Origin of the sequence: Thiobacter sp. AK1, from assembly GCF_039822265.1 — a bacterium.
GTDB lineage: Bacteria > Pseudomonadota > Gammaproteobacteria > Burkholderiales > Thiobacteraceae > Thiobacter > Thiobacter aerophilum.
Genome location: NZ_JBAJEX010000008.1, coordinates 1 through 101,025, shown reverse-complemented (window position 1 = coordinate 101,025; position 101,025 = coordinate 1). Strand labels below are relative to the sequence as shown.

102 protein-coding genes, 1 tRNA gene and 1 pseudogene are annotated in these 101,025 nt (G+C 64.0%); 38 read left to right on the top strand and 66 right to left on the bottom strand.

Translation table 11 applies throughout. The features are described 5' to 3' along the window. Window positions 1-176: 176 nt before the first annotated feature. Window positions 177-656, top strand: a complete 480-nt coding sequence (locus V6E02_RS10345; RefSeq protein WP_347308719.1) for a peroxiredoxin — start codon at window positions 177-179, stop codon at window positions 654-656. Beyond that, complete coding sequence (locus V6E02_RS10340; RefSeq protein ID WP_347308718.1) at window positions 644-1,126, top strand: FKBP-type peptidyl-prolyl cis-trans isomerase; 483 nt, start codon at window positions 644-646, stop codon at window positions 1,124-1,126. Before V6E02_RS10345 ends, V6E02_RS10340 begins: the two co-directional genes overlap by 13 nt. 100 nt (window positions 1,127-1,226) lie before the next feature. Here V6E02_RS10340 and mutS read toward each other — a convergent pair whose 3' ends face one another. Continuing rightward, complete coding sequence (mutS, locus tag V6E02_RS10335; protein ID WP_347308717.1) at window positions 1,227-3,779, bottom strand: DNA mismatch repair protein MutS; 2,553 nt, start codon at window positions 3,777-3,779, stop codon at window positions 1,227-1,229. Further along, window positions 3,776-4,564, bottom strand: coding sequence for an inositol monophosphatase family protein (locus V6E02_RS10330; RefSeq protein ID WP_347308716.1), 789 nt, complete (start codon window positions 4,562-4,564; stop codon window positions 3,776-3,778). Before V6E02_RS10330 ends, mutS begins: the two co-directional genes overlap by 4 nt. Before the next feature lie 206 nt (window positions 4,565-4,770). Here V6E02_RS10330 and V6E02_RS10325 point away from each other — a divergent pair, with 206 nt between their 5' ends. From V6E02_RS10325 to motD, 17 genes are all read left to right on the top strand, one after another. Then, window positions 4,771-5,538: an RNA methyltransferase gene (locus tag V6E02_RS10325; protein ID WP_347308715.1), complete on the top strand. Its 768-nt coding sequence runs from the start codon at window positions 4,771-4,773 to the stop codon at window positions 5,536-5,538. A gap of 56 nt (window positions 5,539-5,594) precedes the next feature. Next, complete coding sequence (gene cysE / locus V6E02_RS10320; RefSeq protein ID WP_347308714.1) at window positions 5,595-6,347, top strand: serine O-acetyltransferase; 753 nt, start codon at window positions 5,595-5,597, stop codon at window positions 6,345-6,347. Window positions 6,348-6,473: 126 nt separating this feature from the next. Beyond that, window positions 6,474-6,947, top strand: coding sequence for a Fe-S cluster assembly transcriptional regulator IscR (gene iscR, locus V6E02_RS10315; RefSeq protein WP_347308713.1), 474 nt, complete (start codon window positions 6,474-6,476; stop codon window positions 6,945-6,947). 45 nt (window positions 6,948-6,992) lie between these two features. Then, window positions 6,993-8,204: an IscS subfamily cysteine desulfurase gene (locus V6E02_RS10310; RefSeq protein WP_347308712.1), complete on the top strand. Its 1,212-nt coding sequence runs from the start codon at window positions 6,993-6,995 to the stop codon at window positions 8,202-8,204. A gap of 35 nt (window positions 8,205-8,239) precedes the next feature. Then, entirely contained in the window at window positions 8,240-8,656 is a 417-nt protein-coding gene (gene iscU / locus V6E02_RS10305) for a Fe-S cluster assembly scaffold IscU (RefSeq protein WP_347308711.1), read from the top strand. Window positions 8,657-8,676: 20 nt separating this feature from the next. Further along, window positions 8,677-9,000, top strand: coding sequence for an iron-sulfur cluster assembly protein IscA (gene iscA, locus V6E02_RS10300; protein ID WP_347308710.1), 324 nt, complete (start codon window positions 8,677-8,679; stop codon window positions 8,998-9,000). 67 nt (window positions 9,001-9,067) lie between these two features. Further along, window positions 9,068-9,598, top strand: a complete 531-nt coding sequence (gene hscB / locus V6E02_RS10295) for a Fe-S protein assembly co-chaperone HscB (protein WP_347308709.1) — start codon at window positions 9,068-9,070, stop codon at window positions 9,596-9,598. Between the two features lie 58 nt (window positions 9,599-9,656). Then, window positions 9,657-11,519: a Fe-S protein assembly chaperone HscA gene (gene hscA / locus V6E02_RS10290; RefSeq protein ID WP_347308708.1), complete on the top strand. Its 1,863-nt coding sequence runs from the start codon at window positions 9,657-9,659 to the stop codon at window positions 11,517-11,519. Window positions 11,520-11,545: 26 nt separating this feature from the next. Next, on the top strand, window positions 11,546-11,887 hold the full coding sequence (gene fdx, locus V6E02_RS10285; protein WP_347308707.1) for an ISC system 2Fe-2S type ferredoxin: 342 nt from the start codon (window positions 11,546-11,548) through the stop codon (window positions 11,885-11,887). Continuing rightward, window positions 11,884-12,078, top strand: coding sequence for a Fe-S cluster assembly protein IscX (gene iscX, locus V6E02_RS10280; RefSeq protein ID WP_347308706.1), 195 nt, complete (start codon window positions 11,884-11,886; stop codon window positions 12,076-12,078). Before fdx ends, iscX begins: the two co-directional genes overlap by 4 nt. A 135-nt stretch (window positions 12,079-12,213) precedes the next feature. Further along, window positions 12,214-13,356 (top strand): flagellar biosynthesis protein FlhB, encoded by a 1,143-nt coding sequence (gene flhB / locus V6E02_RS10275; protein WP_347308705.1) that lies wholly within the window; start codon window positions 12,214-12,216, stop codon window positions 13,354-13,356. A 35-nt stretch (window positions 13,357-13,391) separates the two neighbouring features. Continuing rightward, a complete protein-coding gene (gene flhA / locus V6E02_RS10270) occupies window positions 13,392-15,437 on the top strand; it encodes a flagellar biosynthesis protein FlhA (RefSeq protein ID WP_347308723.1) in 2,046 nt (681 codons plus the stop codon). Then, window positions 15,434-16,726, top strand: coding sequence for a flagellar biosynthesis GTPase FlhF (gene flhF / locus V6E02_RS10265; RefSeq protein WP_347308704.1), 1,293 nt, complete (start codon window positions 15,434-15,436; stop codon window positions 16,724-16,726). Before flhA ends, flhF begins: the two co-directional genes overlap by 4 nt. Window positions 16,727-16,741: 15 nt before the next feature. Next, window positions 16,742-17,620 (top strand): MinD/ParA family ATP-binding protein, encoded by an 879-nt coding sequence (locus tag V6E02_RS10260; protein ID WP_347308703.1) that lies wholly within the window; start codon window positions 16,742-16,744, stop codon window positions 17,618-17,620. Window positions 17,621-17,649: 29 nt separating this feature from the next. Then, the gene (locus V6E02_RS10255) at window positions 17,650-18,348 is read left to right on the top strand and encodes an RNA polymerase sigma factor FliA (protein WP_347308702.1); all 699 of its coding nucleotides are present in this window, start codon (window positions 17,650-17,652) and stop codon (window positions 18,346-18,348) included. A gap of 54 nt (window positions 18,349-18,402) precedes the next feature. Beyond that, complete coding sequence (locus tag V6E02_RS10250; protein ID WP_347308701.1) at window positions 18,403-19,143, top strand: flagellar motor protein; 741 nt, start codon at window positions 18,403-18,405, stop codon at window positions 19,141-19,143. A 46-nt stretch (window positions 19,144-19,189) separates the two neighbouring features. Continuing rightward, the gene (gene motD / locus V6E02_RS10245) at window positions 19,190-20,008 is read left to right on the top strand and encodes a flagellar motor protein MotD (RefSeq protein WP_347308700.1); all 819 of its coding nucleotides are present in this window, start codon (window positions 19,190-19,192) and stop codon (window positions 20,006-20,008) included. Between the two features lie 124 nt (window positions 20,009-20,132). On the opposite strand, the gene V6E02_RS10240 is transcribed toward motD, so the two are convergent. From V6E02_RS10240 to flgA, 3 genes are all read right to left on the bottom strand, one after another. After that, window positions 20,133-20,633, bottom strand: a complete 501-nt coding sequence (locus tag V6E02_RS10240; RefSeq protein ID WP_347308699.1) for a flagella synthesis protein FlgN — start codon at window positions 20,631-20,633, stop codon at window positions 20,133-20,135. 65 nt (window positions 20,634-20,698) lie between these two features. Next, a complete protein-coding gene (gene flgM / locus V6E02_RS10235) occupies window positions 20,699-21,013 on the bottom strand; it encodes a flagellar biosynthesis anti-sigma factor FlgM (protein WP_347308698.1) in 315 nt (104 codons plus the stop codon). 228 nt (window positions 21,014-21,241) lie between these two features. Further along, complete coding sequence (flgA, locus tag V6E02_RS10230; RefSeq protein ID WP_347308697.1) at window positions 21,242-21,940, bottom strand: flagellar basal body P-ring formation chaperone FlgA; 699 nt, start codon at window positions 21,938-21,940, stop codon at window positions 21,242-21,244. 116 nt (window positions 21,941-22,056) lie between these two features. Here flgA and V6E02_RS10225 point away from each other — a divergent pair, with 116 nt between their 5' ends. The 13 genes from V6E02_RS10225 to V6E02_RS10165 all read left to right on the top strand — a co-directional run bounded on the left by V6E02_RS10225 (window position 22,057) and on the right by V6E02_RS10165 (window position 34,779). Further along, window positions 22,057-23,853 carry a GGDEF domain-containing protein gene (locus V6E02_RS10225; RefSeq protein WP_347308696.1) on the top strand — a complete coding sequence of 599 codons (1,797 nt, stop codon included), beginning with the start codon at window positions 22,057-22,059 and terminating at the stop codon, window positions 23,851-23,853. A 151-nt stretch (window positions 23,854-24,004) separates the two neighbouring features. Continuing rightward, window positions 24,005-24,412, top strand: a complete 408-nt coding sequence (flgB, locus tag V6E02_RS10220; protein ID WP_347308695.1) for a flagellar basal body rod protein FlgB — start codon at window positions 24,005-24,007, stop codon at window positions 24,410-24,412. 16 nt (window positions 24,413-24,428) lie between these two features. Further along, window positions 24,429-24,842 (top strand): flagellar basal body rod protein FlgC, encoded by a 414-nt coding sequence (gene flgC / locus V6E02_RS10215; protein WP_347308694.1) that lies wholly within the window; start codon window positions 24,429-24,431, stop codon window positions 24,840-24,842. Window positions 24,843-24,855: 13 nt separating this feature from the next. Further along, complete coding sequence (locus V6E02_RS10210; RefSeq protein WP_347308693.1) at window positions 24,856-25,509, top strand: flagellar hook assembly protein FlgD; 654 nt, start codon at window positions 24,856-24,858, stop codon at window positions 25,507-25,509. Between the two features lie 25 nt (window positions 25,510-25,534). Continuing rightward, window positions 25,535-26,770: a flagellar hook protein FlgE gene (gene flgE, locus V6E02_RS10205; RefSeq protein ID WP_347308692.1), complete on the top strand. Its 1,236-nt coding sequence runs from the start codon at window positions 25,535-25,537 to the stop codon at window positions 26,768-26,770. Window positions 26,771-26,787: 17 nt separating this feature from the next. Next, window positions 26,788-27,531, top strand: a complete 744-nt coding sequence (flgF, locus tag V6E02_RS10200; protein ID WP_347308691.1) for a flagellar basal-body rod protein FlgF — start codon at window positions 26,788-26,790, stop codon at window positions 27,529-27,531. 4 nt (window positions 27,532-27,535) lie between these two features. Next, complete coding sequence (flgG, locus tag V6E02_RS10195; RefSeq protein ID WP_347308690.1) at window positions 27,536-28,318, top strand: flagellar basal-body rod protein FlgG; 783 nt, start codon at window positions 27,536-27,538, stop codon at window positions 28,316-28,318. 11 nt (window positions 28,319-28,329) lie between these two features. After that, on the top strand, window positions 28,330-28,989 hold the full coding sequence (locus tag V6E02_RS10190) for a flagellar basal body L-ring protein FlgH (RefSeq protein ID WP_347308689.1): 660 nt from the start codon (window positions 28,330-28,332) through the stop codon (window positions 28,987-28,989). Window positions 28,990-29,001: 12 nt separating this feature from the next. Continuing rightward, a complete protein-coding gene (locus V6E02_RS10185; RefSeq protein WP_347308688.1) occupies window positions 29,002-30,108 on the top strand; it encodes a flagellar basal body P-ring protein FlgI in 1,107 nt (368 codons plus the stop codon). Next, on the top strand, window positions 30,108-31,034 hold the full coding sequence (gene flgJ / locus V6E02_RS10180; protein WP_347308687.1) for a flagellar assembly peptidoglycan hydrolase FlgJ: 927 nt from the start codon (window positions 30,108-30,110) through the stop codon (window positions 31,032-31,034). The genes V6E02_RS10185 and flgJ overlap by 1 nt, the downstream gene beginning before the upstream one ends. 79 nt (window positions 31,035-31,113) lie before the next feature. Then, entirely contained in the window at window positions 31,114-33,048 is a 1,935-nt protein-coding gene (gene flgK / locus V6E02_RS10175) for a flagellar hook-associated protein FlgK (RefSeq protein ID WP_347308686.1), read from the top strand. 12 nt (window positions 33,049-33,060) lie between these two features. Beyond that, window positions 33,061-33,966 carry a flagellar hook-associated protein FlgL gene (gene flgL, locus V6E02_RS10170; protein WP_347308685.1) on the top strand — a complete coding sequence of 302 codons (906 nt, stop codon included), beginning with the start codon at window positions 33,061-33,063 and terminating at the stop codon, window positions 33,964-33,966. Window positions 33,967-34,011: 45 nt separating this feature from the next. Continuing rightward, window positions 34,012-34,779, top strand: coding sequence for a glutaminyl-peptide cyclotransferase (locus V6E02_RS10165; protein WP_347308684.1), 768 nt, complete (start codon window positions 34,012-34,014; stop codon window positions 34,777-34,779). A gap of 39 nt (window positions 34,780-34,818) precedes the next feature. Here V6E02_RS10165 and htpG read toward each other — a convergent pair whose 3' ends face one another. The 22 genes from htpG to rnr form a co-directional block, all read right to left on the bottom strand. Then, on the bottom strand, window positions 34,819-36,699 hold the full coding sequence (gene htpG, locus V6E02_RS10160) for a molecular chaperone HtpG (RefSeq protein ID WP_347308683.1): 1,881 nt from the start codon (window positions 36,697-36,699) through the stop codon (window positions 34,819-34,821). Between the two features lie 188 nt (window positions 36,700-36,887). Continuing rightward, window positions 36,888-37,571 (bottom strand): hypothetical protein, encoded by a 684-nt coding sequence (locus V6E02_RS10155; protein ID WP_347308682.1) that lies wholly within the window; start codon window positions 37,569-37,571, stop codon window positions 36,888-36,890. Next, complete coding sequence (locus V6E02_RS10150; RefSeq protein ID WP_347308681.1) at window positions 37,568-38,740, bottom strand: O-succinylhomoserine sulfhydrylase; 1,173 nt, start codon at window positions 38,738-38,740, stop codon at window positions 37,568-37,570. The genes V6E02_RS10155 and V6E02_RS10150 overlap by 4 nt, the downstream gene beginning before the upstream one ends. 33 nt (window positions 38,741-38,773) lie before the next feature. Continuing rightward, the gene (gene purF, locus V6E02_RS10145) at window positions 38,774-40,291 is read right to left on the bottom strand and encodes an amidophosphoribosyltransferase (RefSeq protein WP_347308680.1); all 1,518 of its coding nucleotides are present in this window, start codon (window positions 40,289-40,291) and stop codon (window positions 38,774-38,776) included. 8 nt (window positions 40,292-40,299) lie between these two features. Continuing rightward, window positions 40,300-40,791, bottom strand: a complete 492-nt coding sequence (locus tag V6E02_RS10140) for a CvpA family protein (RefSeq protein WP_347308679.1) — start codon at window positions 40,789-40,791, stop codon at window positions 40,300-40,302. 49 nt (window positions 40,792-40,840) lie between these two features. After that, window positions 40,841-41,491 carry an SPOR domain-containing protein gene (locus V6E02_RS10135; protein WP_347308678.1) on the bottom strand — a complete coding sequence of 217 codons (651 nt, stop codon included), beginning with the start codon at window positions 41,489-41,491 and terminating at the stop codon, window positions 40,841-40,843. 15 nt (window positions 41,492-41,506) lie between these two features. Continuing rightward, window positions 41,507-42,802: a bifunctional tetrahydrofolate synthase/dihydrofolate synthase gene (gene folC / locus V6E02_RS10130; RefSeq protein ID WP_347308677.1), complete on the bottom strand. Its 1,296-nt coding sequence runs from the start codon at window positions 42,800-42,802 to the stop codon at window positions 41,507-41,509. Window positions 42,803-42,808: 6 nt separating this feature from the next. After that, window positions 42,809-43,675 carry an acetyl-CoA carboxylase, carboxyltransferase subunit beta gene (accD, locus tag V6E02_RS10125; protein ID WP_347308676.1) on the bottom strand — a complete coding sequence of 289 codons (867 nt, stop codon included), beginning with the start codon at window positions 43,673-43,675 and terminating at the stop codon, window positions 42,809-42,811. 15 nt (window positions 43,676-43,690) lie between these two features. Next, complete coding sequence (gene trpA, locus V6E02_RS10120; RefSeq protein WP_347308675.1) at window positions 43,691-44,506, bottom strand: tryptophan synthase subunit alpha; 816 nt, start codon at window positions 44,504-44,506, stop codon at window positions 43,691-43,693. Window positions 44,507-44,536: 30 nt separating this feature from the next. Beyond that, window positions 44,537-45,730: a tryptophan synthase subunit beta gene (gene trpB, locus V6E02_RS10115; RefSeq protein WP_347308722.1), complete on the bottom strand. Its 1,194-nt coding sequence runs from the start codon at window positions 45,728-45,730 to the stop codon at window positions 44,537-44,539. Further along, complete coding sequence (locus V6E02_RS10110) at window positions 45,711-46,346, bottom strand: phosphoribosylanthranilate isomerase (RefSeq protein ID WP_347308674.1); 636 nt, start codon at window positions 46,344-46,346, stop codon at window positions 45,711-45,713. Before V6E02_RS10110 ends, trpB begins: the two co-directional genes overlap by 20 nt. Before the next feature lies 1 nt (window position 46,347). Then, on the bottom strand, window positions 46,348-47,142 hold the full coding sequence (gene truA, locus V6E02_RS10105) for a tRNA pseudouridine(38-40) synthase TruA (protein WP_347308673.1): 795 nt from the start codon (window positions 47,140-47,142) through the stop codon (window positions 46,348-46,350). Continuing rightward, entirely contained in the window at window positions 47,139-47,744 is a 606-nt protein-coding gene (locus V6E02_RS10100; RefSeq protein ID WP_347308672.1) for a hypothetical protein, read from the bottom strand. Before V6E02_RS10100 ends, truA begins: the two co-directional genes overlap by 4 nt. Before the next feature lie 86 nt (window positions 47,745-47,830). Then, window positions 47,831-50,761 carry a motility hub landmark protein FimV gene (locus V6E02_RS10095; protein ID WP_347308671.1) on the bottom strand — a complete coding sequence of 977 codons (2,931 nt, stop codon included), beginning with the start codon at window positions 50,759-50,761 and terminating at the stop codon, window positions 47,831-47,833. Between the two features lie 76 nt (window positions 50,762-50,837). Continuing rightward, window positions 50,838-51,872: an aspartate-semialdehyde dehydrogenase gene (locus tag V6E02_RS10090; protein WP_347308670.1), complete on the bottom strand. Its 1,035-nt coding sequence runs from the start codon at window positions 51,870-51,872 to the stop codon at window positions 50,838-50,840. Window positions 51,873-51,932: 60 nt separating this feature from the next. After that, the gene (gene asd, locus V6E02_RS10085) at window positions 51,933-53,042 is read right to left on the bottom strand and encodes an aspartate-semialdehyde dehydrogenase (protein WP_347308721.1); all 1,110 of its coding nucleotides are present in this window, start codon (window positions 53,040-53,042) and stop codon (window positions 51,933-51,935) included. A gap of 98 nt (window positions 53,043-53,140) precedes the next feature. Further along, window positions 53,141-54,202, bottom strand: coding sequence for a 3-isopropylmalate dehydrogenase (gene leuB, locus V6E02_RS10080; RefSeq protein ID WP_347308669.1), 1,062 nt, complete (start codon window positions 54,200-54,202; stop codon window positions 53,141-53,143). A gap of 59 nt (window positions 54,203-54,261) precedes the next feature. Next, on the bottom strand, window positions 54,262-54,921 hold the full coding sequence (gene leuD / locus V6E02_RS10075; RefSeq protein ID WP_347308668.1) for a 3-isopropylmalate dehydratase small subunit: 660 nt from the start codon (window positions 54,919-54,921) through the stop codon (window positions 54,262-54,264). Further along, entirely contained in the window at window positions 54,921-55,046 is a 126-nt protein-coding gene (locus tag V6E02_RS10070; protein ID WP_347308667.1) for an entericidin A/B family lipoprotein, read from the bottom strand. Before V6E02_RS10070 ends, leuD begins: the two co-directional genes overlap by 1 nt. A 19-nt stretch (window positions 55,047-55,065) precedes the next feature. After that, window positions 55,066-56,493, bottom strand: coding sequence for a 3-isopropylmalate dehydratase large subunit (gene leuC / locus V6E02_RS10065; RefSeq protein WP_347308666.1), 1,428 nt, complete (start codon window positions 56,491-56,493; stop codon window positions 55,066-55,068). Between the two features lie 66 nt (window positions 56,494-56,559). Then, window positions 56,560-57,300, bottom strand: coding sequence for a 23S rRNA (guanosine(2251)-2'-O)-methyltransferase RlmB (gene rlmB, locus V6E02_RS10060; RefSeq protein ID WP_347308665.1), 741 nt, complete (start codon window positions 57,298-57,300; stop codon window positions 56,560-56,562). Beyond that, a complete protein-coding gene (rnr, locus tag V6E02_RS10055; protein ID WP_347308664.1) occupies window positions 57,297-59,579 on the bottom strand; it encodes a ribonuclease R in 2,283 nt (760 codons plus the stop codon). Before rnr ends, rlmB begins: the two co-directional genes overlap by 4 nt. Window positions 59,580-59,616: 37 nt before the next feature. Between rnr and V6E02_RS10050 the strand changes: the two genes are divergently transcribed. After that, window positions 59,617-59,703 (top strand) — tRNA-Leu (locus tag V6E02_RS10050). Window positions 59,704-59,753: 50 nt separating this feature from the next. Here the strand turns inward: V6E02_RS10050 and V6E02_RS10045 are convergent. From V6E02_RS10045 to ndk, 17 genes and pseudogenes are all read right to left on the bottom strand, one after another. Then, on the bottom strand, window positions 59,754-61,046 hold the full coding sequence (locus V6E02_RS10045; RefSeq protein WP_347308663.1) for an adenylosuccinate synthase: 1,293 nt from the start codon (window positions 61,044-61,046) through the stop codon (window positions 59,754-59,756). Between the two features lie 31 nt (window positions 61,047-61,077). Next, window positions 61,078-62,244, bottom strand: coding sequence for an ATP phosphoribosyltransferase regulatory subunit (locus tag V6E02_RS10040; protein ID WP_347308662.1), 1,167 nt, complete (start codon window positions 62,242-62,244; stop codon window positions 61,078-61,080). A 3-nt stretch (window positions 62,245-62,247) separates the two neighbouring features. After that, window positions 62,248-62,433: a DUF2065 domain-containing protein gene (locus V6E02_RS10035; protein WP_347308661.1), complete on the bottom strand. Its 186-nt coding sequence runs from the start codon at window positions 62,431-62,433 to the stop codon at window positions 62,248-62,250. 4 nt (window positions 62,434-62,437) lie between these two features. Further along, complete coding sequence (gene hflC, locus V6E02_RS10030; protein WP_347308660.1) at window positions 62,438-63,316, bottom strand: protease modulator HflC; 879 nt, start codon at window positions 63,314-63,316, stop codon at window positions 62,438-62,440. Then, entirely contained in the window at window positions 63,316-64,485 is a 1,170-nt protein-coding gene (gene hflK / locus V6E02_RS10025) for an FtsH protease activity modulator HflK (protein WP_347308659.1), read from the bottom strand. The genes hflC and hflK overlap by 1 nt, the downstream gene beginning before the upstream one ends. Before the next feature lie 43 nt (window positions 64,486-64,528). Then, window positions 64,529-65,677, bottom strand: coding sequence for a GTPase HflX (gene hflX, locus V6E02_RS10020; protein WP_347308658.1), 1,149 nt, complete (start codon window positions 65,675-65,677; stop codon window positions 64,529-64,531). After that, the gene (hfq, locus tag V6E02_RS10015; protein WP_347308657.1) at window positions 65,661-65,897 is read right to left on the bottom strand and encodes an RNA chaperone Hfq; all 237 of its coding nucleotides are present in this window, start codon (window positions 65,895-65,897) and stop codon (window positions 65,661-65,663) included. The genes hflX and hfq overlap by 17 nt, the downstream gene beginning before the upstream one ends. 417 nt (window positions 65,898-66,314) lie before the next feature. Then, window positions 66,315-67,634, bottom strand: a pseudogene (der, locus tag V6E02_RS10010) (ribosome biogenesis GTPase Der); the annotation flags it as partial. 16 nt (window positions 67,635-67,650) lie between these two features. Beyond that, window positions 67,651-68,784: an outer membrane protein assembly factor BamB gene (gene bamB / locus V6E02_RS10005; protein WP_430626798.1), complete on the bottom strand. Its 1,134-nt coding sequence runs from the start codon at window positions 68,782-68,784 to the stop codon at window positions 67,651-67,653. Between the two features lie 41 nt (window positions 68,785-68,825). Then, window positions 68,826-69,461, bottom strand: coding sequence for a YfgM family protein (locus tag V6E02_RS10000; protein ID WP_347308655.1), 636 nt, complete (start codon window positions 69,459-69,461; stop codon window positions 68,826-68,828). 25 nt (window positions 69,462-69,486) lie between these two features. Then, a complete protein-coding gene (hisS, locus tag V6E02_RS09995) occupies window positions 69,487-70,749 on the bottom strand; it encodes a histidine--tRNA ligase (RefSeq protein WP_347308654.1) in 1,263 nt (420 codons plus the stop codon). A 37-nt stretch (window positions 70,750-70,786) separates the two neighbouring features. Beyond that, window positions 70,787-71,578, bottom strand: coding sequence for a DUF3050 domain-containing protein (locus V6E02_RS09990; RefSeq protein ID WP_347308653.1), 792 nt, complete (start codon window positions 71,576-71,578; stop codon window positions 70,787-70,789). 217 nt (window positions 71,579-71,795) lie between these two features. Beyond that, on the bottom strand, window positions 71,796-72,920 hold the full coding sequence (ispG, locus tag V6E02_RS09985) for a flavodoxin-dependent (E)-4-hydroxy-3-methylbut-2-enyl-diphosphate synthase (protein ID WP_347308652.1): 1,125 nt from the start codon (window positions 72,918-72,920) through the stop codon (window positions 71,796-71,798). Window positions 72,921-72,922: 2 nt separating this feature from the next. After that, window positions 72,923-73,744 carry a RodZ domain-containing protein gene (locus V6E02_RS09980; RefSeq protein ID WP_347308651.1) on the bottom strand — a complete coding sequence of 274 codons (822 nt, stop codon included), beginning with the start codon at window positions 73,742-73,744 and terminating at the stop codon, window positions 72,923-72,925. After that, on the bottom strand, window positions 73,741-74,526 hold the full coding sequence (gene pilW / locus V6E02_RS09975) for a type IV pilus biogenesis/stability protein PilW (protein WP_347308650.1): 786 nt from the start codon (window positions 74,524-74,526) through the stop codon (window positions 73,741-73,743). Before pilW ends, V6E02_RS09980 begins: the two co-directional genes overlap by 4 nt. After that, window positions 74,523-75,611 carry a dual-specificity RNA methyltransferase RlmN gene (gene rlmN, locus V6E02_RS09970; RefSeq protein ID WP_347308649.1) on the bottom strand — a complete coding sequence of 363 codons (1,089 nt, stop codon included), beginning with the start codon at window positions 75,609-75,611 and terminating at the stop codon, window positions 74,523-74,525. Before rlmN ends, pilW begins: the two co-directional genes overlap by 4 nt. 45 nt (window positions 75,612-75,656) lie before the next feature. After that, on the bottom strand, window positions 75,657-76,085 hold the full coding sequence (gene ndk / locus V6E02_RS09965; protein WP_347308648.1) for a nucleoside-diphosphate kinase: 429 nt from the start codon (window positions 76,083-76,085) through the stop codon (window positions 75,657-75,659). Window positions 76,086-76,274: 189 nt separating this feature from the next. Here ndk and V6E02_RS09960 point away from each other — a divergent pair, with 189 nt between their 5' ends. Further along, window positions 76,275-76,973: an SPOR domain-containing protein gene (locus V6E02_RS09960; protein WP_347308647.1), complete on the top strand. Its 699-nt coding sequence runs from the start codon at window positions 76,275-76,277 to the stop codon at window positions 76,971-76,973. On the opposite strand, the gene V6E02_RS09955 is transcribed toward V6E02_RS09960, so the two are convergent. From V6E02_RS09955 to V6E02_RS09925, 7 genes are all read right to left on the bottom strand, one after another. Continuing rightward, on the bottom strand, window positions 76,974-77,111 hold the full coding sequence (locus tag V6E02_RS09955; protein ID WP_347308646.1) for a hypothetical protein: 138 nt from the start codon (window positions 77,109-77,111) through the stop codon (window positions 76,974-76,976). 41 nt (window positions 77,112-77,152) lie between these two features. Beyond that, window positions 77,153-77,299 carry a TRAP transporter large permease subunit gene (locus V6E02_RS09950; RefSeq protein ID WP_347308645.1) on the bottom strand — a complete coding sequence of 49 codons (147 nt, stop codon included), beginning with the start codon at window positions 77,297-77,299 and terminating at the stop codon, window positions 77,153-77,155. 279 nt (window positions 77,300-77,578) lie between these two features. Continuing rightward, a complete protein-coding gene (gene tilS / locus V6E02_RS09945; protein WP_347308644.1) occupies window positions 77,579-78,922 on the bottom strand; it encodes a tRNA lysidine(34) synthetase TilS in 1,344 nt (447 codons plus the stop codon). Beyond that, window positions 78,891-79,859, bottom strand: a complete 969-nt coding sequence (locus tag V6E02_RS09940) for an acetyl-CoA carboxylase carboxyltransferase subunit alpha (protein WP_347308643.1) — start codon at window positions 79,857-79,859, stop codon at window positions 78,891-78,893. Before V6E02_RS09940 ends, tilS begins: the two co-directional genes overlap by 32 nt. Before the next feature lie 62 nt (window positions 79,860-79,921). Further along, window positions 79,922-81,607, bottom strand: coding sequence for a gamma-glutamyltransferase (ggt, locus tag V6E02_RS09935; protein WP_347308642.1), 1,686 nt, complete (start codon window positions 81,605-81,607; stop codon window positions 79,922-79,924). Window positions 81,608-81,618: 11 nt separating this feature from the next. Beyond that, a complete protein-coding gene (locus tag V6E02_RS09930) occupies window positions 81,619-82,104 on the bottom strand; it encodes a hypothetical protein (protein ID WP_347308641.1) in 486 nt (161 codons plus the stop codon). Continuing rightward, window positions 82,086-82,640 carry a chorismate--pyruvate lyase family protein gene (locus tag V6E02_RS09925; protein WP_347308640.1) on the bottom strand — a complete coding sequence of 185 codons (555 nt, stop codon included), beginning with the start codon at window positions 82,638-82,640 and terminating at the stop codon, window positions 82,086-82,088. Before V6E02_RS09925 ends, V6E02_RS09930 begins: the two co-directional genes overlap by 19 nt. Window positions 82,641-82,760: 120 nt before the next feature. Between V6E02_RS09925 and msrA the strand changes: the two genes are divergently transcribed. From msrA to V6E02_RS09910, 3 genes are read left to right on the top strand one after another with little or no spacing between them, the layout of a single operon-like run. After that, complete coding sequence (gene msrA, locus V6E02_RS09920) at window positions 82,761-83,312, top strand: peptide-methionine (S)-S-oxide reductase MsrA (RefSeq protein ID WP_347308639.1); 552 nt, start codon at window positions 82,761-82,763, stop codon at window positions 83,310-83,312. Next, window positions 83,312-84,367 carry a hypothetical protein gene (locus V6E02_RS09915; protein WP_347308638.1) on the top strand — a complete coding sequence of 352 codons (1,056 nt, stop codon included), beginning with the start codon at window positions 83,312-83,314 and terminating at the stop codon, window positions 84,365-84,367. The genes msrA and V6E02_RS09915 overlap by 1 nt, the downstream gene beginning before the upstream one ends. Before the next feature lies 1 nt (window position 84,368). Further along, complete coding sequence (locus V6E02_RS09910; protein WP_347308637.1) at window positions 84,369-85,241, top strand: PfkB family carbohydrate kinase; 873 nt, start codon at window positions 84,369-84,371, stop codon at window positions 85,239-85,241. Here the strand turns inward: V6E02_RS09910 and V6E02_RS09905 are convergent. Continuing rightward, entirely contained in the window at window positions 85,213-85,542 is a 330-nt protein-coding gene (locus V6E02_RS09905; RefSeq protein ID WP_347308636.1) for a hypothetical protein, read from the bottom strand. The genes V6E02_RS09910 and V6E02_RS09905 overlap by 29 nt on opposite strands. After that, entirely contained in the window at window positions 85,539-86,138 is a 600-nt protein-coding gene (locus V6E02_RS09900) for an NUDIX domain-containing protein (protein ID WP_347308635.1), read from the bottom strand. The genes V6E02_RS09905 and V6E02_RS09900 overlap by 4 nt, the downstream gene beginning before the upstream one ends. 137 nt (window positions 86,139-86,275) lie before the next feature. Here V6E02_RS09900 and V6E02_RS09895 point away from each other — a divergent pair, with 137 nt between their 5' ends. Then, on the top strand, window positions 86,276-86,728 hold the full coding sequence (locus tag V6E02_RS09895) for a hypothetical protein (protein ID WP_347308634.1): 453 nt from the start codon (window positions 86,276-86,278) through the stop codon (window positions 86,726-86,728). A 106-nt stretch (window positions 86,729-86,834) separates the two neighbouring features. On the opposite strand, the gene nuoN is transcribed toward V6E02_RS09895, so the two are convergent. The 13 genes from nuoN to V6E02_RS09830 all read right to left on the bottom strand — a co-directional run bounded on the left by nuoN (window position 86,835) and on the right by V6E02_RS09830 (window position 100,897). Continuing rightward, window positions 86,835-88,283 carry an NADH-quinone oxidoreductase subunit NuoN gene (gene nuoN / locus V6E02_RS09890; protein ID WP_347308633.1) on the bottom strand — a complete coding sequence of 483 codons (1,449 nt, stop codon included), beginning with the start codon at window positions 88,281-88,283 and terminating at the stop codon, window positions 86,835-86,837. Between the two features lie 14 nt (window positions 88,284-88,297). Continuing rightward, a complete protein-coding gene (locus V6E02_RS09885) occupies window positions 88,298-89,794 on the bottom strand; it encodes an NADH-quinone oxidoreductase subunit M (RefSeq protein WP_347308632.1) in 1,497 nt (498 codons plus the stop codon). 75 nt (window positions 89,795-89,869) lie between these two features. Next, a complete protein-coding gene (gene nuoL, locus V6E02_RS09880) occupies window positions 89,870-91,867 on the bottom strand; it encodes an NADH-quinone oxidoreductase subunit L (RefSeq protein WP_347308631.1) in 1,998 nt (665 codons plus the stop codon). Window positions 91,868-91,871: 4 nt separating this feature from the next. Further along, on the bottom strand, window positions 91,872-92,177 hold the full coding sequence (gene nuoK, locus V6E02_RS09875) for an NADH-quinone oxidoreductase subunit NuoK (protein ID WP_347308630.1): 306 nt from the start codon (window positions 92,175-92,177) through the stop codon (window positions 91,872-91,874). Between the two features lie 5 nt (window positions 92,178-92,182). After that, complete coding sequence (locus V6E02_RS09870; protein WP_347308629.1) at window positions 92,183-92,812, bottom strand: NADH-quinone oxidoreductase subunit J; 630 nt, start codon at window positions 92,810-92,812, stop codon at window positions 92,183-92,185. Between the two features lie 102 nt (window positions 92,813-92,914). After that, window positions 92,915-93,403 carry an NADH-quinone oxidoreductase subunit NuoI gene (gene nuoI / locus V6E02_RS09865; RefSeq protein WP_347308720.1) on the bottom strand — a complete coding sequence of 163 codons (489 nt, stop codon included), beginning with the start codon at window positions 93,401-93,403 and terminating at the stop codon, window positions 92,915-92,917. 11 nt (window positions 93,404-93,414) lie between these two features. Continuing rightward, window positions 93,415-94,455 (bottom strand): NADH-quinone oxidoreductase subunit NuoH, encoded by a 1,041-nt coding sequence (gene nuoH / locus V6E02_RS09860; RefSeq protein WP_347308628.1) that lies wholly within the window; start codon window positions 94,453-94,455, stop codon window positions 93,415-93,417. After that, window positions 94,455-96,800, bottom strand: coding sequence for an NADH-quinone oxidoreductase subunit NuoG (nuoG, locus tag V6E02_RS09855; RefSeq protein ID WP_347308627.1), 2,346 nt, complete (start codon window positions 96,798-96,800; stop codon window positions 94,455-94,457). Before nuoG ends, nuoH begins: the two co-directional genes overlap by 1 nt. A gap of 12 nt (window positions 96,801-96,812) precedes the next feature. Continuing rightward, a complete protein-coding gene (gene nuoF, locus V6E02_RS09850) occupies window positions 96,813-98,087 on the bottom strand; it encodes an NADH-quinone oxidoreductase subunit NuoF (protein ID WP_347308626.1) in 1,275 nt (424 codons plus the stop codon). A gap of 3 nt (window positions 98,088-98,090) precedes the next feature. After that, window positions 98,091-98,564: an NADH-quinone oxidoreductase subunit NuoE gene (gene nuoE / locus V6E02_RS09845; protein ID WP_347308625.1), complete on the bottom strand. Its 474-nt coding sequence runs from the start codon at window positions 98,562-98,564 to the stop codon at window positions 98,091-98,093. Continuing rightward, window positions 98,564-99,817 (bottom strand): NADH-quinone oxidoreductase subunit D, encoded by a 1,254-nt coding sequence (locus V6E02_RS09840; RefSeq protein ID WP_347308624.1) that lies wholly within the window; start codon window positions 99,815-99,817, stop codon window positions 98,564-98,566. The genes nuoE and V6E02_RS09840 overlap by 1 nt, the downstream gene beginning before the upstream one ends. After that, on the bottom strand, window positions 99,810-100,403 hold the full coding sequence (locus tag V6E02_RS09835; RefSeq protein ID WP_347308623.1) for an NADH-quinone oxidoreductase subunit C: 594 nt from the start codon (window positions 100,401-100,403) through the stop codon (window positions 99,810-99,812). Before V6E02_RS09835 ends, V6E02_RS09840 begins: the two co-directional genes overlap by 8 nt. Before the next feature lie 17 nt (window positions 100,404-100,420). Beyond that, complete coding sequence (locus V6E02_RS09830; RefSeq protein ID WP_347308622.1) at window positions 100,421-100,897, bottom strand: NuoB/complex I 20 kDa subunit family protein; 477 nt, start codon at window positions 100,895-100,897, stop codon at window positions 100,421-100,423. Between the last annotated feature and the right edge of the window lie 128 nt (window positions 100,898-101,025).

Genomic DNA, 101,025 nt, shown 5'->3' with positions numbered 1-101,025 from the left:
GCACCTCCTCGGTACCCAATAAAACCGGACAACCATCGTGCTACAAGTCCGGACAGTTTATTTGCTCTCTACACCTGCACATAGGTTTTCTTGTGTGGCCCCGGAAATGGTTTAGAATGGGCCAATACTTCGCCGGTGTACGCTTTACGGCAGAAGTAACCCAAGCAGGGGATGGTATGTTGCAGGCAGGAAGCGTCGCACCCGATTTCGATCTTCCCGACGCGGACATGGAGATGGTCAAGCTCTCCGACTTCAAAGGGAAGAAAAACGTGGTGCTCTACTTCTATCCCAAGGACGACACCCCCGGCTGCACCATCGAAGCCATCGAATTCAGCGACATCGACGATGAGCTGGCCAATCTGGATACGGTGGTGATTGGAGTGTCGCGCGACGACTGCATCAGTCATGCCGCCTTCCGCGACAAGCACGGGCTGGCCGTGCGTCTGCTGGCCGATACGGAAGGCGAAGTCTGCCAGATGTACGGCGTATGGCAGGAGAAAGAGAAGGACGGAGTGAAAAAGATGGGCATCGTTCGCTCGACCTTCATCATCGACAAGAAAGGCATCATCCGGCACGCTCTCTATGGAGTGAATCCCAGGGGACATGCGCAGGAGGTGCTTGCACTCATCAAGGAAATGCACCCATGCAAATCGTGAAAAATTCCGTGGTCACCCTGACCTACTCCCTCTCCGACAGCAAGGGGAACCTGCTCGAGGAATCCAAGGAACCCATCAGCTACCTGCATGGCGGCTATGACAACATCTTCCCGGTAGTGGAAGAAAAGCTGCAGGGCATGCAGCCCGGAGATACCTTGTCTGTGACCCTGGAGCCGGAAGATGCCTTCGGCGAGTATGACGCCTCCCTGGTCCGGGTGGAGCCGCGCAGCGTATTTCCAGTAACCGACATCCAGGTGGGCATGCAGTTTGAAGGTGGGGCGGAAGGTTCCGATGAGATGATTCTCTACACCGTCACCGACGTGAGCGAAGACACGGTGGTGGTGGACGGCAATCATCCGCTGGCGGGCCGTACCCTGCACTTCTCCTGCACCGTCACCGACGTGCGTCCCGCCACGCCCGAGGAAATCGCCCACGGACACGTGCACGGACCGCACGGCCATTCCCACTGAACGTTGAGAAAATCTGGCTGGAAGAGGGCTCGCGTCGCAGATCCTGAAGTCTCGCTCTACGAAAAACGCCGGGCATGCCCGGCGTTTTTTACGTCCGCCCTCACTCCAGCAAGCGCTTGAGCTCGTAAAGCCGTTCCAGCGCCGCCCGTGGCGAGAGTGCGTCCGGATCGGTCTCGCGTAAGCGCTCAAGAGCCGGATGCGGTGCCGGCTCCAGCCTGGTTGCAAATAGATCACCTTGGTTACTAGCCGCCACGCTTTGGTTTTCCAGCATGACGAGATAGCGCCGTGCCTGCTGGATCACGGCGGCGGGCACGCCGGCGAGTTGCGCCACCTCCAGGCCATAGCTCTGACTGGCAGGCCCCTCCTCCACCGTGTGCAGGAAGACGATGCGATCCTTGTGCTTTACCGCGGACAGGTGCACGTTTGCGATCTGCCGAAACGCCTGGGCCAGCCGCGTAAGCTCGAAATAGTGGGTGGCGAACAGGGTGAAACACCCCACCTTCTCGGCCAGATGCCGTGCCACGGCATGGGCCAGGGCCAACCCGTCGAAGGTGGATGTACCGCGCCCGATTTCGTCCAGCAGGACCAGGCTCTCGCGCGTGGCGTTGTTCAGAATGTTGGCGGTCTCGGTCATTTCCACCATGAAGGTGGAGCGCCCCGAGGCAAGATCGTCGGCGGCGCCGATGCGGGTGAAGATGCGGTCTACCGGCCCGATCAACGCACGCTGCGCGGGTACGAAGCTGCCGATGTGGGCGAGCAGCACGATCAGCGCCGTCTGGCGCATGTAGGTGGATTTGCCGCCCATGTTTGGGCCGGTGATGAGGAGCATCTGCCGTGTGGGCGAGAGCACGAGATCATTGGCGATGAAATGATCCACCTGTCGCTCCACCACTGGATGCCGGCCGGCCGTGATCTCGATGCGGGGCGTGTCGGTGAATTCGGGCGCGACGTAGTTGTAGGCCAGCGCGCGATCGGCCAGCGCGCACAGCACGTCCAGTTCCGCCACAGCTTGCGCGAGGCACTTTAGCGACTCGAGCTCCGGTTGCAGACGATCCAGCAGGGCTTCAAAGAGCTGACGCTCCCGCGCCAATGCCCGTTCTTGCGCCGACAGCGCCCGATCCTCGAAGGCCTTGAGCTCTGGCGTGATGTAGCGCTCGGCATGCTTGAGCGTCTGCCGTCGCCGGTAATCCTCCGGCACGCGCTCGGCCTGGGCCTTGCCGACCTCGATATAAAAGCCGTGCACCTTATTGAATTCGACCTTGAGGTTGGCGATACCGGTGCGTGCCTTCTCGCGTGCTTCCAACTTAAGCAGGAAGTCGCCACAGTTGCTCTGAAGCGCGCGCAGTTCATCGAGCTCCGCATCCCAGCCGTCGTTGATCACGCCCCCGTCGCGCACCGTGGCAGCGGGTTCCGGTTTGAGTGCCTGGACCAACAGCGCGTGTATGGCAACGCGCGGCGTGAGATCCTGCGCAAGCTTCGCCAGCCGCGGGCTGTCGAAAGGCGCAAGCAGGCGGACCAACGCCGGCAGCTCAGCCAAACTGTCGCGCAGGGCGGAGAGATCCCGGGGCCGCGCCGAACGCAAGGCGATGCGTCCGACAATGCGTTCGATGTCGGCGATGCGGGCAAGTCTCTCCCGGATTGCCGCAGGTTGCGCCTGCACCAGCGCGCCCACGGCATCGAGGCGCACGCTTAGCTCGCCGCGGTCGCGCAGGGGATGATTTAGCCAGTGACGCAGCAAACGCCCACCCATGGCGCCGACCGTGGCATCCAGCACCGATAGCAAGGTGGGCTCGCGCTCACCGCGCAGTGTCTCCGTGAGCTCCAGGTTGCGCCGGCTAGCGGGATCGAGCAGCACGTAGTTCGAAGCCTGCTCCAAGCGCAGGCCAGTGATGTGGGGCAGCGCAGAAAACTGTGTCTGGCGCACATAGCCAAGCAGGGCCCCGGCGGCGGCGATCGCCGCTAGCATGCCTTCCACGCCGAAGCCGGTCAGATCGCGTGTGCCGAACTGCTGGCACAGCAAGGCCCGCCCGCTATCGGCATCGAATTGCCAGGGCGGCAGCCGGCGCAGCGCGGCGCGCGTGGGAGCTGGCTCGTCCAGGGCTTCCGGCAGCAGGAGCTCGGCGGGCCGCACCCGTTCCAGTAGGGCAGGCAGTGAATCCACCGCCACTTCGGTGACCCAGAACCGGCCCGCCGCCAGGGACAGCCAGGCCACACCCCAGCACCCGGCCCCCGGGGCCAAGGCCATCAAATAGGCCTCCTGGCGATCCTCCAGCAACGCCGCGTCGGTGAGCGTGCCCGGTGTCACCACGCGGGTGACCTTGCGCTCCACGGGGCCTTTGGCGCCTGTGACCTCCCCCACCTGCTCGCAAATGGCGACCGACAGTCCCAGTTTCACGAGCCGTGCCAGATACTGTTCCACCGACTGCACCGGCACGCCGGCCATGATGATGGGCCGACCGGCGGACATGCCGCGCGTGGTGAGGGTGATGTCGAGGAGCTGGGCAGCGCGCTGGGCATCTTCGTAGAACAGCTCGTAGAAGTCGCCCATGCGATAGAACAAAAGCATGTCCGGATACTCGGCCTTGATGCGCAGATACTGCTGCATCATGGGCGTGTGCTGCGCGAGCATCGCGTCCATGGCGTGGGTCGTCATGTGCGCCGGGTGTGGGCCTGGATCACCTGCAGCAACTGAGCAAACACCTTGGGGTTGCCGCCCACCACGTTGCCGCTCTCCAGGTAGCCATCCTCGCCCTGGAAATCGGCGATCAAGCCACCCGCCTCCAGGATCAGAAGCGCGCCCGCGGCCATGTCCCAGGGTTTGAGGCCGGCCTCGAAGAAGCCGTCATAGCGTCCAGCGGCCACATAGGCCAGATCCAGCGCGGCGGAGCCGGGGCGACGCAGGCCGGCGGTCCGTGGCAGGAGATCGCCGAAGATTTTCAGGTAGGGTTCGAGAAAGGACAACTCGCGGAAGGGAAACCCGGTGCCGATCAGGGCCTCGGCGAGCTTGGTGCGCCGGCTCACCCGGATGCGCCGGTCGTTGAGAAACGCGCCCCGGCCGCGGCTGGCGGTGAACAGCTCGTTGCGGGTGGGATCGTAAACCACTGCGTGGGTGAGCACGCCCCGATGACTTTGGGCGATGGACACCGCATACTGGGGAAAGCCGTGCAAGAAGTTGGTGGTGCCATCCAGCGGATCGATGATCCACACATAATCCGAGTGGCCTTGGCGGCCTCGCTCCTCTGCTAGAATCGCGTGGTCTGGATAGGCGGCAAGCAAGGTCTCCACGATGGCCTGCTCCGCCGCGTGGTCCACCTCGCTCACGAACTCGTTGTGACTCTTGCTGCGGACCGTCAGCAGATCCAGATCCTGGGAAGCGCGGTTGATGATGTTGCCGGCACGGCGCGCAGCCTTCACCGCAATGTTGAGCATGGGATGCATGAGAGACCTTCGACTGATGTGGGCCCGCAAAGCCGCGGCCCTCTTTAAGCCGTGCCCCTGGCGGAACGCCTCAAATCCAGATTATCCATTAGACCGGCGCGTGCCTGCGATGCCAAGACACGTACCACGCACAAGCACCGATCGCCCGGCGGACGGCCTGGGCGGGCCTGCGCCCTCACGTTAAAGAACAAGCCGCGCATTGTAAATTGAATCCCGCCCAAGAGGAACTCGCCCAGGAGGCCCGCCTGCAGGCGCTCGCCCGGATCCATGTCGTGCTCTGTCGCCCCAGTCACCCCGGCAACATTGGGGCGACCGCGCGCGCCATGAAGACCATGGGCCTTAAAGAGCTCAAACTGGTGGCCCCGCGGCGTTTCCCCCATCCGGATGCCGATGCCCTGGCCGCGGGGGCGAGTGACATCCTGCAACGAGCCCAGGTCCACGCCACCGTGGAGGAGGCCTTGGCCGAGTGTGCGATGGCGGTGGGGCTCACCCGCCGCGAGCGGGAACTCGCCCAGCCGCCGCAGGAAGCGCGCCAGGCGGCACCGGAACTTTTGGCCCTGGCCCACAGCCAGCCGGTAGCCCTGGTTTTCGGTAACGAGACCTTCGGGTTGTCCAATGCCGAGCTTGCCCACTGCCAGCGTCTCGTCACTCTGCCCGCCGATCCGGCGTATCCCTCGCTCAATCTGGCCGCGGCGGTGCAGGTCATGGCTTACGAGCTGCGTCTGACGGCCTTGGGTGCGGCTGCCCTGCCAGCGACCCCTGCACGGGTGAGCCTCCGCGAGATGGCATATTTTTACCGCCGGCTCGAGGAAACCCTCATCGCCATCCAGTTTCTCGACCCCGCGCACCCCAAGCGGCTAATGCCCCGCCTGCGCCGCCTGTTCGATCGCTGCGGGCTGGAAAAAGAAGAGCTCGCCATCCTGTTGGGCATCCTCAAGCAGGCCCATCGCAAGGACAAAGGCAAAGTGGACTAATTTAGTCAACTTCCTTATAATAGACTTCGACCTCTTGATAAAGCTAGGCTAACGCCGTGTTCAAGCATCTGCGCGAAGACATCGCCGTGGTTTTCGAGCGCGACCCCGCGGCGCGCTCCACCTGGGAGATCCTCACCACTTATCCCGGGGTGCATGCCCTGCTCATCCACCGTCTGGCCCACCGCTTGTGGCATCTGGGCCTGAAATGGCTGGCCCGCTTCATCTCACACCTGAGCCGCTGGCTCACGGGTGTGGAAATCCACCCGGCAGCGGTTATCGGCCGGCGGGTGTTCATCGACCATGGCATGGGCGTAGTCATCGGGGAGACGGCCGAGATCGGCGACGACTGCACCCTCTATCATGGGGTCACCCTGGGCGGCACCACCTGGAAGAAAGGTAAGCGCCACCCCACCCTGGGCAAGGGAGTGGTGATCGGCGCCGGCGCCAAGGTGCTGGGCCCCATCCTCATTGGCGATGGCGCCAAGATCGGCTCCAACGCGGTGGTGGTGAAGGATGTGCCCGCGGGGGCGACGGCCGTGGGCATCCCGGCGCGCATCCTGGACAGCGAACAGGCCCGGCAGAGGGCGGCCACAGCGGAAAAGATGGGCTTCTCCGCCTATGCCATCAGCCAGGACATGAACGATCCCATGGTGAAGGCCATCCATGCCATCCTCGATCACATCGCCAGCAACGACCGGCGCATGGAGGCGATGCTCAAGGCCCTGCAGCAACTGGGGGTCGCGTTGGACAAAGAGGCCCTCCCGGAGGACCGCTTCGACGTGAACTATTTGAACAAAATAGTTGACTAAAATGCTCGGGTACGGTAGGTTAAGGATGCACTGGGTGCGCCCCGCCCGCGGGTGGTGGTTCCCAGACAGGCCTTCGTGATGCCGCCCCATTGGGGCATCGATGTCAGACAAACCGGGGAAATTGCCATGAGACTCACAACCAAAGGACGCTTCGCGGTCACTGCCATGCTGGATCTCGCCCTGCGCGACGGGAACGGCCCCGTCACCCTGGCCGGCATCAGTGAACGCCAGAAAATCTCCCTCTCCTATCTGGAACAGCTGTTCGGCAAGCTGCGCCGCCACAACCTGGTGGACAGCGTACGCGGCCCGGGCGGCGGTTATACCCTGGCCAAGGCCACCTCGGCCGTGTCGGTAGCGGATATCATCCGCGCCGTGGACGAGCCGGTGGATGCCACCCAGTGCGGGGGCTTGGGTGACTGCCTGGAAGGCGAACGCTGCATGACCCACGAGCTGTGGACCAACCTCAACCGCCACATCTACGACTATCTGGAGTCGGTGACCCTAGCTGACCTGGTCGCAGCCCAGCAGGCCCAGGCCGCCAAGGTGGCAGTGGTGCGCGATTCGCGCGAGGCTTCCGACAACAAGGCGGCCGTCGCCTAAAGCCGGTGACGGCAGGCATGGACGTAGACGAAAGGACCGATTCCGATGCTGAAACTTCCGATCTATCTCGACTACTCGGCCACCACCCCGGTGGACCCTCGGGTCGCGGAAAAGATGATTCCCTATCTCACGGAGAAATTCGGCAATCCGGCCTCGCGCTCCCATGCCTTCGGCTGGGAAGCGGAAAAGGCCGTGGAGCACGCCCGTGAACAGGTGGCGGCCCTGGTCAATGCCGATCCCAAAGAAATCATCTGGACCTCGGGCGCGACCGAATCCAACAATCTCGCCCTGAAGGGCGCGGCGCATTTCTACAAGGGCAAGGGCAAGCACATCGTCACCGTGAAGACGGAACACAAGGCCGTGCTCGACACCTGTCGCGAGCTGGAGCGCCAGGGCTTCGAGGTGACCTATCTCGCGCCCGAACCCAACGGACTTTTGGATCTGGAGAAATTCCAGGCTGCGCTGCGCCCAGACACTATCCTCGCCTCGGTGATGTTCGTGAACAACGAAATTGGCGTAATCCAGGACATCGAAGCCTTGGGCGAGATTCTGCGCGACCGCGGCGTGATCTTCCACGTGGATGCGGCGCAGGCCACGGGCAAGCTGCCCATCGACCTTGGCAAGCTCAAGGTGGATCTGATGTCCTTCTCCGCCCACAAGACCTACGGCCCCAAAGGCATCGGTGCGCTCTACGTGCGTCGCAAGCCGCGCGTGCGCCTGGAAGCGCAGATGCACGGCGGCGGCCATGAGCGCGGCCTGCGCTCCGGCACCTTGGCGACGCACCAGATCGTCGGCATGGGTGAGGCCTTCGCCCTCGCCCAAGCGGAGATGGCCACGGAAAACGAGCGCATCCGCATGCTGCGCGACAAGCTCTGGAAAGGCTTAAGCGAAATCGAGGAGGTCTATGTCAATGGCGACATGGAGCGACGCGTGCCCCATAACCTGAACGTGAGCTTCGCCTATGTGGAAGGCGAATCGTTGATTATGGCGATTAAGGATGTGGCCGTCTCCAGCGGCTCCGCCTGTACCTCGGCGAGCCTGGAGCCGTCCTATGTGCTGAAGTCCCTTGGCCGTAGCGACGAACTGGCCCACAGTTCCATCCGGTTTACCATTGGCCGTTTCACCACCGAGGAAGAGATCGACTACACCATCGATCTGGTCAAGAGCAAGATCGCCAAGCTGCGTGAGCTGTCGCCGCTGTGGGAAATGTACAAGGAAGGCATCGATCTCAATTCCATCCAGTGGGCCGCTCACTGAGCGTTTCCACGGGTCCATTCGATAAGGAGTAAGTCATGGCATACAGCGACAAGGTTCTCGATCACTACGAAAATCCCCGCAACGTGGGGTCTTTCAACAAGGACGACGAGTCCGTCGGCACCGGCATGGTCGGGGCACCGGCCTGCGGCGACGTCATGAAGCTGCAGATCAAGGTCAACAAGGACGGCATCATCGAGGATGCCAAGTTCAAGACCTACGGCTGCGGCTCGGCGATCGCCTCCAGCTCCCTGGTCACCGAGTGGGTGAAGGGCAAAACCCTGGATCAGGCGCTGCAGATCAAGAACACGCAAATCGCCGAGGAGCTGGCGTTGCCGCCAGTGAAGATCCATTGTTCCATCTTGGCCGAGGACGCCATCAAGGCAGCCGTCGCGGACTACAAAAAAAAGCACGGCCTGGATACCGAGGCGACCACGGAAACGGCGGCCAAGTGAATGGCGATGAGGGGCAAGGGATGGCCATCACGTTGACGGAAAAAGCAGCGACTCACGTCAAGAACTTTCTCGCCAAGCGGGGCAAGGGGGTAGGTCTGCGTCTGGGTGTGCGCACCACTGGCTGCTCGGGTCTTGCGTACGTGCTGGAATTCGCAGACGAGGAACGGCCCGAGGATCAGGCCTTCGAAAGCCACGGCGTGAAGATCTTCGTGGACCCCAAAAGCCTGGTCTATCTCGATGGCACCGAACTCGATTATGCGCGCGAGGGTTTGAACGAGGGGTTCAAGTTCAACAACCCTAACGTCAAGGATACCTGCGGCTGCGGCGAATCGTTCAATGTATGAGGAGAGCGCGCCGCCACGCCCATGAGGAGGCTGCTGTCCCGCCGCAGGCGGTTTGCAACCAGAGCCGATGATCGACTTCTCCCGCAACCATTTTGAACTATTCGGCCTTACGCCCGCTTTCGGCATCGACGCCGGGCGCCTGGAGCAGGCCTTCCGTGACCTGCAGGCTCAGGTCCACCCGGACCGCTTCGCCCACGCCACCGATGCGGAAAAGCGACTGTCCATGCAATGGGCCACCCATGTCAACGAGGCCTACCGCACCCTCAAGGACCCGGTCTCGCGCGCACGCTATCTGCTGCGGCTAAATGGCGTGGAAACGGCAGAGGAAACCAACACCGCCATGCCGACGGATTTCCTCATGGCGCAAATGGAATGGCGAGAGGCCATCGGCGAGGCGCGCGAGGCAGGCGAGATCGGCGAACTCGATCACCTGGCCACCAAGCTGCGCAAAGAGATGCACGTGCTAGAGGACGAGCTAGCACGCCAGATCGACGTCACGCACGATTATCCCGCCGCCGCCGCCACCGTGCGCAAGCTGCGTTTTTTCGAGAAACTCAAGGACGAGATCCACACCGCCCTCGAGGCCCTGGAAAGCTGAGCACCTCTTTAAGCTGGCCCGCTAGCGGGCCCCACCTTTCCACCCAGACAGGAATACCATGGCACTGTTACAGATCGCCGAACCCGGCATGAGCACCGCGCCCCACCAGCACAGGCTGGCAGTTGGCATCGACTTGGGCACCACCAATTCCCTGGTGGCCACGGTGCGCAGTGGCCTGGCCGTGGTGCTCAACGACGAGCAGGGACGCAGCCTGCTGCCGTCGGTGGTGCGTTATCTGCCGGAGGGCCGCACCCAGGTGGGCTACGAGGCTCAGCTCAACCAGTGCCTGGATCCCCGCAATACCATCGTCTCCGTGAAGCGCTTCATGGGCCGCGGTCTCAAGGACATCGAGCATGTCCACGAACTCCCCTACCAGTTCGTCGATGCGCCGGGCATGGTGCAGTTTCGCACCGTGGCTGGGGTGAAAAGCCCAGTGGAAGTATCGGCAGAGATTCTCAAGGTCCTGCGCCAGCGCGCGGAAAAGGCGTTGGGCGGGGAACTGGTCGGGGCGGTGATCACCGTGCCCGCCTATTTCGACGATGCCCAGCGCCAGGCCACCAAGGATGCTGCGCGGCTCGCGGGGCTCAACGTGCTGCGCCTGCTCAACGAACCCACCGCCGCGGCCGTGGCCTACGGCCTGGACAACGCGTCGGAGGGCATCTACGCAGTCTATGACCTGGGCGGTGGCACCTTCGACATTTCCATCCTGCGTCTCCAGAAGGGCGTGTTCGAAGTGCTCGCCACGGCTGGTGATTCCGCCCTGGGCGGGGACGACTTCGACCGGCGCATCTATTGCTGGGTGCTGGAGCAGGCCAACCTGTCCCAACTGAATGCCGAGGACAACCGTCTGCTCATGACCAAAGCCCGCGAGGTGAAGGAGGAGCTCACCTTTCACCCGGAAACCCGCTTCACCGCCGTGCTCTCCACCGGCGAGACAGTGGATCTCGTGCTCAGCAGCGCACGCTTCGCCGAACTCACGCGCAGTCTGGTGCAGAAGACCATCACGCCGGTGCGCAAGGCCCTGCGCGACGCCGGCCTCACCCCGCAAGACGTGCAAGGCGTGGTCATGGTGGGAGGCTCCACGCGCATGCCCCCGGTGCAGCGGGCCGTGGCGGAATTCTTCGGCCAGGAACCGCTCAACAATCTGGACCCGGACAAGGTGGTCGCCCTGGGTGCAGCCATCCAGGCCAACGTGTTGGCCGGCAACAAGGCCGACGACATGCTGCTCTTGGACGTGATCCCCCTGTCTCTGGGTATCGAAACCATGGGCGGGCTGGTGGAGAAAATCATCCCGCGCAACTCGCCCATTCCCATCGCTCGTGCCCAGGACTTCACCACCTTCAAGGACGGCCAGACCGCCATGAGCTTCCACGTGGTGCAAGGGGAGAGGGAACTGGTTAGCGATTGCCGGTCGCTGGCCCGCTTCGAGCTGCGTGGCATACCGCCGATGGTGGCGGGCGCGGCCCGGGTGCGCCTCACTTTCCAAGTGGACGCCGACGGCCTGCTGTCGGTGTCGGCGCGGGAGCAAACCTCGGGAGTCGAGGCTGCCATCACAGTCAAGCCCTCCTACGGTCTCTCTGACGAGGAGATCGCGCGCATGCTTGCCGCTTCCCGCGACCACGCCTCGGATGATATGCTGGTGCGAGCTTTGCGCGAGCAGCAAGTGGAAGGCCAACGCATCCTGGAAGCCGTGCAATCGGCGCTTGCCGAAGATGGCGCCACCCTTCTTAACGACCAGGAGCGCGCCGCAATCGAAGCGGCCATGGAACGCCTGCGCCGCACCCTGGAGGGCGAGGACCACCGCGCCATCAAGTCCGCCATCGAAGCGCTCAACAAGGCGACCGAAGGCTTCGCGGCGCGACGCATGGATGCCTCCATCCGCAAGGCGCTCGCGGGCCAGAAGCTGGCGGACGTGAGTTAACCCACAATTTCCACCTGGTCCAGGCCATGCCTCAACTCATCGTGCTTCCCCATGAGGAACTCTGCCCCGAGGGCGCGGCCATCGATGCCGTGCCGGGCAAGACCATTTGCGACACCCTGCTGGAAAACGGCATCGAAATCGAGCATGCCTGCGAAAAATCCTGCGCTTGCACCACCTGTCACGTGATTGTGCGGGAGGGCTACGAATCCCTGATTCCACCCGAGGAGCAGGAAGAAGATCTGCTGGACAAGGCCTGGGGGCTCGAGCCCACTTCTCGCCTGTCCTGCCAGGCCATCATCATGAACCAGGATCTGGTCATCGAGATTCCAAAATACTCCATCAACATGGTGAAGGAGGGCCGCTCATGAAATGGACCGACGTGCGCGACATCGCCATCGCCCTGGCGGAAACCCACCCGGACGTGGACCCGCAATACGTGCGCTTCACCGACCTGCACCGCTGGGTGATGGAGCTGCCCGGCTTCGCCGACGACCCCAATGCCTCCAACGAGAAAATCCTGGAAGCCATCCAGATGACCTGGCTGGAAGAAGCCGAATAGGACGCCCCTTTCCCCTTCTGGCCTTTTTCCGACCGCTTCCTGGCCCCGCCGCGCTCCGGGGGCTACCCCCACCAGACCACAATATCTTGTGTTTTTCCCCCAGGTGATACACTATAGCTCCGTTGGGGGACGGGGATGGCCGAAGACAGCGATCTAGAAAAGACCGAAGCCGCGACCGCTAGACGCATCCAGCGCGCGCGCGAGGAGGGCCAGGTCGTCCGTTCCCGGGAGCTCTCCACCTTCCTGGAGCTGCTCACCGCCCTGGGGGTGCTCATGCTGATGGGCCACCATTTCATGAGGACACTTTCCCACCTGATGGAAGCAGGCTTCACCCTGGATCGGGCGACCGTGCTCGACTCCCGGCTCATGCTGGCGCGTTTCTACGGCCAGTTCGTGGACGTGCTGGTGGCCTTCCTTCCCCTGCTGGGCGCCTTGCTCTTGGCCGGCTTCCTTGCCCCGCTGCTGCTTTCCGGCTGGAACTTCACTCTCAAGCCGCTGACACCAAACTTCACGCGTCTTGATCCCCTTGCCGGCCTGGGCCGCATGTTCTCGCTGAACGCGTTGGTAGAGCTTCTCAAGGCTGTGGTAAAGAGCCTGCTCATCGGTGGAGTGGCTGCCTGGGTGATCTGGCAGTCCTTGGATGCCTTCTTCGCCCTGCCGGGCGAACCCTTGCCGGTGGCCATCCGTCACTTGGGATCGCTCACCGTTTCCACCGCCTTGATCCTCGTCGGCGCCTTCTTGTTCCTGGTGGTGGCGGACGTGCCTTTTCAGCTCTGGCAGTACGCCCGAGGCCTGCGCATGACCAAGGAAGAGGTGCGCCAGGAGGTGAAGGAATCGGAAGGCGACCCTCAGATCAAGAGCCGCATCCGCGCCATGCAGCGGGAAGCGGCGCGCCGGCGCATGATGGCCGAAGTGCCCAAGGCGCAGGTAGTGGTAACCAACCCCACCCATTTCGCCGTGGCCCTGCGCTACGAGGAAAAACGCATGGCCGCACCCCAAGTGGTGGCCAAGGGTGCGGCTCTGCTCGCCAGCCGCATCGTGGAGCTGGCGCGGGAACATCACGTGCCGGTACTGGAAGCGCCTGCCCTGGCGCGCGCCCTCTACCGCCACGCCGACGTGGGAGACGAGGTGCCGCAGCGGCTCTATAGCGCAGTAGCGCAGGTACTCGCCTATGTCTATCAGCTGCGTCAGGCGGCGACCAAACCAGAGCCACCACGCGACCTGCCAGTGCCCCCCGACATGGATCCCCTTTCGCGGGCTGAGGAGACTCACGCGTGAACGCCCGCGCCGGCACGCTGGATCTGTTGGAGGGTATGAGCTTGACCCGTCTCGCCGGGCCCATCCTCGTGGTCATGATCCTGGCCATGATGGTGCTGCCGCTGCCCCCGTTTCTGTTGGATGTGTTGTTCACGTTCAACATCGCGCTGGCGATGATCGTGCTGCTCATCAGCCTGTACGTCACCCGGCCGCTCGATTTCTCGGTATTCCCGACGGTGCTGCTGCTCACCACCCTGCTGCGCCTGTCGCTCAACGTGGCCTCGACGCGCGTGATCCTGCTCGAGGGCCACACCGGCGCGGATGCCGCAGGCAAGGTGATCGAAGCCTTCGGCCACTTCCTGGTGGGCGGCAACTACACAGTCGGCCTGGTGGTATTCGTCATCCTGGTCATCATCAATTTCGTGGTCATCACCAAGGGCGCAGGCCGCATCGCAGAAGTGGCAGCCCGCTTCACTCTGGATGCCATGCCCGGCAAGCAGATGGCCATCGATGCCGATCTCAACACCGGCCTCATCGGTGAGGACGAGGCCCGCCGCCGGCGCGCAGAAGTGGCGCGCGAGGCGGAGTTCTACGGGGCCATGGACGGTGCCAGCAAATTCGTGCGCGGCGATGCCATCGCCGGCGTGATCATCATGGTGATCAACGTGGTGGGGGGACTGCTGGTGGGCGTGCTACAGCATGACCTGTCGCTCGCCCAAGCCGCCAACAACTACACCCTGCTTACCATCGGCGACGGCCTAGTGGCACAGATCCCAGCGCTGGTGATTTCCACCGCGGCGGGCATCGTCGTGGCACGTGTGTCGGCAGAAAGGGATATGAGCGAGCAGCTGGTGGAACAGATTTTCCAGCGTCCCCAGATCCTGATGCTCACCGCCGCCATCCTGGCTTTCCTGGGCATCGTTCCAGGCATGCCCCATGTCGCCTTCCTGCTCTTGGCCGCGGCGCTGGGCGCCGTGGCCTGGTACCTGACCCAGCGCGAGCGAGCGGCAGCGGCGCGTGCCGAAGAGGCGCCACCACCCCCCGCCCCGGAAACAATGGACGTGAGCTGGGATGACGTGCAGCCCGTGGACACCTTGGGACTGGAAGTGGGCTACCGCCTGATTCCGCTGGTGGACCGCAGCCAGGATGGAGAGCTTCTGCGGCGCATCCGTGGCATTCGCAAGAAATTCGCCCAGGACTGGGGTTTCCTGGTGCCCGCGGTGCACATCCGCGACAACCTGGAGTTGCGCCCCAATGCCTATCGCATCACCCTCAAAGGCGTGGAAGTGGGAAAGGGTGAGGCCTTCGTGGGCCAATATCTCGCCATCAATCCCGGGCGCGTGCTGGGCACCCTGCCAGGCACGCCCACGCGCGATCCCACCTTCGGCCTGCCCGCCATCTGGGTGGATGCCAGCCTGCGCGAGCAGGCCCAGACCTACGGCTATACCGTGGTGGATGCCAGCACGGTGATCGCCACCCATCTCTCCCACATCATGCAGAGCCACGCTGCCGAACTTTTGGGTCGAGAAGAAGTTCAGCAACTACTCGACCACATCGCCAAGGAGTCGCCCAAGCTGGTGGAAGAGACCGTGCCCAAGCTGATCTCCTTGAGCCTGTTGCAAAAGGTGCTGCAAAACCTGCTGGAAGAAGGCGTGCACATTCGCGACATGAAGACCATTCTGGACACCCTGGCCGACCATGCCACGCGCACCCAAAACGCGGAAGAACTCACCGCCGCCGTGCGCATCGCCCTTGCTCGCTCCATCGTGCATGGTCTGTTCCCCGCTAGCGACGAGCTAAAGGTGATCGCCCTCGACCCCAATCTGGAGCATTTGCTCATGCAGGCGGTGCAGGTGGGCGAAGGCCAGGGACCGGGGCTGGAGCCGGGACTAGCGGAACGCCTGCTCACCCAGACCCGCCAAGTGGTGCAGCAGCAGGAGGCGCAGGGGCTGCCGCCGGTGCTACTGGTGCCCGCACCTTTGCGCACCCTGCTGTCGCGCTTCCTGCGCCGCGTGGCACCCCAGCTCAAGGTGCTGTCCCACGCCGAAATCCCCGACACCAAGACCGTGAAGGTCACCGCCGTTTTGGGAGCTAGCGCATGATCGTCAAGAAATTCTCCGCGCCCACCACGCGCGAGGCGCTGCGTCAGGTACGCGATGCCCTCGGTCCGGATGCCCTGATCCTGAGCAACCGCCCCGTTCCCGGCGGCGTGGAGATCATGGCGGTCGCGGAAGAGGACGTGGCCTCCCTCACCGGCCCGGTGCCGCCGGCGCGGACCACCGTCAGCGCACGTCACGAGATTCCAGGGCTCACCGTGCCGGCCTCCACCCCCAGAGCCGGGCCTGCCGGCCGCGAGCCTGCACCCGCTACGGCAGCACAAGCCACGCCGACGCCGCCCGCGGCCACCATCGCCCCGGAGCTTATGCAAGGTCTGGCGCAGGAGTTGAAAACCATCCGCATGATGCTGGAAGGGCAGCTCGCGGGTTTCGCCTGGAATGAGCTCAAGGGGCGGGAGCCGTTCAAGCTGGAAGTGATGCGTAGCCTGCTCGCCGCAGGCTTCAGCCCGCTTCTGGCGCGTCAGCTCATGGAGGCGATGCCGCGCGAGCTTGATTTCGAGCGCGGCCTGCGCTGGGCCAAGGCGGCGCTGATGCGCAACCTACGCTGTGTGTCCGCGGGCGAAGATCTCATCGAGCAAGGGGGCGTATTTGCGCTGGTGGGGCCCACCGGCGTAGGCAAGACTACCACCGTGGCCAAGCTCGCTGCGCGCTGCACCCTCAAGCATGGTCCGTCGCGGCTGGCCCTGGTTACCACCGACACCTACCGCATCGGCGCCCATGAGCAGCTGCGCATCTACGGCAAGATTCTCAACGTGCCCGTGTTCTCGGTGAAGGACGAGACGGATCTCAATCTCACGCTCAGCGATCTCGCCGACCGCCATTTGGTGTTGATCGACACCGTGGGCATGAGCCAGCGCGACCGGCGCATCGCCCAGCAAATCGCCCTTCTGTGTGGCCATGGGCGCGAGGTGAAACGTCTGTTGCTGTTGTCCGCCACCGCCCACGGCAGCACGCTGGATGACGTGGTCACGGCCTACCGCGGCCACGGCATGGCAGGCTGCATCCTCACCAAAGTGGATGAAGCCATGAGTCTGGGACCGGTGCTCGACGTGGCCATCCGCCACAAACTGCCGGTGCATTTTCTTACCAATGGCCAGCGCGTGCCGGAGGATTTGCATCTTGCCCACGCCGGCTACCTCATCGACCGCGCCTTCCGCCCACCGCGGGAAGATCCGGCCTTCACCCCGCGTCCCGAGGAATTCTCCCTCGTGGCGGCGGCCGGTGCGCTTGCGGAAGAGGGTCCAAGCGAAAGCGTGGCGCCACAGACGTGGTGAGCGTGGGCCGCTGACATGGGCGCCTTCGTCTCCGACCAGGCCGAAGGGCTGCGGCGACTGTTGCGCCCCGACGCCCTGCGCGTGGTCGCCCTCGCCGCGGCCCTGGAAGGCGTGGGCCGGACCACGGTGCTCTACGGGCTCGCCGCTGCCTTGGCCCAGCGGGGCCGGCGCATACTGGTCATGAGCGAACGGCGGCACCGCATCCCAGCCGATCTCGCCCCCACCCCGCGCCACGACCTCGCCACCGTCCTGCGTGGAGCTCGCCCGCTGGACCAAGCCGTGGCACACGGTGAGCAGGGAGTGGCCTGGCTGGAACTGGGCGATGCCCTCGCGCGCTTGCCCAGCCTCGATCTAGCTGGCCAGGAAACCTTGAGCGCGGCCTTCGCCCGGATGGCGCAAGACGTGGACGTGCTGCTGCTCGATCCTCTGGCAGGTGGCCGTCCCGCCAGCCTGGCGCTACAACTCGCCGCCCAGGAACAGGTGCTCGTCCTTTGCGGCGCGGCGGAGGCCATCACGCAAAGCTATGCGCTGATCAAGCGGCTTGCGCGCGGCTTCGCCCAGCGCCACTTCCATGTGGTGATGGCAAAAGTCAGGGCTGGTAGCCAAGCGAAGGCCATTTATAATAATCTCGCGCAGACGGCCGGCCGCCACCTTGGAGTGCGGCTGGAATGGCTGGGCGAACTGCCCATGGATGCCCAGGCGCGCCAGGCCGATCGTCTGGGACGCAGCGTGGTGGATGCCTTCCCGGACAGCCGCGCAGCCGCCGCGAGCCGCCAGCTCGCGCAAGCCATCGAGTCCTGGCCGTGGCCTGATGACGGCACCGAAAAGCCAGATGCGTTTGTGCACAAACTCGTGATGACAAGCCGCCTCGCAGCAGAAAACGCCCACCTCTGAAGGGGGCCCGCACACGCCAAGGGAAGCGCTTGAAAAAAGAGGAATACGTCGAGAAATTCGCGCCACTGGTCAAGCGCATCGCCTACCATCTCATGACGCGGCTGCCGGCGAGCGTGCAGGTCGATGATCTCATCCAGGCCGGGCTCATCGGGCTGCTGGACGCCGCCAACCATTACGATGGCACCCAGGGAGCCCAGTTCGAGACCTACGCCGTGCAACGCATTCGCGGTGCGATGCTGGACGAGCTGCGCCACGCCGACTGGCTGCCGCGCACGGTGCGCAAGAATCTGCGCCAGATCGAAGCCGCCATCAGCAAGCTGGAACAGTCTCTCGGCCGTCCGCCCACGGAATCCGAACTCGCTCAGGAGCTGAACGTCTCCCTTGCCGACTATCAGCAGATGCTGCTGGATGCGCGAGGCCACCAGCTCGTGTACTACGAGGATCTGCAGGACTCGGAAGGGGCGGATTTTCTCGAGCGCCACCATGCCACGGATGCCGACAATCCCCTGCGCATCCTGGAAGACCAGGGCTTCCGCCAGATGCTCGTGGAAGCGATCAAGAGCCTCCCGGAGCGAGAGCGCCAGATGATGGCCATGTACTACGAGCAGGACCTCAACCTGCGGGAGATCGGCGAGGTCCTGGGAGTGACTGAATCCCGCGTCTGCCAGCTCCATACCCAGGCGGTGGCGCGGCTGCGCGCCAAGCTCCGGGAGTGGCTCGAGAGCTGACCGTGGTCCCCTCCCCCGTGCCGCCGCCCTTTCCAGTCACCATCTGAGCAGCCCATGGATTTCATCAGCCTGATCGGTATCCTGCTCGCCCTGGCCGCCGTCCTCGGCGGCCAGATCCTGGAAGGCGGCCATGTCGGCTCGCTCATGCAAATCACGGCCTTCGTCATCGTCATTGGCGGCACGGCGGGCGCAGTCATGCTGCAAAGCAGTTTGCCCACTTTTCTGCGCGGTATGCGCATGGTGAAGTGGGTATTCGTGCCACCACCTCTCAACGCCGAGCCCTTGATACAGAACATCACCCAATGGAGCAGCACCGCGCGCAAGGGCGGCCTGCTCGCCCTGGAACCCCTGATCGACGACGTGACGGATCCCTTCACCAAGAAAGGGCTGCAGATGCTGGTGGATGGTGCCGAGCCGGAGACTCTGCGCGACACGCTCCAGGTGGAGATCGACGCCTACGAGGACCAGCAGCGCCAGGCTGCGCGCGTATGGGAATCCGCGGGCGGTTACGCCCCCACCATCGGCATCCTGGGTGCGGTGCTGGGGCTCATCCACGTCATGGAAAACCTTTCCGATCCCTCCAAGCTTGGCGGCGGCATCGCCGTCGCCTTCGTGGCTACGGTCTATGGCGTGGGTTCTGCCAATTTGCTGTTCCTGCCCATCGCCAACAAGCTCAAAAGCCTCATCGCCCGCGAGATCACCCTGCGCCACATGCTGGTGGAAGGACTCATCTCAGTGGCCAACGGCGAAAATCCCCGCCTCATCGAGCGCAAGCTACGGGGCTACCTGGCCTGACACGGGCACTCAAGACCTAAGGCGCGCTGCCGATAATGGGAGGATCATGAGCCCCCGCATGCGGCGCAAACGCCACGAAGACCACGAGAATCACGAGCGCTGGCTCGTCTCCTACGCGGACTTCATCACCCTGTTGTTTGCCTTCTTCGTCGTGATGTATGCCATCTCCTCCATCAATGAAGGCAAATACCGGGTGCTCTCGGATGCCCTCATCAACGCCTTCCGCAATGCGCCGTCCTCGATCAACCCCGTGGAATTCGAAGCCCGGCTCTCCCCAGGAACCGGCACCCAGCCGATCAAGGCGGCGCCGGTGAAAAGACCCGACAGCGAGCCGGACCCACGCCTGCGCAAGCAGACCGAGAACATGAAAAGAATCGCCCAGGATTTGCTGCAGGTCATGGCGCCACTCATTAAAGAAGGCCAGGTGCGCGTCACCCAAAGCCAGCGGGGCGTCACCATCGAGATCAACGCGGCGGTATTGTTTCCACCGGGTTCCGCCACCCTCCAGGGCGAACCCGTGAAGGTACTCGCGGCGGTCGCGAAATTGCTCGCCCAGGTGCCCAACAAGATCCAGGTGGAGGGCCATACCGACGACAGCCCCATCAACACCGCCCTTTACCCCTCCAACTGGGAGCTGTCCACCGCGCGCGCCGCTAGCGTGGTGCGCCTGTTTGAAGCCAATGGCGTGAGTCCCGACCGGCTGGTGGCGGTGGGCTATGCCGACAACCGGCCGCTGGCACCCAACACGGACGAACAGAACCGGGCCCGCAACCGGCGCGTGACGCTGCTTGTGATCGCGGAAACGCCGGAGAAAGTGAAAGACATTCCAATAGCGGGCGTGCTAGACAACCGCAACGGGAAATGAGCCGCGGGGAACCCCGCTTTCTGCGCGTTCATCTCTCGCCCTCCCGCCAGGCCGCGAACGTCAGGCGGGATCGTTGCCGTCGTTCACCGCAAGCGGCAACCACAGCATCCTGCATAAGGCACGGCTAGGCCTTGCCCAAGGGCCGACCCGCGGGGCCAGGACAGGGTTGCCCATCCGGGCCGTAGGCGTGCGCCACATCTTGCGCGGCGCCGTGCAGTACCGCCAGGGCCTGCTGGTTGTGTTGCAGGCGCGCCTGGATCAGCGCACCGTTCTCCTCGTTTAGGGCACGCGCCGCGCGCGCGACTTCCAGCAATGCGTGCCAGAGCCTGCGCACACCGCTTCTGTCCGCCGGATCGAAACGATCACACCAGGCTGCGATGCCCGCCTGATCGGGCTGCCCCGTTAGGTTCACCAACTGGCGGTTGCGCGCCTCGGCCAGTTGCGCCAGATGAGCCACCTGCGCCGATTTGCGTTGGGCGAGTGCCATCAGCCCGTCTGCATCGCCCGTTGACAGGGCGGCCTGTTCTTCACGGAGCAAGGCGTGCAGGGTCTGGTAAGCGATCTGCTCCGCCTGCAGCGCGGCGGTCAGGGCCTCGAAATGTTGCAAGGCGGAATCCTGTGTCATGGCGTGGACCTATCGCCACCTTCCGGGCGGCGCAATCGTGGCGCGCCGAGTAAAACGCCGTTCCCCTAGCCCTTGCGGCTTAACACCATCTCCTTGACGGTGGCAATCAGGCGATCGGCGATCGCATCCGGATTGACCTTGAAGCGTCCCTCGCTGATGGCCCGCTTGATGGCCTCGACGCGGGCGGTGTCCACCACCTCGACCCGCTCGAGCTCGCTTTCCAAGGCCTGCAATTGCGAGGATAGGGGATTGATGTCCACCTTTTCCGACGCAGCGGACGAGGTGGCTGGGCGGTTGGCACGACCTGCCCCGGCTTTCTTCGCCGGGGCCTGGGTGGCCTGGGTCTTGCCCACCGGCTTGGAGGAGTTGTCAATTTTCAAGGCATTTCCCTTCGCTATCAGTGGAGCGGGAAAGGCAGCCCGCCTTGCCAGGGTTTTCGGCGGCAAAGCCTGAAACTTGAGCGCGCCCCATGACAATCTCGCCATGGGGCCGCTTCCCACGCAGGCCGCGCGAGGCAAGGCTTCCAGGGGCGGGACCGGGCTCGACACCCGGAGCTCACAACGTCTCAGTTTACCACCAGCCCATGGCTGCGTTCGCGACCAAGCCCTTCAGTAACTGACCTCGACACTCCCATCGGGGCGCGCCACCCCGCTCACTGTCTGGCCCGAGGCGGTGCGGACCTGTACACTCTGACCCGCGCTGGCATTGTTGAGGGCCCGTCCTTCCGCACTCACGCTAAAGCCGCTTCCTTGGGCGATGAGCTTCACGATCTGCCCCTGACGGATCACCAGCGGCGCACGTAGCATGTCCTGGCGCAGGGGATAGCCCGGCAGCAAGCCTACGTTCAGGGTCTGGCCCACCGCCTGGGCAGGATCGGTGAGCAGCCCACTTGGCAACTCGGTCACCTCCTGTGTCTGTACCACCAGGTCTTCGCGAGTGAGCTGGCGCCCGGCGGGCAGCGGGCGGGCGGCCGTCACCACTGGCAACTGCACGCGCACGGTGACCGGTACGTAAACCGTCCAGTTCGCCCCGGCGGCACAGCGCACACCCACATTTACGCTGCCCCATAGACGCACTCCGGGGGGCAAGAACACTTGCAGGCGCTGGCAGGCAGGAAGACGAAGCCCCGGATCGACGCTTCCGACCTCGACCCGGATTTCGCCCGCTTGCCCTGCAAGCTGCTGGTATGCGAACCGCTCCACCTCACGGCGCAGGGTATCCGGCGCGGCGAGCGCGCTGAATGCCGGCAGCAGCATCAGTCCAAGCTGGATTGAGCGCCGCAGGCGCGCTAAAGTTGCGCGCGTCATGCGTCGCAAATGAGAACGAGCCGAATCGAGCACAGTACGATTGTAGCAGGCTGCGCCCGCCCCGCAGGGGCCTCAAGTGGCGCCCGCAAGCGTCGTTTGAAGGAAAACCGAACAGCATGCCCCCAGCCAGCAACCCCACCGAACTCGCGCGCGAAACATTGAAACAACTCGCAGCGCGGCGCATCGCTCCCACACCCGAAAACTACCAGCGCATCTACCGCGAACTGGCAGGCACGGCCCCCGAAACGGCGGCAGCGGAAGGGGTGGAGGAAAATCTGGCGCGGATACTGGAAAGCCTGGGCAGCCAGCTTCCCGCTCAGGCGCCACGCCTGCGCCAACTCGCCCAGGCGGTGGAAGCGCGCGACTGGGAAACCTTCGGCAGCACGCTGGGAAGCCTGGTCAAACCCCAGGAAGAGGCACCAGCCAACTGGGCGGAGATCATTCGCGAGTTGATTCGCCAGTGGGATTTGAAACAGTTGGGTCTGACCACGCCGCGCAAGAAGGAAGCACTTGAACGGGTGCTCATCAATTTCGGGCGCAATCCCACAGTCCTCGCGCAAAAGCTCGCTGCGCTCACGCGGGTCTGGGCAGAAGGGGCCAGTGGCCCCTCCGACATCAAGCTGGCCCCGCCTATCCCGGAAGTTCCCATCGATCGCCGCGGCGCGCCGATTAACGTCCCGCTAGTGGAAGAGCTGCCCGCCCTGCTGGCGGAGCTCTTGGCCCAGGCGCTGCGAGAGGGTGTGCTGCCGCGCCTCGGCCATGTGCCCAGGTTGGCGGCACAAGCCGAGCGTCTCGCCGAACAGGCACGCAACGCCCGCACACCCGAGGACTTCGCCATCCTCTCCCAAGCCCTGCGTCAGTTCTGGATCCAACTGGAACTGCAGACCGAGGCCGAGGCGGGCGTGCTGGATGGCCTGATGCGTTTGCTTAGGCTAGTGATCGAAAACATCAGCGAGCTTTTGCTGGACGATCAATGGTTGCGCGGCCAGCTCACCGTGGTCCAGGACATCATCAGCCGCCCGCTTAACGCACGGGTGATCGCCGATGCGGAAAAGCGCTTCAAGGAAGTGATCTTCAAGCAGGGCACTCTCAAACATAGCCTGAACGAGGCGAAGACCACGCTCAAGAATCTGGTGACGGTATTCATCGAGCGCATCACTGAAATGTCGGAGAGCACTGGTGGTTATCGCAAGAAAATCGAGCGTTACACGGAAATCCTCAGTGGCACCGAGGACCTGCCTACCCTGAACCAGATCCTGCAAGACATCCTGGCCGACACGCGCAGCATGCATCTGGACATGGTGCGCTCCCACGACGAATTGGTCGCCGCCCGGCAACAAGTGGAAGCGGCCGAGGCACGCATCAAACAACTCGAAGCGGAGCTAGGCGAGATCTCGGAACTGGTGTACCAGGACTATCTCACCGGCACGCTCAACCGGCGTGGCTTGGAGGATGCCTTCGAGCGGGAATTCGCCCGTGCCGAGCGGCACGGCTTACCCGTTTCCATCGCCCTATTGGACGTGGACCACTTCAAGCGCTTGAACGACACCTATGGCCACGAGGCGGGCGACCAGGCGCTCGTCCACCTGGCCAAGGTAGTGAAGGACATCCTGCGTCCCACCGATGTGGTCGCGCGCTATGGCGGCGAGGAATTCGTCATCATCCTGCCGGACACCACGGCAGAAGACGCAGTCAAGATCATGACCCGCCTACAGCGCAACCTCACCAAGCATTTCTTCCTCCACGACAACCAGCGCATCCTCATCACCTTCAGCGCCGGCGTGGCCCAGCGGGAAGGGCGTGAAAGCGCAGAATCCATGATCGCGCGCGCCGACGAAGCCCTCTACCGCGCCAAACAGGCCGGCCGCAATCGCGTCTTTCTCGCCAAACCGCTGCAAAGTTCTGCCGGCTGAAGCGGCAAAGTTTGCCGCTTAGCACCCACCAAGCTGCCGGCAGGTGTTGCCGGTGGCCTGCTGCAACCACCTCTTCCTCTGGGGTTTTGGCCGCGTCCGAGCGTTGGCACGCTTGCTGCTAGTCACGCCTCGGCAGATCAGGAAAGGTGCGATGATGGTGGACAAACTGGATCGTCTGTTCGAAGGCCACGCCGCGGCACTGAAGCTCGCGAGCTTCCGACAGCAGCTTTTGGCCTCCAATATCGCCAACGCCGACACACCCCACTACAAGGCCATGGACATCGACTTCGCGGCGGAGTTGAAGCGGGTCATAGACGGCGGTGCTGCAGCCGGCAGCCTGGTCACTACACATCCGCGCCATCTACCTGGCAACAGCGCCAACCCTTTGGGCGCCCAGGTGCGCTACCGCAGTGACGTCCAAGGCAATATCGACGGCAACACCGTGGACATGGACCGGGAGCGCGCCCAGTTCGCCGAGAACGCACTGCGCTATGAAGCCATCGTGCGCGTGCTCAACACTCAGATCCAGCACATGAAAGCGGCGCTGCGCACCCAGTAACCCAGGAGGACCCATCATGTCCCTGTTCAACGTGTTCCACATTGCCGCCAGCGCGCTGACCGCCCAGTCTCAGCGCCTGAACGTGGTGGCCAGCAATCTGGCCAACGCCGAGAGCGCCACCAGCGTCAACGGCGGCCCCTACCGCGCCAAACAGGTCGTATTTGAAGCCATTCCCATGAGTGGGGGCAGCGTGCAGGCCGGATTAGGCGTGGCGGTGCGCGAGGTGGTGGACGATCCTTCCCCCCTGCGTCGCGTGTATGACCCGCGCCATCCCGCAGCGGACAAGGACGGTTACGTCACCTACCCCAATGTGAACGTGGTGGACGAGATGGTGAACATGATCTCCGCCTCTCGCTCGTACCAAAACAACGTGGATGTGATGAACACCACCAAAGCCATGATGCTCAAGCTGCTGACCCTGGGTCAGTGAAAGGACGCCTGCCATGACCACCGCCGTCTCCCCCGTCACCGCCAGCAGCAGCCAGACTGCGCGCTCAGCCGATGCCGTGGCCGCCAGCGAAGATCGCTTTCTCAAGCTGCTAGTGGCGCAGATGAAGAACCAAGACCCCTTGAACCCCTTGGACAACGCCCAGGTGACGAGCCAGATGGCACAACTTTCCACCGTCACCGGCATCAACAAGCTGGCGGACCTGGTGCAAAGCATCGCGGGTGCGCTCACTCAGGCGCAGTCCCTGCAAGCCGCCGGCATGATCGGCCGCGGCGTGCTCACCGAGGGGAGCACGCTGTTGCTGCGCGATGGTGTGGGGCTGGCAGGCTTCGAGCTTTCGGCCCCCGCCGATCAGGTGCTGGTGGTGATCAAGGACGCCGCCGGTCAGTTGGTCCATAGCGCCAACCTGGGCGCGCAGCCAGCCGGCGTGAACGTGTTTCAGTGGGATGGTGTGCGCGATGACGGGCAACCCGCCGCCAGCGGCACCTATCGCTTCGAGGTTAAGGCACGTGCCAATGGCCAGGTCGTAACAGTCACGCCGCTGTCCCATGGCACCGTGGCCAGCGTGAGCCTGAACCGCGGGCAGGTGGAACTGAATCTTCTCGATCTGGGCGCAGTGACGCTGTCCCAGATCAAACAGGTCATGTAAGGCCAGCCAGCGAAAGGAGAATGCAATGAGCTTCCAGCAGGGTCTATCCGGTCTCAATGCCGCCGCCAAGAATCTCGACGTGATTGGCAACAACGTGGCCAACTCCTCCACCGTGGGCTTCAAAGCTTCCCAGGCGCAGTTCGCCGATGTCTATGCCGCTTCCCTCGCGGGCGCGACGGGCCTGGCCGCAGGCATCGGCACCAAGGTGGCCACCATCGCCACCCAGTTCACCCAGGGCAACATCAGCGTCACCAACAATCCCCTGGACATCGCCATCAACGGCAAAGGCTTCTTCCGCGTCGACCAGCAGGGAACCATCTTCTACACCCGCAACGGGCAGTTCCAACTAAACAAGGACGGCTACATCGTCACTGCCGCCGGCGAGAATCTCACCGGCTACGCCGCCAATGCCAATGGCCAGATCCTGCCGGGCGCGCTGGTGAACCTGCAGCTCTCTCAGGCAGACATCGCGCCCTCGCCCACTGCCAAGGCCAACGTGCTGGTCAACCTCGATTCACGCCAGACCACGCCCACGGCGGCCTTCAACTACCTCGACCCCATCACCTACAACAGCTCCACATCTATGACGGTGTACGATAGCTTGGGGAATGCCCAGACCTACACGTTCTACTTTCGCAAGACCGCGGGCAACACCTGGGCCGTCTATAGCAGCCTGACCAACCCCTCTGGCACCACCACGTTGCAGAACGGGGGCAGCCCCATCACCACGCTGGGCTACAACACCTCCGGCGTGCTGACGAGCGGCGCGGTGGTCACCGCCAATGTCCCGGCGATCGATCTGGGAACGGGCGCTGCCGCGCTTTCTTTCCAACTGGATTTCACCGGCTCCACCCAGTTCGGTAGCCCCTTCTCGGTGAACGCCATTACCCAGGACGGCTATACCTCGGGCCGGCTGACGGGTTTTGCCATCGACGACAATGGCATCATCCAGGCTCGCTATTCCAACGGCCAGAACAAAGCGCAGGGCCAGATCGTGCTGGCCAATTTCACCAACCCACAGGGCCTGCAGCCGTTGGGCAACACCTTGTTCGCCGAGACGGCGACGTCCGGCCAGCCCCTGGTGGGTGCCCCGGGCAGTGGCGCGCTGGGTGTGCTCCAGTCTTCTGCCACCGAGGATTCCACGGTGGATCTCACGGCGGAGCTGGTGAACATGATCACCGCCCAGCGGGTGTATCAGGCCAATGCCCAGACCATCAAGACCCAGGACGCGGTGTTGCAAACCCTGGTGAACCTGCGTTAAGGATTGGGACCCCTGCCATGGACCGTCTCATTTACGTCGCCATGACCGGCGCCCGCAACGTGCTGGCGCAGCAGGCCACCAACAGCCACAACCTGGCCAATCTCAATACCAGCGGCTTCCGCGCCCAGCTCGACAGTTTCCGCGCCGTACCGGTAGTCGGCGCACTGCTGCCCACGCGCACCTATGCCGTGGATGCGACGGTGGGCACGGATTTCCGGCCAGGCGTAGTGCATACCACCGGCCGCCCCTTGGATGTGGCCATCCATGGTCGCGGCTGGATTGCGGTGCAGGCGCCCGATGGCAGCGAGGCCTACACCCGCAATGGCAGCCTAAAGCTCAATGCCAATGGCGTGCTGCAGACACGCGATGGTTTCAATGTGCTGTCGGATGCAGGCCCGATCACAGTGCCGCCAGATACCGAGCTCACCATCGCCAAGGATGGCACGCTGTCCACCGTGCCTGGCACCAACCAGAAAAACCAGATCACGGAAGTGGGCCGCATCAAGCTGGTGAACCCGCCCGAAACAGAGCTCGTGCGCGGCGAGGACGGTCTGTTCCGGCTCGCCAACGGAGGGCGCGCACCCGCCGACGATGGCGTGGTGCTACACACCGGCGCGTTGGAGACCAGCAACGTAAATCCGGCGGAAGTGCTGGTGAATCTGATCTCCCTGCAGCGCCAGTTCGACCTGCAGATGAAGCTGATCCAGAACGCCGAACAAAATGCCGCCAAGGCCGCCGCCCTTCTCAACCTGAACGGATGACACCATGATTCGCTCCCTGTGGATTGCCAAGACCGGACTGGATGCCCAGCAGATGAACATCGACGTGGTGGCCAACAATTTGGCCAACGTGAGCACCACGGGCTTCAAACGCAGCCGTGCAGTGTTCGAGGATCTGCTCTACCAGACGCTGCGCCAGCCAGGCGCGAAATCGTCCCAGCAGTCCGAGATTCCATCGGGTCTGCAGCTGGGCACGGGTGTGCGGCCCATCGCTACCGAACGCATCTTCACCCAAGGCAATCTCACCCAGACCGGCAACCCTCTGGATCTGGCCATCAATGGCAATGGCTTCTTTCAGATCACCCTGCCCGATGGCACCACCGCCTACACCCGTGATGGCTCGTTCCAGATCAACAGCCAAGGCCAGGTGGTCACTGCCAGTGGCTACACGGTGGCGCCCGCCATCACCATTCCCGCCAACACCTTGAGCATCACCGTGAGTCCGGACGGGATCATCTCGGTACAGCAGGCGGGCAACCCCACCCCGGTGCAGGTGGGGCAATTGCAACTGGCGAGCTTCATCAATCCCGCGGGCCTGCAGAGCATGGGCGAAAACCTTTATCTGGAAACCGCCGCCTCCGGCGCGCCCTCTACCAATACGCCGGGCACCAATGGGCTGGGTGTGCTCAACCAGGGCTACCTGGAGACCTCCAACGTGAATGTCTCCGAGGAACTGGTGAAGATGATCGAGGCTCAGCGCGCCTTCGAGCTCAACTCCCGCGCGATCAGCGCATCCGACCAGATGCTCCAACGTCTGGCCCAGCTGTAACGGAGGCCCACATGGCACGCCTAATCGTGTCCTTCGCCGCGCTGCTGCTCACGGCCTGCGCCACCGTGCCGCCCACCAACGTGCATCAACCGATGACGGCACGGCCGGCGCCCCCACCAGTGGCAGCGCCTGCCGACGGTGCCATCTATCACGCCAATGCGCCGCTTACCCTGTTCGAGATGAAGCGTGCGCGCAACGTGGGGGACATCCTCACCATCCAGATCAACGAGAAGACCGCCGCCACCAAGAAGGGCAACAGTGCTGCCTCCCGCCAGAGCAGCAATACCGTGACCGTGCCTACCATCCTCGGACTGCCGGGCAAGTCCTTCCAAGGCATGGAACTGTCCACCTCCGGCAACCACAAGTTCGAAGGCAAGGGTGAAAGCAACAGCAGCGACACCTTCACCGGCACCATTACAGTGACGGTGATCGAAGTGCTACCCAATGGGAATCTGCTGGTGTCCGGCGAGAAGCAGTTGGGCATCAACCAGGGCACGGAATACATTCGCTTCTCCGGCGTGGTGGATCCCACCACCATCGGGTTTGGCAACACGGTATCTTCCACCCAAGTCGCGGACGCCCGCATCGAATACCGGGGCAACGGCTATGTGGACGAGGCTCAGATCATGGGCTGGCTCGCCCGCTTCTTCCTCACTTTCCTGCCCTTCTGACGAGGAGACGACATGAAAGCGCGCTGGCTTTACCTGCTGTGCTTCGCCGCCTGCTTAAGCGGCCCGGTCGCTGCCGAGCGCATCAAGGACCTGGCCATGGTACAGGGTGTACGCAGCAACCAGCTCATTGGCTATGGCTTGGTGGTGGGCCTGGATGGTAGCGGCGACCAAACCACCCAAACACCGTTCACGGTGCAAAGCATTGCCAACATGCTCACTCAACTGGGTGTGAACCTGCCGCCTGCCGCAGCCACCGGGCTGCAACTCAAGAACGTGGCAGCCGTGATGGTCACCGCAAGCCTCCCCCCGTTTGCCAAACCGGGCCAGACCATCGACGTCACCGTGTCTTCCTTGGGCAACGCCAAGAGTCTGCGGGGTGGCACCCTGCTCATGACGCCCCTCAAGGGCGCGGATGGCCAAGTCTATGCCATCGCCCAAGGCAATGTGGTCATCGCCGGCGCAGGTGCGGCCGCGGCAGGCTCCAGCGTGACGGTTAACCATTTGAGCGCGGGCCGCATTCCCGCCGGTGCCACCGTGGAGCGGTCGGTGGCCAGCCCCTTGACCCAGGGTGATACGGTTCAGCTCGAGCTGCATTCCACCGACTTCACCACCGCCAACCGGGTCGTGCAGTCGATCAACAACGCCTTCGGAGCGGGCACCGCGGTGGCGCTGGACGGCCGCATGGTGCAAGTGCGCGCGCCGCGTGATCCCAGCGCAAGGGTGGCGTTTCTCGCACAGGTGGAAAACCTCAACGTGATCGCAGGCGACGCGCCGGCCAAGGTCGTGCTCAATGCGCGCACCGGCTCGGTGGTGATGAACCAGGCAGTGCAAGTGGATACCTGCGCGGTGGCCCACGGCAACCTGTCGGTAACCATCACCAACGAGCCCAGGGTGAGCCAGCCGGGACCCCTGTCCGGTGGTCAGACCGTAGTAACCCAGCAGGCGCAGATCGAAATCAAGCCCGAGAAAGGCAACCTTATCACCATTCCCACCAGCGTGAATCTGGCGGAAGTGGTGAAAGCCCTCAATGCCGTCGGCGCCACGCCGCAGGATTTGCTGGCCATTCTACAGGCCATGAAGGCTGCGGGAGCGCTGCGCGCGGAGCTGGAGATCATCTGATGTCCGGCGCGGCCGCGCTCGCCCTGGATCCCCGCACCCTGGCCGGTTTGCACCATGCGGCCAAGGCCGATGGCCCGGGCTCGCTGGCGGCGGTGGCACGGGAATTCGAAGGTTTGTTTTTGGGCATCCTGCTGAAAAGCATGCGTGCCACCGCGCCCCAGGGCGGACCGTTCGATAGCGACACCACCCGCCTCTATCGCGAGTTGGCCGACCAGCAGCTTGCCCATAGCCTGGCGACTTCGGGCCGCGGCATGGGTATCGCCGACATGCTACTCGCCCAGGTGCAAGGCGCGCCCAGCGCAAACGGGAGTCAGGACCGCACACCTCTGCCTCTAGCGCGCAAGACCAAGCCCATTGATCTTGAGCGCACGCCATCCGCCCTTCCCCTCAAGACCCGTATGCCCGGCAGCGACATGATGCCTCTAGCAGGGATGCCGGTGGCGCCCACCACGACGCCAGGCCCCAAGGCCTTCGTCTCAGCGGTGTGGGATCACGCAGTGGCAGCGGCCCGCGCGCTGGGGGTGCCGCCTGCCTTCCTGGTAGCCCAAGCGGCCCTGGAATCCGGCTGGGGCGCGCGGGAGATTCGCCTACCGGACGGTCGCCCCAGCCACAACCTGTTTGGTATCAAGGCCGGCAGCGAATGGCGTGGTGCCACGGTGGACATCCCCACCACGGAGTACGTGAACGGCAAGGCGCAAAGCAAGCTGGCGCGCTTCCGGGCCTACGACTCCTATGGGGAGGCCTTCGCCGACTATGCGCGCCTGCTCGGGCGGTCCGAGCGCTTCCGGGCCGCACGACAGGTCACCGATTTCACGGCCTTCGCTCAGGCCCTGCAGCAAGCAGGTTATGCCACGGACCCCGCCTACGCGGCGAAACTGACACGGGTGATGGCCAGCGCGACCTTCCGGGAGGCGATGGCGGCGTGAGTCAAGAAAACCATCACACCGCCGTTAATAGCAAACGAGCCGGCCTGGATAGCCTTCCCACGCCGGCAGGAGCAGACTCATGACCAGCAGCATCATCGACATCGGCGTGCGCGCCCTCAACGTGGCCCAGTATGGGCTGGTCACCACGCAGCACAACATCGCCAATGTCAACACGCCGGGTTTCCACCGTCAGGAAATCCGCCAATCGACGCTCTTGCCCTTCGGTACCGGTGCCGGCTGGCTCGGCCAAGGGGCGAAGGTGGATACGGTCAAGCGCATCTACAACGAGTTCCTCGACAACCAGGTGCTGGCCACCACGGCACAAAGCGCCTTCTTCGAGACTTATTCGTTCCAGGTGCGCCAGTTGGACAACCTGCTGGGTGATCCCAACTCGGGCCTATCGCCTGCCCTGCAGCAATTCTTTACCGGCGTGCAGACGGTGGCCAACGACCCCGCCTCGGTGCCGGCGCGGCAGTTGCTGATCTCCAGCGCCCAGGCCTTGGTGGCGCGCTTCAACGCCATGGACCAACGCATCCAGGGCATACGCGAAGGGGTCGATACCCAGCTTCAGGGGGTGACCGCCGAGATCAATGCCTATGCCGCTCAAATCGCCCAACTCAACGAAAAAATCGTGCTCGCCCAGAACACCAACCGCCAGCCGCCTAACGATCTGCTGGATCAACGCGACCAACTCATCGCCGAGCTCAACGAGCGGGTACGCGCCACCGTGGTGAAGCAGGACGATGGCACCTTCAACGTCTTCATCGGTAACGGTCAGGCCCTGGTGGTGGGCCATGTGCCCTTCCGGCTCGCGGCGGTGCGCTCCACCCTCGACCCGGACAATCTCGACGTGGTGCTTCAAACTGGTGGCGGGGGGCAGATCGCCTTGAACCAGCTCGATCTCACCGGCGGCAAGCTGGGGGGGCTGCTCGCCTTCCGGCGTGAGGCGCTGGATGCGGCCCAAAACGGTCTAGGGCGCGTGGCGGTAACCCTTGCCGAAACCTTCAACAACCAGCACCGCCTGGGACAGGACCTGCTGGGTGCGCTCGGAGGGGATTTCTTCAAGCTGGCCAGCACCACGCCCACGGTGAAAGCCAGTGACGCCAACACCGGCACAGGCGTGCTCTCGGCCAGCCTGGTCACCAGCAATGCCGGCGCAGCAGCCCTCACCACCGGCAGCTACCGCCTCACCTATCAAGCCGGCAGCAACAGCTACGTGGTGGAAGACCTGGTCAACCACACCACCAACACGGTGGCTGCCGGCTCGCTGGCCACCGCCATTCCGGGGCTCACCCTCTCCATGACGGGCAGCCCGACCGATGGCGACAGCTTCCTAGTGCTGCCCAGCCGCTACGGCGCGCGCGATATCTCGCTTGCCATCGACGACGTCAACCGCATCGCCGCGGGGGCCCCCATCCGCGCCAGCGCTGCCGTGAGCAACACCGGCAGCGCCACCATCACGCCGGGCACGGTGGATGCGACCAGTCAGCCGCCTTTGAATCCTAACCTGCTAGCGCCTGTGACCATCACCTTCACCAGCCCCACCACTTTCGACGTGAGTGGCGTGGGCACCGGCAATCCCACCGGGCTTAGCTACACCTCCGGCGGCGCCATCAGCTTCAATGGCTGGACGGTTCAGATCAGCGGCGTGCCGGCGGCAGGCGATACCTTCACCATCGGGCCCAACACCGGTGGCATCGGCGATGGCCGCAATGCGTTGGAACTCGCCGCCTTGCAGATCCGCAATCTCCTGGCCGGCAACACCACCACCTACCAGGGTGCCTACAGTCAGATGGTGAGCGCGGTGGGTAGCCGCTCCCAGGAGGTGCAGATCAACGCCAAGGCCCAGGCGGCGCTGCTCACCCAGACCAAACAGGCCCAGCAAGAGGTGTCGGGCGTGAACCTGGACGAGGAAGCGGCCAATCTCCTGCGCTACCAGCAGGCCTACCAGGCCGCAGCCAAGGTCGTCCAGACCGGTAACATCCTGTTCGATACCATCCTCGGATTGCGTTGACGGGAGTCGACCATGCGCATCAGCAGCCCCATGATCTATGAGCTGGGTGTCTCCGCCATCCAGAACCGCACTTCGGAGCTCGTGAAGTTCCAGCAGCAGCTGGCCGCCGGACGGCGCCTGCTCGCCCCCAGCGACGATCCCGTCGCCAGCGCCCAGACTCTGGAAATCGCTCAGTCCCTGAGCGTCACTCAGCAATACCAGGCGAACATCACCCGCGCCCATCAGGCCCTCTCTCTGGAAGACACCGTGCTGGGGCAGATCGCGCGGGTCATCCAAGACGCCAAAGTCACCGCCATCAACTCAGGCAATCCCACCCTCTCGCCCGCCAATCTCCGGGCGCTCGCCGCCGAGCTCAAAGGCCGCTATCAGGAACTGCTGGGGCTGGCCAACAGCCAGGACGGTCAAGGCCAGTATCTGTTCGCGGGCTACCAGAGCCAGGTGCGCCCATTCACCCAGACGAGCGGTGCCGGCGTCTATGCCGGCGACCAGGGGATACGCAGTGTGCAGATCGCCGCGTCGCGCCGCATCGCCATCAACGATACCGGGCAAGACGTGTTCCGACCAGGCGTGGCCGGGCAGGATGTGTTCGCCACCCTGGACACCCTGATCAACCAGCTCGATACCGGCAGCATCACCGGCGCTCAGTTGAGCGCTGCCCTGTCTAGCCTGGACAATGCCCTCAACAACGTGCTGCGCGTGCGGGCCTCGGTGGGCGCGCGCCTGCGTGAATTGGATGCCACCGACGGCACCCATGGCGACAGCGTGCTGCAATACCAGACCACCCTGTCGGAGCTCACCGATCTCGACTACGCCAAGGCCATCACCGATCTCACCCGCACCCAGACTGCGCTGGAAGCAGCGCAGAAATCTTTCGTATCGATCAGCCAGCTCTCTCTGTTCAACTATATCGGTCGCTGATTGCCCCAGCTTGACGCGGCTGTGGTCCTGGCCCAAGCTGGGCCCATGCTGAGCGTACTCTCACGCGCCGCGATCCTCATCTGGCTTCTTGCTGGCAGCGGGCCGGTCCTGGCCCAGGCACCGGTGGTCTCCCCGCGGGTGCTCGCAAGCCTGCCCCACGACCGGCACGCGTTCACCCAGGGTTTGCTCTGGCACGCCGGCGCGCTCTATGAAAGCACCGGTGGCTATGGCGGCTCTAGCCTGCGCCGGGTCGATCCGCAAAGCGGTCGCGTGCTGGCCGTGCGTTGGCTCGCGCCCACTCTATTCGGCGAGGGCCTGGCCCGCGTCGGAGGGGCGCTTTTCCAGCTCACTTGGAAGGAAAACCGGTTGCTGGTCTATGACGCCGCGAGCCTCGCCCTCGTGCGGACCCTGAGCTATCCCTACGAGGGCTGGGGTGCTACCTGGAACGGCCGGCATCTCATCGTCAGCGATGGCAGCAGCCGCCTGCGCTTCCTCGAGCCAGACACGCTCGCGCTACGCCGCACCCTGGTCGTGCGCGACGGCACCACCCCGGTGGCCATGCTCAACGAACTGGAGTGGGCCAGCGGCGAGCTCCTCGCCAATGTCTATGGGAAGCCGCGCATTGCGCGCATTGACCCCGCTTCCGGCCGCCTGCGTGGCTGGCTGGATCTTTCGCCACTCGTTCCCCGCGAAACCCGCGCCGATCCCGAGGCCGTGGCCAACGGCATCGCCTACGATCCGCGCCGGCATGTGCTCTACGTCACGGGCAAACGCTGGCCGGTTTTGTTCAAGCTCGCCTGGCCGGAATCATGAAACAAGCCCGGCGGCTTTCCAGCTCGAATCTTGCGCGCCTCAACGCGCCGCAAGGGCGAGCATGAGCTCGTTGAGCGTGCGCACGAAGCGCGCCGGGTCTTCAAGCTGACCGCCTTCGGCCAGTTGCGCCTGATCGAACAAAATGCGGCTCCAGTCGGCAAAGCGCTGAGCATCCGTCTCGTCGCGCAGTCGCGCTACGATGGGATGGTGCACGTTGATTTCGAGAACGGGCTTCACCCCCGGCACGTTCTGGCCCGCGGCCTTGAGCAGGCGTTCCAGATTCATGCTCATCTCGTGCTCGCCGGTGACCAGGCAGGCGGCAGATTCCGTCAGGCGCTGCGATACCCGTACGTCTTTCACCGCATCGCCCAGCGCCTCCTTGATGCGCGCCACCAAGTCCTTGAACTGTTCCGCGTCCTCCTGGTGAGTCTTTTTTTCCGCTTCGTCCGCCAACTTGCCCAGATCCAGCTCGCCCTTGGCCACGGACGCGAGCGGCTTGCCCTCGAACTCATGCAAATAGGAAAGCATCCACTCGTCCACCCGATCGGAGAGCAGCAGCACTTCCACGCCTTTCTTGCGGAACACTTCCAGATGTGGACTGGTCTTGGCCGCCGCGTAACTGTCGGCGGTGACGTAGTAGATCTTGTCCTGTCCTTCCTTCATGCGCGCCACGTAGTCGGCCAGCGACACGTCCTGGGCATCACCCTCGGAGGCGGTGCTGGTGAAACGCAGCAGACGCGCCAGGCGCTCGCGGTTGGCAAAGTCCTCACCCAGCCCCTCCTTGAGCACGCGGCCGAATTCTTTCCAGAAGCGGGCGTATTTTTCCTTCTCGTTTGCGGCCAGATCCTCTAGCAGATCCAGCACCTTGCGCGTGGCACCGGCTCGGATGGCGTCGATGTCGCGCGAATGTTGCAAAATCTCGCGCGAGACATTGAGAGGCAGGTCGTTGGAATCGATCACGCCACGCACGAAGCGCAGGTAGTGCGGCATGAGTTTCTCCATGTCCTCCATGATGAAGACACGCCGCACATAGAGTTTGATGCCGTGGCGTTGCTGCCGATCCCACAGGTCGAAGGGTGCGTGCTGGGGAATGTAAAGCAGCAGCGTGTATTCCTGCTTACCTTCCACCTTGCTGTGCACATAGGCCAGCGGCGGCTCGAAGGCATGGGCCACGTGCTTGTAAAACGCCTCGTATTGCTCCGGCGTGATCTCGCTCTTGGGACGCGCCCACAGGGCGCTCGCTTGGTTGACCCGTTCCTCTTCGTCGCTGCCCTCCTTCTTCATCAGGATGGGTAGCGCAATGTGGTCGGAATACTTGTGGATGATGGCGCGCAGACGCCAGGGCTCCAGGAACTCGTCCTCGCCTTCCCGCAGATGCAGGATGACGTCAGTGCCGTGACCGGTCTTCTCCACGTTCTCCAGGGTGTACTCACCCTCACCGGTGGATTCCCACTTCACGCCATGCTCGGGCGCCAGACCGGCGCGGCGCGTGATCAGGGTGACGCGGTCAGCGACGATGAAAGAAGAATAAAAACCCACGCCGAACTGGCCAATCAGGTGCGCATCCTTGGCCTGATCGCCGGTGAGTTTCTCGAGGAATTCCCGTGTGCCCGAACGCGCGATGGTACCGATGTTCTCGATCACCTCGGCACGGGACATGCCGATGCCGTTGTCGGAAATGGTAAGCGTGCGCGCCGCCTTGTCCACAAAGACGCGAATCTTGAGATCATGATCGCCTTCGTAGAGGGCGGGATCGGACAACGCCTCGAAGCGCAGCTTGTCACAGGCATCGGAGGCGTTGGAGATGAGCTCCCGCAGGAAGATTTCCTTGTTGCTGTACAAGGAATGGATGACCAGGCGCAGCAGCTGTCTTACTTCCGCCTGGAAACCCAGGGTCTCTCGCGTGGGATCCACGGTCATGTTTCTCTCCCTCGTTTTGGCTAAAACGCGGGAGGAATGGGGACGGCATGCGCCCGCTTCAAGTCCCCGCCACTTCTAACGGCTAGCGGGCGGCACCGTGGGCCAAACTGAGCAGGACGCTGCCCGCTGGCTTTACGCCATGATCGGGTTCACCTTGCCCACGGGCGGGCTGGCAAGCGGCGGGCGCTTCAGGGGCGGGCCGCGCCCTGCAGATCCTTCAGGCGCACCGTCCGGTACTGATTGGGCAGGGCAAACAACAGGCGCCGCTCGGGCAAGCCGGTTTCGTAGCTCAACAACCGCCGCACCGAGCCATCCGCATCCGCCTCGTACAATGGCAGCCCGTTCTTGAGCCAAGCACCATGGTCGAACACGAACCGCGCCAGATCGCAGGGCTGGCGCAGCTCGGGCGGCGTGGCCTGATAAGTGACGCTCTGGCTGGCCGTCATGATGGCGTTGAACTCCGCCAAGGCCTGCACCACTTCCGGCAGGAAGGTGGGTGAAGCGGTGATCCGGCTGCAATGCTGCCCGTTGACCGTGATGTCGAAGGTGCGCCGGCCACGCTCGTCGGAGAGCAGATCCTCCTTCACTTCCCACTGCGCGGGACGGGCCACGGCCACGGGCCCTGGCTCGATCACCAGGATGGTACGCTGATCGTGGGTGACGTTGTAGGCAAGTTTCGCCTGGCGGTCGAACAGCAGGAAGTCGTCGCGATCCTGGCCGTAATCCATGCGCAGGTAGCGGTCGGTGACGAGATAACGGGTGACATAGCCGCCACCATCTGGCGGCTGATCCATGAAGCTCACCTCCACCATGCCCTCGGCACGGGCGGCGAGGGTGGCTGCCATGAGCAGCAGCGCCGCCAACCCTCTCATAAAGCGAGCCCCCGCGCCAGGTCTGCCTGGATGTCCTCCACCGCCTCCAGGCCGACAGCAATGCGGATGAGCCCGTCGTTGATGCCCGCCGCCGCGCGCTGCTCCGGCGTGAGCCGGCCATGCGTGGTCGTGGCGGGATGGGTGATGGTGGTCTTGGTATCACCCAGATTGGCGGTAATGGACAGCAGACGGGTGGAATCGATCACGCGCCACGCAGCCTCCTTGCCGCCTTTCACCTCGAAGGAGACGATGCCGCCACCGGTCTTCTGCTGGCGCATGGCGAGCGCATGCTGGGGATGGGAAGGCAGGCCGGGATAGAGCACGCGCACCACCTTTGGCTGCGCCTCGAGCCACTGCGCCAGCGCCAGGGCATTGGCGGAATGAGCCTCCATGCGCAGGCGCAGGGTCTCTAGCCCCTTCAGGAACACCCAGGCGTTGAAGGCAGACAAGGTGGGTCCGGCAGTGCGCAGGAAAGTGTACACCCCATCCAGTAGCGCCTTGCTGCCCAGCACCGCACCGCCCAATACACGGCCCTGTCCGTCCAGATATTTGGTCGCGGAATGGATCACCAGGTCGGCGCCCAGTTTTAGCGGCCGCTGCAAGATGGGTGTACAGAAACAGTTGTCCACCGCCAGCCAGGCGCCATGGCGATGGGCGATGTCCGCCAGCGCGGCGATATCGCACACTTCGGTAAGAGGGTTGGAAGGCGTCTCGGCGAAGAACAGTTTGGTGTTGGGTCTGACCGCCCTTTCCCACTCGGCCACGTCAGTGGGCGAGACGAAGCTCACTTCGACGCCGAAGCGCTTGAGAATGTTGCTGAATAGCTGAACCGTTGCACCGAAGATGGCGCGCGAGGCGACGATGTGATCACCCGCCGAAAGCAATCCCATGGTGCACGCCAGGATGGCCGACATGCCAGAGGCGGTGGCGACACAGGCTTGCGCTCCTTCCAGCGCGGCAAGGCGCTCCTCGAACATGGTCACGGTAGGATTGGTGAAGCGGGCGTAGATGTTGCCGGGCTCCTCGCCGCTGAAGCGCTTGGCCGCCTGCTCGGCGGAATCGAACACGAAACTCGAGGTGAGGAAGAGCGCCTCGGAATGCTCGTGGAACTGGCTACGCTGGCTGCCAGCGCGCACCGCCAACGTGTCTAGCTGGTATTCATCACTCATGGTGTGCTCCTCGTTTGCGCCCCCAGCACAGACTTAAGCTGTGCGCAGATTGAGATCCAGCTGCCGGGTACCGGCACCGTCGGGATCTGCCGCCACGCCGCTGCGGCTTGCCTCCAGGCGCGCCAAATATTCTTCCGTGACGTCGCCCGTGATGTAATCGCCGTCGAAGCAGGACGTATCGAAGCGCGGAATGTCGGGGTGGCCTTCGCGCACCGCCGCCACCAGAGCATCGAGATCTTGGTAGATCAAGGCGTCGGCGCCGATCTCGCGACGAATCTCCTCGTCCGTGCGACCGGTAGCCAGCAATTCGGCGCGGGTGGGCATGTCGATGCCATAGACGTTGGGAAAGCGCACGGGTGGCGCGGCCGAGGCGAAATACACTTTGCGCGCCCCTACCTCCCGCGCCATCTGCACGATTTGCCGGCTGGTGGTGCCGCGCACGATGGAATCGTCCACCAGCAAGACGTTCTTGCCCTTGAACTCCACCGCCATCGCGTTGAGCTTTTGCCGCACGGATTTCTTGCGCACTGCCTGCCCCGGCATGATGAAGGTGCGGCCGATGTAGCGGTTCTTGATGAAGCCTTCCCGATAGAGAATGCCCAGCTCGTTGGCAAGCTGCAGCGCACTGGGTCGGCTGGTATCTGGAATGGGAATGACCACATCGATGTCCAGATGGGAGAACTCGCGCCGGATCTTGTCCGCGAGGCGCTCTCCCATTCGCAGCCGGCTGGCATAGACGGAAATGCCATTCATCACCGAATCCGGGCGCGCGAAATAGACGTACTCGAAGATGCACGGGCTCAGCAGCGGGCGTTGCGCGCATTGCTGGCTATAGAATCGGCCTGCCTCGTCCACGAAGATCGCCTCGCCCGGCTCGACATCCCGCAGCAGGGTGAAGCCCAAGGCGTCGAGCGCCACGCTCTCGGAAGCCACCATGTATTCCGGCCCCTGCTCCGTCTCCAACTTGCCCACCACCAGGGGGCGGATGCCATAGGGATCACGGAAGGCCAGCATGCCGTAGCCAGCGATCATGGCCACCACCGCATAGGCGCCCCGGCAGCGGCGGTGCACACCCGCCACCGCCTGGAAAATGTTGGCCACGTCGAGACGGTGATGGCTCGTGCTCTCCTGCAGCTCGTGGGCGAGTACGTTGAGCAATACCTCCGAGTCGGAGTTGGTGTTGACGTGGCGCAGGTCCTGACGGAACAGCTCCTGACGCAATGCATCGGTATTGGTCAGATTGCCATTGTGCCCGAGCACCACGCCAAAGGGCGAATTGACGTAGAAAGGCTGGGCTTCTGCGGAAGACGACGCGCTCCCCGCGGTGGGATAGCGCACGTGGGCGATGCCCATATTGCCCAACAGATCACGCATGTTGCGGGTGCGGAACACGTCGCGCGCCAAGCCGCTGCCCTTGTGCATGTGGAAGGTGCGTCCCTGGGACGTGACGATGCCCGCCGCATCCTGGCCGCGGTGCTGCAAAAGCTGCAGTCCGTCATAGAGCAGCTGGTTGACCGGCGAATGGGAAACGACCCCGATGATTCCGCACATGGTGCATCCTACTCGTACTTGATCTCTCGGCCGATGGCTTCTGGCAGCCAGGGGCGAAGCAGCGTCACCAACGCCTCCAACGGTGCGCTGAAGGTCGCGTTACGCCATTCCGGATGGCGCGGCAGGCTGGTGAGCCCCGCCACCACCATCAGTGCCAGCACGATCACCATGCCGCGCGCGAAACCGAATAGCGCGCCCAGCAGCCGGTCCAGCGGGCCGACACCCAAGAGCTTGAGAAACTGACCCACCGTAATGGAAAGCACAGTCATCATGAACAGCGCCGCGAAAAAAACCAACAGCCAGGCCGCGAGCATGCGCAACTGGCCGCTGGGTATGGTGCTGGGCAGAAGCGGCGCCACCTCGCCTGCATAGAGACTCGCCATCCAGAAGGCCACCACCCAGGACAAAAGCGCCATCACTTCCCGCAGGAAGCCCCGCATCACGCTCAGCAGCATCGATGTTCCGACGATGAAGAGCACGGCGTAATCGAACCACGTCATAGACCAGCTCACCGGACAGGCTGGCTAAGGAGCAGACGTCCGTTGCGGCTCACACCTTGCCCGCAGGTACCAGCTTTGAATCCAGCGGCTTGGCCTTCTGCTGGATCTTTTCTGCCGCCTCGCGCGTGGCATAGGGGCCGCTGCGCACTCGAATCTTGTCACCGGCAGCCGTCTTCACCACCTCGGTGAAGGTGGCGATACCTTTAGCCTTGAGTTCCGCCTGCCGCTGCGCGGCGTTCTTCGCCTCGGAAAAGGCGCCATACTGCACGTAGTAACGTTCGCTGCCGGTGTCGCTTTTCGGCGTGGCATGGGCGGCCTCCTTGGACGGCGCCGCTGTGTAACTGGGCGCGGGCTGCGTGCCCGTGGCCGGCTTGGCGGCAGCCGAGGCCGTTTCCCGCTTGGTGGGGACCACGGGGGCCGGAGCGGACGGGGTCGGTGCTGCGGCCGCGGTAGCAGCCTCTGTCGGTACGGACGCCGCAGGTGGGGGGGCAGGCAGGATCTTGGGTGCGACGCCCGTGGCATCCTGGGCTGGGATGTGGATGTCGATGGGTTGGGCGTCCTGGGGCGGCTTGTCGGCAGGCAAAAGCCATGGCACCACGACGACCACCAGCAACACCAGCACCACTGCTCCCACGAGACGGCGCCGGGCACGTTTACGAAACTTTATTTCCTCGTCGCTGAGCTGGGATGACTGGGTCATGGTGCAGGATCCTGGCTAGGCGCTGCCGGTGAGTTCCGCCAGCACCGCGGCGACCGTGTAAAACGATCCGAAAATCAAAATTCTATCACCTTGCGCCGCAGCCATACAGGCAGCAGCATGGGCGCTACGCACATCGGCGTAGGTGGCGCAGGGTGCCCCCCGCGCGAGACGGCGCACGCTGGCGGCAAGCGTCGTTGCAGGCGCCCCCCGTGGCGGGGGCAGCCCCGCCACGAACCAGGCATCCACCTGGTCCACTAGCGCCCGCACTACGCCTTCCATGTCCTTGTCCGCCAGCATGGCGCAGACCGCCAGGGTGCGGCCCGCAATCGGCGCTTGCGCGAGATTCGCCGCCAGCATACGCGCGCCTTGTGGATTGTGGGCGACATCGAGAATGCGCTGAGGAGGCCCCGGCACCACCTGAAAACGGCCCGGCAGGTGCACGCCCGCAAGCCCGGCACGGATCGCCTCCTCGGCAATGTTTACACGCGGCGCCAGCGCGAGCAGCGCCTCCACGGCCGCTGCGGCGTTGGCGTACTGGTAGGCGCCGATCAGGGCCGGTGGCGGCAGCGCTTCCAAGCAGACAAGGTGCCCCCCCGCACGCCGCCAGAACCGCCAGCCCGTCGTGCTTGGCTCCCAGCCAAAATCCCGCCCCAGGCAACGCAGATCCGCGCCGATGGCCTGGGCGTAAGCGACCAGGGTGGCAGGCGGATCGCAATCGGCGCAGATGGCAGGCCGGCCAGGGCGATAAATACCGGCCTTCTCCCGGCCAATGTGTTCCCGGTCGGGCCCTAGCCAGGCCATGTGATCGAGATCCACCGTGGTAACCACCGCCACCTCGGCATCGAACACGTTGACCGCATCCAGCCGTCCCCCCATGCCCACTTCCAGCACCGCCACCTCGACACCAGCCTCGACGAAGCACAACAGGGCCGCGAGGGTCCCGAACTCGAAATAGGTGAGCGAAACCTCGCCGCGGGCTGCCTCCACCGTGGCGAAGGCACGGCAAAGCGCAGCGTCCGTAACGGGCAGGCCATCGATGCGCACGCGCTCGTTGTAGGCGAGCAGATGGGGTGAGGTGTAGCAGCCCACGCGCCGCCCCGCCGCCACCAGCATAGCCTCGAGGAAGGCGCAGGTGGAACCCTTGCCGTTGGTGCCCCCGACGGTGATGATGGGGAAGCCGGGATCAAGTCCCAGGCGCGCGCGGACCGTGCGCACGCGATCGAGCGAGAGCTCGATAGCGGTGGGGTGGAGCTTTTCCAGATAGGCGAGCCAGTCCGCGAGGCGACGCGGCAAGGAGGGCCGCCCAGACATGGCAGGTCAGGCCGCAGCGGGTAGCCGCGTGAGCAGGGTGATGAGATTCGCGAGGCGGTCGCGCATCTGGCGTCGGTCGATGATGAGATCGATGGCCCCGTGCTCCAGCAGAAATTCCGCACGCTGGAAGCCTTCCGGCAGGGTTTGGCGCACCGTCTGCTCGATCACGCGCGGACCGGCGAAGCCGATCAGCGCCCCCGGCTCGGCGACGATCACGTCTCCCAGCATGGCGAAACTCGCCGACACCCCACCCATGGTGGGATCGGTGAGAACTGAAATGAAAGGCAGGCGCGCCTCGGCCAACTGGGTCAACGCGGCGGCAGTCTTGGCCATTTGCATCAGAGACAGCAGGCCTTCCTGCATGCGCGCGCCGCCACTGGCAGCGAAACTCACCAAAGGAAGTCGCTGCTCACAGCAGACCTGCACCGCCTCTACGAAACGTTCGCCCACCACCGAGCCCATGGAACCGCCCATGAACCGGAACTCGAAGGCGGCCGCCACCACCGGTACCGACTTGATGCTACCTTGCATCACCACCAGAGCATCGGTCTCGCCGGTCTCCTGTTGTGCCTCTTTCAGGCGATCCGTGTACTTTTTGCTGTCTTTGAACTTGAGCGTGTCCACCGGCAGGATCTGAGCGCCGATCTCATAACGTCCCTCTGCGTCGAGTAGCATGTCCAAGCGCTCACGGGCACCGACGCGGTGGTGGTAATTGCATTTGGGGCAGACCTGGAGATTCTTTTCCAGATCGGCGCGGTAGAGTACCGCCTCACAGGACGGACACTTGCTCCACAGGCCTTCTGGCACGGCCTTCCTGTTGCCTTCGACCTTGCGCTTGATCTTGGGGGGCAAAAGTTTCTGGAACCAGCTCATGGTCTCTCCTTTTCCTCAGGCGCCGACCGCTGCCGGCGCATCCATGGCTTGGCGGAATCCGCGCACCAGTTCTTCCACACGCGCTTCCAGCTCCGCACGCGGGGTGTCTTCCATGGCCTTAACGATGCGGCTACCGATCACCACCGCATCGGCAAACGCCGCCACGGCGCGCGCGGTGGTCCCATCGCGAATGCCGAAACCGACCCCAATGGGCAGGTCGATGACACGCTTCAAAGCGATCAGCTTGCGCTTGACGTCTTGCAGATCCAGGTGACTCGCGCCGGTCACACCCTTGAGCGAAACGTAATAGACGAAGCCACGCGCCAGCCGCGCCACCGCCGCCACCCGCTCCTCGCGGCTGGTGGGCGAAAGCAAGAAAATGGGATCGATGCCGTAAGCCGTGAGGCGTGCAGCGAAGTCTGCGCACTCCTCCGGCGGGTAGTCCACCGTCAGCACCCCATCCACACCCACTTCCTGCGCCCGCTGCGCGAAGCTTTCATGGCCCATGGCCTCGATGGGATTGGCATAACCCATGAGCACCACCGGCGTATCACCATCCGCGCGACGGAATGCCGCCACCATCTCCAGCACATCGCCAAGCCCCACGCCGTGGGCCAGGGCGCGTTCGCTGGCACGTTGGATCACGGGGCCGTCGGCCATCGGGTCGGAAAAGGGCACGCCTAGTTCCAAAATGTCCGCCCCCGCCCGCACCAATGCATGCATCAGCGGCAGCGTGGCGCTAGGCTCGGGATCACCGGCCGTGATGAAAGGAATCAGTGCGCGCCGGTCGCGTTGCCGGAGGCGGTCGAAGGTAGCTGGAATGCGAGACATGTCGTTTTGCGGAAAAAACGCGGTGGCGGCTCAGAGCGTGAGGCCGGACAGCGCCGCCACCGTGTTGAGGTCCTTGTCGCCGCGGCCGGAAAGATTAACCAATAGGACCTGGTCGCGACTCATGGTGGGCGCGAGCTTGGCCGCGTAAGCGAGCGCGTGACTAGACTCCAGGGCGGGAATGATCCCCTCGAAGCGGCACAGGTCGTGAAAAGCGGCCAGCGCTTCCTGGTCGGTGACGGTCACGTATTCGGCGCGGCCACTGTCTTTGAGCCAGGCATGCTCCGGGCCCACCCCGGGATAGTCGAGCCCCGCCGAGATGGAGTGGGTCTGCATGATCTGCCCATTAGCATCTTGCATGAGATAGGTGCGATTGCCGTGCAGCACCCCAGGACGCCCTGCGGCAAGCGGCGCGGCGTGACGGCCCGTCTCCACCCCGAGCCCGCCAGCTTCCACGCCGATCAGACGCACGTTCTCTTCCGCGAGATAACGATAGAAGATGCCCATTGCGTTGGAGCCCCCGCCCACGCAGGCGATTACCGCGTCGGGTTGACGGCCAATGAGCGCCTGCATTTGGGCGTGGGCCTCGTGGCCGATCACTGCCTGGAAATCGCGCACCATCATGGGATAGGGATGGGGTCCTGCCACGGTGCCGATGATGTAGAAGGTGGAATCCACATTGGTGACCCAGTCGCGCATGGCCTCGTTGAGGGCATCCTTGAGTGTCCGGGAGCCAGACTCCACCGGCACCACGGTGGCGCCCAGCATTTTCATGCGGAAGACGTTGGGCGACTGGCGTTTCACGTCCTCCGCGCCCATGTACACCACGCACTCCATGCCCAGGCGGGCCGCCACCGTGGCCGTGGCCACGCCATGCTGGCCCGCGCCAGTCTCGGCGATCACGCGCCGCTTGCCCATGCGGCGGGCCAGCAGCGCCTGGCCGATGGTGTTGTTGATCTTGTGGGCGCCGGTGTGGTTGAGATCCTCGCGCTTGAGATAGATGCGCGCGCCCCCCAGGTGCTCGCTCCAACGCTGCGCATAATAGACGGGGCTCGCCCGGCCCACGTAGTGCTTGAGATCGCGCGTGAATTCCGCCTGGAACTCGGGATCGAAGCGATAACGCTCGTAGGCTTCCCGCAGTTCCTGCAGCGCCTCCATCAAGGTCTCGGCGACGAAGATGCCGCCGTACGGCCCGAAATGGCCGCGCTCATCCGGCAGGTCGTACATCTGCATTGCGCACTCCTTGCATGAACGCGGCAATCTTGGCTGCGTCCTTGATTCCCTTCGCCACCTCGACGCCGCTGGAGACATCCACCGCCCAGGGCCGCACACGCCGGATGGCTTCGCCCACGTTGTCGGCATCGAGTCCGCCCGAAAGCACGATGGGCATGGGCAGATCGCGGGGGATTAGCGACCAGTCGAACCTGCACCCGGTGCCGCCCGGTGTGCCCTCCACGAAGGCGTCCAGCAGTAGGCCCCGGCTGTCCGCAAAGCGGGCCGCCCATTCTACCAGATTGACCCCCGGCCGCATCCGCACCACCTTCAAGTAAGGACGCCCGAAGGCGCGGCAATATTCCGGTGGCTCCTCGCCGTGGAATTGCAGAAGATCCAGCGGCAGCGCGGCGAGCGCGGCGCGCACCGCCTCGGCCGGTGCGTTCACGAACAGCCCGACCGTGGTGACGAAGGGTGGTAGCACGGCCAGGATGGCGCGCGCCTGCTCAATGCCCACATGGCGTGGGCTAGCCGGGTAAAACACCAGGCCAATGGCATCGGCCCCGGCTTCACTCGCGGCGAGCGCATCCTGGACGCGGGTCAAGCCGCAAATCTTCACGCGCGTGGGCACGTCAGCTCTCCATGGCAAGGGCAATCGGGGAAGGGTCGCAGGCCAGTGGCAAGGCCCATTGCGCATCGTATTCGGCGCCCGCGAAATACAGGCCGTCTGGGGCGAAAGTGGGTGCGGCCTGGCGCCGGTCGCGCCCCGCCAGGACCTGTCGCAGCCACGCTGGCGGCTGCTTGCCGGCTCCCACATAGACCAGGCAGCCGACCATGTTACGCACCATGTGATGGAGGAAGGCGTTGGCGGCAAAATCGAACACCACCAGATCTCCCGCCTTGTGAATGTCCAGGCGCGTCAAAGTCCGCACCGGCGATCGGGCCTGGCATTCCGCGGCGCGGAAGGCGCTGAAATCCTGTTCTCCCAGTAGGCATTGGGCTGCTTCGACCATGGCTGCCACGTCCAAAACAGCGTGGTACCAGCCCACCCGTCCGGCAAGCAGACCCGGTCGCGTCGGCCGGTTGAGGAGGAGATAGCGGTAGCGGCGGCTGCGGGCAGAAAACCGAGCATGGAATCCTGCCTCCACGGGCCGCGCCCAGCGCACGGCCACACTGGCTGGCAGCAGCGCGTTGACGCCACGCACCCAGGCCGTGTCCGGGCGCAGGCTATCCGTATCGAAATGCACCACCTGGGCCAAGGCATGCACGCCTGCGTCGGTCCGCCCAGCGGCGACGAGTTTAACGGGATGGCCCGCAATGGCAGCCACCGCCCGCGCCAGCACATCCTGCACCGCGCAGCCGGACGGCTGGCTCTGCCACCCACAGAAGCGGCTGCCGTCGTACTCCACGCCGAGGGCGACCCTCACAAAGCTGCCCCCACCAGCAAAACGATAGCGGCCGCGAACGCCAAGGCATCACGCCAAGTGAAGGGCGCGAGCTCGATCACCACCTCGCCCCCTCCCCCCGCGGGCGGCGACTCCCAGACGCAGGCAAGCGCAGCAGGACTCAGGCGCACCCCAGGCGGTGGCTGTTCCAGCACGAGGGCAAGCCGCACCACGAAGAGATGCACGGGCAGGCCCAGGGGTGCCAAGGGTTTAAGACCGGCATACAGACCGCTCATCAAGCCTGCCTGCCCCAGGCGCGCCAACACCCAGGCGAGACTGGCCAGAATGAGCACCAGGCGTGCAGCCTGCAGGACGCCCTCCCGCACACCTTCCATGCTGGGCATCCAGGGCCACGCGGTCATCAGGGGCTGGCCGGGCGTGGCGGCGGCATAGACCAGGGCGAGGACCAGCAGCAGCACACGCGTGCGCCGCAACAGCCGCAGGAAATGGGCTTGCGCCGCGGGCACGGCAAGGAGCGCGAGCAGCGCAAGCAGGCCAGCCACGGTCAGAGGCACGGCGCCCAGGTGGGGCAGGGTGAGCACGAAGGCCATCCATAAGCCGAGCACGGTAGCGGGATTCAGCATGGCACCGGATGCGTCGCAGGAAGACACGCGGAAAACGCTCGGGGCCGCTTGCGCGGCCCCGACCAGACGGAGTCGATGGGGAAAGTTTACGCCAAACTGGCCAGCAGTTTCTTGGCGTCGGCCTGCTGCTCGGGACCGCCTTCCTGGATGACTTCCTCCAGGATTTCCCGCGCCCCTTCCTTGTCGCCCATTTCCATGTAGGCGCGGGCGAGGTCGAGCTTGGTGGAGGCTTCCTCCCAGCTCTCGGCAGGCTGCATCTCACCGGGCGTGCCGGCCAGCGTGACCGCCTCCTCCAACGGCACGCCCGCAGCCGCAGAGCCTTGCGCCGGCTCACGCCCCATCTCGCCCGGCATCTCGAGCTCGAGCCCGGACAGATCGAGATCCGGCAACAGCGCCTCGGTGGGCGCCTCCGCCGGCTTGGCGGCCTCGGTGGGCGTCTCGAACTCAAAGTGGAAGTCCAGTCCTTCCACGCTCTCCCCGACGGCCTCGCCAGGCTCTTGCGCGGCCGTCTGCTCGGCTGCGTGGGATGCCGGCGTGGCCAGCTCACCCAGCTGTGGCAGATCCAAAGAGATTTCCTCCTGGACGGGGGCTTGGGCTTCCTGTTTTTCCACCGCCTTAGGAATGATGGTGTCGAGATCGAAGGTGAGACCCTGCTCGCGCTCGTCTTTTTCCGTCCCCCTCTCGGCGGCAGGGCTCGCAGCCTCCTCAGCCGCCTCGGTGAGGCTGGGCGCCGCAGTATCCAAATTGAACTCCAGGGGAACTTGCGTGGCAACCTCAGAAGGCACGGTGGCCTGATCCAAGGGCGCACCACCCGCGGTATCCAGGTCGAGCGCGAAATCAAGCGACGGTGCGCCCTCTTTAGCAGGCTGCGCAGCCGCGGCGGCCGCCACGGCGGCTGCTGCGACGCCGGCGGCTGCGGCCGCCGCGGGCGCGCTCGCGCCGCTCGCGGCATAGAGAGGATTGTCCGGATCCAGGCTACGCCCCATTTCCGCCGCCTTCTCCCAGAGGGGGCCTCGGCCGGCAGTGGCGGCATAGAGCTCGGTGGCCACCGCCTCGAAGGCCTCCTTGTTGCGGCGCGCGAAATAGATCTCCAAGAGCTTGAGCTGGACCTCCTGCCGGTTGGGATCCTTGCTGATGGCTTCCTTGAGGATTTCCTCCGCCTGGGCGTCGCGCCCATAGGCCATGTACACCTCGGCCTCGGCGATGGGATCCACGTCGTTGGTATCGATTGCCCCCATGCCACCCTGGCTGAAGTCGGTCAGGAAGGAGGTATCACCCGTGTCGATCTGACCGCCGCCGGTGTTGCCGAACACCGTGTTGGCCTTGAGGTCGCCACCGGTCATGATGGAATCCTCGAAGCTGGCGAGGCTCTTCTTACGCCGCCGCCCCACGGCCCACAGGGCGACGAGCAGGCCGCCGATGGCCACCGCGCCCCCACCCGCCACATAGAGGGGATTACCCAATAGCTCCTCCAGGAAGGAAGGCTCGGGCACCGGCTCCATCACCCGGGGCACCTTTTTCACGGGCTGGGGCTTGGGCGGGGCCGCCGCCTGCGCAGGCTTGGGAGCCTCTGCCGGCTTGGGGGGTTCGGCGACCTTCGGCGGGGCTGCCGCCTGCGTGGCGCTCTGCGTCGGCTCGGCGGCTTGCGGCTTCGCCGCCTCGGGTTTGGCCGCAGCGGTGGCCTCTTTCTGTAGCGCAGCGAGCTGCTGGTTCTGGGTTTCCAGCAGGCGTTTCATGTCCTGGATGTTTTTCTCCAGGTCGGCAATGCGCGAGTTGGCCTCCTTGAGTGCCTTGTCCTTGGCCGCCGCCTCTTCCAGCGCGGCGTTGAGCTTGTCCTGGAGGGCTCGACTGTCCCCGCTGCCGGCGCGGCTGCCTGCCGCGGCCGCGCCCTTGCCGGCCTCGGCGGCCTCGCCCTTGGACAGTTTGAGCACATCTTTCGGGCCTTCCGCGGCCTTGGGCGCTTTTTCTTCCACTTTGGCGGTGATCTTGCCGGAAGCCTCCTGCGCCGCTTCCGCAGGCTGGCTCGTGGCGGCGGCCGCGAGTTTTTGCCGATAGGCATTCCAGTCGGCGGCGTGCGCCTTCACCTCCCGCACGGCCTGGTCGCGGCCGACGGCAGCCACGTCGGCGGCGTCGGGCACACGCAGGATCTGGCCGCTCTTCAGGCGGTTCATGTTGTTGCCTTCGAAGGCCTGACGGTTGGCCTCGAACAGGGACACCAGCATCTGCTCGAGACTGTAGCCTTCGGGCTTGAACTGCTGGGCAATGCGGGCCAGGCTGTCACCGGGCTTGACCTTGTAGGTCTTCTGCTGGCCTGTCGCGGACACCGCAGGCGGGGGCGCGGAGGCGGCTTGCCCTCCTTCGTCGAAACGCGGGAAGGTCTGCTCGGCCGGCGTAAGGCTTGGCTGGGCCCGGACCAGGACTTCCTGCTTGGGCGCGGCCTGTTTCGCTTCAGGCGCGGGCTGAGCCTTCTGCGCCGCTTTCTCCACGGGCTTGGCCGCCGGTGCCCGCTTGGGCACGGGTTCGGCCTTGGATGGGGCCACCGCGACTTCCGGCCGGGCTGCTGGCGCGACCACAGTGGGAGCCGTGACAGCGGCGACTGCCGGACGCTCGTTGAGGCCAGGCGGATCCAGCAGCAGCGTGTAGTTGCGCAGCACGCGCCCGGCCGGCCATTCCAACTGAACGAGAAGCTGCAGGTAGGGTTCGTTCACCGGCTGCAGGGAGGTGACCTTGAGATAGGGCTGCCCATTGGGACGCTTTTCGACGGAGAAGCGGATGGCGTTGCTGCCCTCCGGTCGTTCCAGACCGGCGCGACGGTACTCCTCGGCGGAGGCCACCTTGGCGACGAGGAGATCCACCTCGTCCTTGGGCACGGCGATCAGATCGATTTCCGCGCGCAAGGGCTGGCCCAGTGCAGAAATCACGGTGATGTTGCCGAGGCCCGCGGCGTGGGACGCCCACGGCAGGGTCAACAGCGCGCCCGCGATCAGCCAATGCTTTAGCGTATGTTTAGGTTTCATGCCACCCTCATGAATGTCCTGGCCGAGTTATCCACGGTAACATCAAATAGTTATGGATGCAAGCTGATACACCACATTACATTAGCGGCGAATGCTGGCGTGTCTGGAGTAACTTTTCGGCAATCTGCACGCAATTGAGCGCCGCGCCCTTGCGCATGTTGTCAACTACGGCCCAGTAGGTGATTCCTTTAGCATTTTCTGCAGCCGATAGCCGCACGCGACCCACGAACACGGGGTCGTGGGTAGCGGCCTCCACCACGGGTGTGGGACAGCCACCCGCTTCCGGCCGGTCGTAGAGGACGATGCCCGGGGCGGCTTCGAACAGGCGCTGCGCGGTCGCCCGCGTCAAGCCCCGTCGGGTGCGCACCTGCGCCACCAGGGCATGGCCGTAGAACACGGGGACGCGCACACAGGTCGCGTCCATGACCAGGTCCGGCAGGCGCATTAGCCGCCGGGTTTCCTCCATCAGCTTGCTCTCTTCCGTGGTGTAGCCCGTCTGATCCTGGCTACCGATCTGGGGCAGCAGGTTGAAGGCGATCTGCTTGGGAAACACTTCGCACACCAGCGCATTCTGATTGAACAAGTCCATGGACTGGCGCGCGAGTTCCTCCACCGCGGCGCGACCAGTGCCGGAAACGGACTGCAAGGTCACCACGCGCACCGCCTCCAATCCGACGGCTTGCGCCAACGGCTGCAGCGTGAGTGCCAGCAGGGTGGCGCAGGTGCCGGGGCTGGTGATAATGCCCCGCGCCGGCCGTGTGGTCAGCGCCTCCGGGTTGACCTCGGGCACCACCAGGGGGACGTCTGGCTCGCGGCGAAAGGCGTCGCTGTCGTCGATCACCAGGCAGCCCTGGGCTGCGGCCCGCGGCGCATGCTCCAAGGCGAGGGAGGCATCGCCGCAGAAGAAGGCAAGCTTGACTTTGGCAAAGTCGAATTCGGCGATATCGCCTACGCCATAATCGCTGCCTTGGAAGACCACGGTCTCCCCCACTGCCTCGCCCGCGTCCAGCAAATACAGCTCGTTGACCGGGAACGCCCGCTCTTCCAGGATTTCCAGCAGAGTCTCGCCCACCAGGGTGCGCGGGCCGACCACGCAGATATCGTATTTCATGCCGATCCCCGCAAGATACGCCAGGGGCGCGACACCCCTGGCAAAGTATGACGAGAGGAATTAGCGTTCCAGCAGGATGCGCACCATACGGCGCAACGGCTCGGCGGCGCCCCACAGGAGCTGATCGCCGACGGTGAAGGCGGAGAGGTACTGGGGCCCCATGCTGAGCTTGCGCAGCCGCCCCACTGGCACGCTCAGGGTGCCACTCACCGCGGCGGGTGTGAGCTCACGCATGGTGGCTTCGCGGTCGTTGGGGACCACCTTCACCCACGCGTTGTGGGAAGCGATGATGCCGTGAATGTCGGCAAGCGGCACATCGCGCGTGAGCTTGATGGTGAGGGCCTGGCTGTGACAGCGCATGGCGCCGATACGCACGCACAAGCCATCGATGGGAATGGGGTGGTCGGCGCGCCCGAGGATCTTGTTGCATTCCACTTGCGCCTTCCATTCTTCCCTGCTCTGGCCCGTTTCCAGCTGCACGTCGATCCACGGGATGAGGGAGCCAGCCAGCGGCACCGGCCACGCGTCCAACGGATAGCGTTCGGAGCGCATGAGATCCGTCACCTTGCGGTCGATTTCCAGGATCGCCGAGGCGGGATCGTCGAGCAGCGCCTTCACTTCCTGATGGATGGCACCCATCTGCTGGATGAGCTCGCGCATGTTGCGTGCGCCCGCGCCGGAAGCGGCCTGATAGGTCATGGGGCTGATCCATTCCACCAGGCCCTGTTCGATGAGACCGCCGATGGCCATCAGCATCAGTGAGACGGTGCAATTGCCGCCCACGTAAGTTTTCACGCCGCGCGCGAGCGCTAGTTCTATTACCTTGCGGTTGACCGGGTCGAGGATGATCACTGCCTCATCCTGCATGCGCAGGGTAGAAGCGGCGTCGATCCAATAACCCTGCCAACCCGCCGCGCGCAGCCGGGGATAGACATCCTTGGTGTAATCCCCCCCCTGGCAGGTGACGATCGCATCCATGGCCTTCAGGGCATCCAAATCGAGCGCATCCTTCAGGGGTGGCACCTCCTTGCCCACGTCCGGACCCTTGCCACCCGGATTGGAAGTGGTGAAGAACACCGGCTCGATGCGCGCGAAATCCTGCTCCTCCCGCATGCGCTGCATGAGCACCGAGCCCACCATGCCACGCCAGCCGACAAAGCCCACTTTCATCATTGCTCGTGTCTCCTAGAATCTCACCACACGGGAACGGAGAGGAAACGCAGTCAATCCTGGTTCTGCCGGGATCTTCGCGTTTCCCGAGTCCCTCGCTACAGCGCGGCCACCACCGCATCACCCATTTCGCTGCACGAGACCTTCCTCGTGCCCTCGGTATGGATGTCGGCCGTTCGCAAACCCTGGGCCAGCACCTTACGCACGGCCTCCTCGACGCGGCGTGCGGCGTCCTCGCTGTGCAAGCTGTAGCGCAGCATCATGGCCACCGATAGGATGGTGGCCAAGGGATTGGCGACGTCGCGTCCGGCGATATCGGGTGCCGAACCATGAATCGGCTCGTATAACCCCTTGGCGCGGTCGTCCAGCGAGGCCGAGGCCAGCATGCCGATGGAACCGGTGAGCATGGCCGCCTCGTCCGACAAGATGTCGCCGAAGATATTGCCCGTCACGATCACGTCGAACTGCTTCGGGTTTTTCACCAACTGCATGGCGGCATTGTCCACATACATGTGGGACAACGCTACATCCGGATAGTCCCTGGAGACTTCGATCATCACTTGGCGCCACAGCTCGGAACATTCCAGGACGTTGGCCTTCTCCACTGAGCATAGCCGGCGGCTACGCTTCCTGGCGATGCCGAAGGCTACGTGGGCGACACGACGGATCTCCGATTCGGAATAGATCATGGTGTTGAACCCGACCCGCTCGCCATTGCGCACTTCGATGCCACGTGGCTGACCGAAATAAACATCGCCGGTCAGCTCGCGCACGATCATCAGGTCGAGGCCAGACACCACCTCGGGACGCAAGGTGGAGGCGCCGACCAACTCGGGATAGAGCACGGCGGGGCGCAGGTTGGCGAACAGGTTGAGCTCCTTGCGGATGCGCAGCAATCCTCGTTCCGGGCGCTTCTCCCGCGGTAGCGCCTCATATTGCGGCCCGCCCACGGCGCCTAGCAGCACCGCATCGGCCTGCTTGGCCAAGCGCAGCGTGGCTTCGGGTAAGGGATCCCCCGCCGCGTCGTAGCCGGCGCCGCCGATGGGCGCCTGCTCCATTTCCAGCGGCAGCCCATCACGGGCCAGAGCCTCTAGCACCTTGGTCGCCTGGGCGACGATTTCCGGGCCAATGCCATCACCCGGCAACACGGCAATCTTCATGTCTTAGCTTTTCCTTCCAGCCACATGGTTTTCGCTAGGCAACCGCCTGAGCCTTGTCCCTACTCGGGGCGCTGGCCCAAGGGATTGAACAGCCACGGTGCTTCCCTGCGCCGACGTTCCTCGTAGGCCTTGATCTTGTCCACGTGGCGCAGCGTAAGGCCGATGTCGTCCAGCCCGTTTAGCAAACAGTACTTGCGGAACTCGTCCACCTCGAAACGGAAGCGCTGGCCGGAGGGGGTGGTCACGGTCTGGGCCAGGAGATCGATGTCGAGGCGATAGCCTTCCTGGGCCTCGGTCTCACGAAACAACTGGTCCACCACGGCAGCGTCCAGCGTGATGGGCAACAGACCATTCTTGAAACAGTTGTTGTAGAAGATGTCGGCAAAGCTGGGGGCGATGATGGCGCGGAAACCGTAGTCGAGCAGGGCCCAGGGCGCATGCTCGCGGCTGGATCCGCAGCCGAAATTCTCGCGGGCGAGCAAGATCTGGGCACCCTGGTAACGCGGCTGGTTGAGCACGAAATCCGGATTGAGCGGCCGCTTGGAGTTGTCCATCCCCGGCTCGCCATGGTCCAGGTAGCGCCACTCGTCGAACAGGTTGGGCCCGAAGCCGGTCCGCTTGATGGATTTCAAGAACTGCTTGGGAATGATGGCGTCGGTGTCCACGTTGGCTCGGTCCAAGGGGGCCACCAGCCCATTGAGGCGAACGAAGGGTTCCACTACTTGGCTGCCTTCTCGATGATCTCGCCGCCCTTCTTGATGTCCTTGCCCATGCCTTCGATGGTGTTGCAGGCGGAGAGGGTCATCATCGCCAAGAGCAGGAAAAGCAGGCTCAGTTTTTTCATGACAGACTCCTCGATGATATCAGGCCACGGCTCCCGGCGCTTCCATGAATGAGCGCACGTCCACGAAATGACCCGCTATCGAGGCCGCCGCAGCCATGGCAGGACTCGCCAGGTGGGTGCGACCACCCGGTCCCTGACGGCCTTCGAAATTGCGGTTGGAAGTGGAGGCGCACCGCTCGCCCGGCTCCAGTCGATCGGCATTCATGGCCAGGCACATGGAGCAACCGGGCTCACGCCATTCGAAACCCGCCTCGATGAAGATGCGGTCCAGCCCTTCAGCTTCCGCCTGACGCTTCACCAATCCAGAACCCGGCACCACCATGGCCAGCTTGACGTTGCGGGCCACGCGCCGGCCCTTGACCACGGCCGCCGCCGCGCGCAGATCTTCGATCCGGGAATTGGTACAGGAGCCGATGAACACCTTGTCGATGTAGATGTCGGTGATGGGCGTGCCGGGCGCAAGCCCCATGTAGGCGAGCGCACGTTCCATGCTGGCGCGCTTGATCGGGTCGGTTTCCTGCGCCGGATCTGGCACCTGCCCGTCGATGGTGGTGACCATCTCCGGCGAGGTGCCCCAGGTGACCTGGGGTCTGATGGTGCTGCCATCGATTTCCACCACCTTGTCGAAGCGCGCGTCCGGATCGCTCACCAGCGTGCGCCAATAGGCCACGGCCTGGTCCCACAGCGCGCCCTTGGGGGCGAACGGCCGACCGCGGAAGTACTCGATGGTTTTGTCGTCCACCGCCACCATGCCGGCGCGCGCGCCCGCCTCGATGGCCATGTTGCACACGGTCATGCGCCCTTCCATGGACAGCTCGCGGATCGTGCTGCCGGCGAACTCGATGGCATAGCCCGTGCCGCCGGCCGTGCCGATCTTGCCGATGATGGCGAGCACCACGTCCTTGGCGCTGACCCAGGGCGCCAGCCGGCCTTCCACCTTCACCAGCATGGACTTGGATTTCTTCTGCAGCAGACACTGGGTGGCCAGCACGTGTTCCACCTCGGAAGTGCCGATCCCATGGGCCAGGGCCGCGAACGCACCATGGGTGCTGGTATGGGAATCGCCGCACACCACGGTCATGCCAGGTAGGGTGGCGCCTTGCTCAGGCCCCACCACGTGCACGATTCCCTGGCGCACGTCGCTCATTTTGAATTCGGTGATGCCGAACAACTCGCAGTTCTTGTCCAGGGTTTCCACCTGCAGCGCGGACACCGGATCGCTAATGCCCTGGCTGCGATCCGTGGTGGGCACGTTGTGATCCGCCACCGCCAGATTGGCTTCCACCCGCCACGGCTTGCGGTGATTGATACGCAGCCCCTCGAAGGCCTGTGGGCTGGTGACTTCGTGCAGGAGATGGCGGTCGATGTAGAGCAGCGTGGTGCCGTCCTCCTCGACATGCACCACATGGGCGTCCCACAGCTTGTCGTACAGGGTCTTGCCACCCATGCGTCACCCGAAAGCGATGAAAAGTGTGGATTATACCGGAGAGCGCGCGCCTCCGAGCAGCACCCGTCAGCCTGCCTGGCGCTGGCGCCGGGTTTCGAACAGGCAGATGCCCGCCGCCACCGACACGTTGAGACTTTCCACCGCGCCGAACATGGGAATGCGCACCAGCTCGTCGCAGGATTCGCGGGTGAGCCTGCGCAAGCCCTCGCCTTCCGCGCCCAGTACCCAGGCCAGCGGGCCGGCGAGGCGGGTATGGAACAAGTCCTGCTCTGCCTCCCCGGTCGCGCCAATCACCCACACCCCCTGTTCCTTGAGCGTGCGCAGGGTGCGGGCCAGATTGGTGACCGGGATGAAGGGCACGCTTTCCGCGGCACCGCTGGCCACCTTGCGCACCGTGGCATTGACGCCAACGGCACGATCCTTAGGTGCCACCACCGCATGGGCACCCATGGCATCGGCCACCCGCAGACAGGCCCCCAGGTTGTGGGGGTCCTGCACGCCATCCAGCACCAACAGCAACGCAGGCTCCCGCACGCTTTCCAGCACTTCGTCCAGATGCACCGGCAGCGGCACCGGCACCACCCGCGCCACCACCCCTTGATGGGGCACGCTGCGCGCCATGCCATCGAGACGGGCCCGCTCCACCAGCATTACCCGGACCCCGGCCTGCTGCGCAGCGGCCAGCAACGTCTGGGCGCGTTTGTCCTGCCGTGCCTGATCGAGGTAAATCGCCTCCACGCTGGCGGGATGGGTGCGCAGGCGGCTCGCCACCGCGTGGAAGCCGCAGATCAAGGTGCCCTGGCTCATGCGCGTTGCCGTGTGCGCCGCTTGGCACCGGCTGCGCGCGAACCTTCTGTAGTCCGCTCGCCACGTGTCGGCCGTCGTGCGCTGCCCGCTACCCGCGGCTCGATGCCGGTCTCCACCGGGACGAAGTCGATACGGCTGGTTTCCAGGCTCACGCGTGCCACGCGCACGCGCAACCGGTCGGCCAACCGGTACACCTTGTGGGTGCGTTCACCGATGAGGCGGTGCTGGGCAGCATCGAAAGTGAAATAGTCGTTGCCGAGCTCGGAAACGTGGACCATGCCCTCCACATACACGCCATCCAGCGCCACGAAAATACCGAAGCTGGTGACGCCGCTGATGGTGCCCTCGAACTCCTCGCCGATTCTGTCCTGCATGTAGTAGCACTTGAGCCACTGCTCCACGTCGCGGGTGGCTTCGTCGGCGCGGCGTTCCGTCATGGAACAATGCAGCCCCAGCTCGTGCCAGTCGCCCGGTTTGTACTCCTTGCCCGCCAGGACCGCTTTGATGGCGCGATGGATGAGCAAATCGGGGTAGCGCCGGATCGGCGAGGTGAAATGGGTATAGGACTCGTAGGCCAGGCCGAAATGCCCAACGTTGTCCGGACTATATACCGCTTGTTGCAAAGAGCGCAGCATGACCGTCTGCAGCAGCTGCGCGTCGGGCCGCCCCTTGATCTTTTCCAACAGCTTGGCGTAGTCCTTGGCATGGGGATGATCGCCGCCGCCGAGGGTGAGCCCGAAGTTTTTCAGGAATTCGCGCAGGGCTTCCAGTTTTTCCGGCGTCGGCCCCTGATGGATGCGATAGAGCGCGGGGTGTTTGTGACGTTGCAAGAAATCCGACGCGCACACATTGGCCGCCAGCATGCATTCCTCGATCAGACGATGGGCATCGTTACGCTCCACCGGCACGATGCGCTCGATCTTGCCCTGATCGTTGAAGATCATCTGGGTCTCGATGGTCTCGAAATCGATGGCGCCACGCTTAACGCGCGCCTTGGCAAGCGCCTGGTAGAGCTTGTGCAGGTTCTGCAGATGGGGCAGCAGTGCGGCGTGGCTACGCGCCATCTCGCCTTGTGGCTGCTGCAACATCTCCCACACCTGGTTGTAAGTGAGCCGGGCGTGGGAGTGCATGACCCCGGGGTAGAAGCGGTATTTCTTGATCTCGCCGCTGCTGCTAATCTCCATGTCGCACACCATGCACAGACGGTCCACCTGGGGATTGATGGAACACAGCCCGTTGGAGAGCACCTCGGGCAGCATGGGAATGACACGGCGCGGAAAATACACCGAGTTGCCGCGATTCAGGGCTTCCCGGTCCAGTGGATCGCCGTGCAGCACGTAATGACTGACATCGGCGATGGCCACCACCAGGCGCCAGCCACGCCAACGTTTCTGGCAATACACGGCATCATCGAAGTCCCGCGCCGTCTCGCCGTCGATGGTCACCAAAGGTAGCTCGCGAATGTCCTCGCGACCGGCGAAATCCTCTTTGCGCACACCCTTGGGAAATTTTTTGCAAAGCCGCTCGATCTCCCGGGAAAATTCGTAGGGCAGGTTGTGCTTGCGCACGGCAATCTCGATTTCCATGCCCGGATCGCCATAATCGCCCAACACCTCGACGATGCGACCGATGGGTTGGCTATGGCGGGAAGGCTGTTCCGTGAGTTCGATCACCACCACCTGCCCCGGTTTGGCCTTGCCTTTAGCCGCGGGCTCCACCAGGATGTCCTGAGTGATGCGCTTGTCCTCGGGCACCACGAACAAGATGCCACGCTCGGCCATGAGACGGCCGACGATGCGTTTGTTGGCACGTTCCAGCACCTCGACCACGCTCCCCTCGGGACGACCCCGGCGATCGATTCCGGTGACGCGCACCATCACCAGATCGCCATGCATCACACCCTGCATTTCCCGTGGCGAGAGGAAGACATCCTCGCCGCCTGCTTCCGGCACCACGAAACCGAATCCATCGGGATGCCCCTGCACGCGTCCCTTGATCAGGTGCAATTTGTCCACCATGCACAGCGCCCCCTTGCGGTTGCGCATGAGCTGGCCCTGGCGCTCCATGGCATCGATGCGGCGCGCGAAAATTTCCATTTCGTGGGGCGCGATGCCCATCATGCGCGCGAATTCCTCGAAGCCGATGGGAACCCCGTGCTCCTTGAGCTTTTGCAGGATGTATTCGCGGCTGGGAAGGGGATGACCGTATTTTTCCTGCTCCCGCTGGTAGTAGGGATCGGCCAGGCGCACGGCCGGTAGTTTCGCGGGTTTCCTCTTCATTGACATGGGTCTCTTTTTCATTACAATTGCGGCTCTTGCCCAGGTGGCGGAATTGGTAGACGCACTAGGTTCAGGTCCTAGCGGTGGCAACACTGTGGAGGTTCGAGTCCTCTCCTGGGCACCAAAACACGAAGGGCGGTTGGTTCACCAACCGCCCTTTTTTCTTTTCCGGCGTCAGTCGTAGGGATGACGCAGGACGATGGTCTCCTCCCGGTCGGGCCCGGTGGAGATGATGTCCACTGGTACTTCGCACAGCTCTTGCATGCGCTCGAGATAACGACGCGCCGCCAGCGGCAGGTCGGCGTAATGACGAATGCCAACGGTGCTTTCCTTCCAGCCCGGCATTTCCTCGTAGATGGGTTCGCATTCGGCCAGCGTCTCCGCCCCTACCGGCAGGATGTCGCTGGTGCCACCCGGCAGGCGGTAGCCCACGCACAAGCGCAGGGTTTCCATGCCGTCCAACACGTCCAGTTTGGTAACGCACAAGCCCGAGACGCCGTTGATCTGGATGGAGCGCTTGAGGGCGGCAGCATCGAACCAGCCGCAGCGGCGCGCGCGGCCGGTCGTGGAGCCGAATTCGTGGCCACGCTCCGCCAGATGGCGACCCGCCTCGTCAAATAGTTCCGTGGGGAACGGGCCCGAACCCACACGCGTGGTGTAGGCCTTGGTGATGCCCAGCACGTAATGGAGCGTGTGCGGGCCGACTCCGGCGCCGGTCGCCGCGCCGCCAGCGGTGCAATTGGACGAGGTCACGTAAGGATAGGTGCCGTGGTCGATGTCGAGCAAGGTACCTTGCGCCCCTTCGAACAGCAGGTTCTGCCCGGCCTTGTTGGCCTCGTAGAGCAGGCGCGGGACATCGCCGACCATCGGTCGAATGCGCTCGGCCAGCGCCATGGTCTCGTCCAGCGTCTGCTGGAACGACACGGTGGGCGCTTGGTAGTAGTTCTTGAGCATGAAGTTGTGCAGGTCCAGCACCTCCCCCAGCTTGGCGGCGAATAGGTCGCGATGGAACAGGTCCTTCACGCGGATGGCGCGGCGCGCCACCTTGTCCTCGTAGGCAGGACCGATGCCGCGCCCGGTGGTGCCGATTTTGGCCGCACCCTTGGCCGCCTCGCGCGCATGATCCAACGCCACGTGATGGGGCAGGATCAAGGGACAGGCCTCCGAAATGGTGAGCCGGTTCACGACGTCGATGCCCGCTCGCTCCAGCATGTCCACCTCCTCCATCAGTGCCTGCGGCGAGACCACCACGCCATTGCCGATGTAGCAGCGCACGTTCTCGCGCAAAATGCCGGAGGGAATGAGGTGCAGCACGGTCTTCTTGCCACCCACCACCAGGGTGTGGCCGGCATTGTGGCCGCCCTGGAAACGCACCACACCCTGGGCGCGATCGGTCAGCCAGTCAACGATCTTGCCCTTGCCTTCGTCACCCCACTGGGTGCCGATCACCACTACGTTTCTCGTCATGAGCGCCTGTCCTCTCCCTGTGTCGTCGATGTCATGCTTCGCGTCGCAGCGCCACCACCTGCCAGCCGCCCTCGCCGGGCACCAGCTGCCGATCGCAGCCCGACTCGGCACGAAAGGCTTCCTGCCCCGGCAGCTCCACCACCACCACTTCGCCTGCCGCTCGCAATTCCTCGATGCGCGCCTTGAGTGCGGTATCCCCCCCCCAAGGCGCGAGGATGGCGCCCCGCGGCTGTGTCGCGGGCAACAACGGCAAGAGGCCCCGCAGATCCATGGAAAAGCCGGTGGCGCTACGCGCCCGGCCGAACACCTTGCCGGCTCCATCGTAGCGCCCACCCTGGGCCACCGCGCGCGGGCATTGCCGCACGTAGGCGGCGAACACCACACCGCTGTGATAGTGGTAACCACGCAGTTCCGCGAGATCGAAATGGAGCTCGGTGCCCTGCTCCTGCAGCGCGTCCGCTAGGGTCTGCAGGGCGTCCAGGGCCGCGCCGATTTCCGGATAGGGCGGCAGCCGCCGTACCGCCTCTTCGAGGATGGCGCGTGGGCCGTAAAGATTCGGCAGCACCTCCAGGGCCGTACGAATCTCCTGAGGCAGGCCCACCGTCAGCTCCCGCAAGGTGGGCACGTCCTTCATCTGCAGTGCCTGGAACAGATCCGCCTCGCGCTCTTCGTCGAGTTGGGCGCGGCGCGCCAGTGCCCGGAAGATGCCCACGTGCCCCAGCGCCAGTAGCACACCCGATAGCCCAAGCCGCGCCAGCAGCTCGAGCATGAGCCGTTGGATCTCCAGATCCGCCTCCAGTCCGGCGTGGCCAAACAGCTCCGCCCCCACCTGGAACGGCTCGCGGCTTTCGTCCGCGGATGCCGGCCGCGTGTGCAGCACGCTGCCGGCGTAGCACAGACGTGTGGCACCTTGGCGGTTGAGCAAGTGGGCGTCGATGCGCGCGGCCTGGGGCGTGATGTCGGCGCGCACGCCCAGGGGACGGCCACTCAGTTGATCCACCAGACTAAAGGTGATGAGACGCATGTCGCGCCCGGTGCCAGTGAGCAGCGATTCCAGAAATTGGATCAACGGCGGCTGAATGAGCTGATAGCCGTGGCTTGCGAACAGATCGAGGGCGGTGCGCCGTGCCTGCTCCAAGCGCCATGCCTGGGGCGGCAGGATATCCTCGATGTTCTCCGGAAGCAGCCAGCTGTGCATGGTTCAGGCGGCCAGCCAGGTAAGCGCCAGCCCGATCAGCATGGACATCAGGCCCATGAAGCGCAACTGGCCGTCGCTCAAGGCGGTGAGACGGCGAAAAGCATCGCGCCAAAGGGCCGGAGCGGCGAAGGGCAGCACGCCTTCCAGCACCAGCATCAGCCCCACGGCCATCAGCAGGCTCACTCCCATGGCCTTACTTGCCACCCCGACCGGGGTTCTTGAAGTACTTGAAGAATTCGGAATTGGGATCCAGCACCAGGATGTCGCTGCGGTTCTTGAAGCTCTCTTTGTAGGCATCCAGGCTGCGGTAGAAGGCGTAGAACTCCGGATTGAGGGAATAGGCCTGAGCATAGATGGCAGCAGCCTTGGCATCGCCTTCACCCTTGATGCGCTGGGCATCGCGATAGGCCTCGGAGATGATGATCTGGCGCTGCTTGTCGGCATCCGCCTGGATCTTTTCCCGTTCCGCCGCACCAGTGGAACGGCGCTCGTTGGCTACGCGCACGCGTTCCTGACGCATTTGCTCATACACCGAATCGGCCACCTTTTCCGAATAGTCCACGCGTTTGAGGCGCACATCCACCACTTGGATGCCCAGCGCGCGCGCCTCGCGATCCACGTTGGCACGCAGACTCTCCATCACCTGTTCCCGCTGGCCGGAGACCACGTCATCCACGGTGCGCTTGTTGAATTCCGCCCGCAGGCCGTCGCGTACCAGCTGCAATAGGCGCGCCTCGGCATTCTTCTCGTCACCGCGCACACTCACGTAGTACTGGCGGGCATCGGCCACACGCCACTTGACGAAGGAATCCACCAGCATGTTGATCTTTTCCGCCGTGATGATGAGGTCGGAATCCGGTGTATCCAGGGTACGTACGCGGCGATCCACAAAGATCACGTTCTGCACCAGCGGCGCCTTCAGATACAGGCCGGGCTGGGTCTTGATGGAGACGATCTCGCCTAGCTGCAGTACCAGCGCATTCTGGCGCTGGTCCACGGTGAACAGGCTAAAGCTTGCGATCACCAGCAGAATCAGTGCGGCGACCAGGACAGTGGCGGCTTTGGGTTTCATCAGCGGCCCTCCCGGTTGCGCAACAAATCACGCATGCGCGCCTCGTCCGCACCCGCGCGCGGCGCATCCGGCGTCGCCGCGGGTTTGGGTTGCGGCATGGACGCCGCCTCGGGCGTGGTGTGTTGCATGAGCTTATCCAGAGGCAGATAGAGGAGGCTCGTGCCGGATTTCTGGTCCACCACGATCTTGGTGGTGTTGCTGAGAATCTGCTGCATCGCCTCGAGATAAAGCCGGTCACGGGTCACGGCAGGCGCCTTGTTGTATTCCGCCACCAGAGCCCGGAAGCGCGCCGCGTCACCCTCGGCATTGGCGATCACACTCTGACGATAGCCCTCCGCCTCCTGCAACAGGCGCGCGGCAGTCCCCTTGGCCTTGGGAATCACATCGTTGGCGTAGGCCTCGCCTTCGCTACGCATGCGCTTGCGGTCCTGATCGGCGCGGTTGGCATCGTCAAACGCCGCCTGCACCTGCTCGGGCGGCTGCACCTGGCTGATGGTGACGTTCTGCACGGTAATGCCAGACTGGTAGCGCTCAAGCATCTGCTGGATGAGCTCGCCCGCCTTGTTGGCCACCTGCGTGCTCTCGTACAACACGGAATCGATCTTGGTCCTACCCACCACCTCGCGCATGGCACTTTCCGCGATCTGGCGCACGTAGGCCTGGTCGTCGCCGATCTGGTTGTTGAACAGGAACTGCTGGGGATCCGTCACCCGATACTGCACGGCGAACAACACGTTGACGATGCTCTTGTCGCCAGTGAGCATGGTGGCCTCGTGAGGCTGTCTGTTCTGCACGCTCTGCCGGTAACCGATCTCGGTGACGCGGTTGCCCTCGACATCGACGATCTCCACCGTCTCGATGGGATACGGCATGTGCCAGCGCGGCCCCGGCATAGTGAGCTCGACGAACTTGCCAAAACGCAGCACCACACCCCGTTCCCGCGCATTGACGATGTAAAAACCGCTACCCAGCCAGATCGCCAGAATCAGGACGATGAGCAGGGGCGCGCCCCGAAAGCCTGGCTGCCCTGCCTCGCCGGCAGGCGGGCGATTGCCCCCTTTGCCGCCGAACATACGGTTCAACTTGGCGTTGAAATTGCGCCAGAGTTCGTCGAGATCCGGTGGGCCACCGCTCGATTTTCTACCCCAGTCAGGGTCGTTCCAGGCCATGTGGATTCCAGTCAAGCTTGCGTGTGGGAACAGTAGGGACGCTTCAGCACACGGCTTCGGGCCGCGCCTCGAGGCGGGCCGCCGAAGCTCGCTCGGCGATGGCCAGCCGCAGTCCGTCCAGGCCAGTGCCGGCATGGGCGCTTACCCAGACGCGCGAGATGTTACCACAGTCGTCCCGCTCGACGCCTGGCGCCAAGCCACGTGCGTCGATCTTGTTGTACACGAGGATTTGCGGGATGTCCTGTGCGCCGATCTCGGCCAGCACGGCATTGACCTGGGCAATGCGCTCATCGCGCACGGGTGAGGCCGCATCCACTACATGCAACAACAGATCGGCCTGCACCGCTTCTTCCAGAGTGGCACGAAAGGCCTCGATCAAGGTGTGGGGCAGGCGTTTGATGAAACCCACCGTGTCGGACAGCACCACTGGTCCCACTTCCGGCAGGAACAGGCGGCGCGAGGTGGTATCCAAGGTGGCAAACAATTGATCGGCGGCGTAGCTGCGGGCATGGGTCAGCCGGTTGAACAAAGTGGACTTGCCGGCATTGGTATAGCCCACCACGGACACCGAGAACACGTCGCGCCGGCCACGGGCTCGACGCTGGGTCTGGCGTTGGCGACCCAGCCGCGCCAAGCGCTCCTTGAGCAGCTTCACGCGCTTGGCGAGCAGCCGGCGGTCTGTTTCCAATTGCGTCTCGCCGGGACCACGCAGGCCGATACCACCTTTTTGGCGCTCCAAGTGGGTCCAGCCCCGGACCAGACGCGTGGCGAGATGCTCCAGTTGGGCGAGTTCCACCTGCAATTTGCCCTCGTGGGATTGGGCGCGCTGGGCGAAGATGTCCAGGATCAAACTGGTGCGGTCGATGACCCGGCACTTAAGGCGCCCCTCCAGATTGCGCTGCTGGCCCGGGGAAAGCTCGTGGTTGAAGATCACCACATCCGCGCCGGTCTCCGCCACGCGGTGGGCGATCTCTTCCACCTTGCCGCTACCCGCGAACAGGGCCGCGTCCGGCCGGCTGCGTCGGCCTGTCACCAGGGCCAGGGGCGTGGCCCGTGCGCTCTCGGTCAGACGGCGCAATTCCTCGAGGCTTTCTTCCTCGTCTGGATCACCGAAATCGATGCTGACCAGCACCGCCCGATGCAGGGGCCGCGCAGCAGAAACGGACGCCAGTCCTTCAGGCGTCGGGGGCATCGTGGGAGATGTGCACCGGACGGGTCGGAACGACCGTGGAAATGGCGTGCTTGTAAACCATCTGGGTCACGGTGTTCTTGAGCAGCACCACGTATTGGTCGAAGGATTCGATCTGGCCCTGCAGCTTGATGCCGTTCACGAGATAGATCGAGACCGGGATATGCTCTTTGCGTAAAGTATTCAGAAACGGGTCTTGTAACAATTGCCCTTTGCCGCTCATGGATTCTCCAATGCTTTGATGTCTGGTTTGCTGATCCGGCCTCCCGGGACTCGCAGCGCCCGGGAACCCTCCCGACGGTCACATAATAGAACAAAAGCCGTGACTTGCCTAAGAATTGGGCCGGCTCAGCCCGCTTCAACCCGGATCATCCATCAACATCCGGGATGGGCCCGCCCCCACCCGCGCAGGCACGGGTGTGATGCCAAAACCATGGATCTCGATGTGCAGTGCAGTTCATCGGGCACGCGCCGATCCAATGGATGATCTGGGTTCAAGCACTCGTGTGACGGGGATTGACCCATTTGAGTTCCGTTCCGCGCCGCGCAGTAGACACTTTCATTGGCGTCCGAATGTTTTCTTGAGGTAGCGCCGGTGGCGGCGTTTCTTCGCCTCCTGGCGCTTGGTCAGAGGCGCGGGCTTCTTTTCCGCATAAGGATTGTGCCCTTGCTTGAATTCCACCCTGAGCGGTGTGCCGCGCAGCGCGAAGGCCTCACGAAAGGTGTTTTCCAGATAACGCCGATAGCTCTCGGGTATGGCCAGGACATTGGTGCCATGGATGACGATCACGGGCGGGTTGGTGCCGCCCTGGTGAGCATAGCGCAGCTTCGGCCTAAACTGGCCAGCGCGTGGTGGCGCATGGGCAAGCACCGCTTCCTTGAGCACGCGCGTGACCTGAGGAGTGGGCAGTTTCGCCATGGCCGCGGCATAGGCCTCGTCGATGGATTTGAACAGCGCAGCCAGTCCCGTGCCCTGCAATGCCGACAGGTAATGCACCCGCGCGAAGGCCAGAAAGGCGAAGCGATGGGCGACTGCCCGCTTCACCTGTTCGCGCCGGTAGTCGTCCAACCCGTCCCACTTGTTGACCGCCACCACCATGGCCTTGCCCGCCTCCAGCACGAAGCCAGCGAGATGGGCATCCTGGTCGGAGATGTCCTGGCGCGCATCCAGCACCAGCACCACCACGTTGGCATCTTCGATCGCCTGCAGCGTCTTGATCACCGAGAATTTCTCGATGGCCTCGAACACACGACCCTTGCGGCGCACACCAGCGGTATCGATCAGGGTGTAGTGCTTGTCGTTGCGTGTGAAGTCCACATAGATGCTGTCGCGGGTGGTGCCCGGCTGATCAAAAGCGATCACGCGTTCTTCCCCGAGCAGGCTGTTGAGCAGCGTCGACTTGCCCACGTTGGGCCGACCGATGATGGCGATCTTGGGATGTTCGGCTTCCTCGACCTGCTCTTGCGCTGGAAATGGCTCCAACACGATGTCCATCAGTTCGTGCACGCCTTCACCGTGGCTGGCCGAGATGGGCAGCGGATCGCCCAGTCCCAGTTCGTGGAATTCTGCGGCCACCACGGCAGAATCCATGCCCTCCGCCTTGTTCACCGCCAGATAAACGGGTCGGCCGGCGCGGCGCAGGGTATCGGCGATGGTCTGGTCCTGGGCCGTGAGACCCTGGCGCGCGTCCACCAGGAACACCACGGCATCCGCCTCGTCCACCGCAGCCAAGGTCTGGCGCGCCATTTCGTGCATGATGCCGTCTTTCGCCACTGGCTCGAAGCCACCTGTGTCCACCACCAGGTAGGGCTTGCTGCCCACGCGGCCATGCCCGTAGTGGCGGTCGCGGGTGAGGCCGGGCAGGTCCGCGACGAGCGCCGCACGGGAACGGGTGAGGCGGTTGAACAGCGTGGACTTGCCCACGTTGGGCCGCCCGACGAGGACGATGGTGGGTTTCATGGAGGCAATGAAGACCTCAATCGAGGCCGAGCAGGTAAAGACCGCCTTTGAGGGTCTGCACCAGCACGCCCTGAGGCGTCACCTGGGGCGTGGCGCGGATCGGACTGCCGTCGGTGGCGATGCGCGCGGCAAAGGCGCCGTCTTCCCGCGACAGGAAATGCACCTGCCCTTGTAGATCGCCCACCACCACGTAACCCCGGTACAGCGCCGGCCCCGAAAGCTGGCGCAAAGCAAGCTTGTCTTGTTTCCAGACGGAAGCGCCGCTGCCCTTGTCGAAGGCATGCAGCGCGCCACGCGCCTCGGTGACATAGAGATTGCGCGCATCCAGGGCGACGCCAGTGAAGCTAGATAGCTCCCGTCCCCAGACGGGCGCGCCGGTGTTGATGTCGAAGCAGGCCACGCGTCCTTGGAAGGCCGCGGCGCAAATGAGCTGGCCATCGGTAACCGGATTGCTGGTGACATCGGCGATGCGTTCCAGCTCGCTCACCCCCCGCGGCTGCGCCACCGTTGCCTCCCAGGCCACTGTGCCGGTGCCCGCCTCCAGCGCCACCAGCTTGCCGCCGCCGAAGCCAGCGAACACGCCGTTGCGGTCCACGAGCAGGCCGGCGGTGTTGCGCACGGTCAGGGCGGGTATGGCGCGCTGGTAGAACCACCTGCGCTGGCCGGTGGCCGCATCTAGGGCATGGATGCGGCCGTCCAGGCTGCGCACATAGACGCTGTCCTGGGTCACCACTGGTACCGCCAGCACCTCGCTGGATACCCGAGTCTGCCACACCAGCTTGCCGTCATGATCGTAGGCGAATACCTCGCCTTTGGGCCCGGCCACCACCACCAGCTTGGGCCCCACGCCTACGCCTGCGGACAGGCGCTGCTTGAGCTTCACCTGCCATAGCTCACGCCCGGTCGCCAGTTCGAAGCGCGCGAGACGGCCGTCGGCGGCAGCAGCGAACACGGCGTCCTGGGTGAAGCCCGGCACGAACACGGCATTGCCCGCGCTCCCGATCTGGGCCTTGGCACGCACGGCTACCCGCACGCTCGGGGTGAATTCCAAGAGTGGGGCGGGCACCTCGCGCCGAGCCGAGGTGCCGAACCAGTCGTCCCACACCTCACCCACGCTGGCACACCCGGCGGCCAGGAAGAGTACCGCCACGGCGAGCGCCGTCCTGCACACGGAGCGACAGGCAGAAAACTTCATCCGCGGCTTTCCAGGCTATCCAGCTTGATTTCCAGAATGGCTCGCGCCGGGCTGTCCTGGGCCAGACGCGCCAACGCTGCGCGGTAGGCCGCGGCCGCCTCCTTATGCTTGCCCTGGGCGGCCAACACGTCGCCGCGCCGTTCCTGGAATAGCAGCTCGAAGGCGGCATCATGGGGCGCATCGAGGGTTTTGAGGGCGGCATCGTACTCTTTGTCGTCAAGGAGCAAGGCCGCCAGGTTTAGACGCGCCAGGTCGCGGCTGGCGCCATCGCGGGCATGCGCGATCACCCATTCCAGCTGGCTTTTCGCACTCTTGCGATCCCCTGCCTGGGAATTGGCCTTGGCGGCGAGAAGCGCGGCATCCAGCGCGTAAGGCGTGCGCGCATATTTGTCCATGATTTCGCCGGCTAGCGCGCGCACCTTCTTGGTGTCGCCGCCAGTGAAGGCCTGTTCCAGCACCTGGTACAGACGCGCGGCTTCGTTGCGCTGGCGTACCTCGTACCAGCTCCAGCCGCGATAGGCGGCGACCGCCAGCACGAACGCCAGCACGCCTGCCACGACCTTGTTGCCATGGGCCTTCCACCAGGCCTGGACAGCGTCCAGTTGTTCCTGTTCTTGCAAATCCAATGCCATCGTGTCTTCTTTCTCTCGATTGCCGTCAAGGCCGCCGCAGCAGATCCGGCAGCTCCTCCCGCGTGGCCTGCACCTGTTCTGCCGCCTCCCGCAGCGCCTTTACGCCCACCACGCCCCGCGCCATCTCGTCCTCACCGATGATGAGGGCGAAGCGCGCGCCACTGGCGTCGGCCTTCTTCATCTGCGATTTGAAGCTGCCACCGCCGCAATGGAGCACGACCTTGAAGCCCGCGTCACGCAGACCTTCGGCGATGGACAAGGCATGGCTTTCCACGCCGCTTCCCGCATGCACCACATAGACATCCGGCCCGCTGGGCGCCACCCGCTGGCCCTGCTCTTCGCGCAGGGCGAGCACCCGCTCGATGCCGAGGGCGAAGCCGCAGGCAGGCGTGGGCCGGCCACCCAATTGCTCGACCAGCCCGTCATAACGGCCACCGGCGCAGAGGGTGCCCTGGGCTCCGAGCTTGTGGGTGACCCATTCGAAAACGGTGAAGTTGTAGTAATCCAGCCCGCGCACCAGGCGCGGATTGATGACGAAGGACACGCCGGCCTGCCGCAACCGAGCCTGCACACCCTCGAAGTGAACTAGCGAGACCTCGTCCAGATCGTCCAAAAGCTTGGGGGCTTCCGCCACCAATTCCTGCAGGGCAGGATTCTTGCTGTCCAGGATGCGCAAGGGATTGGTGTAAAGGCGCCGCCGCGCGTCTTCGTCCAGCAGGTCCTGATGCCGCTCCAGGTAGTGGATCAGGCGCGCCCGATGCCGAGCCCGGTCCTCGGCCGTGCCCAGGGTATTGATCTCGAGCGCCACGTCGGTGATGCCCAGCCGTTTCCAGAGGCGGGCGATCATTACGATGTGCTCCACATCCATGTCGGGACCGGGCCAGCCCAGCGCCTCCACGCCCACCTGGTGGAACTGTCGATAGCGTCCCCGCTGGGGACGCTCGTGCCGGAACATGGGCCCCATGTACCACAGCCGCTGCAGTCCCTGGGCCAACAAACCGTGCTGCAGCGCGGCACGCACGCAGGCCGCGGTCCCCTCCGGACGCAAGGTGAGGCTCTCGCCGTTGAGGGCATCCTCGAAGGTGTACATCTCCTTCTCGACGATGTCCGTGACTTCACCGATGGCACGCTTGAACAAGGCAGTGTGTTCGACGATGGGCGTGCGGATGCCGCGATAGCCGTAAGACGCCAGCCAATCGCGCACCGTATCCTCGAACCATTCCCAGGCGTGGATCTGCTGGGGCAGGATGTCATTCATCCCGCGAACGGCTTGAAGGCTGACAGCCATGGGGTGTACTTCCGTAAAAGGCGGGATTCTACCCGATTCAGGCGGCAGCCGAGGCCGACCCGGGGAGCGCAGCCAGCACGCCGTCCCAGAAACGGATGCGGGCACTGAGCGCGGCGCAAGCTGCCTGCCGTGCTTCGGCGATGCGCTCTCGCTCGCCCCCACACAGGTTCTCCAGCAGCTTGAGCGCCAACGGCGCGTGCGTGCCTTCGTCGAGATGGATATGACGCTCCAGGTAGTAGTGGAAGGCAGGTGCCTGCTCCCGCGTGACGCCCATGCGTTCCAGTAGCGCGCGGAACATGGAAGGAATCACGCTCTCTCGGCCCAGGGAAAACGCCGCCGCTACCACATGCGGCTTGCCGCTGGCGATGAAGTCGAAGGTGGTACGCATAAACTCGCGCGCCGGTTCCGGCACGTTTCCCGTCGCCAGCGCGACCTCGATGCCGCTGCTTTCCGCCAGCTCGACGAAGGTGCGCGCGGGTGTTGGATCAGCGCCCACCTCGCTCATCGCCGCGCAATAAAGCTCGAAATGACTGGCGTAGTTGTAAGTGTGGCAGGCACCGGGCACGCCCTCGTCCGACTCCTCTTCCAGCACGATTTCGTTGATGAAGCGGCGCACCGCGGCATCCCCCCGTGGCACCCAGGGCACGCTGGTGGGGGCGATCACGCCCTGCAGGAATTTCACCAGAGACATGAAATCCCACACGGGATAGACATGGTGTTCCATGAAGACGCGCAGGGCTGCTCGATCGCGCACCCGTCCATAGATTGGATGCTTGGCCAGCTTGCTGCGCAGCGGTTCTACACCGCTCAGATCCAATTGCTTCGCCATGGCTCGTTTTTCTGTGCAAAAATCCACCTCGGCGGGCGCCAGCCCGCCCCCTTTTTCCGTCGTCTCTTCCAGGAATGGCCGCCTTCGCGTGGGAAAGCCCACCGGTGATGGCGATGGGCCACCCTCGACGCCGAAACCACGCCTCGCCATGAGTGTTTCCTTCCGCCTCCCGCTGCTGGCAAGCGCGGCGGGAAGGAAACGCCATCCGTGTTTGACGCTAATTTGCGGCCTTGATGGGAATGGTGCGGGGCGTGGCCGCGCCCGTCTCCTTCCTGGCGGCAAGATGCGCCCGCACCTGGCGTTCCAGCTCATCCACCAGTTCTGCCGCCTCCACCTTGTGGCTGGGCTTGCCGCCCACGTAGAGCAAGCTGGGCGCGCCGCCCGCCAGCCCGATGTCGGCCTCGCGCGCCTCGCCCGGACCATTCACGCAGCAGCCGATCACTGCCACCGTGAGAGGCTCCAGCACGTCTTCCAGTCGCGCTTCCAGCGCATTGACCGTCTTGATCACGTCGAATTCCTGGCGCGAACAGGACGGGCAGGCGACGATGTTCACGCCTTTGTTGCGCAGATGCAGGCTCTTGAGGATGTCGAAGCCAACGCGCACCTCCTCCACCGGATCGGCCGCCAGCGACACGCGCAGGGTATCGCCGATTCCCTCGGCGAGCAGCATGCCGATACCGATGGCGGATTTCACGGTACCGGCGCGAAGCCCACCTGCCTCGGTGATGCCCAAGTGCAAGGGCTGCTCGATCTGTCGCGCCAGCAGGCGGTAAGCCTCCACCGCCATGAACACGTCGGAGGCCTTCACGCTGACCTTGAAATCCTGAAAATCGAGACGGTCGAGGATCTCCACATGGCGCAGAGCGGATTCCACCAGCGCCTGGGGTGTGGGCTCGCCGTATTTCCGTTGCAGATCCTTCTCCAGGGAACCGGCATTGACCCCAATGCGGATGGGAATGCCGTGGTCCTTGGCCGATTGCACCACCGCTCGCACGCGGTCTTCGCGACCGATGTTGCCCGGGTTGATGCGCAGACAATCGGCACCCAGCTCGGCGACGCGCAGGGCGATGCGGTAATCGAAGTGAATGTCGGCCACAAGTGGCACCGGAGAGCGCCGCCGAATCGCCCCGAAGGCTTCCGCCGCCTCCATGCTCGGCACCGAGACGCGCACGATGTCGGCGCCGGCTTTGGCAGCCCGCTCGATTTGCGCCAGCGTCGCTTCCACATCGCGAGTCTCCGTGTTGGTCATGGTCTGCACGGAAATGGGCGCGCCCCCTCCCACGGGGACGTTGCCGACCATGATTTGGCGGCTTTTGCGACGGGGGATCTCGACGGAATGCATGGCTACTCCAGGGTGAGGCGGGCAACGTTGACCTTGACGTAAGGGGCGAGATCGACCGGCTTGCCATTATAGGTGAGACGCACGTGGGCTGCGTTGCCCACTACCACGCTGAACGGCCCCTGGCCCGTCAAGGTTTGTTCATTCCCTTTGCGGTTGAGCTGGGCGATGAGCTTACGTCCCTGCCCGTCGCGCACCTCGACCCAGGCATCCTCGTCGAAGCTGAAATGCAGGGTCGCCGTCGGGAGAGGCTGCTCCGCCCCCTGGCTGGCCACGCGGGTTGGCGGCGATGTTTCTGCCGGCAGCGGCGGCGTGGACGGGAGCGGCACTTCCCCTTTGCCTCGCCCGGAAGGCAGCGGCGCGAAAGCGGTGGGGGGCACGGGCGCAGCGCGCGGGAGGCTGCGTCCGTCGTCCTGCAACAGAGCGTAGATGGCGAGCGGCACACCCACGAAGACGACGAAGGCGCCTGCCAGATAGATGAGCCAGCGCCGTGAGGGTCGGGGCGAGATGTCGATGCCTGGCGCGCGCGGCGCAGGCTTCCCGCTCGTGGCCTGAGGCTGCGCTGCCTCGTAAGCGGCGAGCAGGGGTGCGGCGTCGATTTGCGTCAGCCGCGCGTAGTTGCGGATGAAGCCGCGCACGAAGGTATTGCCGGGCAGGGACGCGAAGTCGTTGCGCTCCAGGGCCTCCACCTGGCGCAGGCTCAGGCGCAGGTGCCGCGCCACATCGGCTGCCGACAGCTGGCGGCGAGCGCGCGCTTCGCGCAACATCTCCCCCACCGTGGGCGAGGAAGGCTCGTGACCCGGGGAGGCGGCTTGTGGTTCGCTCATTCGTAGCGTTCGGCCTTGAGGAGCTGGGTTTGCGGCGCCTCTGGGAACCGCTGGCGTAGCATCTGGGCATAACTTGCCTCGGCGCTACGGTCACCTAGGCGCCGCTCCACCCGGACGCCCAACCAAAGGGCTTCCGCAGTAGGTGGATTCGCCTTCATATAGCGCAAGAGCAGGCTCTTGGCGCTGGCCAGATCACCCCGCCGGTAATGGATGTCCGCCAGATGGTAGAGGGCCAGCGGATGGTTGGGCTGCACCTTGAGGGCACGCTCGAAATAGTCCACCGCTGCCGCTTCATCGTTGCGTTTGAGGGAGCAGATGCCAGCATTGACGTAGGCCTTCTCCGGCGTCTCGTAGCGCGGGTTCTTGAGCGCGATGGTGAATTGCTTGATCGCCTCGTCGATGCGGTTGCGCTGGCAAAGGAACCAGCCGTAATTGTTGTAGGCCTCAGAGCTGCCAGGGTCGAGCTCGATGGCGCGGCGGAAGGCGGCTTCCGCCTCCGCATCCTCCTTAAGCTCCATGTGCACCAAGCCCAGCATGTAATGAGCCGGCGCGTATTTGGGATCGATCTGGGTGGCGATGGTAAGCTCCTCCAGCGCCACGCCAAGCTGGCCAGCGCCGAAATACGCGGAGCCAAGCTCGGTATGGGCACGCGCCGCCTCCAGCCGGGCGCTGTCCTCCTGGCTCAGATTCGGCGACTGCAGGGGCTGCTGGGCGCAAGCGCCACTAAGCAGGATCAGGAGGAAGGCGAAGAGCAGACGCTTCGAACGGCTCGTCAAGATCATGGATGCGCTCCTGTGGCCAGACGCAAGCTGCGCCGGCTTTTGTCCTGTACCCGTCCCGCGAGCTGGCCGCACGCCGCTGCGATGTCATCGCCGCGCGTCTTGCGGGTGGTAACCACGTGGCCTGCCTCCAGCAGGATTTCCCGGAAACGCCGCATCGCTTCGGGCGTCGAACGGCGGTAGCCTGAATCCGGAAAGGGATTGAAGGGAATGAGGTTGAACTTGCAGGACACCTCACGCGTCAGGGCAATGAGCTCGCGGGCGTGGGCAGGCGTGTCGTTGACGCCGTCCAGCATCACGTATTCGAAGGTGATGAAATCCCGCGGCGCCTGCACCAGGTAGCGCTGGCAGGCCGCCATCAGCTCGCGCAGGGGGTATTTGCGGTTGATGGGCACCAGCTCGTCGCGTAGCGCATCATTGGGTGCGTGTAGCGACACCGCCAGCGCCACCGGGCAGGTCTTTCGCAGGCGATCCATGGCCGGCACGATGCCGGATGTGCTCACCGTCACCCGCCGGCGCGACAAGCCGTAGCCATGATCGTCCAGCATGATGGAAAGTGCCGTCACCACGTTGTCGAAGTTGGTGAGGGGCTCACCCATGCCCATGAGCACCACGTTGGTGACCGGGCGCTCACCCAGGCCGACCCCACGCAAAGCCCGGTTGGCAAGCCAGAGCTGGCCGATGATTTCCGCCACCGTCAGATTGCGATTGAAACCCTGGCGGCCAGTGGAACAGAACGTGCAGGCGAGCGCACAGCCCACCTGGGAGGACACACAGAGGGTGCCGCGGTCGGTCTCCGGAATGAACACGGTCTCCACCGCATTGGCACTGCCCGTATCCATCAGCCACTTCACGGTGCCGTCCGCGGAACGATGCTCGGCAAGGATGCGCGGCGGCATGATCGCAGCGGTGGCGGCGAGTTTTTCCCGCAGCGATTTCGCCAGGTCGGTCATGGCCGCGAAATCCTGCTCCCCGGCCTGATGGATCCAGCGCATCACCTGGCGGGCACGGAAAGGCTTCTCGCCCAGGTTCTCGGCGAAGTAGCGGGTCAGACCCGCGAGGTCGAAATCGAGCAGGTTGATGGTCAAGGACTCAGACCCTCCTGCGACGGCCGCGCCGGATGGCGCAGACCATCAGCGGCCGGAATACACTTCCATCTCGGGGAAAAAATAGGCGATCTCCGCCTTGGCCGTGTCCGGGCCATCGGAGCCGTGCACCGCGTTGGCGTCGATGCTCTGAGCGAAGTCGGCACGGATGGTTCCGGGCGCGGCCTTTTTGGGATCGGTGGCGCCCATCAGCTCACGATTCTTGGCGATGGCGTTCTCCCCTTCCAGCACCTGGATCATCACCGGACCGGAAGTCATGAAGGTCACCAGATCATTGAAAAAAGGCTTGCCGCGATGCACGGCATAGAATCCTTCCGCCTCGGCCCGCGACAGCCAGCGCATGCGCGCTGCCACGATTTTGAGACCATTGCTCTCGAAACGGGAATAGATCTTGCCGATCACGTTCTTGGCGACGGCATCCGGTTTGATGATCGACAAGGTGCGCTCGATGGCCATGAAACTGCTCTCCCTATAGGCAAAATACGGAATCGGAAATTCAGAATAAAAACAAGCTGCTAAATATACCGTGTTCGGGCCGGCAAAAAAAGCCCGGCCAAGCTAAATGACCACTTCGTCAGCCGTATGCCGTGCCGCACCCGCGAAGTGCTAACATCGCGGTAAACCACTCGAACAAGGGGGAAAGGGATGGCGGAGCCGATCGCAGAAGACGAGATTAAGAAACGCGCGACCCGCCGCCTGATCGTGGCGGTGACCCTGGTGGTCCTGGCGGCGGGCATCCTCACCTGGCTGTCCCAACACAAGCCCGCGCCGCCCATCACCCGGCCGCCGGAGGAAACCGTGCCGCCCCCCATCATCGCGCCGCCGGCCTCCTCCGAGCCGGAAGCCGCCGCGGCACCCCCGGGGCAAACAGCCCCTGACACGCCACCACCCGGCGAGCCAACGGTGGAGCACGCGCCACAGCAGGCCGCAACCGCCACTGCGCCGGCCATTCCTGCCCCGAAGCAAGCCGGTACACTTCCCCCCACGCTGGGGGCACCGCCCCCGCCGCAAGTGGTGAGCAAGCCGCTGCCACCGCCTGGCCCGGGGCCCAAGGCGCCGCCTGCCGAGGTCGCGAAACCTCTGGTCAAGGCCGAACCGCCGACATCTTTAGCGCCCGCGCCAGCCGCCGTGCCCCACGCAGCCAGCGGCTACGTGGTGCAGTTCGGCGTCTTTGCCAATCCTCAGAATGCCCTGCAACTGGTGGAGCGTTTGCGCGCGGCGGGCATCGAAGCCCAGACGGAAACCCGGGTGATGCTGCCGCCCTTCAAGACGCGGGCCGAAGCCGAAGCTGCCCTCGCAAGGCTAAAGGAAAAAGGCATCCCCGCCGTGGTGGTGGCCCGCTGATCAGAAACGCGCGTAAAGCCGCTTCGGCAGGCATAGCCTGATCTCCGGCACGTAAGTCGGAAGCAGCCGCACCGCGGTCACCGTGTGTATCCACGGCTTCACGGCGCGGGTAACCTGGGCCAGCCCCATTTTCGTCATGGCCGTTCGCCACCTAAAGGTTCAATCCCACCGGGGCGTGATCATCCCCAGTTCCAGCATGACGATCCCGAGATGAATGGATCAATGCCCAGCTTCACAGCTGGCGGCAGAAACAGCGGCGCCAGGATGAGGATGATGGACGAGGCGCCCATGAAGTCGCCGGCGAAGAACAGCAGGGCGTTTACCAACAACAGGAACTGCCATCCTTGGTGCGTTCTTCGGCCCGTTGCTTGAAACGTTCAGCCGCCTTGCCTGACGGCGTGTTGGGGGCACCACGTGGCTAAACTTGATGACAATGGGCGCGGACGCGACGGCCGGAGGTAGCACACCCGCCAGCAGGGCAAGCAGCATGCTGCGCACCAACGTCATGTTTGCCTCCTTAGGGTGAGCACGGAACCCGGCTGCCGCAAGTGTCTTCCTCCGCGCCACGGATGCGCGCGAGGAAATCAGGTTTGGTTCATGCAGTATCAGAGAGGGCCCACGCGAAGCGCCAAGCCCACCTCGTTGGGGGCGGCCTGCCAGCCGCAATCCACGCCGATGCCCGGCACGGCCACCAGCGTATCACCCGACCACAACAGGGGCAGGCGCGTGCGCAGCCAGGGCGGCACACCGGCCTCCTGCAGCAGATTCTTCAGACTGCGCCTGGGGCCGCGACAGTCGGGGCGCAGGCGCTCGCCACCTCGACGCAGCCTGAGCTCCAGCGCGTGGTTTTCCACCATGCGCGAAGACAGGCCGGCGCCGAGGGTGCGTTCACACTCCAGCACGCAGCCCAATTCCGGCAGCTTTAGCCGGCTCTCCCCGTGCCAGGCCTGCCGCCATTCCTGGGATGGCAGCGGTCGCCGGTTTTCCACCCAGGCCTGGCCACGATAGCGGCGCAGCACGAAATCGCCCCAGGGGATCTCGATCCGGGCATCCGCTGCGGCCGATAGGAGTTGACGCCACATTTCGTGCAGGCGTGCGGCGTCGGGCATGGGCGCGCCCTGGGCCTGGAAAAACACCCGTAGCAGATTCTTGGCGCGCGGCGCGGACAGGGCGGCAAGTCCAGCCACTTCCAGCCGGCCGTCGCGCCCATGGCGCGCGAGATCCAGCGCGCCCAGCTCGTCGAGAAGGCTGTCCGCCTCGGCAAGATGCTCGCTCGCGCGCAGCACGGCCTCGCGATAGGCGGGGAAACGGCTCTCGATCAGGGGCAACACGTTCCTCCGCAAAAAGTTGCGAAGAAGCCGCGTGTCGCGATTGCTCTCGTCTTCCACCCAGCTCAGCTGGCGCTGCTTGGCATAGGCGAGGATCACCGCGCGCGGCACGGTAATAAGCGGCCGCAGTAGACGCGGCCCTCCGGCTTTGCGCACCGCCGGCATGCCGGCCAGGCCGCGCACGCCACTGCCCCGCAGCAGATTCAAGAACACCGTTTCCACCTGGTCATCGAGATGATGGGCCAGCACCACATAATCGGCAGGTTGGGCCAGCAACACCCGATAGCGCGCCTCGCGCGCCGCCGCTTCCGGCCCCAGCTCGCGCCGCCTGCGCACGCGCACCCGCGCCACGTGCAGCGGAATGTCCCGCGCCGCGCACAGGCGGACGCAGAAAGCAGCCCACGCGTCCGCGTGGGGACTCAGATGGTGATGGACATGGACGGCACTCAAGGAGAAGTCCAGCGTGCGGCGGAAGCCGTCGAGAATGTCGAGCAGCGCCACGGAATCGACACCGCCCGACAGCGCCAGACACAGGCGCCGTCCCGTTTCCAGATAGCCGATCAGGGCTTGGTGAACATGCTCCTGAAGCTTAGCGGCTGCCGGCTTCCTTGAACTTGCCATAGCTCATGAGCCGGTCGAAGCGCCGCTTGAGAAGCTCATCCACGGAGTAGTCCTGCAAGTCGCGCAGGGTTTCCGCCAACACCTTGCGCATGGACTGCATCATGGCCTCGGGATCGCGGTGCGCACCACCCAAAGGCTCGTTGATGACACGATCGATGAGGCCGAGGGTCTTCAGGCGAGTCGCGGTGATACCCAGGGTCTCCGCCGCTTCGGGCGCCTTTTCGGCGCTCTTCCACAAGATGGAGGCGCAACCCTCGGGAGAGATCACGGAATAAGTGCTGTACTGCAGCATGAGCATGGCATCGCCGACGCCGATGGCCAGGGCGCCGCCAGACCCGCCCTCGCCGATCACCGTGCAGACGATGGGAATGCGTAGCGTGGCCATGACGTAGAGATTGCTGGCGATGGCCTCAGACTGACCACGCTCCTCGGCATCGATGCCGGGATAGGCACCCGGTGTGTCGATGAAGGTGAACAAGGGGAGGTTGAATTTCTCCGCCTGCTTCATCAGGCGCTGCGCCTTGCGATAGCCCTCCGGGCGGGGCATGCCGAAATTGCGGTAGATTTTTTCCTTGGTGTCGCGGCCCTTCTGATGGCCGATCACCATTACCGGCTGGCCATTGAAGCGCGCCAGTCCGCCGACGATGGCAGGATCGTCGGCGAAGTGCCGATCGCCGTGCAGCTCCTCGAAATCCGTGAACAGGGCGTTGATGTAATCCAGCGTATAAGGCCGCTGGGGATGCCGTGCCACCTGGGAGATCTGCCAGGGCGTAAGCTTGGCGTAGATGTCCTTGGTGAGCGCCTTGCTCTTTTTCTGCAGGCGCTCGATCTCCTCCGAGATGTCGAGGGCGGAATCGTCCTGCACGTAGCGCAGTTCCTCGATCTTGCCCTCGAGCTCGGCAATGGGCTGTTCGAAATCCAGAAAGGTCGTCTTCATGGGGCGGACCGCCGTAAAAAGGTCGCCTAATGATACCGCACGGCATGACCGGCAGGACGGTCTCAGTACCAAGCCATGCCACTGCCTTGCCCGCGTGGATCGCTGGCGGCGAAGGCGCGCCCGCTGCGGCGATCCAACCACACCACCTGCATGTTGCCCCATTTTCGGTCTGTCACCTGCACCACGTGCCCGCGTAGGGTGAGGTCGTCCAGCACCTCCTGGGGAAACCCCTCCGGTTCCACCTCGATGCGATCGGGCAGGTACTGGTGGTGATAACGAGGGGCGCTCACCAATTCCCTTAGGTCCACCGTCGGCTGGGCGGCATAGCGCAGGATGGCGAGCAGCACCGTGCTGATGATGCGTGAGCCACCGGGGGTGCCGAGTATCAACACACCGCGCTCATCCTCCACGAAGGTGGGTGCCATGCTGGAAAGCGGACGCCGTCCGGGCGCGAGCGCGTTGGCGGCGCTTGCCGCGAGTCCATAGGCATTGGACCGACCCGCCCCTAGACTGAAATCGTCCATTTCGCTGTTGAGGAGCACACCGGTACGCCCGGCCACGAAGCAAGCTCCGAAGGGCAGATTGATGGAGAGCGTAGCGGCCACCCGATTGCCTGCACCATCAACGATCGAAAAATGCGTCGTGTGGTGCCCGCCACCCCATGGCGGCGCGGGATCGAGGTCGGTGCTCGATGTAGCGCGGTCATCGTCAATGCTTGCGCGCCGGGCAGCAAGATAGGCTGGGCTCAATAGCCGCGCCAAGGGCATGGCGATGAAATCGGGATCGCCCAGGAAGCGACGGTCGTGATAGGCGCGACGCAGAGCCTCAACCACCCAATGCATGCGCTGGGGCAAAAAGGCGTCTTGCAAATCGTACGCCGACAGCACGGTCAGACTCTGCGCCAGCGCCACGCCCGCTGCCGAAGGCGGTGGGGCGGCGACGATGCGCATACCGCGATAATGAACCACCAGCGGGCGACGCTCCCGCACCCGGTAGCGGGTCAGATCTTTCACATGCCAGAAGCCACCGGCGCGGCGCACCGCCACCACCATCTCCCGCGCCACCGGCCCACCGTAGAAGCCTGCCCGCCCCTCCTTGGCCAGTCTCGCCAGGGTGCGCGCCAGCGCCGGCTGGCGCAGGCGCGCACCAGCAGCCGGCACCGCGCCCCGGTCCAGGAACTGCGATGCCGCCTCTTCCTGGCCATGCAGGCAGGCGAAACGCACCTTGGCCATGGTGCGATAGCGCTCGTCCACCGGGAAACCGTCCTGCGCCAGGGCGATGGCAGGCGCCAACGTCTGGGTCAAGGGCAGGCGTCCATAATGCCGCGCGAGATGCACCAGGGCGGCCGGCAGACCCGGAATGGCCGCCGCCTTGGCGCCTTCCGTGGTCGCCCGGGGAAGCCAGCGGCCCTGGGCATCGCGATAATGGGCCAGGGACGCCCCGGCAGGCGCGGTCTCCCGCGCGTCCAGAAACACCTGCCGGCCATCCTGCGCCCGATGCAGGAGAAAGAAACCACCTCCCCCGAGGCCAGAACTGTAGGGCTCCACCACCGCGAGCACGGCCGCCACCGCCACCGCCGCATCGAAGGCGTTGCCACCTTGCGCGAGGATGTGCTGCCCGGCCTCGGTGGCCAGAGGATGGGCCGTGGCCAGCGCCCCCATTGTCTGCGCCCAGGCCGGTGGGAGCAGCATGAGCCCCAGCGCCCAGCCGGCCAGCCAGCGGGCGCATGACACACGAAAGGAATACAAAATGCGCGTCCTCAGCGGGGAACCTGCCAGCAGTTGTTGGGCGACTCGTACACCAGCATGAGGCTCTCCACCGGCGGGGTGGTGACGTAGCGCACGCCGATCATGTCCGGTCCCTTGCGCCAGTGCACGGCCAGTTCGTTGCGCTCGCCAATGCTGGTCACGTTGGTGTTGGCGATCACCCGCACCGGCTGGCCATAGCGGCCATTGTAGTTATTGATCACGATTACTAGGTTCCTCAGCGACGGTGCCACTTCCTGCTGCAATCCCACCAGCCGGTCGTTGCAGAAGTCGAACACGAACTGGCGGTGACTAGCCCGCTCCGGCGTGTCGTAGGCGATCAGGGTGGTGGCGGAAAAATCCTGCACCCGTTCGAAGGCGTAGCTTGCCAGCGCTTGCCGCACCTGCTCACGGGTCATGCCGCTTTGAAAGACATCCACTTCGAAAGCGGCAGCGGAATTGACCAGCAGCAAGCCCAGCATCAGCGATAGGGTGCGCATGGGAAGGTCTCGGTGATAAGGATGGTGGGCTCGCCGCGGATCATGATGCGATAGGTGCGATAGACGGCATCCGGCCCGGCCCAGCCCACGTCTAGGATTTCCCGGTAGGTTTCCAGTCCCCGCTCGCGCAATAGCTCGCCAATGCCGATGCGTCCCGCCGCCAGTTCGCCCTGCAGCCGCTCCGGCAAGCAAGGCAGACGGATCAGGGACTCGGCCTCGCCGTAGCAGCGCTTGGATGCCCGGCCCCGAAGCCGCACCCGGCGGCGCAAGACCTGCTCGCCCGCGCTCAAGCCCAGGGCCGGCACCGCCGCTTCCAGGATCACTTCCGCCTGCCCCAGGTTATCCACATGCACCTCTTCCCAGAAATACGCTTCCAGGTGTTTGGTAACGGTACCATCGGTCACCAGCAGCGTGCGCAGAAAGGGTGGCAGGGCTTCCATGTGCAGGCTTTCCGCGCGCGCATTGATAACGATGCCGCCCGGCACATAGCCGCGGGTCCGGAAATAGCTGCGGGAAAAACCAGTGGAGACGGGCATGACCGGTCACTGAAGAGGCACGCATCAATGGTAAAGGGCTTTGCCTCTCCCTGCCAATGCCGGCTACACGGGCCGGAATCTCGTTACAATGCAGGCCCATCTGCCGACAGGAGGAACATCATGGCCGAGCAACCCGCCGCGCTTTCCATCGCCACCCTAGGCGGCGGCTGCTTCTGGTGTCTGGAGGCCGTGTTCGAACAGGTGCGCGGTGTCGCCCAAGTGGTCTCCGGCTATGCCGGGGGCATGGTGGACAATCCCACCTATGCGCAGGTTTGCACCGGCACCACGGGCCACGCGGAGGTGGTGCAGGTGCATTTCGATGCCGAGGTGGTGCCCTACCGTACCCTGCTGGAAATCTTCTTCACCATCCACGACCCCACCACGCCCAACCGCCAGGGCAACGACCGCGGCCCCCAGTACCGTTCCATCATCCTCTATCACGATGCCGAACAGAAACGCATCGCCGAGGAGGTGATGCAGGCGGTCACGCAAGCCGGCCTGTGGCCGGCGCCATTGGTGACGGAACTGAAACCGCTGGAGAAATTCTGGCGGGCGGAGGATGACCACCAGGGCTACTTTCGAAGCCATCCCTGGCAGCCTTATTGTCAGTTCGTCGTGGCGCCCAAGGTGGAGAAGTTCCGCCGCCGCTTTAGCGCCTGGCTCAAGGCCTGATGCATCTGTACGTGGACATCTCCGGCCATGGCCTCGGCCATCTGGCGCAAACGGCACCCGTGCTCGATGCGCTGGCGGCGCGTCTGCCGCAACTGCGCCTCACCCTGCGCTGCGCCCTGCCGCGGGAACGCATCGCCCGCCGCCTCGCGACCCCCTTCACTCACCTAGCCAGCGGTAGCGATTTCGGACTGGTCATGAAAAACGCCCTCGACGTGGACGTCTCCGCAAGCCTGGCCGCCTACCGAGCGCTGCATCGCGATTGGGGGCAGCGCGTCGAGTTGGAAGCAGAAGCGCTCGCGCGCCACGCGCCGCACCTGGTGCTCAGCAATGTGTCCTATCTGGCCCTCGCCGCCGCCAAGCGGGTGGGCATCCCAGCCCTGGCCATGAGCTCCCTCAACTGGGCCGCTATCGGCAGCGCCTATCTGCGCGATGAACCTGGCTTCGCAGCAATCCACGCCGAGATGCTCGCCGCCTATCAGGGCGCGCAGGCTTTCCTGCGCCTGACCCCGGGCATGGACATGCCGGAGCTGGACAACCTCGTGCCCATCGGCCCGGTGGCCAAGCCCGGACGCCGCGCCAGGGACACCTTGCCGGATGGGCGTCTAGTCTTGGTCGCCATGGGCGGGATCCCGGTTTCGCTGGCCGTGCCTTGGCCGCGCCTACCGGGGGTGCGCTGGCTCATGCCACGGGCCTCGGGCATGAAGCGGTGCGACGTGTCCTTCATCGAAGACACGAGCCTTACCGTGAGCGATCTCATCGCTTCCGTGGATGTGGTCCTCACCAAGGCAGGCTACGGCACCTTCGTCGAGGCCGCGGCAAGCGGCACGCCCGTTCTCTATGTGCAGCGGCCAGACTGGCCGGAAGAGGCGGCCCTCACTGCCTGGCAGCGACGGGTCAGCCGTTGCCGCGCCGTGACGCGCCAGGCATTCGAGGCGGGGCAATTTGGCGAGCAGCTGCTGGAATTGCTAGACGGCCCGCGCCCCGCTCCAGTCGGGCTCACTGGCAACGAGGAAGCAGCGGATTTTATCGCCCGCCGCCTGGGGGGCGAGGGCTGACATGGCGCGCATTCTCTGCGTGGGCATCGCCACCCTGGATCTCGTTTTCACCGTCGACCACTATCCCCGCGAAGACGAGGAAATGCGGGCCCAAAGCCTGCGCGTCACGCGAGGTGGCAATGCCGCCAACACTGCCGTGGTGCTGGCCCGGCTCGGTCATCAGGTCGCCTTCGCCGGCGTCCTCGCCGCAGCGGAAGAGACCGCCATCCTGGTGCGGGACTTCCAGCAGCATGGTGTGGACACCGCGCCCTGCGTGGTACGCCCGGGCAAGCCGCCCACCTCCTCCATCCTGCTCGCGCCCTCGGGCAGTCGCACCATCGTGCATTACCGCGACCTTTCCGAGTTCGGCTGCGAAGACTTTGCCCGCCTCGACCTGGCCGCCTATGACTGGGTCCATTTCGAGGGCCGCAATCCGGACACCCTCGCCTGCATGCTGGATCACCTGCGGCGCCATCATGCCCGACTGCCCCTGTCGCTGGAGGCGGAAAAACCGCGCCCTGGCCTTGCGGCCCTGTTCGACCGCTGTAACGTGCTGCTCACTGGACGCGCCTTTGCCCGCGCCCTGGGCCATGGGGAGCCACGAGCCTTCCTGCAAGCCCTGCGGGCCCAGGCACCACGGCCGCTGATCTTCGCCGGCTGGGGCGAAACCGGCGCCTGGGCCTTGCCCGGCAGCGAGGCGCCCCTCTACACGCCCGCCTTTCCGCCGCCGCGGGTGGTGGACACGGTGGGCGCGGGAGACACCTTCAACGCCGGCGTGATCCATGGCGTGCTCAACGGCTGGCCCGTAGACCGCACCCTACGTGAGGCGGCTTCCCTGGCGGGCCGTAAATGCGGCCAGGTGGGCTTCAGCTTGGTTCCAACCCCAGGACCGTGAGGAAACGCCGGCGCGCAGCCTCAAGCCGCGCTCGGCCCGCGGCCGGCGGCCCGTCCAGGGCCGCGAGGCATTCGGCGAAGAAGGCATCGAAGGCCGCACGCAGCGCATCGACCGGCAGGCTTGTCGGCAGACTGTCGGGCCGCGCGGCCGAGTTGTCCTTAACCGGCCGCAGGCGCGCATAGCGGGGGATCATGCGCAATCGGCCGGTGGCTTCCTCCCGCGCCGACACCGGCCCCAGCTTGACATAGAGCGCACCCTCCCACTCGAAGCGCGCGCCCGGCTCAAGTTCCGTGAACCTCATGCACCCTCTTCCGGATGGGTCACCGCAGGCGGCTCGGACTGGGGCGTCCAGGCGCCGGCAAGGAGCTTTTCCAGCCAGAACAGCCCTGCCACCGTTTTCGCCTCGCAGATGCGGCCTTCCTGCACCCAGCTTATAGCCGTGGCCACGGGCAAAGTAAAAACCTCCAAAAACTCATCACCCTCGCGCCGATGGCCCTGGTAGATTAGACCCCGGGCGAGAAAATAAACCAGCCGCTCGTCCGCGTAGCCGATACAGGGATAGACGGTGGTCACGTAACACCATTCCCGCGCGGTGTAGCCCGTTTCCTCGAGAAGCTCGCGACGCGCGCAGGCGGCGGGTGTCTCGCCAGGGTCGATCTTGCCGGCCGGCAGTTCGATGAATTCCCGCCCGAGGGGATAGCGGAATTGGCGTTCCAAGAGCAAGTTGCCGTGGTCATCGAGGGCCAGGATCACGACTGCCCCCGGATGGCGGATGTACTCGCGCACGGAAGGTCGGCCATCCGGCAGCCGCACCTGATCCCGGTGGACTTGCAGCAATCGGCCCTGCCACACCACCTCCCCCGCCACAGGCGCCTCATAAAAATCTTTGCTTGCCATATTGAAACTTTCTCTTTCGCCTGCTATCTTAGGAACAAGCCCGAGTGATTTTGTCAGCTATTAACAGGCTGCGGATTATTTGGGATTTTTTTGGATGAACCATATTAGCATCCACTAACCTTCTAAAGGAGTGAGCCATGAGTCTGATCAATGGACTGGACAGCAACGGGGTGGTGACCGTCAACCGGGTCATCCTGCGCCCCGAGTACACGGTGGATGACCTGGAAGAACGGGTCGCCGAACTGTGCGAGAACGTGAAAACCTATCATTCGGACACCGGTTTCATCGGCGGATTCGTGATGATCAACACCGGCATGGTGTCCAACGAGGGCTCCACCATCGGTCAGGCGGTGGAAAGCCCCCTCAAGGGTCGCGAGGCACTGATCGTGACGTTCTGGCGCAGCATGGAAGATCATGAGCAGTCCCACCGTTCCGAGACCTTCCAGCCCCTGTTCAAGAGGGTGCTGGAGCTGTGCGAGAACGGCAACGAGGAAATCGCCTACCAGCTGCTTTGGCAGGGCAAGGCCTACGATCCGGAGACCGCCAAGGCCGCGCGCGAGGCCAAGGAAAGATACAGCAAGGCCGCGTGATACACACAGTCCACGCAAGCCAGGGCAAGGTCCCTGGTTTTTTTTCGTCCGTTTCTGCAAAAGGCCGTGGCACCCCCGATCGCGAACGCCCAGGGCGCGGCAAGACTCACACCATCTGCCGGATGGCAGTGGCGCACAAGGCCATCAGGGGCTGGGGCATGAGTCCCAGTGCCAGCACCGCCAGGCCATTGGCCGACAGCAACACCTGCATGCCGGGGTTGGCACCCGGGGCCGCCGGCTCACTGGGCGCGTCGAAATACATCAGCTTGACCACGCGCAGGTAGTAAAACGCCCCCGCCACCGACATGAGCACCGCGAACACCACCAGCCACAGGAAGCCCGCATCCAGTGCCGCCTTAAGTACCGACAGCTTGGCGTAGAAACCGACGGTGGGCGGCACGCCCGCCATGGAGAACATGAGCAGCAGCATGAGGAAGGCATGCCAGGGACTGCGCTGATTGAGCCCCTTGAAATGGTCGAGCGCTTCCGCCTCGAAGCCCTCGCGGGAAAGGAGCAGGATCATCGCGAAGCCACCCAGGCTCATGAGCACGTAGGCCGCCACGTAGAAGAAGGCGGCGCTGTAACCCTGTTCGCTTCCTGCCAGAAAGCCCAGCAGCACGAAGCCCATGTGGGATATGGTGGAGTAGGCCAGCATGCGTTTGATGTTGGTCTGGGCGATGGCGGTGACGTTGCCCAGGGCGATGGAGAGCACGGCCATTAGCGCCAGCATGGGCTGCCAATCGGCGGCCAGCGCTTGCAGCCCATCCACCAGCAGCCGCATGAAGAAGGCGAAGGCCGCGAGCTTAGGGGCCGAACCGATGAACAGGGTGATGGCGGTGGGGGCGCCTTGATAGACATCCGGGATCCACATGTGAAAAGGCACCACACCCAGCTTGAAGGCGAGCCCCGCAACCACGAACACCAGGCCGAACACCAGCACGGGATCCGCTCCCATCCCGGGCAGTGCCGCCGCCACCCGCGCCAGCTCCAGGGAGCCAGTCACGCCGTAGAGCAGCGACATGCCATAAAGCAGTAGGCCAGAGGCGAGCGCGCCCAGTACGAAATACTTCATCGCCGCTTCGCTCGCCAACCTATCGTCCCGCTTGAGCCCCACCAGCGCATATAAGCACAGGGAAAGGAGCTCGAGCCCCAGATAGAGGGTGAGGAAGTGACTGGCCGAGATCATGATCATCATGCCCAGCGTGGCGAACAGCACCAGGACATAGAACTCGCCCCGATCCATGCCCCGCGCGCGCAGATAGTCCCGGGAATAGATGAGTACCGCCGCGACGGCGCCGTCCAGCATGAGCTTGAGCACGTCGGCGAGCCGATCGTCCACGAAGGTATTGGCAAAGGCCAAAGTGGGGACCGGATCGAGCGTCAACACCGTGGCCAGCGCCGCCCCACCCAGGGCCGCCAGCGCCAGTGCGAACGTGATCCAGCGCAGATCATCGGCCAGAAACAGATCCAGGATCAGCACCGTACACGCCATCCCCAGAAGCACCAGTTCCGGCAGCGCAGGCAGCAGATCGGCGAGCACGAAGTCGGCCATCATGATCGGTCAGCCCCTTACCAGGCACAGAAGTCGCCACATTTACTCTCGGCGACATGGTTGAGCAGATGTTCCACGGAAGCGTGCATCACTTCCGTCACCGGTGCGGGATAGACACCCATGCCCAGCACCGCCACCGCGAGCAGTCCCAGCACCAAGAATTCGCGCGCACTCAGGTCCTTTAGGGCCGCCACCTGGCGATGGACGATGGGACCGAACACCACCCGCTTGATCATCCACAGCGTGTAGGCGGCGCCAAAGACCAGGGTGCTCGCTGCCAGGAAGGCATACCAAAAATCGACCTGCACCGCCCCCAGGATCACCAGGAATTCGCCCACGAAACCGCTGGTGCCGGGCAGACCGGAATTGGCCATGGCGAACAGGACGAAGAAGGCGGCAAACACCGGCATGACGTTCACCACCCCGCCGTAATCGGCGATGTTGCGCGAATGCAGGCGGTCATAGAGCACGCCTACGCACAAAAACAGCGCCCCGGATACGAAGCCGTGGGAAATCATCTGCACCAGGGCGCCCTCCACTCCCAGCGGGTTGAACAGGAAAAAGCCCAGGGTGACAAACCCCATGTGGGCGATGGATGAATAGGCGATCAGCTTCTTCATGTCCCCTTGCACTAGGGCCACCAGGCCAATGTACACCACCGCGATCAAGGAGAGGGCGATGATGAATCCGGCCAAGGCATGGCTCGCATCCGGCGTGATTGGCAGAGAAAAGCGCAGAAAGCCATAGGCCCCAAGTTTCAGCATGATGGCCGCCAGCACCACCGAACCCCCAGTGGGCGCCTCCACGTGAGCATCCGGCAACCAGGTGTGGACTGGCCACATCGGCACCTTGACGGCGAAGGCGGTGAAGAAAGCCAGGAAGATCAACACCTGTTCGCGATAGCCCAGCGGCAGACGATGCAGGTCTAGGATGTCGAAGCTGCCAGCCTTCTGGTACAGGTAGATGAAGGCCACCAGCATCAGTAGCGAACCAAGCAAGGTGTAGAGGAAGAACTTCACCGCCGCATAGACGCGACGCGGCCCGCCCCAGATACCGATCACCAGAAACATGGGGATCAGCATCGCCTCCCAGAACACGTAGAACAGCACCGCGTCGAGCGCCGCGAATACGCCGATCATCAGCCCGGACATGATGAGGAAAGCGGCTAGATACTGGGCGATGCGCGTCTCGATCACCTTCCAGCCCGCCAGCACCACCAGCACCGTGGTAAAGGCGGTGAGCAAAATGAACAGCAGAGAAATGCCGTCCACCCCCAAGTGATAATGAACCCGGAAGGTTTCGATCCAGGGCGCCCGCTCGACGAACTGCATGGTGGCGGTTCCCGTGTCGAAGCGGGTGTAGAGCGGCACGGTCACGGCGAAACCGGCGACAGCCCCAATCAAGGCGAGCCAGCGCGCCAAGAGGGCGTTACGGTCCGGGCCGGTGGCGAGCACCAGCAAGCCGAACACGATCGGCACCCAAATGGCTAGACTCAACAATGGCATTCCCGACATGGCATCACCCGCAAGCGGTGAGGCGGCGCCTGCTAGCCCGCCTTGACGCCTCCCCGCTCACGCCTCTCCTTTTTTTCAGACTTTCACCAACCAGGTGATGAGTACGAACACTCCGATCAGCATGGCGAAGGCATAGTGATAGATGTAACCGGATTGGAAATGCCGGACCACCTCGGCCAGGCGGCCCACCAAACGCGCCGTACCATTGACCAGCCAGCCGTCGATCACGGTCACATCGCCTCCCTTCCACAGCCAGGTGCCAAGTCTGCGGGCACCTCCGGCAAAGAACCAGTCGTTGAACTGATCGAAGCCATATTTGTTTTCCAGAATGCGGTAGAAGAGCCGCAACCGTTCGGCAAGGCGGTCCGGCAAATCGGTGCGCACTTGGTAGAGGAACCAGGCGCTGACCACGCCCGCCAACGCCAGCCAGAACGGCAGCGTGGAGAAGGCGTGGAGCGCCATCGCCGCCGCTCCGTGGAACTGGGAGGCAAGCTCGCTTGGCGCGGAATGCTGGGGCGCCACATAAATCGCCTCGCCGAAGGCCCTGCCATCCAGGACAGCGTCGATCGTGAAATAACCGATGGTCAACGAGGGAAGAGCCAGCAGCACCAAGGGCAGCCAAACCACCCAGGGTGACTCATGCGGCTCGCCGCCTTCATGTGCACTGTGCTCGCCCACATCACCATGGTCCAGTCGTTCCCGGAACCGTTCCGGGCCATGGAAAACGAGGAAGTACATGCGAAAGGTATAGAAGGCGGTGACGAACACGCCCGTCACCACCGCGAAATAGGCAAAGCCCGCGCCCGGGACGTTGGCCGCGTGGACTGCCTCGATGATGGAATCCTTGGAATAAAAGCCGGAGAAAAAGGGCGTGCCTATCAATGCGAGCGATCCGATCAGCGCGGTGATCCAAGTGATGGGCATGTACTTCTTTAGCCCGCCCATATGGCGCATGTCCTGATCGTGATGCATGCCGATGATCACCGAGCCAGCAGCCAGGAATAGCAACGCCTTGAAGAAGGCATGCGTCATCAGATGGAACACCGCCACCGAATAGGCGGACGCCCCAAGCGCCACCGTCATGTAACCCAATTGCGACAAGGTCGAATAGGCCACCACCCGCTTGATGTCGGTCTGCACGATGCCCAGCAGGCCCATGAACAGGGCCGTGATGGCGCCGATCACCAGCACCACCGACAGCGCAGTATCAGAGAGCTCGAACAAGGGCGACATGCGCGCCACCATGAAGATGCCAGCTGTCACCATGGTCGCGGCGTGGATCAGGGCGGAAATGGGCGTCGGGCCTTCCATGGAATCCGGTAGCCAGACGTGCAGGGGAAATTGCGCCGACTTACCCATGGCACCGATGAACAGCAAAATGCACACGACAGTGATCAAAGACCACTCGCGGCCCGGAATGAGCTCGATGCTGCGGCTGGCCAACTCCCCCGCCTGGGCGAACACCGCCGCGTAGTCCAACGTTCCCGCATAGGCCAGCACCAGGCCAATTCCCAGCAAAAAACCGAAATCCCCCACGCGGTTGACCAGAAACGCCTTCAGGTTGGCGTAGATGGCGCTGGGCCGCGTGTACCAGAAGCCGATCAGCAGGTAAGACACCAAGCCCACCGCTTCCCAGCCGAAGAAGAGCTGCAGGAAATTGTTGGCCATCACCAGCATCAGCATGGCGAAGGTGAACAGGGAAATGTAGGCAAAGAAGCGCTGGTAGCCTGGATCGTCGCTCATGTAGCCGATGGTGTAGATGTGCACCATGAGGGAGACGAAGGTCACCACCAGCATCATCATGGCGGACAGCTTGTCGATCAGGAAGCCGATCTCGAAGGCGACCCCGCCGCTGGTGAGCCAGGTATAGACCGTACCGTTGAAAGTATGTCCCGCCTGCACGTCGCGGAACACCAGCCAGGAGGCCCAGCAGGAGATGGCTACACCGAGGATGGCGATGCGGTGGGTCCACACCCGTCCGATGTACCAACCGAGAAGGCCAGCGATCAGCGCGCCCGCCAGCGGCGCCATGGGCACGATCAGATAGAGGGTCTGCATGTCGAGCGCAGCCATCACCCTACCCCTTCAGCTCGTCAAGGTCATCGACGTTGATGGTGCGCAAGTTGCGGAACAACACCACCAGGATGGCGAGGCCGATGGCCGACTCGGCCGCTGCTACCGTGAGCACGAAAAACACGAATACCTGCCCGGCCACATCGCCCAGATAGTGGGAGAAGGCCACGAAATTCAAATTCACCGCCAACAGCATGAGCTCGATGGCCATCAAAAGGACGATCATGTTCTTGCGGTTGAGAAAGATGCCCAGCACGCTGATGGCGAACAAGATGGCGCCGAGCACTAGGTAATGGGACAAGGTGAGCATGATGGTCAGTTCTCCCTACCGGCATCCGCCTCATCCGGCTTTTCTGGCGGCATACTGATGAGGCGCACCCGCTGCGAACGCTTGACCCGGATCTGGCGGGCGGGATCCTGGTATTTGGTGGTCTTGCGGCGGCGCATGGTGAGGGCGATGGCCGCCACGATAGCCACCAGCAGGATGACGGCGGCGATCTCGAAGGGATAGACGTAGTCGGTATAGAGCACGCGCCCCAGTTCGCGCGTATTGCTGTAATCCACGCCATGGGGCATGGGCGTGGGGTAGCGGTCGGCGCCGAAATGACGGCCGCCCAGCACCACGACCATTTCCAGCACCAGCAGCACCGCCACCGTGGCCGCCAGGGGTAGATAGTCCCAGAAACCTTCGCGCAGGCGCGCAAGGTTGATGTCCAACATCATCACCACGAACAGGAACAAAACCATCACCGCTCCCACGTAGACCAGCACCAGGGTGATGGCGAGAAACTCTGCATCGAGCAGCAGCCAGATGCCGGCCGCTGTGAAGAAAGCCAGCACCAGGAACAGGGCCGCATGCACGGGGTTGCGCACGGTGATCACCCGTAGCGCAGCGAACAGCAGGATGGCCGCCAGAAAATAAAAAACAAAAGTTTCGAAGTTCATCTCACTTTGTTGAACCGTTTTCAACGCAAAGGCGCAGAGATCGTCAGGCAAGGCATTTTGGATTGTCCTCTTTGCCCTCTGTGTGCTTCGCCCTGCCCGCCATTAGCGGTATTTCGCATCCGCCGCCCGGTCTGCCGCAATCATGGCTTCGTACTTGTCGCCGATCGCCAGCAGCATGGGCTTGGTTAAATAGAGGTCTCCCCTCTGTTCGCCGTGGTATTCGAAGATCCGGGTCTCGACAATGGAATCGACTGGACAGGATTCCTCGCAGAAGCCGCAGAAAATGCACTTGGTCAGGTCGATGTCGTAGCGTGTGGTGCGGCGGGTGCCGTCTTCCCGCTCCTCGGATTCGATGGTGATGGCCAACGCCGGGCATACCGCCTCACAGAGCTTGCAGGCGATGCAACGCTCCTCTCCGTTTGGATAGCGACGTAGCGCATGCAGACCGCGGAAGCGTGGACTCAAGGGGGTCTTCTCATCCGGATACTGCACGGTGATCTTGCGTGCGAACAGATGGCGCCCCGTGAGCATCATGCCCCGCAGCAGTTCCAGCAACAGGAAGCTTTTGAAGAAATCCTTGATGCGCTCGATCATCGCTTCCCTCAATGGAAAAGGTGACCGTAGGGCGTTTGCATCGCTACCCCCATGACCACGATCCACACCAGCGTCACGGGGATGAACACCTTCCAGCCCAGGCGCATGATCTGGTCGTAGCGGTAGCGCGGGAAGGTGGCCCGAAACCACAGAAACAACAGCAACACGAACATGACCTTGAACACCAGCCAGTGGAAGCCGTCCGGGATCCAGCGCACCGGCGACAGCCAGCCCCCGAGGAACATGATGCTGGTCAGCGTAGAGACCAGGATCATGTTGGCATATTCCGCCAGGAAAAACACGGCAAAGGCCATGCCCGAGTATTCCACATGGAAGCCCGCGACGATCTCGGACTCCCCTTCTGCCACGTCGAAGGGCGCGCGGTTGGTCTCCGCCACGCCAGCGATGAGATAGACCAGGAACAGCGGTGCGAGCGGCAGCCAATACCAGTGCAAGAAGCCGCCCGCCTGCGCATTGACGATGTCTACCAGATTCAGGCTGCCCGCGGCCATCAACACGCCCACCAGGGCAAAGCCCATGGCGATCTCGTAGGACACGATTTGCGCGGCGGAGCGCATGGCACCCAAGAAGGCATATTTGGAGTTGGAGGCCCAACCTGCCAAGATCACCCCGTACACCCCCATGGAAGTGATGGCCATGACGTAGAGCAGACCCGCGTCGATGTTGGCCAGCACCAGCTCGGGTGAGAAGGGAATCACCGCCCAGGCTGCCAGCGCAGGCCCAATGGCCAGCACCGGCGCGAGCAGAAAGAGAAACTTGTCCGCCCCCGCCGGTATAACGATTTCCTTGAACAAGAGCTTCAAGGCATCGGCGATGGGCTGCAGCCAGCCCTTGGGCCCAACCCGGTTGGGCCCGAGACGGATCTGCATGTAGCCGATAATCTTGCGCTCGGCGTAAGTGAGATAGGCCACGCACAGCAACAGCGGCAGCACGATGGCAACGATGCCAAGCAGGGTCTTCACCAGCAGGAAAATCTGCGGGCCCCAGGTGGGGCCAAGCCAGCTCTGGAACGACGCGGCGAAATCCATCACGCCCGCTCCACGGTGATGGGATCGAACATGCCAGCCAGCCCCAGTGTCAGGGGATGCGCCGCGGCGACGTGCACGCAACCTTCAGGCACGGCCGGATCGGCCGCGGCTGGGAGCGTGGCCTGGCCGGTTCCCTGGCGTAGTACCAGCATGTCTCCCGGTTTTAGACCGAGGCAGGCAAACAGCCGCGGATGCAGGCGTGCCAGAGGCGGACGCGCATCGCGCGTGGCCTGGAGGGCGGGCGCGCGCCGGGTGAGCGCATCGAGCTGGTAGATCGGCACCTCGCCGATCCGGGCGAGGTCCATCGCCTGGGGCGCGGGGTCATCCAGCACCGGCGTGGAGAAAGCATTGTCGAGGGGAAGCGGCAGGGCAGCGTTCGCACCCAGCACCTCCTGTCGCACCGCTTCCGCACTGTCCTGATCGAAGCCCGGAAGATTCAGCAGATTGCCCAGCACGCGCAGCACCTTCCAGGCAGGACGCGCCTCGCCCGGCGGTTTCACCGCGGCGGCGAAGCTCTGTACCCGGCCTTCCATATTCACGTAGGTGCCGGCAGTCTCGGCGAAGGCTGCCACCGGCAGGATCACGTGCGCGTATTCCAGCGCCTGGTCGCGGAAGGAGGACAAGGCCACCACCAGATCCGCCTGCGCCAGCGCGGCGCGCGCGGTCTGGGGATCGTAGCTGTCGAGCTCCGGCTCCGCATGGAGCAACAAATAGACACGACGCGGCTCCTTGAGCATGGCGGCGGCATGACGTCCCCCCGCGTGCGGCAGCGCGCCCGCGAGGTAGGCACCGACGCTGTTGGCCGCCTCGGCCATCACGCCCCAACGCGCCCCCGTGATGCGAGCGAGTTCCGCCGCGAGGCTGGCCAGTTCCGCGGCGCGCGGATGATGCTGGGCTAGGTTGCCGAGCAGAATGCATGGCATTTCTGCTTGACACAGACTATCAGCCAGCGCCTGGGCCTGGGCGTCGACGCATAGCCCGGCCAGCTTGTCGGCAAACCCCGCGGCCAGCGCCACGCCCTTGCGCGCAGCCGCCGCCTTCACCACCTGGGCCAGCGTCTGCACCAGCGCCGGCGGTGGGACGATCAGCTTGTGGGCCACCGGGCAGAGCATGTCCACATCGAGGGGATTGATCACATGCAGACGGCCACGATGCTTGACCGCCTGACGCACGCGGTGGGCAAGCAGCGGCTGTTCCTTACGGATGTTGCTGCCCACGAGCAGGATGGCCTGCGCCCCCTGCACTGCCTCAATGGGCTGTCCCAGCCAAGGCGCGCCCAGCCGGTAGTCGTCGGCGCGAAAGTCGCTGTGGCGCAGGCGGTGATCCACGTTGTCGCAACCCAAGCCGCGCACGAGTTTCTGCAGCAGGTGGAGTTCCTCCAGTGTGGCATTGGGTGCGGCCAAGGCGCCCATGGCATCCGGCCCGTGCTGGCCGACGATCTCGCGCAGGCCGTTGGCCACGTATTCCAGCGCTGCCTGCCAGTCCACTTCGATCCATGCGCCATGATGTTTGACTAGAGGCCGCAACAGGCGCGTCTCACTGTTGAGCGCCTGGTAGGAAAAGCGGTCGCGATCGGCGAGCCAGCATTCATTCACTGCCTCGTTTTCCCGGGGCAATACCCGCATCACGCGATCCTTCTTCACTTGGATCAGCAGATTGGCGCCCAATCCGTCATGGGGACTGACGCCAGCCCGCCGGGAAAGCTCCCAGGGACGCGCGGTGTAGCGGAAGGGTTTGGAGGTGAGCGCCCCCACTGGACACAGATCGATCATGTTGCCGGAGAGCTCGGAATCGACCGTCTCGGCGACAAACGGCATGATCTCGGAATGCTCGCCGCGAAAGGCCTGGCCCAGCTCCATCTGCCCAGCGATTTCCTGACCGAAGCGCACGCAGCGCGTGCAGTGGATGCAGCGCGTCATGTCGGTGGCGATCAGCGGGCCGAGATTCTTGTTCACCACCACCCGCTTTTCCTCCCGGTAGCGGGAGGTGCCGGCGCCAAAACCCACGGCGAGATCTTGCAGCTGGCATTCGCCACCCTGGTCGCAGATGGGACAATCGAGCGGGTGGTTGATGAGCAAAAATTCCATCACGCCCTTCTGCGCCCTGATCGCCTTGTCGGAACGCGTCGAGACCTTCATGCCGTCGGTGACGGGCGTAGCACAAGCCGGCAGGGGCTTGGGCGCCTTCTCCACGTCCACCAGACACATGCGGCAATTGGCGGCCACCGAAAGCTTGCGGTGATAGCAGAAGCGTGGCACGTAGATGCCCAGGCGGTCGGCGGCATCCATCACCGTGGATCCTTCCGGAACCTCGATTTTCTTGCCGTCGATTTCGATGGTTAGCATGGGCCGTGGCTCTCAGTGGCATCCATCGAGGCATTTGCCGTGCTCGATGTGGTATTCGAATTCATGGCCGAAGTGCTTGAGGAAGCTTTGCACCGGCATTGCCGCCGCATCACCCAGGCCGCAGATGGTGCGCCCACCAATGTTGCCTGCGACGCTTTGCAAAAGTTCCAGATCCTCGGGGCGGCCCTGGCCATGCTCGATACGATGGATGATGCGATACAGCCAGCCGGTCCCCTCGCGGCAGGGCGTGCATTGGCCGCAGGATTCCTCGAAGTAGAAATAGGACAACCGTTCCAGGGCGCGCACCATGCACACGCTGTCATCGATGAGGATCACCGACCCCGCGCCCAGCATGGAGCCGGCCTTGGCGATGGAATCGTAATCCATGGTGCACGCCATCATCACTTCTGCCGGCAGCACCGGCGTGGACGAACCGCCCGGGATCACGGCCTTCAGCCGATAGCCCTCCCGCATGCCCCCGGCCATCTCCAGTAGCTCGGCAAAAGGCGTGCCGAGGGCAATCTCGTAATTGCCCGGCCGCCTCACCTTGCCCGAAACGGAGAAGATCTTGGTACCACCATTGTTGGGCTTGCCTAGTTCCAGGAATTTCTGCCCGCCGTTGCGCACGATGTAGGGAATGCAGGCGAAGGTCTCGGTGTTGTTGATCACCGTGGGGCGGCCGTAGAGACCGAAGCTCGCTGGAAACGGCGGCTTGAAACGGGGTTGGCCCTTCTTGCCTTCGATGGATTCCAACAGCGCCGTCTCCTCGCCGCAGATATAGGCACCGTAGCCATGGTGGGCGTAGAGCTCGAAGTCGAAACCCGAGCCAAGGATGTTTCTGCCCAGATAGCCAGCAGTCCGGGCCTCCTCCAACGCCTGCTCGAATGCCTCGTAAAGCTCGAAGATTTCGCCATGGATGTAGTTGTAACCAGTCTGTGCTCCCAGCGTATAGCCGGCAATGATCATCCCTTCGATCACGCTGTGGGGGTTGTAGCGCAGGATGTCCCGGTCCTTGAAGGTGCCGGGCTCGCCCTCGTCGCTATTGCACACGATGTATTTCGGACCCGGCAGGTGGCGTGGGATGAAGCTCCATTTGAGACCAGTGGGAAAACCCGCGCCACCGCGTCCGCGTAGGGCGGAGGTCTTGATCTCGGCGATGATGGCCTCCGGCGCGATCTTTTCGGTGAGGATGCGGCGCAGAGCCTGGTAGCCACCCACGCTCTCGTAGGTGGCAAGGGACGCCGGATTCGGCAAGTCCCGCGTGGTGAAGATGACTTTCTCGGCCATGCCCTATTCCAGTTCCGAAAGCAGCTTGTCCACCGCCTCGGGCGTGAGATGGCTGCACATGCGGTGATTGTTGACCAGCATGAGCGGCGCGCCGTCGCAGGAACCCATGCATTCGCCCTGCAGCAGGGTGAACCGGCCGTCCTCGGTGGTCTCGCCCCAGCCTATGCCCAATTTCTTCTGGAGGTAGGCGCCGATGTCATGGCGTTGGGTGAGTTGACACGGCAGATTGGTGCACACCGTCAGCTTGTGCCGCCCTACGGGACGGGTGTTGTACATGTTGTAGAAAGTGGCCACCTCGTAAGCGGCGATGGGCGGCATGTTTAGATACTCAGCGACGAAGCGGATGGTGTCCTCGGACAACCAGCCCTTTTCCTCTTGCGCGATGCGCAACGCGGACATGATCGCCGACTGCTTCTGATCCGGCGGATACTTGGCGATTTCCCGGTCGATGCGGGCGAGAGCTTCGGCAGACAGCATCAGCGGTCGATCTCCCCGAACACGATATCCTGCGTGCCGATGATGGCCACCACGTCGGCGATCATGTGACCGCGCGCCATCTCATCCATCGCCGCCAGATGGGCGAAGCCGGGGGCGCGAATCTTGAGACGGTAAGGTTTGTTGGCCCCGTCGGAGATGAGATAGATACCGAACTCGCCCTTGGGGTGTTCCACCGCCGCATAGCACTCTCCCTTGGGCACATGGAAGCCCTCGGTAAACAGCTTGAAGTGGTGGATGAGCTCTTCCATGTTGGACTTCATGTCCAGACGCGAAGGCGGCGCGACCTTGTGATCATCCGTGATCACCGGCCCGGGATTCTTGCGCAGCCACTCCACGCATTGCTTGATGATACGGTTGCTCTGGCGCATTTCCTCCATGCGTACCAGGTAGCGATCGTAACAATCGCCATTGACCCCCACCGGAATGTCGAACTCCAAGCGGTCATAGACCTCGTAGGGCTGTTTTTTGCGCAGATCCCACGCCACCCCCGAGCCACGCAGCATGGGGCCGGTAAAGCCGAGGGCGATCGCCCGTTCTGGCGAGACCACCCCGATGTTCACCAAGCGCTGCTTCCAAATGCGGTTGTCCGTGAGCAGCGTTTCGTATTCGTCCACCAACGTCGGAAAACGGTTGGTGAAGTCCTCGATGAAGTCCAGCAGGGAGCCCTGGCGGTTTTCGTTGAGACGCGCCACCTCGCGCTCGCTGCGGAAGCGGGAGGGCTGATACTGGGGCATGCTGTCCGGCAGATCACGATAGACGCCACCCGGGCGGTAATAGGCGGCATGCATGCGCGCTCCCGATACGGCCTCGTAGCAATCGAGCAAGTCTTCCCGTTCACGGAAGGCGTATAGGAACACCGTCATGGCGCCCACGTCCAAGGCATGCGCCCCCAGCCAGAGCAGGTGGTTGAGAATGCGCGTGATCTCGTCGAACATGACGCGGATGTACTGGGCGCGAATAGGCACTTCCACGCCCAGTAGCTTTTCGATCGCCAGCACATAGGCGTGCTCGTTGCACATCATGGACACGTAGTCGAGCCGGTCCATGTAAGGCACGGACTGCAGATAGGTCTTGTGTTCTGCGAGCTTCTCGGTGGCGCGATGCAAGAGGCCGATGTGGGGGTCGGCACGCTCTACCACTTCGCCGTCCAGCTCCAGCACCAGGCGCAACACGCCGTGAGCAGCAGGATGCTGTGGGCCGAAGTTCAAGGTGTAGTTGCGGATTTCAGCCATGGAAGGTGTCCTCGCGGATCACGCGCGGCGTGATCTCGCGCGCCTCGATGCTCACCGGCTGATAGATCACACGCTGCTGGTCGGGGTCGTAGCGCATCTCCACGTAGCCGGTAAGGGGGAAATCCTTGCGAAAAGGGTGGCCGATGAAGCCATAATCGGTAAGGATGCGGCGCAGATCTGGATGGCCTTCGAAGACGATGCCGAACAAGTCGAAGGCCTCGCGCTCGTACCAGTTGGCGGACGGCCAGATGTCCACCACCGAATCCAGGACAGGGAATTCGTCGTCCGGGCAGAACACGCGCACGCGCAGGCGCTGGTTCTTGCCCAGCGCAAGCAGATGGTAGACGGCAGCAAAGCGCGGTCCCTGCCAAGCTCCTTCTCCATAGGTGGAATAATCCACCCCACACAGATCGATGAGTTGCTCGAAGCGTAGATCGTAGTCGTCGCGCAGCAGCCGCATCACCTCCAGCATGCCCTCGCGAGGAATGACCAGCGTGAGTTCCCCCACCTGCTCGGTCAGACTATAGTGCCGGCCTTCCAGCAACTTTTCGAGCCGCGCCGAAATGGCGGCCAGTTTGGCGTTCATGAAGGGTTCCGCTCCAGCTAGCGCGCGATGGTCTGAGTGCGCTTGATCTTGTTCTGCAGTTGAACCAGGCCGTAGAGCAAGGCCTCGGCGGTCGGCGGGCAACCCGGCACATAGACGTCCACCGGCACGATCCGGTCACAGCCGCGCACCACGGAATAGGAATAGTGATAATAGCCGCCGCCATTGGCACAGGAACCCATCGACAACACCCAGCGCGGCTCCGCCATCTGGTCATAGACCTTGCGCAGAGCCGGCGCCATCTTGTTGCACAGGGTGCCGGCCACGATCATCAGATCAGACTGGCGCGGACTGGGCCGAAAAACGATGCCGAAGCGATCCAGGTCGTAGCGCGAGGCGCCGGCGTGCATCATCTCCACCGCACAGCAGGCCAAGCCGAAAGTCATGGGCCACAGCGAGCCGGTGCGGGTCCAGTTGATCACCGTGTCCAGCGTAGTGGTCACGAAGCCCTTTTGCAGGACGCCTTCGATGCTCATGCGCCACGCGCCTCCGTATGACGCGCCCCCTGGATAGACCGCTTAAGGCCAGCGCCCAGCGATGCTCGCCTTGTTCGCATCCCCGCTACGCGGGGCCCCTGCTCAGTGGCTCGCATCGCCGCCTCCTC

Coding starts and splice junctions, on each gene's coding strand:
- V6E02_RS10345 (WP_347308719.1), top strand. CDS start 177: ATGTTGCAGGCAGGAAGCGTCGCACCCGATTTCGATCTTCCCGACGCG.
- V6E02_RS10340 (WP_347308718.1), top strand. CDS start 644: ATGCAAATCGTGAAAAATTCCGTGGTCACCCTGACCTACTCCCTCTCC.
- mutS (WP_347308717.1), bottom strand. CDS start 3,779: ATGACGACCCACGCCATGGACGCGATGCTCGCGCAGCACACGCCCATG.
- V6E02_RS10330 (WP_347308716.1), bottom strand. CDS start 4,564: ATGCATCCCATGCTCAACATTGCGGTGAAGGCTGCGCGCCGTGCCGGC.
- iscR (WP_347308713.1), top strand. CDS start 6,474: ATGAGACTCACAACCAAAGGACGCTTCGCGGTCACTGCCATGCTGGAT.
- V6E02_RS10310 (WP_347308712.1), top strand. CDS start 6,993: ATGCTGAAACTTCCGATCTATCTCGACTACTCGGCCACCACCCCGGTG.
- iscU (WP_347308711.1), top strand. CDS start 8,240: ATGGCATACAGCGACAAGGTTCTCGATCACTACGAAAATCCCCGCAAC.
- iscA (WP_347308710.1), top strand. CDS start 8,677: ATGGCCATCACGTTGACGGAAAAAGCAGCGACTCACGTCAAGAACTTT.
- hscB (WP_347308709.1), top strand. CDS start 9,068: ATGATCGACTTCTCCCGCAACCATTTTGAACTATTCGGCCTTACGCCC.
- hscA (WP_347308708.1), top strand. CDS start 9,657: ATGGCACTGTTACAGATCGCCGAACCCGGCATGAGCACCGCGCCCCAC.
- fdx (WP_347308707.1), top strand. CDS start 11,546: ATGCCTCAACTCATCGTGCTTCCCCATGAGGAACTCTGCCCCGAGGGC.
- iscX (WP_347308706.1), top strand. CDS start 11,884: ATGAAATGGACCGACGTGCGCGACATCGCCATCGCCCTGGCGGAAACC.
- flhB (WP_347308705.1), top strand. CDS start 12,214: ATGGCCGAAGACAGCGATCTAGAAAAGACCGAAGCCGCGACCGCTAGA.
- flhA (WP_347308723.1), top strand. CDS start 13,392: ATGAGCTTGACCCGTCTCGCCGGGCCCATCCTCGTGGTCATGATCCTG.
- flhF (WP_347308704.1), top strand. CDS start 15,434: ATGATCGTCAAGAAATTCTCCGCGCCCACCACGCGCGAGGCGCTGCGT.
- V6E02_RS10260 (WP_347308703.1), top strand. CDS start 16,742: ATGGGCGCCTTCGTCTCCGACCAGGCCGAAGGGCTGCGGCGACTGTTG.
- V6E02_RS10250 (WP_347308701.1), top strand. CDS start 18,403: ATGGATTTCATCAGCCTGATCGGTATCCTGCTCGCCCTGGCCGCCGTC.
- motD (WP_347308700.1), top strand. CDS start 19,190: ATGAGCCCCCGCATGCGGCGCAAACGCCACGAAGACCACGAGAATCAC.
- V6E02_RS10240 (WP_347308699.1), bottom strand. CDS start 20,633: ATGACACAGGATTCCGCCTTGCAACATTTCGAGGCCCTGACCGCCGCG.
- flgA (WP_347308697.1), bottom strand. CDS start 21,940: ATGACGCGCGCAACTTTAGCGCGCCTGCGGCGCTCAATCCAGCTTGGA.
- V6E02_RS10225 (WP_347308696.1), top strand. CDS start 22,057: ATGCCCCCAGCCAGCAACCCCACCGAACTCGCGCGCGAAACATTGAAA.
- flgB (WP_347308695.1), top strand. CDS start 24,005: ATGATGGTGGACAAACTGGATCGTCTGTTCGAAGGCCACGCCGCGGCA.
- flgC (WP_347308694.1), top strand. CDS start 24,429: ATGTCCCTGTTCAACGTGTTCCACATTGCCGCCAGCGCGCTGACCGCC.
- V6E02_RS10210 (WP_347308693.1), top strand. CDS start 24,856: ATGACCACCGCCGTCTCCCCCGTCACCGCCAGCAGCAGCCAGACTGCG.
- flgE (WP_347308692.1), top strand. CDS start 25,535: ATGAGCTTCCAGCAGGGTCTATCCGGTCTCAATGCCGCCGCCAAGAAT.
- flgF (WP_347308691.1), top strand. CDS start 26,788: ATGGACCGTCTCATTTACGTCGCCATGACCGGCGCCCGCAACGTGCTG.
- flgG (WP_347308690.1), top strand. CDS start 27,536: ATGATTCGCTCCCTGTGGATTGCCAAGACCGGACTGGATGCCCAGCAG.
- V6E02_RS10190 (WP_347308689.1), top strand. CDS start 28,330: ATGGCACGCCTAATCGTGTCCTTCGCCGCGCTGCTGCTCACGGCCTGC.
- V6E02_RS10185 (WP_347308688.1), top strand. CDS start 29,002: ATGAAAGCGCGCTGGCTTTACCTGCTGTGCTTCGCCGCCTGCTTAAGC.
- flgJ (WP_347308687.1), top strand. CDS start 30,108: ATGTCCGGCGCGGCCGCGCTCGCCCTGGATCCCCGCACCCTGGCCGGT.
- flgK (WP_347308686.1), top strand. CDS start 31,114: ATGACCAGCAGCATCATCGACATCGGCGTGCGCGCCCTCAACGTGGCC.
- flgL (WP_347308685.1), top strand. CDS start 33,061: ATGCGCATCAGCAGCCCCATGATCTATGAGCTGGGTGTCTCCGCCATC.
- V6E02_RS10165 (WP_347308684.1), top strand. CDS start 34,012: ATGCTGAGCGTACTCTCACGCGCCGCGATCCTCATCTGGCTTCTTGCT.
- htpG (WP_347308683.1), bottom strand. CDS start 36,699: ATGACCGTGGATCCCACGCGAGAGACCCTGGGTTTCCAGGCGGAAGTA.
- V6E02_RS10155 (WP_347308682.1), bottom strand. CDS start 37,571: ATGAGAGGGTTGGCGGCGCTGCTGCTCATGGCAGCCACCCTCGCCGCC.
- V6E02_RS10150 (WP_347308681.1), bottom strand. CDS start 38,740: ATGAGTGATGAATACCAGCTAGACACGTTGGCGGTGCGCGCTGGCAGC.
- purF (WP_347308680.1), bottom strand. CDS start 40,291: ATGTGCGGAATCATCGGGGTCGTTTCCCATTCGCCGGTCAACCAGCTG.
- V6E02_RS10140 (WP_347308679.1), bottom strand. CDS start 40,791: ATGACGTGGTTCGATTACGCCGTGCTCTTCATCGTCGGAACATCGATG.
- V6E02_RS10135 (WP_347308678.1), bottom strand. CDS start 41,491: ATGACCCAGTCATCCCAGCTCAGCGACGAGGAAATAAAGTTTCGTAAA.
- folC (WP_347308677.1), bottom strand. CDS start 42,802: ATGTCTGGGCGGCCCTCCTTGCCGCGTCGCCTCGCGGACTGGCTCGCC.
- accD (WP_347308676.1), bottom strand. CDS start 43,675: ATGAGCTGGTTCCAGAAACTTTTGCCCCCCAAGATCAAGCGCAAGGTC.
- trpA (WP_347308675.1), bottom strand. CDS start 44,506: ATGTCTCGCATTCCAGCTACCTTCGACCGCCTCCGGCAACGCGACCGG.
- trpB (WP_347308722.1), bottom strand. CDS start 45,730: ATGTACGACCTGCCGGATGAGCGCGGCCATTTCGGGCCGTACGGCGGC.
- V6E02_RS10100 (WP_347308672.1), bottom strand. CDS start 47,744: ATGCTGAATCCCGCTACCGTGCTCGGCTTATGGATGGCCTTCGTGCTC.
- V6E02_RS10095 (WP_347308671.1), bottom strand. CDS start 50,761: ATGAAACCTAAACATACGCTAAAGCATTGGCTGATCGCGGGCGCGCTG.
- V6E02_RS10090 (WP_347308670.1), bottom strand. CDS start 51,872: ATGAAATACGATATCTGCGTGGTCGGCCCGCGCACCCTGGTGGGCGAG.
- asd (WP_347308721.1), bottom strand. CDS start 53,042: ATGAAAGTGGGCTTTGTCGGCTGGCGTGGCATGGTGGGCTCGGTGCTC.
- leuB (WP_347308669.1), bottom strand. CDS start 54,202: ATGAAGATTGCCGTGTTGCCGGGTGATGGCATTGGCCCGGAAATCGTC.
- V6E02_RS10070 (WP_347308667.1), bottom strand. CDS start 55,046: ATGAAAAAACTGAGCCTGCTTTTCCTGCTCTTGGCGATGATGACCCTC.
- leuC (WP_347308666.1), bottom strand. CDS start 56,493: ATGGGTGGCAAGACCCTGTACGACAAGCTGTGGGACGCCCATGTGGTG.
- rlmB (WP_347308665.1), bottom strand. CDS start 57,300: ATGAGCCAGGGCACCTTGATCTGCGGCTTCCACGCGGTGGCGAGCCGC.
- rnr (WP_347308664.1), bottom strand. CDS start 59,579: ATGAAGAGGAAACCCGCGAAACTACCGGCCGTGCGCCTGGCCGATCCC.
- V6E02_RS10045 (WP_347308663.1), bottom strand. CDS start 61,046: ATGACGAGAAACGTAGTGGTGATCGGCACCCAGTGGGGTGACGAAGGC.
- V6E02_RS10040 (WP_347308662.1), bottom strand. CDS start 62,244: ATGCACAGCTGGCTGCTTCCGGAGAACATCGAGGATATCCTGCCGCCC.
- V6E02_RS10035 (WP_347308661.1), bottom strand. CDS start 62,433: ATGGGAGTGAGCCTGCTGATGGCCGTGGGGCTGATGCTGGTGCTGGAA.
- hflC (WP_347308660.1), bottom strand. CDS start 63,316: ATGAAACCCAAAGCCGCCACTGTCCTGGTCGCCGCACTGATTCTGCTG.
- hflK (WP_347308659.1), bottom strand. CDS start 64,485: ATGGCCTGGAACGACCCTGACTGGGGTAGAAAATCGAGCGGTGGCCCA.
- hflX (WP_347308658.1), bottom strand. CDS start 65,677: ATGCCCCCGACGCCTGAAGGACTGGCGTCCGTTTCTGCTGCGCGGCCC.
- hfq (WP_347308657.1), bottom strand. CDS start 65,897: ATGAGCGGCAAAGGGCAATTGTTACAAGACCCGTTTCTGAATACTTTA.
- V6E02_RS10000 (WP_347308655.1), bottom strand. CDS start 69,461: ATGGCATTGGATTTGCAAGAACAGGAACAACTGGACGCTGTCCAGGCC.
- hisS (WP_347308654.1), bottom strand. CDS start 70,749: ATGGCTGTCAGCCTTCAAGCCGTTCGCGGGATGAATGACATCCTGCCC.
- V6E02_RS09990 (WP_347308653.1), bottom strand. CDS start 71,578: ATGGCGAAGCAATTGGATCTGAGCGGTGTAGAACCGCTGCGCAGCAAG.
- ispG (WP_347308652.1), bottom strand. CDS start 72,920: ATGCATTCCGTCGAGATCCCCCGTCGCAAAAGCCGCCAAATCATGGTC.
- V6E02_RS09980 (WP_347308651.1), bottom strand. CDS start 73,744: ATGAGCGAACCACAAGCCGCCTCCCCGGGTCACGAGCCTTCCTCGCCC.
- pilW (WP_347308650.1), bottom strand. CDS start 74,526: ATGATCTTGACGAGCCGTTCGAAGCGTCTGCTCTTCGCCTTCCTCCTG.
- ndk (WP_347308648.1), bottom strand. CDS start 76,085: ATGGCCATCGAGCGCACCTTGTCGATCATCAAACCGGATGCCGTCGCC.
- V6E02_RS09960 (WP_347308647.1), top strand. CDS start 76,275: ATGGCGGAGCCGATCGCAGAAGACGAGATTAAGAAACGCGCGACCCGC.
- V6E02_RS09955 (WP_347308646.1), bottom strand. CDS start 77,111: ATGACGAAAATGGGGCTGGCCCAGGTTACCCGCGCCGTGAAGCCGTGG.
- tilS (WP_347308644.1), bottom strand. CDS start 78,922: ATGGCAAGTTCAAGGAAGCCGGCAGCCGCTAAGCTTCAGGAGCATGTT.
- V6E02_RS09940 (WP_347308643.1), bottom strand. CDS start 79,859: ATGAAGACGACCTTTCTGGATTTCGAACAGCCCATTGCCGAGCTCGAG.
- V6E02_RS09930 (WP_347308641.1), bottom strand. CDS start 82,104: ATGCGCACCCTATCGCTGATGCTGGGCTTGCTGCTGGTCAATTCCGCT.
- V6E02_RS09925 (WP_347308640.1), bottom strand. CDS start 82,640: ATGCCCGTCTCCACTGGTTTTTCCCGCAGCTATTTCCGGACCCGCGGC.
- msrA (WP_347308639.1), top strand. CDS start 82,761: ATGGCCGAGCAACCCGCCGCGCTTTCCATCGCCACCCTAGGCGGCGGC.
- V6E02_RS09915 (WP_347308638.1), top strand. CDS start 83,312: ATGCATCTGTACGTGGACATCTCCGGCCATGGCCTCGGCCATCTGGCG.
- V6E02_RS09910 (WP_347308637.1), top strand. CDS start 84,369: ATGGCGCGCATTCTCTGCGTGGGCATCGCCACCCTGGATCTCGTTTTC.
- V6E02_RS09905 (WP_347308636.1), bottom strand. CDS start 85,542: ATGAGGTTCACGGAACTTGAGCCGGGCGCGCGCTTCGAGTGGGAGGGT.
- V6E02_RS09900 (WP_347308635.1), bottom strand. CDS start 86,138: ATGGCAAGCAAAGATTTTTATGAGGCGCCTGTGGCGGGGGAGGTGGTG.
- V6E02_RS09895 (WP_347308634.1), top strand. CDS start 86,276: ATGAGTCTGATCAATGGACTGGACAGCAACGGGGTGGTGACCGTCAAC.
- nuoN (WP_347308633.1), bottom strand. CDS start 88,283: ATGATGGCCGACTTCGTGCTCGCCGATCTGCTGCCTGCGCTGCCGGAA.
- V6E02_RS09885 (WP_347308632.1), bottom strand. CDS start 89,794: ATGTCGGGAATGCCATTGTTGAGTCTAGCCATTTGGGTGCCGATCGTG.
- nuoL (WP_347308631.1), bottom strand. CDS start 91,867: ATGGCTGCGCTCGACATGCAGACCCTCTATCTGATCGTGCCCATGGCG.
- nuoK (WP_347308630.1), bottom strand. CDS start 92,177: ATGCTCACCTTGTCCCATTACCTAGTGCTCGGCGCCATCTTGTTCGCC.
- V6E02_RS09870 (WP_347308629.1), bottom strand. CDS start 92,812: ATGAACTTCGAAACTTTTGTTTTTTATTTTCTGGCGGCCATCCTGCTG.
- nuoH (WP_347308628.1), bottom strand. CDS start 94,455: ATGGATTTCGCCGCGTCGTTCCAGAGCTGGCTTGGCCCCACCTGGGGC.
- nuoG (WP_347308627.1), bottom strand. CDS start 96,800: ATGCTAACCATCGAAATCGACGGCAAGAAAATCGAGGTTCCGGAAGGA.
- nuoF (WP_347308626.1), bottom strand. CDS start 98,087: ATGGCCGAGAAAGTCATCTTCACCACGCGGGACTTGCCGAATCCGGCG.
- nuoE (WP_347308625.1), bottom strand. CDS start 98,564: ATGCTGTCTGCCGAAGCTCTCGCCCGCATCGACCGGGAAATCGCCAAG.
- V6E02_RS09840 (WP_347308624.1), bottom strand. CDS start 99,817: ATGGCTGAAATCCGCAACTACACCTTGAACTTCGGCCCACAGCATCCT.
- V6E02_RS09835 (WP_347308623.1), bottom strand. CDS start 100,403: ATGAACGCCAAACTGGCCGCCATTTCGGCGCGGCTCGAAAAGTTGCTG.
- V6E02_RS09830 (WP_347308622.1), bottom strand. CDS start 100,897: ATGAGCATCGAAGGCGTCCTGCAAAAGGGCTTCGTGACCACTACGCTG.